This is a genomic window from Streptomyces sp. NPDC058579 (assembly GCF_042718575.1).
Classification (GTDB): domain Bacteria; phylum Actinomycetota; class Actinomycetes; order Streptomycetales; family Streptomycetaceae; genus Streptomyces.
Window position 1 is genome coordinate 1 of sequence record NZ_JBHXPI010000027.1, and the last position, 88722, is coordinate 88722.

73 protein-coding genes are annotated in these 88722 nt (G+C 71.4%); 32 read left to right on the plus strand and 41 right to left on the minus strand.

The genetic code is table 11. The features are described 5' to 3' along the window. Positions 1-1136, minus strand: a 1136-nt coding sequence (locus ACFWRO_RS25440) for a BTAD domain-containing putative transcriptional regulator (protein ID WP_384513559.1), incomplete at its 3' end; no start/stop codon positions are given. Between the two features lie 337 nt (positions 1137-1473). On the opposite strand from ACFWRO_RS25440, the gene ACFWRO_RS25445 reads away from it, so the two are divergent. Beyond that, positions 1474-3549 (plus strand): SpoIIE family protein phosphatase, encoded by a 2076-nt coding sequence (locus ACFWRO_RS25445; protein WP_384513561.1) that lies wholly within the window; start codon positions 1474-1476, stop codon positions 3547-3549. 21 nt (positions 3550-3570) lie between these two features. Then, positions 3571-4584: a PHP domain-containing protein gene (locus tag ACFWRO_RS25450; RefSeq protein WP_384513563.1), complete on the plus strand. Its 1014-nt coding sequence runs from the start codon at positions 3571-3573 to the stop codon at positions 4582-4584. A gap of 24 nt (positions 4585-4608) precedes the next feature. Here ACFWRO_RS25450 and ACFWRO_RS25455 read toward each other — a convergent pair whose 3' ends face one another. Continuing rightward, a complete protein-coding gene (locus tag ACFWRO_RS25455; RefSeq protein ID WP_384513565.1) occupies positions 4609-6000 on the minus strand; it encodes an NADP-dependent succinic semialdehyde dehydrogenase in 1392 nt (463 codons plus the stop codon). Positions 6001-6133: 133 nt separating this feature from the next. Next, on the minus strand, positions 6134-6847 hold the full coding sequence (locus ACFWRO_RS25460) for a ThuA domain-containing protein (protein ID WP_384513567.1): 714 nt from the start codon (positions 6845-6847) through the stop codon (positions 6134-6136). Between the two features lie 171 nt (positions 6848-7018). Here ACFWRO_RS25460 and ACFWRO_RS25465 point away from each other — a divergent pair, with 171 nt between their 5' ends. After that, positions 7019-7825, plus strand: coding sequence for a class II aldolase/adducin family protein (locus tag ACFWRO_RS25465; protein WP_384513569.1), 807 nt, complete (start codon positions 7019-7021; stop codon positions 7823-7825). Between the two features lie 20 nt (positions 7826-7845). Here the strand turns inward: ACFWRO_RS25465 and ACFWRO_RS25470 are convergent, their stop codons facing one another. After that, positions 7846-8466 carry a TetR/AcrR family transcriptional regulator gene (locus ACFWRO_RS25470; protein WP_384513571.1) on the minus strand — a complete coding sequence of 207 codons (621 nt, stop codon included), beginning with the start codon at positions 8464-8466 and terminating at the stop codon, positions 7846-7848. 90 nt (positions 8467-8556) lie between these two features. On the opposite strand from ACFWRO_RS25470, the gene ACFWRO_RS25475 reads away from it, so the two are divergent. From ACFWRO_RS25475 to ACFWRO_RS25485, 3 genes are all read left to right on the plus strand, one after another. Further along, on the plus strand, positions 8557-11103 hold the full coding sequence (locus ACFWRO_RS25475) for an FHA domain-containing protein (RefSeq protein WP_384513573.1): 2547 nt from the start codon (positions 8557-8559) through the stop codon (positions 11101-11103). Between the two features lie 141 nt (positions 11104-11244). Beyond that, complete coding sequence (locus ACFWRO_RS25480; protein ID WP_384513574.1) at positions 11245-11889, plus strand: hypothetical protein; 645 nt, start codon at positions 11245-11247, stop codon at positions 11887-11889. Then, entirely contained in the window at positions 11889-12896 is a 1008-nt protein-coding gene (locus tag ACFWRO_RS25485) for a serine/threonine-protein kinase (protein ID WP_384513575.1), read from the plus strand. Before ACFWRO_RS25480 ends, ACFWRO_RS25485 begins: the two co-directional genes overlap by 1 nt. Here ACFWRO_RS25485 and ACFWRO_RS25490 read toward each other — a convergent pair. Further along, on the minus strand, positions 12893-14206 hold the full coding sequence (locus tag ACFWRO_RS25490; RefSeq protein WP_384513576.1) for a streptophobe family protein: 1314 nt from the start codon (positions 14204-14206) through the stop codon (positions 12893-12895). The genes ACFWRO_RS25485 and ACFWRO_RS25490 overlap by 4 nt on opposite strands. 85 nt (positions 14207-14291) lie before the next feature. Between ACFWRO_RS25490 and ACFWRO_RS25495 the strand changes: the two genes are divergently transcribed. Beyond that, complete coding sequence (locus tag ACFWRO_RS25495; RefSeq protein WP_384513578.1) at positions 14292-15740, plus strand: DUF6777 domain-containing protein; 1449 nt, start codon at positions 14292-14294, stop codon at positions 15738-15740. On the opposite strand, the gene ACFWRO_RS25500 is transcribed toward ACFWRO_RS25495, so the two are convergent. Then, positions 15725-15925, minus strand: a complete 201-nt coding sequence (locus ACFWRO_RS25500; RefSeq protein WP_384513580.1) for a hypothetical protein — start codon at positions 15923-15925, stop codon at positions 15725-15727. The two genes, ACFWRO_RS25495 and ACFWRO_RS25500, sit on opposite strands and share 16 nt — an antisense overlap. 91 nt (positions 15926-16016) lie before the next feature. Here ACFWRO_RS25500 and ACFWRO_RS25505 point away from each other — a divergent pair, with 91 nt between their 5' ends. Beyond that, positions 16017-17510, plus strand: coding sequence for a PLP-dependent aminotransferase family protein (locus ACFWRO_RS25505; protein WP_384513581.1), 1494 nt, complete (start codon positions 16017-16019; stop codon positions 17508-17510). A gap of 64 nt (positions 17511-17574) precedes the next feature. Beyond that, positions 17575-18078, plus strand: coding sequence for an FBP domain-containing protein (locus tag ACFWRO_RS25510; protein ID WP_384513583.1), 504 nt, complete (start codon positions 17575-17577; stop codon positions 18076-18078). Between the two features lie 16 nt (positions 18079-18094). Here the strand turns inward: ACFWRO_RS25510 and ACFWRO_RS25515 are convergent, their stop codons facing one another. Next, the gene (locus ACFWRO_RS25515; protein ID WP_384513585.1) at positions 18095-19297 is read right to left on the minus strand and encodes an acyl-CoA dehydrogenase family protein; all 1203 of its coding nucleotides are present in this window, start codon (positions 19295-19297) and stop codon (positions 18095-18097) included. Between the two features lie 135 nt (positions 19298-19432). Between ACFWRO_RS25515 and ACFWRO_RS25520 the strand changes: the two genes are divergently transcribed. From ACFWRO_RS25520 to ACFWRO_RS25540, 5 genes are all read left to right on the plus strand, one after another. Then, the gene (locus tag ACFWRO_RS25520; RefSeq protein WP_384513587.1) at positions 19433-20608 is read left to right on the plus strand and encodes a CaiB/BaiF CoA transferase family protein; all 1176 of its coding nucleotides are present in this window, start codon (positions 19433-19435) and stop codon (positions 20606-20608) included. A gap of 97 nt (positions 20609-20705) precedes the next feature. Continuing rightward, the gene (locus tag ACFWRO_RS25525) at positions 20706-21371 is read left to right on the plus strand and encodes a GntR family transcriptional regulator (protein WP_384513588.1); all 666 of its coding nucleotides are present in this window, start codon (positions 20706-20708) and stop codon (positions 21369-21371) included. Between the two features lie 189 nt (positions 21372-21560). Further along, a complete protein-coding gene (locus ACFWRO_RS25530; RefSeq protein ID WP_384513590.1) occupies positions 21561-22793 on the plus strand; it encodes a glycoside hydrolase family 64 protein in 1233 nt (410 codons plus the stop codon). Between the two features lie 110 nt (positions 22794-22903). Then, a complete protein-coding gene (locus ACFWRO_RS25535; protein ID WP_384513592.1) occupies positions 22904-23515 on the plus strand; it encodes a CBS domain-containing protein in 612 nt (203 codons plus the stop codon). Between the two features lie 209 nt (positions 23516-23724). After that, positions 23725-25548 carry an FAD-binding dehydrogenase gene (locus ACFWRO_RS25540; protein ID WP_384513594.1) on the plus strand — a complete coding sequence of 608 codons (1824 nt, stop codon included), beginning with the start codon at positions 23725-23727 and terminating at the stop codon, positions 25546-25548. Between the two features lie 65 nt (positions 25549-25613). Here ACFWRO_RS25540 and ACFWRO_RS25545 read toward each other — a convergent pair whose 3' ends face one another. Both ACFWRO_RS25545 and ACFWRO_RS25550 read right to left on the minus strand, forming a co-directional pair. Then, positions 25614-25913 (minus strand): DUF1876 domain-containing protein, encoded by a 300-nt coding sequence (locus ACFWRO_RS25545; RefSeq protein WP_384513596.1) that lies wholly within the window; start codon positions 25911-25913, stop codon positions 25614-25616. 55 nt (positions 25914-25968) lie between these two features. Continuing rightward, on the minus strand, positions 25969-27813 hold the full coding sequence (locus ACFWRO_RS25550) for a bifunctional metallophosphatase/5'-nucleotidase (protein WP_384513598.1): 1845 nt from the start codon (positions 27811-27813) through the stop codon (positions 25969-25971). 477 nt (positions 27814-28290) lie between these two features. On the opposite strand from ACFWRO_RS25550, the gene ACFWRO_RS25555 reads away from it, so the two are divergent. From ACFWRO_RS25555 to ACFWRO_RS25570, 4 genes are all read left to right on the plus strand, one after another. Next, complete coding sequence (locus ACFWRO_RS25555; protein WP_384513600.1) at positions 28291-29418, plus strand: methyltransferase; 1128 nt, start codon at positions 28291-28293, stop codon at positions 29416-29418. Between the two features lie 121 nt (positions 29419-29539). After that, a complete protein-coding gene (locus ACFWRO_RS25560) occupies positions 29540-30835 on the plus strand; it encodes an MFS transporter (protein ID WP_384513601.1) in 1296 nt (431 codons plus the stop codon). Positions 30836-30977: 142 nt separating this feature from the next. Beyond that, positions 30978-33236, plus strand: a complete 2259-nt coding sequence (locus ACFWRO_RS25565) for an RICIN domain-containing protein (RefSeq protein WP_384513602.1) — start codon at positions 30978-30980, stop codon at positions 33234-33236. A 309-nt stretch (positions 33237-33545) separates the two neighbouring features. Then, positions 33546-37388, plus strand: a complete 3843-nt coding sequence (locus ACFWRO_RS25570; protein WP_384513604.1) for a DNRLRE domain-containing protein — start codon at positions 33546-33548, stop codon at positions 37386-37388. 60 nt (positions 37389-37448) lie between these two features. Here the strand turns inward: ACFWRO_RS25570 and ACFWRO_RS25575 are convergent, their stop codons facing one another. Both ACFWRO_RS25575 and ACFWRO_RS25580 read right to left on the minus strand, forming a co-directional pair. Next, positions 37449-38102, minus strand: coding sequence for a hypothetical protein (locus tag ACFWRO_RS25575; protein ID WP_384513606.1), 654 nt, complete (start codon positions 38100-38102; stop codon positions 37449-37451). Positions 38103-38112: 10 nt separating this feature from the next. Continuing rightward, entirely contained in the window at positions 38113-38760 is a 648-nt protein-coding gene (locus ACFWRO_RS25580; RefSeq protein WP_384513608.1) for a class I SAM-dependent methyltransferase, read from the minus strand. A 185-nt stretch (positions 38761-38945) separates the two neighbouring features. Here ACFWRO_RS25580 and ACFWRO_RS25585 point away from each other — a divergent pair, with 185 nt between their 5' ends. Next, the gene (locus tag ACFWRO_RS25585) at positions 38946-40898 is read left to right on the plus strand and encodes an amino acid transporter (protein ID WP_384513610.1); all 1953 of its coding nucleotides are present in this window, start codon (positions 38946-38948) and stop codon (positions 40896-40898) included. Between the two features lie 32 nt (positions 40899-40930). On the opposite strand, the gene ACFWRO_RS25590 is transcribed toward ACFWRO_RS25585, so the two are convergent. From ACFWRO_RS25590 to ACFWRO_RS25620, 7 genes are read right to left on the minus strand one after another with little or no spacing between them, the layout of a single operon-like run. Continuing rightward, positions 40931-41713 carry an SAM-dependent methyltransferase gene (locus tag ACFWRO_RS25590; RefSeq protein WP_384513612.1) on the minus strand — a complete coding sequence of 261 codons (783 nt, stop codon included), beginning with the start codon at positions 41711-41713 and terminating at the stop codon, positions 40931-40933. A 37-nt stretch (positions 41714-41750) separates the two neighbouring features. Then, positions 41751-42785 carry a pyridoxal-phosphate dependent enzyme gene (locus ACFWRO_RS25595; protein WP_384513614.1) on the minus strand — a complete coding sequence of 345 codons (1035 nt, stop codon included), beginning with the start codon at positions 42783-42785 and terminating at the stop codon, positions 41751-41753. Next, positions 42706-43749, minus strand: a complete 1044-nt coding sequence (locus tag ACFWRO_RS25600; protein ID WP_384513616.1) for a GHMP kinase — start codon at positions 43747-43749, stop codon at positions 42706-42708. The genes ACFWRO_RS25595 and ACFWRO_RS25600 overlap by 80 nt, the downstream gene beginning before the upstream one ends. Continuing rightward, complete coding sequence (locus ACFWRO_RS25605) at positions 43746-44615, minus strand: Rossmann-like domain-containing protein (protein ID WP_384513618.1); 870 nt, start codon at positions 44613-44615, stop codon at positions 43746-43748. Before ACFWRO_RS25605 ends, ACFWRO_RS25600 begins: the two co-directional genes overlap by 4 nt. Before the next feature lie 14 nt (positions 44616-44629). Continuing rightward, positions 44630-45439: an ABC transporter ATP-binding protein gene (locus ACFWRO_RS25610; protein ID WP_384513620.1), complete on the minus strand. Its 810-nt coding sequence runs from the start codon at positions 45437-45439 to the stop codon at positions 44630-44632. Beyond that, entirely contained in the window at positions 45436-46605 is a 1170-nt protein-coding gene (locus ACFWRO_RS25615) for a FecCD family ABC transporter permease (protein WP_384513622.1), read from the minus strand. Before ACFWRO_RS25615 ends, ACFWRO_RS25610 begins: the two co-directional genes overlap by 4 nt. After that, positions 46595-47617, minus strand: a complete 1023-nt coding sequence (locus tag ACFWRO_RS25620) for an ABC transporter substrate-binding protein (protein ID WP_384513624.1) — start codon at positions 47615-47617, stop codon at positions 46595-46597. The genes ACFWRO_RS25615 and ACFWRO_RS25620 overlap by 11 nt, the downstream gene beginning before the upstream one ends. A gap of 166 nt (positions 47618-47783) precedes the next feature. Between ACFWRO_RS25620 and ACFWRO_RS25625 the strand changes: the two genes are divergently transcribed. Beyond that, positions 47784-49058 carry an MFS transporter gene (locus ACFWRO_RS25625; RefSeq protein WP_384513626.1) on the plus strand — a complete coding sequence of 425 codons (1275 nt, stop codon included), beginning with the start codon at positions 47784-47786 and terminating at the stop codon, positions 49056-49058. A 102-nt stretch (positions 49059-49160) separates the two neighbouring features. After that, complete coding sequence (locus ACFWRO_RS25630) at positions 49161-49499, plus strand: thioredoxin family protein (RefSeq protein ID WP_384513628.1); 339 nt, start codon at positions 49161-49163, stop codon at positions 49497-49499. 87 nt (positions 49500-49586) lie between these two features. Here the strand turns inward: ACFWRO_RS25630 and ACFWRO_RS25635 are convergent, their stop codons facing one another. From ACFWRO_RS25635 to ACFWRO_RS25670, 8 genes are all read right to left on the minus strand, one after another. Continuing rightward, positions 49587-51320: a methyltransferase gene (locus ACFWRO_RS25635; protein WP_384513630.1), complete on the minus strand. Its 1734-nt coding sequence runs from the start codon at positions 51318-51320 to the stop codon at positions 49587-49589. Between the two features lie 146 nt (positions 51321-51466). After that, positions 51467-52678, minus strand: a complete 1212-nt coding sequence (locus tag ACFWRO_RS25640; protein WP_384513632.1) for a 4-hydroxybenzoate 3-monooxygenase — start codon at positions 52676-52678, stop codon at positions 51467-51469. A gap of 118 nt (positions 52679-52796) precedes the next feature. Next, positions 52797-53213 carry a VOC family protein gene (locus tag ACFWRO_RS25645; RefSeq protein WP_384513634.1) on the minus strand — a complete coding sequence of 139 codons (417 nt, stop codon included), beginning with the start codon at positions 53211-53213 and terminating at the stop codon, positions 52797-52799. Positions 53214-53257: 44 nt separating this feature from the next. Beyond that, on the minus strand, positions 53258-53965 hold the full coding sequence (locus ACFWRO_RS25650) for an ABC transporter ATP-binding protein (protein WP_384513636.1): 708 nt from the start codon (positions 53963-53965) through the stop codon (positions 53258-53260). Next, positions 53962-54723, minus strand: a complete 762-nt coding sequence (locus ACFWRO_RS25655; protein WP_384513638.1) for an ABC transporter ATP-binding protein — start codon at positions 54721-54723, stop codon at positions 53962-53964. The genes ACFWRO_RS25650 and ACFWRO_RS25655 overlap by 4 nt, the downstream gene beginning before the upstream one ends. After that, positions 54720-55724, minus strand: a complete 1005-nt coding sequence (locus tag ACFWRO_RS25660; protein ID WP_384513640.1) for a branched-chain amino acid ABC transporter permease — start codon at positions 55722-55724, stop codon at positions 54720-54722. Before ACFWRO_RS25660 ends, ACFWRO_RS25655 begins: the two co-directional genes overlap by 4 nt. Then, entirely contained in the window at positions 55721-56599 is an 879-nt protein-coding gene (locus tag ACFWRO_RS25665; RefSeq protein ID WP_384513642.1) for a branched-chain amino acid ABC transporter permease, read from the minus strand. The genes ACFWRO_RS25660 and ACFWRO_RS25665 overlap by 4 nt, the downstream gene beginning before the upstream one ends. A 1-nt stretch (position 56600) precedes the next feature. After that, a complete protein-coding gene (locus tag ACFWRO_RS25670) occupies positions 56601-57776 on the minus strand; it encodes an ABC transporter substrate-binding protein (RefSeq protein ID WP_384513644.1) in 1176 nt (391 codons plus the stop codon). Between the two features lie 406 nt (positions 57777-58182). On the opposite strand from ACFWRO_RS25670, the gene ACFWRO_RS25675 reads away from it, so the two are divergent. The 3 genes from ACFWRO_RS25675 (at position 58183) to ACFWRO_RS25685 (ending at position 62836) form a co-directional block, all read left to right on the plus strand. Beyond that, entirely contained in the window at positions 58183-59808 is a 1626-nt protein-coding gene (locus tag ACFWRO_RS25675; RefSeq protein WP_384513646.1) for a carboxylesterase/lipase family protein, read from the plus strand. 87 nt (positions 59809-59895) lie between these two features. Beyond that, positions 59896-61242 (plus strand): M20/M25/M40 family metallo-hydrolase, encoded by a 1347-nt coding sequence (locus ACFWRO_RS25680; RefSeq protein ID WP_384513648.1) that lies wholly within the window; start codon positions 59896-59898, stop codon positions 61240-61242. Between the two features lie 13 nt (positions 61243-61255). Further along, a complete protein-coding gene (locus tag ACFWRO_RS25685) occupies positions 61256-62836 on the plus strand; it encodes a carboxylesterase/lipase family protein (protein ID WP_384513650.1) in 1581 nt (526 codons plus the stop codon). A gap of 19 nt (positions 62837-62855) precedes the next feature. Here the strand turns inward: ACFWRO_RS25685 and ACFWRO_RS25690 are convergent, their stop codons facing one another. The 8 genes from ACFWRO_RS25690 to ACFWRO_RS25725 form a co-directional block, all read right to left on the minus strand. Next, on the minus strand, positions 62856-63695 hold the full coding sequence (locus ACFWRO_RS25690; protein WP_384513652.1) for a PaaX family transcriptional regulator C-terminal domain-containing protein: 840 nt from the start codon (positions 63693-63695) through the stop codon (positions 62856-62858). 109 nt (positions 63696-63804) lie between these two features. Further along, positions 63805-64512, minus strand: coding sequence for an Asp/Glu racemase (locus ACFWRO_RS25695; protein WP_384513689.1), 708 nt, complete (start codon positions 64510-64512; stop codon positions 63805-63807). A gap of 72 nt (positions 64513-64584) precedes the next feature. After that, a complete protein-coding gene (locus ACFWRO_RS25700) occupies positions 64585-65490 on the minus strand; it encodes a fumarylacetoacetate hydrolase family protein (RefSeq protein WP_384513654.1) in 906 nt (301 codons plus the stop codon). A gap of 188 nt (positions 65491-65678) precedes the next feature. After that, a complete protein-coding gene (locus tag ACFWRO_RS25705; protein ID WP_384513655.1) occupies positions 65679-66791 on the minus strand; it encodes a cupin domain-containing protein in 1113 nt (370 codons plus the stop codon). Further along, positions 66788-67822, minus strand: a complete 1035-nt coding sequence (locus tag ACFWRO_RS25710) for a carbon-nitrogen hydrolase family protein (RefSeq protein ID WP_384513657.1) — start codon at positions 67820-67822, stop codon at positions 66788-66790. Before ACFWRO_RS25710 ends, ACFWRO_RS25705 begins: the two co-directional genes overlap by 4 nt. A gap of 12 nt (positions 67823-67834) precedes the next feature. After that, a complete protein-coding gene (locus ACFWRO_RS25715) occupies positions 67835-70261 on the minus strand; it encodes a bifunctional salicylyl-CoA 5-hydroxylase/oxidoreductase (protein ID WP_384513659.1) in 2427 nt (808 codons plus the stop codon). Between the two features lie 103 nt (positions 70262-70364). Next, positions 70365-70862, minus strand: coding sequence for an acyl-CoA thioesterase (locus ACFWRO_RS25720; RefSeq protein WP_384513661.1), 498 nt, complete (start codon positions 70860-70862; stop codon positions 70365-70367). Positions 70863-70883: 21 nt separating this feature from the next. Next, positions 70884-72542, minus strand: a complete 1659-nt coding sequence (locus ACFWRO_RS25725) for an AMP-binding protein (protein WP_384513662.1) — start codon at positions 72540-72542, stop codon at positions 70884-70886. Positions 72543-72797: 255 nt separating this feature from the next. Between ACFWRO_RS25725 and ACFWRO_RS25730 the strand changes: the two genes are divergently transcribed. Continuing rightward, on the plus strand, positions 72798-73493 hold the full coding sequence (locus ACFWRO_RS25730) for a phosphatase PAP2 family protein (protein WP_384513664.1): 696 nt from the start codon (positions 72798-72800) through the stop codon (positions 73491-73493). Between the two features lie 7 nt (positions 73494-73500). On the opposite strand, the gene ACFWRO_RS25735 is transcribed toward ACFWRO_RS25730, so the two are convergent. Then, a complete protein-coding gene (locus ACFWRO_RS25735; RefSeq protein WP_384513666.1) occupies positions 73501-74508 on the minus strand; it encodes a LacI family DNA-binding transcriptional regulator in 1008 nt (335 codons plus the stop codon). 95 nt (positions 74509-74603) lie between these two features. Between ACFWRO_RS25735 and ACFWRO_RS25740 the strand changes: the two genes are divergently transcribed. Then, complete coding sequence (locus ACFWRO_RS25740; RefSeq protein WP_384513668.1) at positions 74604-75971, plus strand: cytochrome P450; 1368 nt, start codon at positions 74604-74606, stop codon at positions 75969-75971. Between the two features lie 71 nt (positions 75972-76042). On the opposite strand, the gene ACFWRO_RS25745 is transcribed toward ACFWRO_RS25740, so the two are convergent. The 3 genes from ACFWRO_RS25745 to ACFWRO_RS25755 all read right to left on the minus strand — a co-directional run bounded on the left by ACFWRO_RS25745 (position 76043) and on the right by ACFWRO_RS25755 (position 78926). Next, on the minus strand, positions 76043-77098 hold the full coding sequence (locus ACFWRO_RS25745; protein WP_384513670.1) for a tartrate dehydrogenase: 1056 nt from the start codon (positions 77096-77098) through the stop codon (positions 76043-76045). A 70-nt stretch (positions 77099-77168) separates the two neighbouring features. Next, positions 77169-78065: a LysR family transcriptional regulator gene (locus tag ACFWRO_RS25750; protein ID WP_384513672.1), complete on the minus strand. Its 897-nt coding sequence runs from the start codon at positions 78063-78065 to the stop codon at positions 77169-77171. A gap of 3 nt (positions 78066-78068) precedes the next feature. Next, positions 78069-78926: an MBL fold metallo-hydrolase gene (locus ACFWRO_RS25755; protein WP_384513673.1), complete on the minus strand. Its 858-nt coding sequence runs from the start codon at positions 78924-78926 to the stop codon at positions 78069-78071. A gap of 109 nt (positions 78927-79035) precedes the next feature. On the opposite strand from ACFWRO_RS25755, the gene ACFWRO_RS25760 reads away from it, so the two are divergent. Together ACFWRO_RS25760 and ACFWRO_RS25765 are read left to right on the plus strand one after the other, a co-directional pair. Further along, positions 79036-80535 (plus strand): carboxylesterase/lipase family protein, encoded by a 1500-nt coding sequence (locus ACFWRO_RS25760; protein WP_384513675.1) that lies wholly within the window; start codon positions 79036-79038, stop codon positions 80533-80535. Between the two features lie 84 nt (positions 80536-80619). Continuing rightward, complete coding sequence (locus ACFWRO_RS25765; RefSeq protein WP_384513677.1) at positions 80620-81132, plus strand: GNAT family N-acetyltransferase; 513 nt, start codon at positions 80620-80622, stop codon at positions 81130-81132. Between the two features lie 185 nt (positions 81133-81317). Here ACFWRO_RS25765 and ACFWRO_RS25770 read toward each other — a convergent pair whose 3' ends face one another. Further along, complete coding sequence (locus ACFWRO_RS25770; protein ID WP_384513679.1) at positions 81318-83483, minus strand: SpoIIE family protein phosphatase; 2166 nt, start codon at positions 83481-83483, stop codon at positions 81318-81320. A 283-nt stretch (positions 83484-83766) separates the two neighbouring features. On the opposite strand from ACFWRO_RS25770, the gene ACFWRO_RS25775 reads away from it, so the two are divergent. Then, positions 83767-85314: an alkaline phosphatase D family protein gene (locus tag ACFWRO_RS25775; protein ID WP_384513681.1), complete on the plus strand. Its 1548-nt coding sequence runs from the start codon at positions 83767-83769 to the stop codon at positions 85312-85314. 182 nt (positions 85315-85496) lie between these two features. Beyond that, the gene (locus tag ACFWRO_RS25780) at positions 85497-85790 is read left to right on the plus strand and encodes a hypothetical protein (protein ID WP_384513683.1); all 294 of its coding nucleotides are present in this window, start codon (positions 85497-85499) and stop codon (positions 85788-85790) included. Between the two features lie 100 nt (positions 85791-85890). Here the strand turns inward: ACFWRO_RS25780 and ACFWRO_RS25785 are convergent, their stop codons facing one another. After that, entirely contained in the window at positions 85891-86112 is a 222-nt protein-coding gene (locus ACFWRO_RS25785; RefSeq protein ID WP_384513685.1) for a helix-turn-helix domain-containing protein, read from the minus strand. Further along, the gene (locus tag ACFWRO_RS25790) at positions 86112-86603 is read right to left on the minus strand and encodes a DUF2975 domain-containing protein (protein ID WP_384513686.1); all 492 of its coding nucleotides are present in this window, start codon (positions 86601-86603) and stop codon (positions 86112-86114) included. Before ACFWRO_RS25790 ends, ACFWRO_RS25785 begins: the two co-directional genes overlap by 1 nt. Before the next feature lie 223 nt (positions 86604-86826). Here ACFWRO_RS25790 and ACFWRO_RS25795 point away from each other — a divergent pair, with 223 nt between their 5' ends. After that, positions 86827-88413 (plus strand): carboxylesterase/lipase family protein, encoded by a 1587-nt coding sequence (locus ACFWRO_RS25795; RefSeq protein ID WP_384513687.1) that lies wholly within the window; start codon positions 86827-86829, stop codon positions 88411-88413. 134 nt (positions 88414-88547) lie between these two features. Next, on the plus strand, positions 88548-88722 hold a 175-nt coding region (locus ACFWRO_RS25800; RefSeq protein WP_384513690.1), incomplete at its 3' end, for an SOS response-associated peptidase family protein.

Consider the following 88722-nt stretch of genomic DNA (forward strand, 5'->3'; position numbering starts at 1 on the left):
AACTCCGCCGCCGCGCCGATCACATGCTCACAGTTGTCCAGGAGCAGCAGCAGGCGGCGCGACGCGCAGTGCTCCACGAGACGGGTCAGCGCGTCCCTGGGTGTGGCTCCCCACGACTGGGTCTCACGGCCGCCGAGCGCGGTGAGGACAGCGGACGGAACCTCGGACTCCGCGCGTACGGAGCCGAGTTCGACCGCCCCCACCCCGCCCGGCCATCGCCACGCCTCGGCGTCGGCGGCCTCCAGGGCCAGCCTGGTCTTCCCCACCCCACCCGGTCCGATCAGGGTGACCAGTCGACGCTTCCCCAACTCGGCTACGAGAACGTCGAGTTCCCCTTCCCTCCCGACGAAGGAGGTCGGCCGGGCGGGCAGTCGGAGCGGCAGCACCGCCACGGTCGGAGGTTCATCACCCGACAGCAACTCCGCTTGCAGGTCCCGCAGTTCCGCCCCCGGGTCCGCCCCGAGGCGGTCCGCGAGCACGGTGCGGACCTCGTCGTACACGCGCAGCGCCTCGGCCCCGCGCCCGGCGGCCCGCAGCGCGCGGATGCGGAGTGCCTGAACGGTCTCGTCCAGGGGCCGCTCCGCCGCAAGGGCCTCCAGCGGCGCCACGGCAGGCGCGGCCCGCCCGAGGGCCACCTCGGCGGCGAGGCGGTCCTTGCGGGCATGGGCGTGGCGCTGTTCCACCCGCACGACGACCGGGTCGCCGTCCCGGCCCGGCAGATCGGCGAGCGCCGGCCCGCGCCACAGCCCGAGCGCCTCGTCGAGCAGCCGAGCCGCCCGCGCCGTCTCCCTGGCCGCCAGCGCCTCCGCGCCCTCGGCGGCCAGCCGCTCGAACACGTAAAGGTCCACGTCCTCGGCTCCCGCCGCGAGCCGGTACCCGCCGGCGACCGAGTCCACCGCCTCCCGCCCCAGCACCCGGCGGAGCCGCCCCACCAGCGCCTGGAGCGCCTCCGTGCCGTTCCCCGGCGGGTCGCCCTCCCAGATCAGCTCGATCAGCTCGTCCGCCCGTACGACGCGTCCCGCCGCGCCCGCCAGCGCGGCCAGCAGGGCACGGAGGCGGGCACCGCTGAGCGCGGCCTCCCCGCCGTCGGCCCGGAGGGCCTGGCAGGGGCCGAGGACGCGGTACCGGATGATCACCGGCCCATTCTCCCCCGACCAACCCCCGACCCCCTGCGACCCCTGCGCCCCTCCGACTCCTGCGCCCTCTCCGACCCCCGCGCCTCCCCCGACACCCGCGCCCTCTCCACCCCTGCACCTCCCCCGACACCCGCGCCCCCTCCGATCCCTGCACCTCCCCCGACACCCGCGCCCCCTCCGACCCCTCCACCTCCCCCGACCCCTGCTCCCCCTCCGACCCCTGCCCCCCGCACGGCCCACGGCGCGCACCTCTGACGCGCCCCTCTCGGTCACAACTCGGGCACTCGGTGTGTCGCCGCCATGGCGTCGGAGGGGTGCGGGTTCGACAATGGTGAGGATGACCGATGACGACCGGCGCACGCGCAGTGGCGAGATCGGGCCCACCGAGCGGCTCGCCATGAATCGGACCGGCAGCTTCGACTGGGACCTCGACACGGGCACCATCGACGTCGACGAGGCCGGGCTGCTGGTCTTCGGGCTGGACGCGAGCGAGTTCGACGGACGCCCCGCCACGCTCGTCGGGCGCCTCGCCCCCGAGGAGCGCGCCCGGGTCGACGGGGTCGTGCGGGCGGCGATCACCAGCGGCGAGACCTCGTACACCGCGCAGTTCCGGATCGTGGGCGACGACGGGACACCCCAGTGGACGCACGTCCAGGCGCGAATTCTGCGGACGCCGGACGAGCGGGCCCACCGGATCGTCGGCGTCGTCCGCGACACCACCGCCGAGGTCACCCACTCCGACTTCATCCTCGAACTGGAGAAGCGGCGCGAGGTCCAGACGAGCATCGTCCAGCGGACCACGCACGCGCTGTCGCGGGCGGTGACCGTCGACGACGTGACGGCGGCCATGACCGGCCCCGGCGGGCTCGCCCGGCTCGGCGCGGACGGGCTCGCGCTCGGCCTGGTCGAGAACGGTTCGCTCAACATCATCGCGCTCAGCGGGGAGTCCCTGGAGGCCCTGAACGACTTCCGGTCGCACCGGCTCGACCGGGGGCTGCCGCTGGCGGAGGCGGTACTGAGCGGCCGGCCGCGGTTCGTGTCCGCGTTCTCGACCCTCGGGCGGGACTACCCGGAACTGGCGCCCTACGTCGACCGGCTGAAGTTCACGTCCGCCTGCTACCTGCCGCTGGTCGCCCAGGCCCGGTCCCTGGGCGGGATGGCGCTGTTCTACCGGCGCCGCTCCGCGTTCAACGCCGACGAGCGCAACCTGTTGCTCGGCCTGGCCGCTATCGTCGCGCAGTCCCTCCAGCGCGCCATCCTCTTCGACGAGGAGCGGGAGCTGGCCACCGGGTTGCAGGAGACCATGCTGCCGCGCCGTATCCCGGCGATCTCGGGCGGCGAGATCGCCGTCCGCTACCACGCGGCCTGGAGCGGGCGGCAGGTCGGCGGCGACTGGTACGACGTGATCTCGCTGCCCCGTGGCCGGGTCGGGATCGTGGTCGGGGACGTCCAGGGGCACGACACGCACGCGGCCGCGATCATGGGGCAGTTGCGGATCGCCCTGCGGGCGTACGCGGGTGAGGGGCACGCGCCCTCCACCGTCCTGGCCCGGGCCTCCCGCTTCCTCGCCGAGCTGGACACCAACCGCTTCGCGACCTGCACGTACGCCCAGGTCGACCTGGGCAGCGGCACCGTGCGCGCCGTACGCGCCGGGCACCTGGGGCCGCTGATCCGGCACACCGACGGCCGCGTCGGGCAGCCCAAGCTGCGGGGCGGGCTGCCGCTCGGGCTCGCGACCGTGTTCGGGGACGAGGAGTTCCCGGAGACCCGGCTCGACCTCGTCCCCGGCGAGACGCTCGTGCTGTGCACCGACGGACTGGTCGAGCAGCCGGGCTCGGACATCCAGGCCGGTCTTGACGCGTTGTCGGAGGCGATGAGCGCCGGTCCGCCGCAGGCTGAGGCTCTCGCGGACCACCTGTCGGAGCAGCTGTGGGAGCGCTGGGGCGCCGGGGACGACGTGGCCCTGCTGGTGCTGCGGCGCAGCCCGGACCCGGGGACGCCGCGGGCGCCTCGCATCCACCAGTACATCCACCAGGCCGATCCGCAGGGCCTCTCGGACGCGCGGGCCGCTGTGGGCCAGGCGCTGCGGGACTGGGACATGTCCGAACTGGCCGACGACGCCGAGCTGTTGACGGGTGAGCTGCTCGTCAACGTACTGCTGCACACGGAGGGCGGTGCGGTGCTCACCCTGGAGGTGCTGCCGGAGCCGGTGCGCAGGGTGCGGCTGTCGGTGCAGGACCGGTCGAGCGCCTGGCCCCGGCGTCGTACGCCCGGCGAGGCGGCGACCTCGGGGCGCGGGCTGCTGCTGCTCGACGCGCTGGCGTCGCGGTGGGGAGTGGAGCCGCGCGGCGAGGGCAAGGCGGTGTGGTGCGAGATCGGCCCGGTGCACGCCGCCGCCACCGGGCGAGGGTGAGAGGGCAAGGAGAGAGCCGGTATGGACCCCGTGGCGGCGCTGGACCGGATCGCCTTCCTGCTTGAGCGCTCGCAGGCGCCCACGTACCGCGTACGGGCGTTCCGTACCGCGTCCGCCGCCGTCGCGGCCATGGCGGACGGTGAGGCCGAGCGGCGCGCGACGGCCGGGACGCTGGAGACGGTCAAGGGCATCGGCCCGAAGACGGCCGCCGTGATCCGGGAGGCCCTGGAGGGGCGGATTCCGGAGTATCTGGCGCGCCTGGAGGCCGAGATCCCCGTACCCGAGGTCACCGGTGGCGAGACGCTGCGGGCGGCGCTGCGGGGCGACTGCCATCTCCACTCCGAGTGGTCCGACGGCGGCAGTCCGATCGAGGACATGGGCCGCACGGCCGCGCGGATCGGCCACGAGTGGGCGGTCCTGACCGATCACTCCCCCAGCCTGAAGGTGGCGCGCGGCCTGTCGCCCGAGCGGCTGCGCGAGCAACTGGACGTGGTGGCGCGGCTGAACGAGGAGTGGGCACCGTTCCGGCTGCTGACCGGGATCGAGTGCGACATCCTGGAGGACGGTTCGCTGGACCAGGAGCCGGAGCTCCTCGACCGTCTTGACCTGGTGGTCGGCTCCGTGCACTCGAAGCTGCGGATGGACGCGCCGGCGATGACCCGGCGGATGGAGAAGGCGGTACGCAATCCGCTGATGGACGTCCTCGGCCACTGCACCGGGCGGCTGGTCAGCGGGGGACGGTTGCGGCCCGAGTCGGTCTTCGACGCGGAGCGCGTCTTCGCCGCCTGCGCGGAGTCGGGGACGGCGGTGGAGATCAACAGCCGCCCTGAGCGGCTCGACCCGCCGCGCCGGCTGCTGCGCCAGGCCGTGGAGGCGGGGGTGTGGTTCGCGGTGGACACGGACGCGCACGCGCCGGGTCAGCTGGAGTGGCAGATCTTCGGGTGCGCGCGGGCGGAGGAGTGCGAGGTGCCGACGGAGCGCGTTATCAACACCTGGTCGGCGGACGAGCTGTTGGCGTGGACGCGCGGCGAGTAGGGATTGGTGGCGCCGGAAGCGTGGTCAGCTCCGCTGCCAGACGGTCGTCGCGTTGCAGAACTCGCGGATGCCGTGGCCGGAGAGCTCACGACCGTAGCCGGAGCGCTTCACGCCGCCGAACGGGAGCGCGGGGTGGGAGGCCGTCATCCCGTTGACGAACACGCCGCCCGCCTCCAAGTCCCGTACGAAGAAAGCGATGTCGGCGTCGTCGCGCGTCCACACGTTCGAACTGAGCCCGAACGGCGAGTCGTTGGCGACGGCCACGGCCTCCTCGATGTCGCTGACCTGGTAGAGGGTGGCGACCGGGCCGAAGGCCTCCTCCTGATGGACGCGCATGTCGGGAGTGATGTCGGCCAGCACGGTCGGAAGGTAGAACCAGCCCCGCGACCGGTCCTGCGGGCGGGATCCGCCGCAGAGGACCGTGGCGCCCTTGCGTACGGCGTCGTCGACGAGTTCCTCCAGGTCGGCGCGGCCCTGTTCGGTGGCGAGCGGGCCGACGTCGGTCGCGTCGTCGAGGGGGTCGCCGACCGTGAGCGCGGACATGGCGGCCGTGAAGCGTTCGGCGAAGTGGTCGTAGACGTCGCCGTGGACGATGAACCGCTTGGCCGCGATGCAGGACTGCCCGTTGTTCTGCACGCGCGCGGTGACGGCGGTCTTGACGGCGCGGGTGACGTCGGCGGACGGCATGACGATGTACGGGTCGCTGCCGCCGAGCTCCAGGACCGTCTTCTTGACCTCGTCGCCCGCGATGGCGGCGACCGAGCGGCCGGCCGGCTCGCTGCCGGTGAGGGTTGCGGCGACGACCCGGCGGTCGCGCAGGACCGCCTCGACCGCGCCGGAGCCGATGAGGAGGGTCTGGAAGCAGCCCTCGGGGAATCCGGCCCGGCGGAAGAGGTCACCGAGGTAGAGGGCGGTCCTCGGCACGTTGGAGGCGTGCTTGAGGAGTCCGGTGTTCCCGGCCATGAGCGCGGGCGCGGCGAACCGGATGACCTGCCAGAGCGGGAAGTTCCACGGCATGACGGCGAGGATCGGGCCGAGAGGCCGGTAGTGGACGCGTGCGGCGTCCGCGCCGGAGTCCCGCACGTCGGCCGGGGCGGGGTGCTCGTCGGCGAGCAGCGCCTCGGCGTGATCGGCGTACCAGCGCATCGCCTTGGCGCACTTGGCTGCCTCGGCGCGGGCGGCCTTGATCGTCTTGCCCATCTCGGTGGTCATCGTGCGGGCGACGTCCTCGGCGTCCTCGTCGAGGAGGTCGGCGGCCCGGCGCATGAGGCGGGCGCGCTCGGCGAAGGAGGTGGCGCGGTACTGGCGGAACGTCTCGTACGAGGCGGCGACGCGCCGCTCCACCTCGTCGTGACCGTGCGCGTCATAGGTGCGCAGCGTCTCGCCCGTGGTGGGGTTTACGGTGGCGATCGCCATCTGAGCTCCTCCTGACCGTCCGCCCCACAGGCACCCTCCCGCGCCCAGGACCGGACCGCAATCGGGGAGGGGGCGCGGGGGTGAAGGGGGTGGCGGGGACCCCTGGGCTCCCTGGGGCCCCTGGGGGCGCCCCCTAGAGGTCCCGGCCCGGCGTCGGGCGCGGAGCACCCGCGGCCGCCGACGACACCCAGTCCAGCGCCCCTGCCAGATGGCCCCGGAACGTCTCGTCCTCGTACGCCTCCGGCGCGTGGCCGAGCGCCGTGAAGAAGACCCGGCCCTCGCCCGCCTCGCGGCACCAGACGAGGGGGTGGTCCGCGCCGAGCGTTCCGCCCCGGTACGTCGACTCGTCGGCGCGGGCAAGGACCTGTACGCCGGCGTTCCGGGGGTTCGACGTGAAGTTGTACCACTCGTCCGTCCAGGCCCAGCGGCCCGGCAGCGCGGCCGTCGCCGGGTGGTCGGGCGCGTCCACGCACACCACGCCCGGCTGGATCTCCGGGTGGCCGTCGAAGCGGGTGCCGAGCAGTTCGCCGTATAACGGCCAGTCGGGCTCCGCGTTGGCCGCCGCGTGGATCGCGAGGAAGCCGCCGCCCCCGAGGACGTACGCCTCGAAGGCCGCACGAGCCGACTCGGTCAGGACCGTGCCGGTCGTCGAGAGGAAGACCACCGCCGCGCACCGCCCGAGCCGCTCCGCCGTGAAGGCACCCGGGTCCTCGGTCACCTCGGCCTCGTACCCCGCCGCCTCCGCCACCGCCACCAGCGCCTTCGCGCCCGCCGGGATCGAGTCGTGGCGGTAGCCGGCGGTACGGGTGTAGATCAGGACGTCGATCGGGACGTCGGTACTCGGCACGAGGTCAGCTCCCCCTCAGACGGTAAGCGCTTTCCCTGGGGACCGTAGTCACCAGCGCCCTCGCACCGCAAGCATGGCCGAACCATTGGCGAATCGGATACATCTCTGTATCTTCTGGCGGGCATCGCGTCCCGTAAGCCGTATCGCGTCGCCACCGTCGTAAGGAGCCCCGTGAGCACTCTCCCGCCCGCCCTGGCCGCCGCCGTGGGCCCGCTGCCCGAGGGGGTCACCCTTCCGTTGCCGCCCACCTTCGAGACCGTCGAGGAGGAGCGCCGCTACCGCAAGGAGCAACTCGCGGCAGGGTTCCGGCTCTTCGGGCGGTTCGGGTTCTCCGAGGGGGTCGCCGGGCACATCACCGTCCGCGATCCGGAGAACCCGGACGCCTTCTGGGTCAACCCGTTCGGGATGAGCTTCAGCCAGATCAAGGCCTCCGATCTGATCCTCGTCGACCACGAGGGCACCGTGCTCTCCGGCAACCGGCCCGTGAACCGTGCCGCGTTCGTCATCCACTCGCAGGTGCACGCGGCCCGGCCCGACGCGGTCGCCGCCGCGCACTCGCACTCGCTGCACGGCAAGGCGTTCTCCAGCCTCGGCATCCCCCTCGCGCCGATCACGCAGGACGCGTGCGCCTTCTTCGAGGACCACGGGATCTACGACGACTACCGGGGCGTCGTCAACGAACTGGACGAGGGCAAGCGCGTCGCGAAGGCCCTCGCGGGACACAAGGCGGTCATCCTCAAGAACCACGGGCTGCTCACCGTCGGGCAGTCGGTCGCCGAGGCCGTCTGGTGGTTCGTCACCATGGAACGCTCCTGCCAGGCCCAGCTGTTGGCCATGGCCGCCGGTACGCCGCAGCTGATCGACCGCGAGACGGCGCTCGTCACCCGGGGCCAGGTCGGCACGCACCTGGCCGGCTGGTTCCAGGCCCGTCCGCTGTGGGACCAGATCACCGCCTCGGACCCCGACCTCTTCGACTGACCGATCCGCCGGCCGATCCGTTACCGGCTGTCGCCGATCTCCCGGGTCGACGCCGCCAACAGAGGCGCGAGGAAGTCACGTTCCAGGCTGCCCGGGGGCAACTCCTCGGGCTCGACGTAGCTCTGCGCGAGTCCGCCCTCGCGCAGGGCGATCAGCATCCGGGCGAACCTGTCGGCGTCCACGGTCAGTTCACGTCCCGCCCTGCGCAGTACGGCCGTCAGACCCCGGGCGATCTCGGCCCGCAGCCGGGCGTCGTGCCGGGCGAGCACCCAGGCCGCCTGCCGGTCCCGGATGGCGTGCAGGGTGAACTCGGTGGTGACGAGGTACCAGTCGCGCTCGTCCGGTTCGATCCGGGAGGCGAGTTCGGCGAGCCGCTCCAGCGTGTAGTCCTCGGCGGCGAGGGTGTCGACGGCCTCCGCGAGCCGCCGTACGGTCCGTTCGCTGTGCTCGTCGAAGAGGGCGAGGAAGAGCTCTTCCTTGCTGGCGAAGTTCGAGTAGTACGCGCCCCGGGTGTAGCCGGCGCGCTCACAGATCTGCTCGATGGAGGTGGCGTGGAAGCCGTGCTCGGCGAAGGTCTCCAGGGCGGCCTTGAGCAGGGCTGCTCTGGTTCGGGGCCGACGCTTGGTGACACCTTTCGGCACGGGTGGGCCCTCCTTCGGTGGTGCTGGAGGCGCCCACGATACCGGCGGCCCTCGCAGGCACGGATCGGCCCCGGAAGATAAAATTCACGCATGGGAAAGCGGCCCGTCGCGCCCGCCGCACCCGAGCTCGTCCTCGAGATACACGGGGACGCAACCGTGATGAGTCCGAGCCGGGTCTACCGCATCGGGCGCGACCCCACCAGCGACATCGTCCTCGACGACGACCGCACCTCCTGGCACCACGCGGTCCTGCGGGCCGTCGGTGACCACTGGACCCTCGAGGACGAGGGCAGCACCAACGGAACGTACGCGGACAGCCACCGCGTCGCCGTGCGCGAGGTCGGCCCGGGGACGGTCATCCGCTTCGGGCACCCCGGAGATGGCCCCCGCGCGGTGCTCTCGGGCACGGCGACGGCCCCGGCTGCCCTGGCACCCGAGACCCCGGTGCCGGAGGCACCCCTACCGCAAGCGCCTTCGCCCGAAGCGCCCGATGCGCCCTTCGTACGGGAGCCAGGCCCCGGAACCCCCGTACCCCCACCGCCCCCCATGCCGGGTCCAGAACCGTCGCCGGTGCCGCCTCCCGTACCGGTTCCCGAGCCGCCGGCTCCCGCGCCGCCGCGCACCCCGCCCCGGCCGTCCTCGGTCTCGCATCCAGCCCTGACCGGTACGTTCCGCCAGCCCACATCCGTGCACCCGCTGCCGACGCGCACCGTCCGGATCGGCCGGGCGCCCGAAAACGACCTGATCGTCGACGATCTCGTCGTCTCGCGGCGCCACGCCGAACTGCAGGCGCACCAGGACGGCACGTACTGGATCCAGGACCTCGGCAGCCACAACGGCACCTTCCTCAACGGTGCCCCCGTCGGCAAAGCCCGCGTCACCCCGGACGACATCGTCGGCATCGGGCACTCCGCGTTCTGCCTCATCGGAGGACAGCTCGTCGAGTTCACCGACACCGGCGAGGTCTCCCTCGACGTGCAGGACCTCGCGGTCACGGTCGACCACGGCCGGAAGACGCTCCTGGAGGAGGTGTCCTTCCCCGTCGGGCAGAAGTGCCTGCTCGCGGTGGTCGGGCCGTCCGGCGCGGGCAAGTCGACGCTGCTCGGCGCGCTCACCGGTCAGCGTCCCGCCGACCACGGCACGGTCCTCTACGACGGCCGGGACCTCTACCGCGACTACGCGGAACTCCGCCAGCGCATCGGCCTCGTCCCGCAGGACGACATCCTCCATCTGCAGCTCACCGTGCGCCGGGCCCTCGCCTACGCCGCCGAGCTGCGCTTCCCCGAGGACACGGCCGCCGCCGAACGCAAGGCGCGGGTGGACGAGGTGATCCGCGAACTCGGCCTCGTCGAGCGGGCGCAGCAGCCCATCCACAGCCTCTCCGGCGGCCAGCGCAAGCGGGTGAGCGTGGCCCTGGAGCTGCTCACCAAGCCGTCGTTGCTCTTCCTCGACGAGCCGACGTCCGGTCTCGACCCGGGCATGGACCGTTCCGTGATGCACATGCTGCGCGGGCTCGCCGACGACGGCCGTACGGTCATCGTCGTCACGCACAGCGTGCTGAGCCTGGACGTCTGCGACCGGCTGCTCGTGCTCGCGCCCGGTGGGCGCGTCGCCTACTTCGGGCCGCCGGACGACACCCTTGGCTTCTTCGGATTCGACCAGTGGCCGGAGGCGTTCGAGGCCTTCGAGACCGAGCGCGGGCGGGACTGGGCAGAGCAGTACCGCTCGTCGCGCTTCCACCGGCAGTACATCGCCGACGCGATGCAACGGGCCGGGATGCCCGCCACAGGGGCCGTTCCCGAGCCCCCGCCGCCGCGCAAGGCACAGAGCTGGGGCTCCCAGCTCCGTACGCTCGTGCGCCGGTACGCGGCGGCGCTGTCCGCCGACCGGACGTTCCTGGCCATCATGATCGCCCTGCCGTTCATCATGGGGGCGATGGCCCGGGCGCTCTCGGAGGGCAGTCTCAACGCCGAGTCGACGCTGAACGTGCTGCTGATCCTGTGTGTCGGCGGGGTGCTGACCGGTGCGGCCAACGCGGTGCGGGAGCTCGTGAAGGAACGCACGATCTACCGCCGGGAGAGAGCCGTCGGCCTCTCCCGCTCCGCGTACCTCATGTCGAAGGTGGTGGTCCTTGGGCTGATCACCGTCGTCCAGGCGGTGGTCCTCACGCTCGTCGCGCTGATCGGGGTCCCGCTGAACGTCCCGGGCGGCAAGGGCGTACTGATGCCGCCACTCATCGAACTCACGCTCGCGGTCGCGCTGCTCTCCTTCACGGCGATGATGCTCGGCCTGTTCGTCTCCGCCCTTGTGCGCAAGGAGGAGGTGACGATGCCGCTGCTCGTCCTCCTGGCCATCGTGCAGGTCGTGTTCTGCGGCGCGCTGCTCACCGTCACCGGGACGCCGGTCCTGGAACAGCTGGCCTGGCTCGTGCCGTCGCGGTGGGCGTTCGCGGCCATGGGAGCGACCATCGACATCGGGACGACCGCACCGAGCGACAAGACGGCCGATCCCCTGATGGACCACACCGTGGGCGCGTGGCTGTTCGACATGGGGATGCTGGTGGTGCTCTGTGTCGTGCTCGGCTTCCTCGTGGCGAGGCTGTTGCGGCGGCATGAGCCGGTGGTCATGCGGAAGTAGCCGATTTCGGATCCAATATCCAGGATCCAAGGTCCATGATCCGATATCCAATATCCGATCCCGAACCCAGGTCTCCGGTCCCTCGGATCCGATGTCCAATATCCAATATCCGAAATCCGGAACAGTGAAGGCAGGCGGCCCATGGGCATCCCGGTCACTCCCCCGGTACCCGACGACGTACCGGACTTCCGGCCGACCCACATCGTGCCGCGCGACGGTCTGCCCGCCTGGGAGGGTCCCGATCCGGGCCTCGCGACCGTGCCCCTCGACGCGTTCCTGCCGGTGCAGCTCACGCAGCGGGTCGGTGACTGGGGCGAGGTCCTCTGCTCCAACGGCTGGTCCGCCTGGGTGGACGCCCGGCTGCTCGTCTCCGTACCGGTGGATCCGCCGGAGGCCCGTCAGCCGCTCGCCAGGACCGCCGACCCCCGGCCTCTGATCGCCCGGGCGGAGGAGTCGCTCGGCAGGTACCGGCGGGCCGCGGAGGAGCTGGCGGCCTCGCGGGTCGACCGGGACACGTTCCAGCGGCGGACCCACGGGCTGCGGGTGGGCATGGTGGTCGACGGCGAGGCGCTCTGGCTGTACGACGCGGGGCACGAGCGCTGGGTGTACTGCGACGGTACGGCCCTGAGTACGTACGCGGCCTCGTCCGGTCCCTCGGTCGCCGCCGTCGTGCACGAGCCGACACGGGTGGTGCCCCGCCTGGAGGAGGACGACCAGCGGCAGGCGCCCGCCGGCCCGCCTCCCACCCAGGTCGTGGACCAGGCGCAGCTGCCGGGTGAGGGCTGATGGGCGGCCCGGCCCGGGACACGGACCTGCCCGCCGGCCGGGAGTCGGGGCTCGTCGGCAAGCAGATCGCGGACTACCGCGTGGAGGCCGAGATCGGCCGCGGCGGGATGGCGGTCGTCTACCGGGCGCGTGACCTGCGCCTCGACCGGACGGTGGCGTTGAAGCTGCTGGCGCCCGAACTGGCCCGCAACGACACGTTCCGCAAGCGGTTCGCGCACGAGTCGCGGGTGGCGGCCGCGATCGACCATCCGCACATCGTGCCGGTCTTCGAGGCGGGCGAGACGGAGGGTGTCCTGTACATCGCGATGCGCTTCGTAGCCGGCCAGGATCTGCGGGCGCTCCTCGACCGCGAGGGCCCGCTCCCGACGGTGAAGGCGGGACGGATCGCCGTGCAGGTGGCGTCCGCGCTGGACGCGGCGCACGCGCACGACCTGGTGCACCGGGACGTGAAGCCGGGCAACATCCTGGTCGCCGAGGGCACCGACCGCGACCATCCCGAGCATGTGTACCTCACGGACTTCGGGCTCACGAAGAAGTCCCTGTCACTGACCGGTCTGACGACGGTCGGGCAGTTCGTGGGCACGCTCGACTACGTGGCGCCCGAGCAGATCTCGGGGAAGCCGGTGGACGGCCGCTGTGACGTGTACAGCCTGGCGTGCGTGGTCTACGAGACGCTCACGGGCGCGCCGCCGTTCCGCCGCGACGACGACATGGCGCTGCTCTGGGCCCACCAGTACGACCCGCCGCCCCCGGCGTCGGCCGACCGGCCCGAGCTGACCGAGGCGGCGGACCAGGTGCTCGCGAAGGCGCTGGCGAAGGTGCCGGAGGAGCGGTACGGGACGTGTCTGGAGTTCGTCGCGGCGCTGCGGGCCGCCCTGGAGCGGGGTGGTCCCGGCCCCGGACCCGGTCCGGATGACACCGAAGGCCCGAAGCCACCGCCACCGCCGCCCCAACCACCCACCTGGGCCCGCCCGGTCTTCCGGGAGCCGCCCGCCGCCTGGTACTAGAGCTTCCCGCGGGTCTCGGTCTCGTCGCGGCGGCGGACGCTGGAGGCGAGGAGTCCGCCCAGGAATCCGGCGACGAGCCCCCAGAGCAGGGCGAAGCCGACGATCTTCCAGACGTCGGGGCGCAGCACGACCTGGCCGCCGAGGGATTCGAGTTCGCCGATGCCGAGGATGGAGAGCCCGAAGCGCGCCTCGACGAGCGTGACCGGGGCGATGACCAGCATGGTCAGGGCGAACGCGAGGCCCAGGTGGAGGGCGTGCTGCCAGAGCCGCGTACGGGCCGGCGAGCGGAGGGCGGCCACGAAGGCCACGGCGAGGACGAGGACGGCCGCCACCGGGAGCATCCACCAGGCCCGGGAGTCGTACGAGGCGAGGGAGTCCAGGTCCACCGTGGAGAGGCCCTCGGTGTCGGTGCGGAGCACCGCGTCGAGGATGGGCGGCATCGGCAGCCCGAACGGCCCTTCGACGGTGCCCTGCCAGGAGCCGCCGATCCCGACCCCGAGGGCGAGCCAGCTGACATTGGGCAGCCCCAGCAGGATGACGGCGAACGTCTCGGCCGCGTGGCCCCGCATGGCGGCCACGACGATCCCGATGACCAGGCCGATGACGACGTACGCGAGGACCAGGAGCAGCATCGCGGAGGCGACCGGCCGGACGGCTTCGTGGTAGCGGACCAGCCGCGCCGGTAGCGGGGTCCCGCGCGAGACGAGCAGCGCGATCAGGAGCACGCCGAGGATCCACAGGAGCCCGTAGAGCAGCGTGGGGCCCACTTCGGTGCGGAAGCCGACGGTGGGGTTCACCGCGTCGAGGAGTTCGCCGAACAGGTCGGACATCGGGTCTTCGCTCTGTCCGCCGGGGAGCGTGACGGGGAAGTCGCGGCGGGCGAGGGCGGAGAGACCGGCGAGCGCTGCCAGCCAGAGCACGACTGTGCGCGCGACGCGGGCGAGGAGGTCGCCGGTCCGGGCGACGGCGTGGTGGCGGAGCGGCAGGAGGAAGCAGAAACCTGTGACCAGTGCGCCCACCAGGGTGACGGTGAGGGGCATGGCGGTCAGTTCGGCGTTGGTGCCGGCGAGTGCGCTCGCGTCGCCGGAGAGGTCGATCTGGCCGCCGACGGCCATGACGACGACCGCGGCGACGACGTTGACGAAGCCGCCGGGCAGGTCGCCGGCGCCCGCGGCCCAGAGGCCGAGTGCGGCGACGACGGCCATCGCGAGGAACCCGGCGAGGACGGCTACCAGGGCCTCGCCCCAGTGGCGGGCGAAGTGGCCGGTGTCGTGCGCCGGGCGGGACGTGGTGGGGAGCCGACTGCTCACGCTCACCACGCTAGTACCGGAGGTTCCTGCCCGCAGGGCCTGTGGACAACGTCCGCTTGCGGACAGGGCCTGTTCCGCGCACACAATGGGCGCGGAACGGAAGAAAGGGAAAAATGTGACTTCCCACCCGCCGTCCGGCCGCCCCTCGGTTCCTCCCTCAGGTCCGCCTTCGGGTCCCCTCTCGGGCCCGAGCACCAGCCCGGGGCAGGCCGGTCCCCCACCACCCCCCGGACCGCCGCACGACGGCTCGGGGGGTGGCTCGGGCGGTTCCGGCAGTTCCGGCGGCGGCGGTACGGGAGGCGGCCAGGGCGAAGGCGGTGGCGGCGGCCCCTGGTGGCGCTCCGTCCCCAAGGTCGCGTCGGTCACGGCGGTGCTGGTCGCGGCCGTGGCCCTGGTGGTCGTCCTCACCCGTCCGGACGGCAACGGCGGTGACACCGGGGGCTCCGGCGGAGGCGAGGTGTTCCTGCAGAACGCCTCGGCGACCGGCCCCGACCCGTTCACCAAGTCGACGGCCCGCGCCGCCAACGCCTCGCAGTCCCCCGCGCCGCTGCCCAGCCCGACCCTCACCGGGGACGCCACCGCCACGCGCAGCGTGTCCGGTTCGGCGCCGGGCCTGTACGGCGGTACGCAGAACACGGCGAGCTGCGACGTGGAGCAGCAGGTCCGCTATCTGTCCGCCGAGCCGGCCAAGAACACGGCCTTCGCCCAGGTCCTGGGGATCTCCACCGGGGAAGTGCCGGGGTATCTGCGCTCCCTGACCCCGCTTCAGCTCCGGGTCGACACCCGGGTGACCAATCACGGCTTCCGGGACGGCGGCCCTACCTCGTACCAGGCGGTGCTCCAGGCCGGTACGGCCGTGCTCGTCGACGACCGGGGCGTGCCCCGGGTCCGCTGCGCCTGCGGTAACCCGCTGAAGCCTCCGGTCGCCCAGAAGGATCCGAAGACGACGGGGACCAAGTGGGCGGGCTATCAGCCCTCCCAGGTGGTCGTCGTGACGCCCTCGGTGACCGTGGTGAACGTCTTCGTCGTGTACGACCCCGAGGACGACGGCTGGTTCGCCCGCGAGCCGGGCGACACGGGGAAGCAGGACAAGCCGACGAAGCCTCCGACGGCGCCCCCGTCGCCGTCCGTCTCGGGCTCGGTGACCGATTCCCCCAGTTCGCCGTCGACGTCGCCGTCCTCGCCGGTGCCCTGCGTGACGGTGACGGGTGGGGAGACGCCCACGCCCAGTGGTGGCGTCACTCCTTCGGCTTGCCCGTCCCGCTCGGAGTCGTCGTCCTCGCCGGCTCCCGAGTCGCCCGCTTCGCCCGAGTCGCCCGCCTCACCGGATTCGCCGAGTCCGGAGTCGGAACCGGCGACCGACGACACGACCACGAACGGCACGGCGACGAACGGAACACCCTCCGACGGAACGACCGGCACGTCCGTGAGCCCGCAGTCGGCGGACATCTCGGAGTCGAGTCCCGGTCCGGCCCCGCAGCCCGGGCCGAACGCCGCCGGGCACGTCCTCGCGAACGCTCAGCCGGTCTCCTGAAGGCAGGCGCGGGAGGGGGCGGCGGCGGACTCGGCTCCGTCGCCGCCCTTGCGGCGCCGACCGGCCACCCACACAGCCGCGCCGAACTTTCGGATCCAATCTCCGATCGGCAGCGGCTCCGCGAGACGTTCCTCCGCCCGCTTCTGCCACAGCCTCTCGTCACGGTCGGTGAGGCGTGCACCCATGGCTGTTCTCCTCTCCCTGGCCGCCAGGCCACTGATGCGGAGTCTGTAGCCTTATTGGCCTGGACAGCAGAGCCAATGAGGAGTGATTGGCATGGCAGAGGGTCGAGTGGTCCGCAGTGTGGTCCGTACCGTGGTCCACACTGCGGACCGCACCCTGACCGGCCGCCAACTGGCGGCGCTCCTGACGCCACCGCCCGAGGGCAGGTTCGGCTACCGGGAACTGGCACGGGCCGTCCGGGAGACCCTGCTCGACGGCCGGGTCGCGCTGCGCATGCGGCTGCCCGCCGAGCGGGAGCTCGCCCAGGCGCTCGCCGTGAGCCGTACGACCGTGACCGGGGCGTACGACCTGCTGCGGGAGAGCGGGTACGCGCACAGCCGGCGGGGCGCGGGCACGTGGACGGCGCTGCCGGACGGCCAGGCCCCGGTCAGCCTGGCAGCCTTCCACGGTGCCCCCGACGCCGCCATCGATCTCGCGCTCGCCGCGCCCGAGGCCCCCGCCGACGAGCTGGCCCGGGCGCTCACCGCCGCCTCCGCCGAACTGCCGCGCTACGCGCGCTCCCAGGGGTACCACCCGTTCGGCCTCCCGGAGCTGCGCTCCGCGATCGCCGACCGTTACACGCGCCGCGGGCTCCCCACGCTCCCCGAGCAGATCCTCGTCACCACGGGAGCCCAGCAGGCCCTCGCCCTGGCCGTGGCGCTGCTCGGCGGTCCCGGCGACCGGGCGCTCGCGGAGAACCCCTCGTACACCAACGCCCTGGACGCGATGCGCGGCCGGCGCCTGCGCCTGACCCCCGTACCGGTCACCGATTCGGGCTGGGACAGCGGGCTGATCGACGCGGCGCTACGGCAGACGGCGCCCCGACTCGCGTATCTGATCCCGGACTTCCACAATCCGACCGGGCAGCTGATGCCGGACGCGCAGCGCCGGGAGGTGGCGCGCTCGGCGCGCGCCACCGGCACCTGGCTGGTGGTCGACGAGACGCTCACCGACATGGCTCTGGACGTGCCCGCCCCACGACCCTTCGCGGCGGCCTCGGCGACCGGCGAGAGCGAGCAGATCATCAGCGTCGGCTCGCTCAGCAAGAGCTGTTGGGGCGGTCTGCGGGTGGGCTGGGCCCGGGCGGCATCGCGGGTGATCACCGAGCTGGCGCGGGTGCGCATCACCGCCGATCTGTCGGGTTCGGTGCTCGACCAGCTGCTGGCAGTCGAGCTGCTCGGCCGCCTTGACACGATCCTGCCGCGCCGCACCGAGGAGCTGAGGGTGCGCCGCGAGGCCCTGGCGACGGCGCTCGCCCGCCATGTCCCGGAGTGGCGCTGGACGCTCCCGCCCGGCGGTCTGTGCCTCTGGGTCGACCTGGGCCGCCCCATCGCCTCCGGTCTGGCCGCGCGGGCGCTGCGGCACGGTGTACGGGTGGAGGGCGGCACCCGGTTCGGCGTGGACGTGGGCACGCACGAGCACCGGCTACGGATCCCCTTCGCGCTGCCGCCCGCGGTCTACGACACGGCCGCCGAGCGGCTCGCGGCGGCCCTTGCCGGGGCTCCGGCCCGGTTCTCGGACCCGGATCTGCCGGACTGGGTGGCCTGAGGCGGCGGCCGGCCGGGGGGAAATCCGGGTGCCCGGACCGCGCGATGTGTGTACGGTCCACCGAGTGGAACCTCTTACCGACCAACAGATCCGCTCGTCGTTCGTGAACTGCACGAAGGGCGAGGCGAGCAGACTCAAGCTTCCGCTGGACTTCGCGGAGCTCCCCTGGCAGGACCTCGACTTCCTCGGCTGGATCGACCCGGGCGCGCCGCTACGCGCGCACCTCGTCGTGCCCCGCGAGGACGGCCCGCTCGGCATCAGCCTCCGGGTGCCGGCCACGAGCCGGACCAGCGCGGTCAAGTCCAGCCTGTGCCAGGTCTGTCTGACGGCGCACGCCTCGTCGGGCGTGACCCTGCTGGCGGCGCCGCTGGCCGGCACGCGCGGACGCGAGGGGAACACGGTCGGCATCTACCTCTGCGCCGACCTCGCCTGTTCCCTGTACGTCCGCGGCAAGCGCCAGCCCAAGCTGCGGGCCGGCCGCCAGGAGGAGTCGCTGACGGTCGAGGGCCGCGTCGAGCGGATGACGACCAACCTGGACGCGTTCCTCGCGAAGGTGACGGCCGGCTAGGCGGACGCCGTGCGGGTCAGCGGAAGGCCTGCTCGCCCGTGAGCGCCTTGCCGATGACGAGGGAGTGGACCTCGCTGGTGCCTTCGTAGGTGAGGACCGACTCCAGGTTGTTGGCGTGGCGCAGCACCGGGTATTCAAGAGTGATGCCGTTCGCGCCGAGGATGGTGCGGCACTCACGGGCGATGGCGATGGCCTCGCGTACGTTGTTCAGCTTGCCCACGCTGACCTGCTCGGGCGTGAGGCCGCCCGCGTCCTTGAGGCGCCCCAGGTGGAGGGCGAGCAGCATGCCCTTGCCGAGTTCCAGGGCCATGTCGGCGAGCTTCTGCTGCGTCAGCTGGTAGGAGGCGAGGGACCGTTCGAAGACGATGCGGTCGCCCGCGTACGCGATCGCCGTCTCCAGGCAGTCGCGGGCGGCGCCGAGCGCACCGAACACGATGCCGAAGCGCGCCTCGTTGAGACAGCCGAGCGGGCCGGAGAGGCCGCGCGCCTCGGGCAGCATCGCGTCGGCCGGCAGGCGGACGCCCTCCAGGACCAGTTCGCTGGTGACGCTGGCGCGCAGGGACAGCTTCCGCTTGATCTCGGGCGCGCTGAAGCCGGGGGTTCCGGCGGGTACGAGGAAGCCGCGGACGCCTTCGTCCGTACGGGCCCAGACGACGGCCACGTCGGCGACCGAACCGTTGGTGATCCACATCTTGGTGCCGTCGAGCACCCAGTCGTCACCGTCGCGGCGGGCGCGGGTGCGCATGGCTCCGGGATCCGATCCCGCGTCCGGCTCGGTGAGCCCGAAGCAGCCGATGTACTCGCCCGCCGCCATCCCGGGCAGCCACTGCCGCTTCTGCTCCTCGGAGCCGAACTTCCAGATCGCGTACATCGCGAGGGAGCCCTGCACGGAGACGAGGCTGCGCAGCCCGGAGTCGACGGCCTCCAGCTCCAGGCAGGCCAGTCCGTACGCGACGGCGTTGGTGCCCGCGCAGCCGTAGCCCTCCAGGTGCATGCCGAGGACGCCGATGCCGCCGAGCTGCCGGGCGAGCTCGCGGGCGGGGATGGCGCCCTGATCGAACCAGTCGGCCACCTGGGGGCGGAGTTCCTTGTCCGCCATGGCGCGCACCGTCCGGCGGATCTCCCGCTCCTCGTCGGTCAGCAGGCCGTCGATCGCCAGCAGATCGAAGGGGTGGACGGGGGACGACTTCGACGCGGGCGACGGCTGCGACGACTTCACGGACGGCCTCCAGGCTGGTGCGACGATGCGGCGTGTCGAGCGTAGCGGGAGATTGGATTTTGGATCCAGTATTGAATATCTGTTCTCCGATGCCTACGTTCACATCGGATCCCATCATCGGCGGAGGGCTGCGAGATGCACGCGGATCAGCGGGAACCGGCCGTCCCCGGCGCTCTGTCCGGCATCGTCGTGGCCGACTTCGGGCGCGTCCTCGCCGGGCCGTACATGACCATGCTCCTCGCCGACCTCGGCGCCGATGTGATCAAGATCGAGCGCCCCGGCTCCGGTGACGACACGCGCGCGTGGGGTCCCCCCTTCGCCGACGGCGAGGCCACGTACTTCCTCGGAGTGAACCGGAACAAGCGCTCCATCGCCCTCGACCTGACCGACCCGGCGGACCGCGACACCGCCCGGGCGATCGTCGACCGGGCCGACGTCCTCGTGGAGAACTTCCGGCCCGGCACCATGGAGAAGCTCGGCCTCGGCTACGAGGACGTCCGCGCGTCCAACCCCGGGCTCGTCTACTGCTCGGTGACCGGTTTCGGCGCCGCCGAGGGCGCCCAGCTGCCCGGCTACGACCTCCTCGTGCAGGCCATGGGCGGGCTGATGAGCGTGACCGGCGAGCCCGACGGGCCGGGGACGAAGACGGGTGTCGCGCTGGTCGACGTCATCACCGGCCTCCACGCGGGCCTCGGGGTCCTGGCCGCGCTGCGGCACCGGGACCGTACGGGCGAGGGCCAGCGGGTCGAGGTCTCGCTGCTCACCTCCCTCCTTTCCGCGCTCACCAACCAGTCGGCCGCCCACCTCGGCGCCGGTGTCGTCCCGCGCGCCATGGGCAACCGGCACCCGAGCATCGCCCCGTACGAGGTCTTCGAAGCCCGGGACCGGCCGCTGGTCCTCGCCGTGGGCAACGACCGCCAGTTCCGCGCCCTCTGCGCGCGCCTCGGGCTGCCCGCCCTCGCCGACGACGCCCGCTTCGCCACCAACTCGGCCCGCGTCGCCCACCGCGAGGAGTTGGTCGCGGCCCTGTCGGGTCCGCTCGCCGAGCGGACCGCCGACAGCTGGTTCGACGAGCTCACCGCCGCCGGAGTGCCCTGCGGCCCCATCAACGACCTCGCCGCCGCCTTCGAGTTGGCCGACCGACTGGGCCTCGCACCCCGCGTCCCGGCCGACGCGGCGGGACCGGGCCAGGTCGTCAACCCGGTGACGCTCGGCGCCACCCCGCCCTCGTACCGCGCCGCGCCCCCGCGTCTGGGCGAGCACACCGCCGCCCTGCTCGACGAGCTGGGGCGGGCGCCCGACGCCTCGTAGGAAGATGTCCGGACACCGGATCGGCGCCCGGCGCGGGCGGCCGACCGGCAGGAATGCAGGAACGACAGATCCCGGAACGACGGAAGGGTCACAGGCGATGAGCAGCGCGGTGCAGAAGGAGCGGCCGCCGACCGCCCAGCAGTTCGTCCTCAAGGAGCTGCGGCGCGCGATCTCCGCCGGCGAGCTGCGGCCCGGCGGACAGATCCGCCAGGACGCGCTCGCCGCCCGGCTCGACGTCAGCCGCGTACCCCTGCGGGAGGCCCTGAAGATCCTGGAGGGGGAGGGTCTCGTCGTCCACCACATCCACCGGGGCTACTTCGTCGCCGAGTTGTCCCTCGCGGATCTGGAGGAGGTCTACCGGATCCGGCAGTTGCTGGAGACGGAGGCCGTCCGCCTCGGCGTCCGGCGCGCGAACGACGGGCTGCTCGCCTCCCTGGAGAAGATCCAGCGGGAGGTGGAACGGGCCGCCGACGCCGGGGACGTGACGGCGATGGGCGCGGCCAACCGCCGTTTCCACTTCGCCCTGATCGAGGCGTCCGGGATGCCGCGCCTGGTCCGCCTCGTCACCACTCTGTGGGACGCCACCGACGCCTACCGCTCGCTGTACTACACCGAGGCACCTAACCGGGAACTGGCCGTGCGCGAGCACCGGGCTGTCATCTCGGCTGTCCGCAACGGCGACGAGGATGCCCTGGTGCGCGAACTCGACGCGCACCGTGCGCACGCGGTCACGGCCCTCCGGGAGACCCTCGACCTGGAGTGAGCCCCGCCCGGGGCCCGGCCGAAACGGTCGGGCCCCGGACCGCCGGGCCCTCGCGGCGTCGCCGACATCCCCGACGCCGCCGGTGCTCCCGACGTCCGAAGCATTGACAGGGTCATCACATCCTCACCATCCTGAGAGCGCTCTCAGAGCGCTCTCAGTCCTCGTTCCCCCACCCCGAGGAGCCCCCACGTGCCTTCCCACCGTCGCCGTCGCGGGCAGCTCGCGCTGCTCGCGTCCGTCACCGCCGCCGCCCTGATCGGCACCGTCGTCACCCTGGCCGGCCCTTCCCCCACGGTCCATGCCGCCACCGCGGGGACCGCCGCCGTCCCGGCCACCATTCCGCTCACGTTCAAGAACAACTCCGGCCGCTCCGACCGGATCTACGTCTACAACCTCGGTACCGAACTCTCCACCGGCCGCCAGGGCTGGGCGGACGCGAACGGCACCTTCCACCCCTGGCCCGCCGGAAGCCCGGTTCCCGTCCCCGCGCCCGACGCGTCCATCGCGGGCCCCGCGCAGGGGCAGTCCATGACGATCCGGCTGCCGAAGTTCTCCGGCCGGATCTACTTCAGCTACGGCCAGAAGCTCGACTTCAGGCTGGCGACCGGCGGACTCGTCCAGCCCGCCGTCCAGAACCCGAGCGACCCCAACCGGAACATCCTCTTCAACTGGTCCGAGTACACGCTCAACGACGCGGGCATCTGGCTCAACAGCACCCAGGTCGACATGGTCTCGGCCCCGTACGCGGTCGGCGTCAAGCGCCCCGACGGCAGCGTCGCCACGACCGGCCGGCTCAAGCCAGGCGGCTACCGCGGCTTCCTCGACGCGCTGCGCGGCCGCCCCGGCGGCTGGGCGAACCTGATGCAGACCCGCACCGACGGCACCGTACTGCGCGCCCTCGCCCCGGGCCACGGTGTCGAGGCCGGCGCCCTTCCCGCGAACGTGATGGACGACTACATCAACCGCGTCTGGTCGAAGTACACGACCTCGACGCTCACGGTGACGCCCTTCGCCAACCAGCCGTCCGTGAAGTACTTCGGCCGCGTCTCGGGCAACGTCATGAACTTCACCAACAGCGCGGGCGCGGTCGTCACCTCGTTCCAGAAGCCCGACTCCGACAGCGTCTTCGGCTGCTACAAGCGGCTCGACGCGCCCAACGACCAGGTGCGGGGCCCCATCTCCCGTACGCTCTGCGCCGGTTACAACCGCTCCACCCTCCTCACCAACCCCAACCAGCCCGACACCTCCCCGACCGGCTTCTACAAGGACGCCGTCACCAACCACTACTCCCGGGAGATCCACGCGCGGATGGCGGACGGCAAGGCCTACGGCTTCGCCTTCGACGACGTCGGCGCCCACGAGTCCCTGGTCCACGACGGCAACCCGCAGCAGGCCTACGTCACGCTCGACCCGTTCGACTAGACCCCCTCGACTTCGTCCGCGTCGACGCCCTGCGGAACGTCCGCGTCGCCGGCTTCCCCGCCATGTGAGAGATCATGGACGCATAAGCGGGAGAAGGGACGGAACGGACGATGCGCAACCGCAGTGTCGCCGACTTGATGACGCCGACCGCGGTGGCCGTGCAGCCGGGGACGTCGTTCAAGGAGATCGCGCGACTGCTGGACGAGTACGGCATCACCGCCGTACCGGTCGTCGACGAGGCGAACCGGCCGATCGGCGTGGTCTCCGAGGCGGATCTGCTGCGCCGCCACACCGCGAAGGACGGCCCGAGCACCGCCGGAGCGATGATGTCCAGCCCCGTCGTGGTGGCCCGTCCGTCCTGGACGGCGGTGGAGGCGGCGCGGCTGATGGAGCGGCATCGGGTGAAGCGGCTGCCGGTGGTGGACGCGGACGGGCAGCTCATCGGGGTGCTCAGCCGGAGCGATCTGCTGCAGCTGTTCCTGCGCCGCGACCGGGCCATCCAGGAGGAGATCCTGGAGGACGTGGTCATCCGGATCCTCCGCCACTCCCCCGCCGCGCTCCATGTCGACGTGGACGAGGGCCGGGTCACGCTCAGCGGCACGCTGGAGCGCCGGAACCTCGCACCGGTCTTCGTACGGCTCTGCGAGAGCGTGGACGGCGTCGTGGAGGTCGTGGACCGGCTGTCGTTCGACGACGACGGAGAGGCCGACGGCGCCGACTAGACGGTCGGGCCGCCTCCCCAACTCGCCCTGAAATAGCTGTGGTTGCCGTGACCCGACGTCACTTCTGGGCCGCCGTGGACCGGATGGCGCAGGAGTCTGGTAGCCGGACACCCCGTGGGCTACCGTCGGTAATACCGGTCGGTAATGTCATGCCCTCCGGCCCTTCGCCGTTCACACCCTCCACCCACGCCCCGGGATGAAAGGCATCCATGGTGAATTCCGGAGACACGTCCGCGGCACCTCCCACGGGCTCCAGCGAGGAAACGGCCGGCATCTCCCGCCGCCGGGCCCTCACCGTCACCGGCGGGGTGCTCGCCGGGGCCGCCCTGACCGGCCACGCCTTCCCGGCCTTCGCCGCGGAGTCGTACCACGCCGACGCGATCGTCGTCGGGCACGGTCTCGCCGGCCTCGTCGCGACCGCCGAACTCGCCGCCGCCGGCCGCAAGGTGCTGCTCCTGGACCAGGAGCCGGAGGCGAGCCTGGGCGGGCAGGCGTTCTGGTCCTTCGGCGGACTGTTCTTCGCCGACTCCCACGAGCAGCGCCTCATGGGCATCAAGGACTCCCACGAACTGGCCTGGCAGGACTGGCTCGGTACGGCCGGCTTCGACCGCGGTGTCAATGATCCGGCGGGGCCGGACCACTGGGCGTACAAGTGGGCCGAGGCGTACGTGGACTTCGCCTCCGGGGAGAAGCGGTCCTGGCTCGGCGGTCTGGGCATGCAGTGGTTCCCGATCGTCGGCTGGGCCGAGCGGGGCGGCGGGCTCGCCGACGGCCACGGCAACTCGGTGCCGCGCTTCCATGTCACCTGGGGCACGGGCCCGGCGGTCGTCGAGCCGTTCGAGAAGAAGGTGCGGGCCGCGGTCGCGGACAAGAAGGTGACGTTCAAGTTCCGCCACCGCGTGGACGAGCTGGTCACGACGGGCGGGGCCGTCACCGGCGTCCGCGGCGCGATTCTGGAGCCGAGCGGCGCGGCGCGCGGAACGCCCAGCTCACGTACGGTCGTGGGTGAGTTCGAGCTACGCGCGCCTGTCGTGCTCGTCACCTCCGGCGGCATCGGCGCCAACCACGAACTGGTGCGCCGGAACTGGCCCGCGAGGCTGGGCACCCCGCCCACCACCATGGTCACCGGCGTGCCGGCGCACGTGGACGGGCGCATGCTCGCCATCACGGAGCGGGCGGGCGGTCGCATCGTCAACCCCGACCGCATGTGGCACTACACCGAGGGGCTGCGCAACTACGCCCCGATCTGGCCCGGTCACGGCATTCGCATCCTGCCGGGCCCGTCGTCGATGTGGTTCGACGCGAAGGGCCGGCGCTTCGGCAGCCCGGACATCCCCGGCTACGACACCCTGCACACGCTGAAGTCGATCAGGGAGTCCGGCTACGACTACTCCTGGTTCGTGACCACGCAGAAGATCCTCGCCAAGGAGTTCGCTCTGTCCGGCTCCGAGCAGAACCCGGACCTCACCAACAAGGACGTCTGGAAGCTGCTCTCTCGGATCTGGCAGAGCCCGGAGCCGATCGAGAAGTTCAAGAAGAACGGCGCCGACTTCGTGGTCGCCACCGCCCTCCCTGACCTCGTTGCCGGGATGAACAGGCTGACCGGGGAGAGCCTGATCGACCTGACCGATCTGAAGCGGCAGATCGAGGCGCGGGACCGCGAGATCGACAACCCGTACACCAAGGACGTCCAGGTCATGGGCATCCGTAACGCCCTCGCCTACGCCGGGGACTCCATCAGCCGCACGGCGTCCGCACATCGGATATTGGATCCATCAGCCGGCCCGTTGATCGCCGTACGGCTCAACATCCTCACCCGCAAGACCCTGGGCGGTCTCCAGACCGACCTCTCGGGCCGCGTCCTGAACGCCTCCGGCGCCCCCGTGCCCGGCCTGTACGCGGCCGGCGAGGTCGCCGGTTTCGGCGGCGGCGGGGTGCACGGCTACCGGTCCCTTGAGGGCACGTTCCTCGGTGGCTGCATCTTCTCGGGCCGAGAGGCCGGGCGGGCGGCCGCGGCCGCCACCGCGGTCTGAGGCCCGGCGGACCGACCGGGCCCGTCGGCGGGAAGCCGACGGGCCCGGTGCGCGAGGCGGTTCCGTCAGGAGACCGCCTCCGGCCAGCCGTATCCGGGGCCGGTGTGCTGGGGTACGGTCCCCGCGCCCGCCGCTTCCATCTCCCGGTTGGCCTCACGCATCAGCTGACCGGCCAGGTCCTTCATGGCCCGGCTCGCGGCGAGCTCGTCGCCGATCGCCGGAACGTCCATGTCCGACGGGTTGCAGCGTGCGCTGCCGTGGCCGGTGAGGGTCGACGTACCGGTGTTCAACTGCGCCTCGGCCTTGGTCCTGCCGTCCTCTTCGACCAGTTCCAGGCCGACCGTCCACTCCAGTGTCCGTGTCATGGTCTGCCTCCTCGCGCCGTCGGGACACGTAGGACCGCCGCGCGTCCCTTCCTACCTACCAGGATCCGCCCACGCGCGCGTGGGCGCGCGCCGACGGCGGTCCGGTCGGGGCCTGCCTGCCCTTGACCCGGACCCGGTTCAGGGGCGCCGGGGCGATCTGCTTGTGGGCCCTGAGGTAGTCCACGAAGCTCTCGTGGTCGGCGCCGTTGCGGACGGGGGCGGTGTAGCCGGCGAAGGCGCTGTAGCCGTCGTTCCCGATGACCGTGTAGGCGAGCGCGGCCACCCGGTAGGTGCCGGCGGGGTGGATCGGCATGCCGTTGATCCGTACGTCGCCGAACATGATCCGGTCGCCGACCGGGCGGGTCGGGTCGTAGCTGTAGGAGACGTTCTTCGACACGGCGAACGGGGCGAACTTCACCGTCCCGTCCGCCTGCTTCTGCCACTGCTGCTCGAGGATCGCGTCCAGCTGACGCCCCTTCACGCTCACGGTGAGAACCGGGTTCCCGTAGCCGTAGGCGTTCCAGGCCTCGCCGAACAGGATGCGGCCGTCCGCGTCGGCGGGGTGGCTCCCCTTGGCGTACGGGAGGTCGCCGAGTACGGCGTTGCTGCCCTTGACGGGCTTCGCGGCGATCAGCGCCAGATCGGCCTTCCCTTCGGAGGTGCGGTTGGCGTTCCAGTACTGGACGTCGGCGTACAGGTCGGCCGCGGTGCTCTCGCCCACGGCGTTCGCCGCGCGGGTGAAGGGGCCGGTCTGGGTCGCCAGCGGCCCGGCGAAGCGCTCGGCTCCGCGCGCGGCCCAGTGGTCGACGATCTTCTTGACCTCGGGGTCCGGTGCCACGTCACGGGTGACCGCGTGGTTGACGGAGCGGGTACGGTCCCGGCGGACCTCGCCGGTCACCGGGTCGATCGACAGGTTGATCTCGTTGATCAGGGCGCCGTGGTTGCCCGTCTCGACCACCGGGCGGGGAACGCCGGCCGGGTCGGGGACCATGCAGTTGAAGCGCGAGTGCCAGTCTCCGGTGACGACGGCGTCGATCTCCGTCGACACCTTCTTCGCCAGGTCGATCACCGGCCCGTAGGCGGAGTCGCACTCGTTGTATCCGGACGTCGCGGCGGACTTGGGCGAGCCGCCCTCGTGCACGTTGAGGACGATGGCCTCGACACCGCGGCCCTTGAGCTCCTTGACGTACCGGTCGATCGTGCTCAGCTGGTCCAGGGCGCGGAGCCCCGGCTGGAAGGACGTCGAGTTGGTGGTGGCGGACTCCGTGGTGGTGGAGAGGAAGCCGACGGGGACCCGCTTGCCGTCGGCGGACGTGAACCACTCGATGCGGTACGGGTCCACGATCGGGTTCCCGGTCCGGGCGTCGACGATGTTGCCGGTCAGGAAGTCGAAGTCAGCGCCGTGGAAGCGCTGTCCGGTGGAGTCCGTGAAGCAGCTGTCCACTCCGACCGTGCCGAAGCAGGTGCCCTTGCCCATGTGATCGACGAGGAAGCTCGGGGACACGTCCAGCTCGTGGTTGCCCACGGCCGTGAAGCGCGTTCCCAGCTTGTTGAGGACCTCGATCGTCGGCTCGTCCTGGAAGGCGTCCACTTCGAAGGGCCAGCCGGAGAAGTTGTCACCGGTGGCGAAGAAGACGGAGTTGGGGTGCCCGGAGCGCAACCGGTCCAGATGGGTGGCGAGATAGGCGGCACCACCGACGGTCACCTGGGTGCCGCCGCCCGCGGGAATCTGTCCGCCCTGTCCGGGGGTGGGCGGCTGGAGGTAGCCGTGGAAGTCGGTGATGCTGAGGAGTTGGACGTCGAGGGTGTCGTCTGCGGAGGCCGGTGAGACGGACAGGGCGCCGCCGATGAGGGCGGTGCCCGCGGCGATGACGCCGATCCGGCGAAGGACGTTTCTCAAGGCGATGACTCCTTCGGAGTGGAACGAGCACCTCCATCTCAACTCGCTTCGATGTCATGGCCATGAACTTCGAACAGCGCTCTACGGCATGGGACATGACCGGGTTTCATCGCGGCGCGGCCGAGTCCGTCATGTGGGGAATCGCGCCCCTTCCGCCACAGATCCGTCCTTGTGCGCGGCGTGGGTTCGCGGCGGCGGGCGGGGCGCAGGCGCCGACTCGACGTCCTCCAGGGCGCGCCGGCCCGCCGCGATCCGCTCGAATGCCGCCGCGCCCCACCGCTGCGGACCTATCCGACATTTCGGATGCTCCTCGATTCGTCGAACCACGCTCTGGTGTTCCAGCGGCGACGACGCTCGCAGGTTCTGGTCCCGTCGGTGGCTCTTGACGCGCGCGTCAAGAGCGCGCGAAACATTTCCGCCGGACGGCCCACAGCGCCCCGACTGGTCGAGGATCAGCCCTCAAGGAGTTGATGTTCGGTGACGACACAGACCACGCGGTGGGCCACGGGAAGCGGCGGAGCGACGGAGGGGGCCCGCTGGTACGCGGCGAACGGCACCCCGCCGCCCGCGCACACCGTGCCCGCCGAGGAGACCATCAGCGTCGCCGCCGCCCACCAGCTCATGGCCCAGGGCTCCGCCATCCTCTGGCGCGGCGACTACCCGTCGGCGCGCCGGCTCCTCGCCGCGCTCGGCCGCCGGGCCGAACGCGGACGCACCGCGCCCGCCCAGTCCCCCGCCGACACCTACCGGCGCCAGCGCCTCGCCCAGTCCCACCGGGCCACGCTGCTCGGCAGGCTGCTCGTGCCGTACGAGCACGACTGGTGGATCCCGCTGCGCGGCGCGCCCCGCGTGCGCGAGGCCTGCCTCCAGGCGTACGGCCCCAGCTCGGGCCCCGGCGTCGGCTCGCTGCGGGAGCTGCTCGGCGTCATCGGGTCGTACGAATGGCGCCGGAAGGGGGTGGAGATCCCGGCGCTCGGGGGCGAGCGCGTCCACCCGCACTACGGCGTGTTCTCGCCGGTCCGCGGGGAGTACGTCGACCTGGTCGCCGAGGCCGAACTGCCGGCCGGGGGCACGGCCTTCGACATCGGCACGGGTACGGGCGTGCTCTCCGTCGTGCTCGCCCGGCGCGGGATGCGGCGGGTCGTCGCCACGGACACGGACGCCCGCGCGGTGCTGTGCGCCCGCGACAACGCGGACCGCCTGGGGCTCGGCGCGCGCATCGACGTGCGCCACGCGCACCTGTTCCCCGAGGGCCGCGCGCATCTCGTCGTCTGCAACCCGCCGTGGCTGCCCGGCGTGCCGCGCACGCCCCTCGACCGGGCGGTGTACGACCCCGAGAGCCGGATGCTGCACGGCTTCCTGGCCGGTCTCGCGGACCACCTGGAGCCGGGCGGCGAGGGCTGGCTGATCCTCTCCGACCTCGCCGAACGCCTGGGGCTGCGCGGCCGTACCGAACTCGTCGACGCGATCGCGGCGGCGGGCCTGCGCGTGCTGTCCCGTACGACCACCAAGCCCCGGCACTCCCGGGCGGCCGACCCCTCGGACCCGCTGCACCGGGCCCGCGCCTCCGAGGTCACCTCGCTGTGGCGGCTGGCGATGGCCTGAGGCCGCGGACCGAGGCCGTGGCCTGAGGTCATGGCCTCAGCGAGAACCGACGGCACCGTCCCGGCGTGTTGGTGACCAACGGCCTGATCCGGTCGTGTCCCCCGGGAGCGGAGTGCGTGCTGTGACGGAAGTGGAGAAGGAATTAACGGGCGCCGGCTCGGAGGCCGAGAGTCCGAGCCTCTGGCGTCAGCGGGACTTCCTGCTGCTGTGGAGTGGCCAGACGGTCAGCGAGATGGGCTCCGCCGTCACCCACGTCGCTCTGCCACTGCTCGCCGTCGTCGCGCTCCGGGCGAGCACCTTCGAGGTCGGGCTGCTGACCGCCGCCACCACGCTGGCCTTCGCACTGATCGCGCTGCCGGCCGGTGCGATGGTGGACGGCGCTCCGAAACGTTCCGTCATGATCGTCTGCAACCTGCTCCGTCTGGTGATCGTCGGGTCGGTGCCGGTGGCGGCCGCGTTCGACGTCCTGACGATGGCGCAGCTGTACGTGGTCGCGGTGGCGGCGGGTGTGTGCACGGTCTTCTTCGACATCGCGTACCAGAGTTACGTACCGTCCCTGATCCGCCCCGATCACCTGATGGACGCCAACGGGAAGCTGGGCACCACCCAGGCGTTCGCGCAGCTCGGGGGGCCGAGTCTGGGCGGGGGTCTGGTCGGCGTGGTCGGCGCCGCCGGCGCGCTGATGGCCGACGCGCTCTCGTACGCGGTCTCGGTCGTGTCGGTCCTCGGGATCAGGAGGCCGGAGGAGCCGCCGCCGGTGCGGCAGGCGGACGAGACCCTGCGGCGGCGGATCACCGAGGGGCTGCGGTTCGTCCTCGGGCACGGCATCCTGCGTCGGATCGTGGCGTGCTCGGCCACCGCGAACCTGTTCTCCGGGATGGGCACGGCGCTGGCGATGGTCTTCCTCGTCCGGGTGCTGCACGTGAGTCCCACGCTGACCGGCCTCGTCATGGCGGGCGGGGCCATCGGCGGGATCGCCGGGGGCGCTTTCGCCGGCCGGCTCGCCAAGAGGATCGGCTCGGCCCGGATCATCTGGGTGTCGATACTGGTCTTCAGCGCCCCGCAGGTCGTCGCGGCGGCCGCGTGGCCGGGCTGGGGAGTGCTGCTGTTCCCGCTGGGCTGGGGCATCGCGTACTTCGCCGGGATGGTCTACAACATCGCGCAGGTCAGCTACCGCCAGTCGGTGACTCCGCCGGAGCTGATGGGCCGGATGAACGCGGCCGTCCGCTGGGTGGTGTGGGGCACGTTGCCGCTCGGCGGCGTCCTCGGCGGGGCGCTCGGCACCCTGATCGGAGTGCGGCCCGCGCTCTGGGTGGCGTTCGTCGGTTCGTGGGCGGCCGGGTGGTTGGTGTTCTTCTCCCCGCTGCGCCGCATGCGCGACGTTCCCCGACCGGAGTCGGCGTCCACCCCTTGGTGACGCGGTGGGTGCACCCAAAGTCCAAGCCCTCCCACGCGCGCGTCCATGTGCACGGGTCCCCGGGCCGAGGAAGCTGCCGTACGCCCGGTTCCGCGAGGGGCGGCCGCCGCGGCCCGCGCGACGCCCCGGGGAGGAGTGCTCCATGCCCGCTCGAAGATGCCTACTGGTCACCGCGCTCGCCGCCGTGACCCTCACCCTGACCGGCGGTGGAGGCGCCTCGGCGATCCCACCCGCCGCGACCGCCCCGGCGGCGACGGCAACGCCTGCCGCCGCGACCGCCGCCACCTACACCGTGACGGTCGGCTCCAAGGGTTCCTGGACCCACCCCGACGACACGCCCGCCGCCCCCTACATCGACAAGGACGGCACCTTCTACTTCCAGCAGGCCCACGCGCTCTACGGAGCGACGCAGCCCCGGAAGTGGACCTTCTTCACCGGCTCCGACTTCGACACGGCCACCCGGTCGAGCGCGATCAGCGACGCCGTCGACCCGGCGAACGGCAACGACCGCAACAACGACACGACGTGGCGGTGCAACAACAGCCCGACGGGCCTGGAGTCCACCGCCCCGCCGGCCGGCTCGGGCTACTCCCAGAAGAACTTCTGCGACCTGGCGGGGGTGTGGGTCGACCCGGACACCGGCGCCTGGTACGGCCTGGTGCACAACGAGTTCACCCCGCAGCCCTTCGGTGACGGCGTCCACTACGACGGCATCGACTACGCGGTCTCCACCGACCAGGGCCGGACGTGGCGCGTCAGGTCCCATGTCATCACGTCCCCGTACAGCACGGAGCGGGGCGACACGGCCGCCTTCCCGCAGCAGACGTACCACTACGGCGACGGCGATCCGCGGCTGTTCGTCGACACCGCGTCGGGTTACTTCTACGTCTTCTACGGCTCCCGGATCGTAGAGAAGGGCGGCGGCTGGAAGGCCTTCCACGCGCATGTGGCCAGGGCTCCGATCTCCGGCAAGATGGCGCCCGGTTCCTGGCGGAAGTGGTACGACGGTGCCTGGACCGAGCCCGGCGTGGGCGGCCGGGAGAGCAATATGGTGCCGGTCGGCGCCTCCAGCACGACCGGCTACACGCCCGTCGCCGACGAGTACGACCCGGTCAACGCGGGCACGGTCAGCCAGCAGGTCGCGGCCGGCCTGATGCCGCCGACCTCGCCGCTGTTCGTCATGGACATCACGTACAACGCGCATCTGGGCCTTTACGTCGGCCAGCCCCAGGCCGTCGACCAGAGCGGCAACGCTCCCCAGCAGTTCTACGCCACCGACGACCTGTCGAAGCAGCAGTGGCGGCTGATCGGGGACACCGGCAGCCACACCAACGCCTCCTGGTACCGCTGGTTCCTGGACAGCACGAGCCGGACGAGTTCGGCGATCGTGGGCAAGAGCTTCCGCTCGTACTGTTCCTTCGGCTGCTCGGGCGGTTCGTCGAGCGAGTACGTCAACGTCTCCATCGGTACGTCGGCCCCGGCCGCCCCCGTCGACCCGACCCGGACCCACCGGATCTTGTCCGGCGGCGGGCGCGTCCTCGCCCAGGTCTCCGGCGGCTCCGCGACGACCTCGACGGCGGCCCCCACCGGAGCGGCCCTGGAGTCGTGGACCTTCACGCCGCTGGGCGACGGCGCCTACCGGATCGCCAACGGCGCCAACGGCGGGCTCCTGGGCGTCGACTCCACCGTCACGGGCAGCCGCGCGTGGGGCACCCGGCCGACGGTGACCGCGGTCGGGGCGGGCGGTCCGAGCGTCGGGCAGCAGTGGTTCGTGATCCCTGGCACCACCGCCACCGGGGCGCCGACCGGTGCGTACCGGCTGGTGAACCGTCACAGCGGCCTGGTGATCGGGATGTCCGCCGACTCCGCGCGGCCCGCCGAGACCACGCCGGGCCGCTCCTGGACCGACACGTCCGGCAGCGGGGTCGGCGGGGCGCGTACGGCGGCGGAGCAGACGCTCACCCTGACCCCCGTGGGCGAGGCCCCCGGACCCCTCGACGGCGTCCGCACCCTGGTGACCGGCGGCAAAGCGCTGGACAACCCGGGGCACAGCACCACCCCGGGCACCCAGCTCATCACGTACACGGCCAACGGCGGCGCCAACCAGAGCTGGCGGTTCACCCGGCAGCCGGACGGCTCGTACGAGCTGGTCAACGTCGAGTCTGGGCTCTGCGCGGATGTCGACGGGGGTTCCATCGCCGCCGGCGCGAAGGTGATCCAGTGGACGTGCACGGGCGGCGCCAACCAGCGCTGGACCACCACGCGCCGGGCGGACGGCACATACACCGTCACCTCCCTCAAGAGCGGCCTGCTGCTCACGACCGCCTCGACGGCCAACGGCGCCCTGGCGACCCAACAGCCCGACACCGCCTCACCGTCGCAGCGGTGGACGATCACCTGACCTCACGTACCGCGCACGCCTGGTCGGCCCGAGTGCCCCCGCCCCACGGCGGGGGCACTCGTCGTGCCACTGACGCCCCGCCAGCCCGCGCGCCGCCTCGAACCGGCCAGTAGGCCAAGGCGATTCCATGACTCCCTGCAAGATCTCCACTCCCCTCCGGAGACCTCCACGGAACAAACACGTTCGCTCGGGCAACCATGTTGATCATCACTTGGAATCTCATATTCCGCTCATGGAACGGGCACGGACCACGGCTAGCGTCCCCTGTTGATCTTGCTGAACGGCAGGATCGGAAGGGATGACACACCCGTGTCCAGACACACAGCCGGGCATTCCGGCGCGCGGCGGCGAAAGGGGCGCATAGCCCTGGCCTCCGCACTGGTCCTGGCGGCCGAGGCCGCCCTCATATCCGGCCAGACCGCCATCGCGGCACCGGACGAGCCGACCGCACCGGCCGCCACCACCTCCGCCAACTCCCCCTCCCCGCAGGAGATCTGGGAATCGGACCTTGCGTGGGCGGCCCAGCACACGAAGGGCTCGATCGCCTGGGCCCTGGCCGAGGCGAAGAAGACCGGGAAGAAGACCGTCGTCACCGACGAGACGACCCCCACGACCTACACCGTCGCCAACCCGGACGGCACCCTCACCACCGAGCTCACCGCCGGCCCCGAACGGGTCTGGAAGAACGGCACGTGGCAGAAGGCGGACGCCACCCTCACCGAGGCCGCCGACGGCACCGTCGCCCCCAAGGCGCACCCCAACGGCCTGCGCCTGGGCGGCAAGAGCGGCGTCCGGCCGAAGTCGCTGCGCGCCGCGCAGGACGAGACCGCCCGCGACCTGGTCACCCTGGGCAGCGGCGAGAGCCAGGTGACCCTCCGGTGGAAGGGCGGCCTGCCGAAGCCCGAACTGGACGGCACCCGCGCCCGCTACAAGAACGCCGTGCCCGGCGCCGACGTCGTCGTCGAGGCCACCCGTACCGGCTTCGAGCAGTTCGTGGAGCTGCACGAGCGGCCCACCGGCGCGTACACGTACACCCTCCCCGTCAAGGCCAAGGGCCTGAAGGCGGAGGCGAACAACGACGGCTCGGTCACCTTCACCGACGCCGAGACGGGCGCCGAGCGGGCCACCATGCCCGCCCCCGTCATGTGGGACGCCTCCGTCGACGAGCGCTCCGGCGAGCACACCCGCCGGGCCCGCGTCGACATGAAGGTCGTGGACAAGGGCGACGGCGAGCTCGACCTGGTCGTCACCCCCTCGGCGGCCTTCCTCGCCGACCCGGCCACGCGGTACCCCGTCACCGTCGACCCGTCCACCTCCGCGCTGTCGAACACCTTCGACACGTATGTGCAGCAGGGCGAGACCGTCGACTGGTCCAACGACACCGAACTCGACCTCGGCAACCCCGGCACGAAGAACCCCGACGGCACCCCGCGTACCGCCCGCTCGTTCATCAGCTGGAACACGACGCCGATCCAGGACGCGCTGATCGTCGACACCAACCTGGCGCTGTGGAACTTCCACTCCGGCAACACGGACTGCGCCGCGCAGTCCTGGACCGTCTGGGACACCAGCGCGCCGTCGACGTCCTCGCGCTGGACCGCGCAGCCCACCTGGAACCAGCAGTACCACTCCTCGACCGAGACCAAGGGCAGCCCGGACTGCGCGGCCCAGCCGGACGGCTGGATCAACGCCGACGTCGACACGCTCGTCCAGTCCTGGGCGTCCGCCAAGGCGACGCGCGGCCACATGGGTCTGCGCGCCGCGACCGACGACGTCAAGGCGTGGAAGCGGGTCAACTCCGCCAACAACGCGGCCAACCAGCCCAAGCTGACGGTCACGTACAACTACCGGCCGTCGGACGGCACGAACCGGCAGGCAGGCGCGCCGTTCCGGTCTTACGCGGGCGTGTGGGCGGTGAACTCCACCACCCCCACGCTGCGTGACACCTTCACCGACCCGGACGGTGACCAGGTCAACGGCACCTTCCAGGTCTACGACGCGGCGACCGACACGCCCATCACCACCCCGTCCGGGGAGGGGCTGCTCGTGTCCGGCTTCGTGGACTCGGGGAAGCCGGCCTCCGTCACCGTCCCGGCGGGGCAGCTGCAGGACGGCCGGACGTACAAGTTCCGTACGAACGCCTACGACGGCAGCCACTACAACCTGAGCTGGTCCCCCTGGACCCAGTTCGTCGTCGACACCACCGCCCCCGGTGCGCCGCAGAGCGTCACCTCGGCCACCTACCCGGAGAACTGGGGCGGCGGCGGTGCCGGCGTCAAGGGCGACTTCGCCGTCACCACCGGTGCGCCGGACGCCTACGAGGTGCGGTACCGCCTCGACCCGTACTCCGACGACGCGGACGACGCCGGCTGGGCCTCGGTGAACACCACCAGCGGGACGGCGGCGGCCGCCAAGGCCGTGGCGGCTCCGGCCGCTCCCGCCGCTCCGGACGCCTCCTACGCGGTGACCCCCGCGGCGGACGGCAACCACGTGGCGCAGACCCTCACCGTCGACCGCGCGGGGAACGTGGGCCCGATCAGGGACTACGGGTTCACCGCCGGGAGCCGGGACTACAACCGGGCGCAGAAGATCGACATCAAGCTGCCCGCCAATGACAGCAGCTCCCAGCAGCCGGATCCCACCGATCCGCCGAAGCCCGCCCTGGACGGCTGGAAGCAGGGGGGCTCGGCCGCCCGTACCTTCACCACCGGCGACGACACCCAGGTCACGATCACCCCGAAGGCCCAGGCCTCCAAGGCGTTCACCCAGAAGGCCGCGCAGGAGCTGCGGCTCCGCGCCGGCACGCGCCCCGCGCCGATCGTCAAGGACGCCTGGTGCCAGCCCGACCTGTTCGGCGAGGCGCAGAAGTCGCTGATGACCCGGACGCAGGCGTGCCTCTTCTTCGACCTCTCCTTCACCGCGGAGAGCAAGCTGGAGGACGGCGTCGTACCGGTCAAGTACCAGGCCGAGTTCGAGGTGCACTTCCAGGTCAAGACCGACGCCCACGGCGACGCCATCAAGACGTGGGTGCAGATCAACCCGGTCCTCAACAACTTCCCCGGCAACGAGCGCGCGGTGGTCATGGGCGCCGGCAATCCCGGCGCCTGGTTCGACTCGATGTGTGTGAGCGACGGCTGCAACACCGGCGGCGACAGCGCGCGGCAGAACATCGACTTCTACGGCGACCTCACCTGGAAGGGAGGCATGAACGGCAACAACCCGGTCGACGCCCACATGGCGACCGGCACGGCCGACCACAAGTGGAACGGGGCCGTGGACAGCGCCGCCGGCACCACCGACGACGCCCAGTCGAAGAGCATGGCGGTGTCCTTCAACGCCCGTCCGGTCACCGAGGTGGAGCCGCCGCCCGGCCTGAACGGCAAGAAGGGCGAATGGCGGGACGACTACGCGTCGTGGCAGTCCCCGTTGCTGGTCGTGACCTGCGACAAGGTCGCCTCCTACGGCGCCCCGGGCTGTGTGCTGCCGCAGTACGCCCCGACGTACGTGTTCAACACCGCCGCGTACCCGGAGGCGGCCGCGCACGCCTGGCTGATCCAGAACAAGTCGAAGGTCAAGGGCCTGGGCCAGAGCTGGGACGCCCCGCTCCAGTACCTGCCGCCTGCGGCCCGGAACAAGCACGGCTACGACTCCCAGAAGAGCCGGGACGCGATGTGCACCCGCTACAAGGGGCCGAAGTCGGGCGGTACGGGATGGGTTCCGCGCAAGACGTTCCTGCCCCACCCGAAGACGGCCCTGCACCACGCGGGACCGCACTTCGACGAGGTCAACTGCGACGAGTTCCCGTTCGCGTCGACGTACCAGTCGGCCGGCATGAAGGCGGTCGACGGCGGTAAGAACGAGGCGCCGGGCGGTGGCGCGGACTGCATGCAGACCGTGTCCGCGACGGCGGACGACGGAAGCGTCCACTTCCTCGACGACACCCGCTACGACGCTCCGACGTTCAACGAGAACTGCGGCCGGTCGTCGATGTCCGGTGACGTCAACCAGGGCTCGATGCGGCCGTTCGGCGACTTCGCGCGGCAGATGCGGCTCCTGGACGAGCAGGCGTACTTCCTGGATCCGGGCAATGCCTGGTTCAAGGGCTGCGAAACCTCGAAGGCCGAGCTGATCTGCACGATGACGAAGCCGTAGCACCGCTGCGGCGAACGCGGTAGGGCCCACTCCGGAGAACCCGGGGTGGGCCCTACCCGTCTAGTCGACCGGGTGGACGGGCCGCCAGTCGGGGAGCGTCTCGTCGAGCGTCGGATAACGCGGGTCCTCCCAGACGAGGCATCCGTACACGATGCCGGGGACGGCGGGGCCCATCAGGTCGGCCGGTCCTTCGCGGAGCGTCCGGACGACGGACTCCAGGTACGCGGCGATCGACGGAAAGAGCGGGTCCTCCATGAACAGGCCCTCGTAGCTCCTCCACTTGCCGAGGCCGTCGGCCGACAGATAGAGACCGATGTCGGTCGCCTCGCTGTAGTTCCCGACGGGTGCGGCCCACTCCGCGCCCTCCCAGTAGTCCTTGCCGTGGGCGTCGAAGCCCTCCATGCGGGGCCGGATCGACTGGGCCGGGGTGAGCAGCACCCCGTGGGGCAGGAAGCCTCCGGTCGCCACCTCGCCCTCTTCGTCGTACTCCTCGATGTCGAGCTGCCGCACCCCTCCGGCCAGGCCCCAGAGGGCGACCAGTTCGGGCGGGAGGCCGAACCCGCAGTACTGCCTGAGGAGGCCTTCCGCCTCCTCGATCTCGGCCTCGGTGGCCGGAGGCAGGATCGAGGCGTACGAGGTGGGGGCGTGCTCGCGCAGCCACTCGGTCAGCTGGTGCCAGGCGGTGGCCGTCCGCTCCATGAGTTCGGTGTTCATGGCCCCGACCCTACGCAAGGCGTGCGAGGAGGTGGATCTCCTGGAATTGCCTGCGGTCGGTGGGCTGGGGCTCGCGCACCATCCGGGCCACCTCGGCGAACCCTGACTCGCGCAGCAGCGCGGCGAGGTGATCCGGCCACCACCGATAGGCCGGCGCGACGGAGTGGTCGAAGACCTGCGTCGGGTGAGCCGCGTCCTCGCTCGCCGAGAAGCCGATCAGAAGGTGTCCACCAGGTGCGAGGACCCGCTGGAACTCACCAAGGATGAGAGGGAGTTCCGGCGGCGGAGTGTGGATGACGGACCACCGTGACAGTACGCCGCCCAGCGCGCCGTCGGCGATGTCCAGCGCGGCCATCGAGCCCACGTCGAACCGCAGGCGCGGGTAGGCCTGTCGAGCCAGCTCGATCATCGCGGGTGAGGCATCGACACCGAACGTCTTCAGCCCCAACTCATCAAGGTGGGCGGTGACATGACCGGGCCCACACCCCAGGTCCGCGACCTGACCGTCCCCACTCGCCCGTACGGAATCGGCGAAGGCACCCAGGATCGCGCGGTCCAGGGGGCTGTCCCGCAGCGAGTCGCGGAACAGCCGCGCGTAGGTGGAGGCGGCGTCGTCGTACGCCTCGCGGGTGGCGGTGAGGGGATCGTGGTCGGTCATGCGCGCAACAGTAGTAACCGCGCCTCAGGTCTCACCGCAGCACCCGGGGGTGGCCGACCGGATGGATCTTGACGCTTTCTTTGCACTCCTGTCAGGGCTGAGGGGTCACTCGTTCCTTACGCTGGCTCGGCCGTTCCGTAGACGGCCGGAAATCGCCCCCCACAGCACACCAGGAGCACCTCCCCATGGCCCCCACGAACGAACCGCGTACCAGTCGATTGCGCGCGTGGATGCTGGAGGGGTTGTCCGACATGGGCAAGGGCCGGCCGTCCGTCCCGAAGGCGCAGGCGGAGCCGGTGCACAAGGGGCAGCGGTGGTGGCGGGTGATGTGCCTGACCGGTGTCGACTACTTCTCCACCCTCGGTTACCAGCCAGGCATCGCCGCTCTGGCGGCGGGGCTGCTGTCCCCCGTGGCGACGGTCGTGCTCGTCATCGTGACCCTGGCCGGCGCGCTGCCGGTCTACCGGCGGGTGGCCGAGGAGAGCCCGCGCGGCGAGGGCTCGATCGCGATGCTGTCCCGGCTGCTGTCCTTCTGGAAGGGCAAGCTGTTCGTCCTGACCCTGCTGGGCTTCGCGGCGACCGACTTCCTGATCACGATCACCCTGTCCGCCGCGGACGCCTCGACCCACCTGGTGGAGAACCCGCATCTGTCGGAGGCCCTGCACGACAAGCAGGTCCTCATCACCATGGTCCTGATCGCGCTGCTCGGCGCGGTGTTCCTGAAGGGCTTCCTGGAGGCGATCGGCGTCGCCACCGCCCTGGTCGGCGTTTACCTCGCGCTCAACACGGTCGTCGTCGTGAGCGGCCTGTGGCACGTCCTGACCGAGGGTCATGTGGTCACGGACTGGACCACCGCGCTGACCGCCGAGCACGGCAACGTCTTCGCCATGATCGGTGTGGCTCTGCTCGTCTTCCCCAAGCTCGCGCTCGGCCTGTCCGGCTTCGAGACCGGCGTGGCCGTCATGCCGCACGTCGAAGGGGAGCCGGGCGACACGGAGGAGAAGCCCACGGGCCGCATCCGGGGCACGAAGAAGCTGCTGACGACCGCCGCCCTGATCATGAGCGTCTTCCTGATCAGCACCAGCTTCATCACCACGGTCCTCATCCCCCACGAGGAGTTCGAGCCCGGCGGCGAGGCCAACGGCCGCGCCCTGGCCTACCTGGCGCACGAGTACCTCGGCAACGCCTTCGGCACGGTCTACGACGTCTCGACCATCCTCATCCTGTGGTTCGCGGGCGCCTCCGCGATGGCGGGGCTGCTCAACCTCATGCCCCGCTACCTGCCGAAGTACGGCATGGCCCCGCACTGGGCGCGCGCGGTGCGGCCCATGGTCATCGTCTTCACCCTGGTCGCGTTCCTGGTGACGTGGATCTTCGACGCCGACGTGGACGCGCAGGGCGGCGCGTACGCGACCGGTGTCCTCGTCCTGATCTGCTCCGCGGCCATCGCGGTGACGATCGCGGCACGCAAGGCCGGCCAGCGCGGCTGGACCATCGGCTTCGGCGTCATCTCCGCCGTGTTCCTCTACACGACCGTCGTGAACATCATCGAGCGGCCCGACGGCGTCAAGATCGGCGCCTGCTTCATCGCCGGCATCATCCTGATCTCGCTGCTCTCCCGGCTCGGCCGCGCGTTCGAACTCCGCGTCACTCACGTCGAGCTGGACTCCATGGCGGAGCGCTTCATCCGCGACATCTCCCACCGCACCCCGCGGTTCATCGCCAACGAGCCCGACCACCGGGACCTCGCCGAGTACCGCGAGAAGATCGACCAGATCCGGACCGACAACGACCTCCCGACCACGGAGGACTTCGTCTTCGTCGAGGTCACCGTCACCGACCCGTCCGAGTTCGAGTCCGGCCTGACCGTCCGCGGCGAGGTCATGCACGGCCGCTACCGCGTTCTTACGGTGGAGAGCTCGTCCGTCCCCAACGCCCTGGCCGCGCTCCTCCTGCAGGCCCGCGACCTCACGGGCACCCGGCCGCACATCTACTTCGAGTGGACCGAGGGCAACCCGTTCGCCAACTTCCTGCGCTTCTTCCTCCTCGGCCAGGGCGAGGTCGCGCCGGTCACCCGCGAGGTCCTACGAGAAGCAGAACCCGACCGAAACCGCCGCCCCCGCGTCCACGTCGGCTGAGGCGGGGACACGGCGGGCGGGCGACGCCGGCTTCACTTCCGGCCGACGCCCGCGTACATCGCGACGTCCGGCGTCGGCGTCTCCGGCCGCCACGCGGAGCAGGACACCACGCCGGGTTCGAGCAGCTCCAGGCCGTCGAAGTAGCGGGCGACGGCGGCGGGGGTCCGCTGCGTGAGCTTCGGGGTGCCGTGCTCGTTCCAGAACGCCACCGCCGCGTCGACGTCCGGCATGTCGGGGTGCGTGACCGTGTGGGACAGGACGAGGTGGCTGCCGGGGGCGAGCGCGTCCATGAGCCGGCGGACGATCGCGTACGACTCCTCGTCGTCCTCGACGAAGATGACGACCCCGAGCAGCATCAGCGCGACCGGCTGCGAGAGGTCGAGCGTCTTCGCCGCGGCGGCCAGAATCGTGTCGACGTCCCGCAGATCGGCGTCCAGGTAGTCCGTCCGCCCCTCGGGCGTCCCGACAAGGAGAGCCCGGGCGTGCGCGAGCACGAGCGGATCGTTGTCCACGTACACGACCCGCGCGTCGGGGGCGACGCGCTGGGCGACCTCGTGCGTGTTGTCGGCACTCGGCAGCCCCGTCCCGACGTCCAGGAACTGCCGGATGCCCTCTTTCTCGGCCAGGTACCGCACGGCCCGCCCCAGGAACAGCCGGTCCGCCTTCGCGTACTCGCCGATCCCGGGATGCAACTCCCGGATCCGGTCACCGGCCTCCCGGTCGACCGGGTAGTTGTCCTTTCCGCCGGTCCAGTAGTTCCAGATCCGGGCAGTGTGCGGCCGGGAGGTGTCGATACGCGATTCGATGTCGGTCACGCCCTCAACGTATCGCAGCACCCCGGCGACAACTCCCCTACCCTGACGCCACTTTGACCCCGGCTTCATGTTGCCGGCCGGCGCGGTTCCAGTGCATCCGGGACCACGGCAGGGCCAGCTCGCTCTGGTCGGACACCTCGCGCGGCGCGAGGTCGGCGATGCGTGCGGCCTCGCCGTGCCGGGCGTAGACGGTGTCGACGTAGCGGTGGCCGGTGTCGGGGGCGATGAAGAGGACCGTCCGCTCGGGGGCGCGGTCGCGTTCGTGGCGGGCGGCCAGGTAGCCGGCGCCGGTCGACAGGCCCGCGAAGACCGCGTGCCGCCGCAGCAGGTCGACGCTGCCGGCCAGGGCCGCTTCGAAGGAGATCCAGTGCAGCGTGTCGTACAGCTCGTGCGAGACGTTCCCGAAGGGGATGGAGCTGCCGATCCCGGCGATGATGATCTCGGGGTCCGAGACGTGCTCGGCGCCGAAGGTGACGCTGCCGTAGGGCTGGACGCCCACGAGCTCGACGTCGGCAGGGCCGTCGGCAGCCGCGCGCAGGTAGCGGGCGAGGGCGCCCGTCGAGGCTCCCGAGCCGACCCCGCCGACGACGGTGAGGCGGTCCTCGCCGGTGGCCTCGCGGATCCGGTCGGCGATCGCTCGGTAGCCGAGGTAGTGGATGTCGTCGTGGTACTGCCGCATCCAGTGGTACTCGGGGTGTTCCGCCAGGATCTCGTGGATCCGCTCCACCCGCCGCTTCTGGTCGAGCTTGAGGTCGCTGCACGGCTCCATCTGCTCCAACGTGGCTCCGAGGATGGAGAGTTGGGTGCGCAGTGTGTGGTCGACCGTCGTCGAGCCGACGATGTGGCAGTGCATGCCGTGCCGGTGGCAGGCCAGGGCGAGGGCGTAGGCATAGATGCCGCTGGAGCTGTCGAGCAGTGTGTCCCCACGCCGTACGACTCCGGTGTCGAGCAGGTGGCGTACCGCCGCGAGCGCGGAGACCACCTTCATCGTCTCAAAGCGCAGGCAGACGAGCCGGTCGTCGAGACGTATCAGGTCCGGCCGGCCGATCGCCTCCGCGATGTGCTGGTCCATTCAGGATCTCCTTGGTGGTGGTGAAGGTCGTGAAGGCTCGGGTGGCGGGGATGCCGTGGGCGTCCAGGGCGCGCAGGCAGCTGCGCACGCGGTGCCGCAGACCCGGAGCGGCAGGATCGAAGAGGACGCCCGCCACCGCGCCGCTGTGCGCGATCTGGACACCCGCCGCCCCGACCCGCCGGGCGATGGCAGTCAGGGCATCGAACTCCGCGTGTTCAAGGACCTGTTGGCCGCGTCGGGCGCTTGCAGTGGCGACCTCGCCGAGCAGGTGGGCGTCGCCGGTGGCCACGGCGCGGCGCAACAGCGTGCGCAGCCGCTCGAATTCGCGGATGTCGGTATCGGCCGCCTCCCGCACGGGCAGCGAGAGCGTGTCCACGGGTGCGCCCCCGCCGAGTGTGCAGCCCACGACGACCAGCGGTGGCAGGGCCGGGCCCAGGACCTCCAGGACCCTGCCCTCTCGCTGGGCGAACAGCACCGGGCTGCCGTCCAGCATCAGCGGATCGCAGGCCAGCTCCGCCCGTACGGCGACCCGGGCGACCGTGTCGGGCGCCAACCGCAGCCCGTACGAATCCGCGACCGCGCGCACGGCGGCGATCACATCACTGGTCGAGCTGCCCATGCCAAGCCCCACGGGTATGTCGGACGTGAGCTGCAACTCCCCGCCGCAGGGCCGCGCTCCGGCTCGCTCCGCGCACTCGGCCACCGCGAGCGCCGCGGCCCGGGCGGCCTTCGTGCGGCCTGCGGGTACGACGGTCAGCGCCTCGGGCGCCGTGCCGGGCCGGCGGACGAACTCGGCGGTGCAGCCGGGGCCCGCCATGGGGAGCGTGACCAATCCCGCGCACCGGCGTCCGTCCGCGTCGAGGAAGACGCCCTGGAGGATCTCGCCGTGGTGGCAGGGGGCGTACCCGGTGCCGGTGGGAAGGACACCGGCACCGGATACGGCCGGGCGGGCGGCGGGGATCACGCGCCGCCCACCGTCCGGTAGCGGTACAGGATCGTCTCCTCGGCGCTGAACTGGGAGAACGGGAACGGCTCCGCGGACAGCGCGGTCACACCCGAGCCGAGGAAGGCACGGGCAACGGCGCTGCCGGTCTGCGCGTACACGATCAGCGGGACGCCCCGGGAGCGGCAGCGCTCCAGGATGGTGTCGAAGGAGCCGTTGCTCAGGGTCATTCCGGTGGCGACGACGGCCTCGGCGCTCTCCAGCACCTCGTGCATGTCAGCGGTGACCGGGTCGCCCCACTGGGTGGCCTTGAGGTTGAAGTCGCAGGGCAGCGGTTCGCCGCCGCGCTCGCGGATCGCCGCGACCAGCGGGTTCACGACACCGATGAGCCCGACCTTGGCGCCCTCCTCGATGTCCAGGAGGCCGGCGATGGCCGCGTCACGGGCCTTGGCGCGGACCTCCGGGGTGCCGGTCGGGAGGGCGATGGGCTCGGCGTCGCCCGCCTCGGCGGCCTCGCGGTGCGGGCGGGTCTCGGAGAGGTAGGCGTCGAGGGCGGCGATCCGCAGCGGGCGCGGGGCCTCGCGCAACAGGACGTCGAGCGGGGTGCCGGAGGAGTCGCGGCAGATCGACGGATCGATCTCGCCGGCCTCGAAGGCGCAGCCGCCGAAGGAGGCACCGAGGCGGACCAGGACGTACTGGTTGAGGTAGGTGGTGTCGCCGCCGGCCAGGCGGGTGCCGTGGTGGATCCAGAACACGCTGGTGGCGACGAGTTCGGAGGGGATCGGGCCTTGTTCGCCCGCGAGGACGGCCTCGATGAGCGCGTCGACGGTCGGGGCCGCGGTGGCAGTGGCAGTGTCGGTGGTGGACAGCGGGCTGGTTCGGTTCATGGGATGTCTCTTCTTCACAGGGCGGGTTGAGGTGTCGGCGCCTTCGCCGGGTCTTGTGCGCCGAGCGGGCCGCGGTAGGTGACCGCGGGGTTGCCCAGGGCGTCGGTGGTGAGTTCGGCGTCCACCTCGAAGACCTCGGCGAGCCGCTCGGCGGTCAGGACGGCGGTGGGGGTGCCGGAGGCGATCAGGCGGCCGTGGTGCACGAGCAGCAGCCGGTCGCAGTACCGGGCGGCGAGCGACAGGTCGTGCAGCGCGACCAGGACCGTCTGGTCGGTGCCGGTCAGCAGCTCCATCAGTTCCAACTGGTGTTTGACGTCGAGGTGGTTGGTGGGTTCGTCGAGGAGGAGCGCGTACGGCTGTTGGGCCAGCGCGCGGGCGATGTGGGCGCGCTGCCGTTCGCCGCCCGAGAGCGCCTTCCAGGATCGGTCGGCGAGCGCGGTGAGTCCGACGCGCTCCAGCGCGGCGGCGACCACCGCCCGGTCACCGGCGTCCGGTCCGCGCCAGCGGTCCCGGAACGGGGTGCGCCCCAGGCCCACGACATCGGCCACCCGCAGATCGCTGTCGGCGCCCGAGTCCTGTTCGACGAAGGCGACTTGGCGGGCGATGCGGCGCGCGCTCCAGTCCCGTACGGACTCGCCGTCGTAGCGGACCGTGCCCGCGTCGGGCGCCCTAAGTCCGGCCAGGCAGCGCAGCAGCGAGGACTTGCCCGAGCCGTTGGGGCCGAGCAGTCCGACGGTCTCGCCGGGGGCGATGTCCGCGCTGACCTCCCGTACGACCTGCGTGCCGGCCACCGACCAGCTCAACTCTTCGGCGGTGATCCTCACAGTTCACCCCTCTTGCGCAGGACGAGGAGGAAGAGCGGCACGCCGAGCAGGGCGGTGATCACGCCCACGGGGACCTCGCGGGGTGCGAACGCGATCCGGGCCAGCGCGTCCGTCCACACGAGGAACACCGCGCCCGCCAGCGCCGCGTACGGCAGCAGCACCCGGTGCAGCGGCCCGACGAGGAACCGCACCCCGTGGGGGACGATCAGCCCGACGAAGCCGATGGCGCCGACGGTGGCCACCGCCACCGCGGTCAGCGCGGCCGTGACCACGAGGAGGAACATCCTCGTCCGCCGTACGCCGATTCCGAGGGAGGCCGCGGTGTCGGTGCCGAACGCGAGCCCGTCGAGGGCGTTGGAGCACAGCCACGCCGCCGCCAGACCCAGCGGGGCGACGATCGCGCAGACCGCGACCGTGTCCCAGCGGGCCGGCGCCATCGAACCGAGCAGCCAGTGGGTGACGGCCCGCGTGGTGTCCGCGTCCGCCGAGGCCATCAGGACCAGCGAGGTCAGCGCGGTGAAGAGCTGACCGACCACCACTCCGGTGAGGACGATACGTACGGAGTCGAGGCCGGTCCGCCGCAGCAGGACGAGGAGCAGGCCGAACGAGAGCAGCGCGCCGGCGAGCGCACCGCCGGTGACCCCGAGCGTGCTCGCGCCGACCCCGAGGACGACCACGGTGACGGCTCCCGTCGACGCCCCCGAGGAGACACCGAGCAGGTAGGGGTCGGCGAGCGCGTTGCGGGTGACCGCCTGGAGCACCGCGCCGCACACGGCGAGAGAGGCGCCGACGAGGGCCGCCATGAGCACGCGCGGCAGCCGCAGATCCCAGATGAGGGAGTCCACCAGCGGGGCCAACGGCAGTACGTCCAGGCCGAGATGGGAGCCGATGACCCGGCCCAGGTCCGCCCAGCCCACGTCCGCGACACCGATACGCACGGCCGCCGCCACCGAGCCCACCAGGGCGCCCGCGGCGAGGAGGAAGAGGACCACCTGGGCCGCCGCGGACCGGCCCGGATGCCCGGCGCCGGGATGCCCGGCGGCGGGATGCCCGGCGGATCCGGCCGGGAGGGGCCGGGTGGTGACGGAGCCCGTCACCACCCGCCCGCGGGCCGCCGGCAGCAGCGGATCCACCGGCCCCCTAGGGGGCGCCGGGTCAGCGGACATACCCGAGGTCCTTCATGCCCTCGGCCAGCAGCCCCAGGGCGTGTACGGAGCGCACCGAGGGGTCCAGTTCGATGCCCGGCACGGTGAGGATCCTGTTGTCGCGGACCGCGGCCAGCTTGGAGATCACCGGGTGCCGGGTCATCGTGGTGCGCTTCTCGGCGGCGCTGTCGCCGGGCCGGCCGCGCTCGGACAGGTCGCCGATCACGATGAAGTCAGGGTCGCGCTCGGCGACTTCCTCCCAGGAGACCTCCGGCCAGTCCTCGTCGACGTCGTCGAAGGCGTTCTTCGCTCCGACGATCCGGCTCATCTCGCTCGGCAGGCCGGTCTTGCCCGCCACGTACGGCATGCCGTTGAAGACGGAGTAGAGGTAGACCACGGTCGGCTGGTCCGCGCCCTGGGGGACCTTGGCGGCGTTCTCCCCGGCCTTGGCCACGGCGGCGCGCTGGTCGGCGGCGAGCTTGCCGGCCCGGTCCTCGGCGCCGAACACCTTGCCGAGGTTCTCGTAGTCGGAGAAGAGCAGCTCGAAGGAGGTCTTGCCGGCCGGGTTCTGCTGCGGGCAGTCCACGGCGCTGACAAAGGTGGGGACCTTGAGGGCGCCCAGCTCCTCGCGGGTGCCGGCGCGGTCCTTGGTGTAGAGCTCCGTGGAGTCGGCGACGACGAAGTCGGGGGTGGCTGCGCGCAGTTGCTCGCCAGTGGCGATCTTCGGTGCGATGACCGGGACCTTGGCGTACGCGGCCTGGTACTTGGCGGGGATTTTCGTCTTGAGGTTGGCGGTTCCCGCCATCCGGTCCTGGAGACCGAGTTCGAGCAGGGTCTCGGTCGAGGTCTGGTCCAGGGCGACGGTCCGCTTGGGCGGCTCGGCGAAGGACACCTGTCGGCCGCAGCTGGTGACGGAGGCCGCCTTGGCGACGGGTTTGGTGTCCGCCTTCGAGCCGTGGTCGGCCGCCGTGGAGCAGCCCACGGTGGCGAGGGCGAGGGTCAGGGCGATGCCGAGGCGGGCGGGGTGGCGCATGGGTTCTCCGGTCTGGGAGGGCGGGCGTGGGCGTTGTCGTGCACCGGGCAGGACTGCCGCGTTCGAAAGGGTACTGTAATGGCATTCATTTTCATTAAGAACATCGGGGTGCGGATTTCCCAGCCGCTCCCCCGCCGCCTCCCCCGCCCCAAGGAGCGATCACACCGTGGCCACCACACCCGTGCCGACAACGGCCAAGACCGATGCCCCACCCCCGCGTTCGGTCCTCCGGGACCCCGCGTTCCTGCGCCTGTGGACGGGCACCACCGCCTCCGGACTCGCGACGTGGGCCCTGCCCTTCGTCCTAGGGCTCGCCGTGCTCCACCGCGACCTCGGCGCCGCCGGTCTCGGCCTGGTCCTCGCCGCCCGCACCGCCGGCTTCCTCGCCGCCGTCGCCGTCGGCGGCGTACTGGCCGACCGGCACTCCAGGCGCGCGGTCGTCCTCTGGTCCGGCCTCGCGGCGGCTGTCGCCGCGCCCCTCCTCGCCGCCGGGCTCGGCCGCTCGCTCGTGCTGATGACGGTCGCCGCCGCCCTCGCCGGCGCCGGCCAGGGCGCCTGCCGCCCGGCGTTCCAGGCGCTCACGGCCGAGACCGTCGATCCCGAGCGCCGCCAGCAGGCCAACGCCGCCATGACCATGGCGGTACGCAGCTCCACGCTCGCCGGACCCGCCCTGACCGCGCTGCTCGCGGCCTTCCTCGACGTCTGGACGCTGCTCCTCGGCATCGGCCTGCTCTGGCTGGTCGCCGCGCTCGTCCCGGGCAAGGGCGCCGCCGCGCACGCCACGACCACGGACCCGGCCGCCGAGCCCGCCCCGCGCGCCGGCTTCCGCGTCGAGTTCCTGGAGGGCATACGCGAGGCCCGCCGCCACCCCTGGTTCCTGGCCGGACTGGGCGCCCTCGTCGCCGTCATCGCCCTCGGCTACTCCGCCACCAGCGTCGCGCTGCCCCTGATCAGCCGGGACCGCTACGACACCGAGTGGGTCCTGGCCGCCGCCATGACCGCGTACACCGTCGGCGCGCTCGGCGGGGCCCTGGTCATCGCCCGCTGGCGGCCGCGCTCGCAGGGCTGGGCGGCCTTCGCCGGGCTCGCCGTGTACGGCTTCGCACCGCTGAGCCTGATGCTGCCCGTGCACCCGGTCGTAGTCGTCGCCGCGTACGCCGTCGCCGGGATCGGGATCGAGCTGTTCAACGTCCCCTGGTTCACGGCCACTCAGCGCGAGGTCGCCCCGGACAAGCTGGCCCGCGTCTCCTCGCTGGACTTCCTCGTCTCCTACGGCCTCGCGCCCGTCGGCCTGGCCCTGATCGCCCCGGCCATCGACGCGTTCGGGGTCACGTCCGTACTCGCCGCGTGCGCCGCCGCCTGCTTCCTCGTACCGGCCGCAGCGGCGCTCGTACCCACCGCCCGCCACTTCGCGCGGACGGCCCCGGCGACGAAGGCGTGACAACGGAGAGGACACGGAGGCTGCCGGTGCCGCCGGGCCTGCCTGTCGCACCGCGCGGGGGATGATGGGGAGGCATTGACGGAAGCGAGGTCAGGAGCATTCATGGCGAAGCCGGTTCACCAGCCCCGTGAGGACGCGGAGTTCGATTTCATCCTCGGGATGAGCCGAGTCCCGGTCTTCGCGTACTTCACCGGGACATGGCCCAAGGCGATCGAGGCCTGCCGGGCGATGGACCTCGTTGTGGGTGCCATCGCCGACGAGTACACGGGCCGCATGACGGCCGTCCGTACCGACATCACGCGCTGTCCGGCCGCGACCGTACGCTACGGGATCACCGGAGCCCCGTCCTACGTCCTGCTCAAGGAGGGAGAGGCGGTGGCGCACGGCACAGGGCCTACGACCATCGCCGAGGTACGGGAGATCCTGGACGCCCACCTCTGAGCGGCAGCCGCAGTGCCCCGGCCGCGCCCTTGTGGTGCATGCCGACCCCGCCGGCCCCGGCCGGCGGGCGGCGGTGCGGCCGATGCCTCAGGGTTTGCGGGCGTGCAGGACGTGGGCGCCCAGGGCGAGCGGTGTCGTGCCGACGAGTTCGAGGCCGTGGTCTTCGAGCAGCCGGGCGTAGTGGTCGGCCGTGCGCTCGCGGCCTCCGGTGTTGCACATCATGTGGAGGTCCCACGCGGTGGCGAGCGACGGGGTGGCGTCGGCCGGCAGGAGGCGTTCGACGATGAGGAGGTCTGCGTGCGGGGGCATGGCGTCGGCGCAGTGCCGCAGGATGCTCCGGCAGCGGTCGTCGTCCCAGTCGTGCAGGACCCGGGAAAGGATGTAGACGTCGCCGCCCGGGGGTACGTCCGAGAAGTCGCCCGCCCGGAAACCGCACCGCTCGCCCGCGTCGGTGGCGGCCAGGTAGGTGCGGGCCGCCTCCAGGACCTGGGGGCGTTCGAGGAGGATGCCGCGCAGGGCGGGGTGGGCGGTCAGGATGCGCGCGAGGAGTTCTCCGGTGCCGCCTGCGATGTCGACCACGGTACGAGGGTGGCCGGGGGCGGTGGCGGCGGCGGTCAGGACCGGGTGCGCAGGAAGGGCGTCGAACATGGCGGCGCTCGACACCATGGACTGGTCGAAGAGGGTGGCGAGTTCGGGGTCGCGGGCGAAGTGGTCGAAGTGGTTCTCGCCGTAGAGGTGCTCGAAGCCCGGTTGTCCGCTGCGCACGGTGTGGGTCAGGTGCGCGAACGACTGGTAGAAGGGGCCGCTGTACATCAGCGCCAGGGGCCGCATCGAGCCCGGGGCCTCCGCGTCCAGGAGTGCGCCGACGCCGGTGAGGCGGAACCCGTCGGGGCCTTCGGAGACCACACCGAGCATGGCGAGGTACCGCAGCAGGGTCGCCAGGCTCTGCGGGTCGGCACCGACGGCCCGCGCCAGCTCCGAACTGTCCACCCCCGTTTGCCCGTTCATTGCCTCCGGTAGCCGAAGCCGCGCGCAGGCCGCCAGGGCCTGGGTGGTCCAGGCACCGGTAAGCAGCCACAGGAGGGTTTCCGCCGGTCGCGGTCGGGTGTTGTAGCGGCCGAGGTGTTCGGTCAGTACGTCACGGTGGTCGCCGCTCGCGTACAACTCCACGCGTCGGTACGCCGTCTTCGTGTCGGCGGGGGCCGTGAAGTAGAACACCGTGCCGTCCTCGTGCGGGTTGTAGCCGCCCCCGTCGGCTCCCGCGCCATGCCGCCCGAAGCTCGCCAACAGCCCGCGCAGCACCAGCGGGTCGGGCCGCGCGACATCGAAGGCGAGGTGCGCCTCGTGGTCCAGGTGGCGTTCCTCGGCTGCGATCCCGGACAGCCCGGAACCCGGCGGCACCGTCAGCGCGAACACCTCCACCGCCCGGTCTTCATCCCCCGGGCCGCGGACCAGGGGACGGAGAATCCTTACGTCAAGATCCAAGGGATCGCGGCGGTGGCGTGAGGCGAGGCGTCCGCGCACGACGACACTGGGTTGCGTCTGCGTGTCGGCGAGCAGCCCGCACGCCGCCAAGTCCCTTCGCAGCGAGGGCTCGTCGGGCGGGAACACGAGCACGGCGGCGTGCGCGAAGCGGCACTGGTCCGTCAGCGCCCGCAGTTCGGGACCGTCGAGACCGGGCAGCACGCGTGAGAGCAGGACGGACGTGTCCTGCTCCCGGACGAATGCGGCCGTCGCGCTCAGCCGCTCCGCGTCGGAGCCGGCGTTCACCGTCGTCGTGGTCGCGGCTGCGGGCATGGTGAAGGGAGGTTCGGAGTGCATTCCCTGTCCGTGTGTGAAGGAGGAAGCCCCGCGCCCGGCACCGGGGCATGCCGTGCGCAGGCACGGGCAGCCCAGGGCCTGGCCCGGAACGGGACGAATGAAGAGAAGTAAGGAAGAAGGAGGAAGAAGAAGGACGGAAGAGTCGGTCAGATGCCGACGTAGTTCTCGGCGAACCAGTCCTGTTGGGCGCGTGACGTGCGCAGCGAGGCGAGCCGGGAGAGGCGCAGGCGCTCCTGGAAGAGGGAGGCGCCCTCGGCATCCGGGACGTCGTGCAGGAGGCGGATCATCCAGTGCGAGAACTCCTGCGCACGCCAGATGTGCGTCAGGCAGCGCTCCGAGTAGGAGGAGAGTGGCCCGGGATCGCCGTGAGCGAGGGCATCGGTCAGGGCCTGGGCCAGGATCTCCGCCTCGAGGACCGCGAGGTTCGCGCCCTTCGCGGCGGACGGGCTGATGAGGGCGGCGGCGTCGCCCACCAGGAACAGCGAGCCGTGGCGCAGCGGTTCGAGCACGTCGGATTCGAGGTCGATGACAGCGCGCTGGACCACGCGGCCGCGCAGCAGGGGGCCGTACTCGGTCGCGCGCATGCGGAGGTCGAGTTCGTCCCAGACGCGGTCCTCGCTCCAGGCCTCGGCCCGGGTCCCGCGTTCGCACTGCAGGTAGTAGCGGGTGATCTCGGCGGAGCGGGCCATGTGCCCCGCGAATCCGCGCGGGTGGGTCGCGTAGCCCACGGCGTCCAGGCTCGGCGGCGCCTCGGCGAGAAGCCCCAGCCAGGACACGCCGTGGTCGCGGTGGTGGCGCCGGACCGCGCCGGGCGGTAGCGAGCGCCGCCCCGCGCCGTGGCGGCCGTCGCAGGCGGCGACGTACCGTGCCCGCCACCGTCCGGGGCGCCCGTCCGCCTCCCGTACGGTCACCGTGGGCGTGGAGCCGTCCGCGTCGGATACGGCGACGGCTTCGGTGCCGAAACGGATCCGGCCCCCGGCGTCGACGTACTGCGCCAGGAGGTCGGAGACCAGTTCGTGCTGGGGATAGACGGTGTGCGGCTCACCCCGGCCGAGCTGTCGGTAGTCCAGGCGGAAGCGGCCGTCCTCGGTACGGAACTCACAGACGCTGTGCTCCTGTCCGCGCCGGCGCAGGCCCTCGTCCAGACCGTTGCGTTCCAGGATCCGCACGGTGTTGGCGGCGAGGAAGCCCGCCCGCGCGCGGTTCTGGACGTGCTCACGATCGGCACGTTCCAGCACGACACAGTCGATGCCGTTGCGAAGTAAGAGGTTCCCCAGGACCAGGCCGGCCGGGCCGGCCCCGAGGATGACCACATCAGCCGAGTCCTGGTCGGACCGGGCGTACTGACTCTCTGTCACAACAGTGGATCTTAAGCACTGGAAAATATGTGGACAGTCAAATATCACCCGAATGCGCGCGTGACGCGAAAAGGATTCTCCCCAGTCCGGGGAGGGACGCGGACGAGATCAGCGACCTTCATCGGGCGGGCAGTTGCACCGCAACGAGGACGTTCCCGTACAGGTCTTCGAAATGCAGGGAACGGCTGTCGGCCTCCTCTCGCTCGTCCCACACCCGCACGCCGTGTGCGCGCAGGTGGTCGGCGGTCTTCTGCACGTCGGTCGTGTACAGGACGAGCAGGGGTTGGCCGCCGCACTGACGGCCGATCAGGTCGCGCTCCTGGTCCGTGGTCGCGGGCATCAGCCAGAGGCCCGCCGGTGCCGGGCCGGGCAGGCCGATGTGCAGGTAGCGGTAGCCGTCAGCCGTCTCGTCGTGCAGGACCGCGAAGCCCAGGACGTCCCGGTAGAAGGCCAGGGCGGGTTCGGTGTCCGCGACGAGCACCACCATGCGGCCGAGCGCGGAGAAGAGCGGGTTCTGATCGGGAGTGGGACTCATGGGGGTGGAACCTCCGGGTGGGGGCGGTGCGTCGGGTCGGCCGGTCATTCGACGCCCAGCAGTCGCCGCCGGTCGTCGGGGCGGGAGGCGAATTCCGCGCAGGGCGCCCGGTGGACGATGCGCCCCTTCTGCATGACGGCCACGTTCTCGGCGACCGAGAGGGCGAGGCCCAGGTTCTGCTCGACGAGGACGACCGTCATGCCCTGCGCACTCACCTCGCGGACCACCTCGCCCACTTGGGCGACGATCGCGGGGGCGAGGCCGTCGGACGGCTCGTCGAGGAGCAGCAGCCGCGGATTTCCCAGCAGGGCCCGGGCGATCGCGAGCATCTGCTGCTCTCCTCCGGAGAGTTGGTCACCGCGGTGCCCGAGCCGCTCCCCCAGCCTCGGCAGCAGGTCGAGGATCCGGGCCCGGGTCCACGGCCCCCGCGCGGGGCGCCGCGCGGCGATCGCGAGGTGCTCCGCCACGGTCAGCGGCGCGAAGACCCGGCGCCCCTGCGGTACGACACCCACGCCGGCGCAGGCGATCACATCGACGCGTGCCCCGGCGATCTCCCGGCCGTCGACGGTGACGCTGCCTCCGTACGGCCGGACGAAACCCATCACGGTCGAGATGAGGGTGGTCTTCCCGACCCCGTTGCGCCCGAGTACGGCGAGGATTCCGCCCGGTTCGAGGTCGAGGTCGACACCGTCGAGGACGACGCCCCCGGCGTAACCGGAGCGCAGGTCGCGCACGCTGAAGAACGGTTTCACGAGGAGACCTCCACGGTGCCCAGGTAGGCGCTCTGGACCTCGGCGGAGGCCCGCACCTCGTCCGGGGAGCCGGTCTTGAGGTGTTTGCCGAGGTGCATGACGCTCACGGTGTCGGCGAGTTCGAAGACCATGTCGAGGTCGTGTTCGATGAGGAGGACCGTCACCTCCCGGGGCAGGGCGGCGATCAGCTCCGTCAGCCGCTCCGTCTCCGCCGGCGACATGCCGGCGGCCGGTTCGTCCAGGAGCAGCAGCCGGGGTTCGGTGGCCAGCGCGACGGCGACTTCCAGCTGCCGCCGTTCACCGTGCGAGAGCTCGGCCGCCGGGAGGTCGTGCCGGGTGGGCAGGCCCACGCGTTCGAGCAACGTGCGGGCCTGCGCGATCGCCGACGCGCGGGCACTCACCTTGCGCCAGCCGCCGAGTCCCGTACCGGTCCGGCGCAACACGGCGAGCAGGACGTTCTCCAGCACGGTCTCCCGCATGAAGAGACTGGAGTGCTGGAAGGTCGCGGCGGCGCCGAGCCCGACCCTGCGGTGCACGGGCAGCCGGGTCACGTCCTGTCCGTCGAGGAGGATGGATCCGGAGCTGGCGGGCAGGGTGCCGGAGACGAGGCCGAACAGGGTCGACTTGCCCGCGCCGTTCGGGCCGATGACAGCGTGTCGCGCGCCGGCCCGCACGGCGAGGGAGACCTCGTCGACGGCTGTGAAGGACCCGAAGTGCTTTGACAGCTGGCGTAGTTCGAGTAGATCGCGATCGGTCACGCCGCCTTCTTCCGGGTCGGCCTGTGCGGAAGCCGTACGCCGGCCAGTCCGCGGGGCAGTGTGTAGACGGCGATGACGAAGAGCAGCCCGAGCAGCAACGGCCCGCGTCCGGCGACCGCTTCGAGGTTTCCGAGGTAGTCGCGGGTGAGCCAGATGAGGGCGGCCGCGGCGCACGTCCCCCGTAGCGAGCCCGAGCCGCCGATGACGACGGCCAGCAGGGCCAGGGCGGCGATCTCGAATCCCGCGTCGCCCGGCGAGACGAAGCGCTGCACCGAGACCCACAGCGAACCGGCGGCGCCGGCGAGCGCCGCGGCGCCGCAGTAGACGGTCAGGGCGTACCGCCGGGTGGGGTAGCCGATCGCCTTCATACGGGCCTCGTTGTCGCGGATGCCGCGCAGGGCGAGGGCGAACGGTGTCTTGCCCAGGCGGGTGACGGCCGCGAAGAGCAGCAGGAACACGGTCAGCACATAGAAGTAGACCAGCCCGTCGAGTTCCAGCGCGGGCATGCCGGGCAACGGTACGACGGGCGGGATGCCCGACACTCCGTCGGTGCCGTTGGTCAGCGACTTCCAGTTGACGGCGGCGCTGTAGGCGATCTCGCCGATGGCCAGTGTCAGCATCAGGAAGACCACGCCGCGGGCCCGGACGGCGAGCCACCCGGTCGGCACGGCCACCAGCGCGGAAACCCCTGCGGCGATGAGGAGTTGGAGTGTCCCGACGTCGGTGAGTCTCGTGGCGACGATCGCCCCGGTGTAGGCGCCGACGCCGAAGTAGGCCGACTGGCCGAGGGTCGGCAGTCCGGTCAGGCCGGTGAGGAGGTGCACGCTCATGGCGAGCAGAGCGAACACGAGGATCCGCGACAGGGTGCCGATGGCGTACGGGCCGAGGAGGAAGGGGGCCAGCGTGAGCGCGAGCAGGACGGCGGCGACAGGGAGCCGCCGTACGACGGTCCCAACGGTACGGACAGCGCCGGTGGTGCCGGCGGTTCGGGGAGTGCTCATGTGCGCACCGCCGACGAGACGAGGCCGTGCGGGCGGAACACGAGCACCAGCAGCATGGTGCCGAAGAGGAGGAAGGGGGCGTACTCCGGGAGCAGTGCCACGCCGAGTGTCTGCACCTGGCCGATGAGCAGCGCCCCGGCGAGCGCTCCGCGCACGGATCCGAGGCCGCCGACGACCACGACGACGAGCGAGAGGACGAGGACGCTTTCGTCGACGCCCGGCCCGGGGCCGAGGATCGGTGCGCCGAGGACCCCGCCGACCGCCGCCAGGGCGGCGCCGAACGCGAAGACTCCGTAGAGCACCTTGCGGATGTCGACGCCCTGCGCGCGGACCATGTCCCGGTCCGCGACGGTGGCCCGTACGAGTGCGCCGAGCGAGCTGCGTTCGAAGACGAGGTACACGACGAGAGCCAGACCCGCCGCGACGCCGATGAACACCAGCCTGTACACGGGATATGTGTGGCCGAGGAGGTCCACCGTCCCGCGCAGCGGCGCCGGCGGGTCCGTGGGCAGTACCTCGCCGCCGAAGGTCGCGGCGAGGAGGTCGGCGACGATGAACGTGATGCCCAGCGTGAGCACCGCCTGGTCCAGGTGCCCACGCCGGGCCAGCGGCTGGGTGAGCAGTGTCAGGGCCGCTCCCCCGAGGGCGCCCGTCAGGGCGCCGGCCGTCAGGGCGAGGAGCAGACCCGTCACGCTGCCGTCGGACAGGGTGTAGGCGATGTAGGCCCCGGCGAGGTACAGCGTGCCGTGCGCCAGGTTGAGGACGTCCATCATGCCGAAGACCAGGGAGAGGCCGACCGCGATCGTGAAGAGCAGCAGTCCGAACGCGACTCCGTCGACGACGCTGACGACGTTGCCGTCCAGCCATCCGAACATCTCAGCCGCCCAGCCGGCCGAGGTCGCCGACGACGGTGTTGGCCCCCTGCTTGACCTCGCGCAGGTACCAGGGCTGGATCGGTGTGCCGCCGCCGTTGAACCGCCAGGTGCCCCGCGGGCTGTCGATGTCCCCCACCGTGGCGATCGCGGCGTTGACCGATTCCGGGGTCACGGTGCCACCGGCGGCCTTGATCGCCTTGTCGAGCACCTGCGCCGCGTCCCATGACGCCATCGCGTACGTGGTCGGGGCCGTGCCGTAGGCGGACCGGTAGGCAGGCGCGAACTTCTTGTTGGCGGCGTTGTCCAGGTCCGCGCTGTAGTTGAGCGCGGTGAGGATGCCGGTGGCCGCGTCTCCCTGCCCCTTCAGTACGCCGCCTTCGGTGAGGAAACCGGGCGCGTAGAGGGGGATCTTGCCGGCAAGTCCGAAGTCCCGGTACTGCTTCACGAAGTCGACGGCCGCACCGCCGGCGTAGAAGCAGAACACCGCCTTCGCTCCGGAGTTCTGGATCTGTGCGAGGTAGGGCTGGAAGTTCTTGGTGCCGGGGAACGGTGTGTAGACCTCCTCGCCCGCGATCTTGCCGCCGGCGGGGAGGAAGGTGGACTTGAAGCCTTCGACCTCGTCCTTGCCCGCCTGGTAGCCCGCGGCGATGAGGAAGACGGGACCGTCGGCCTTCTCGGCGACGTGCTTGCCCAGCGCCTTGCCGGGCTCGTCGTTGACGTACGAGGTGCGCCAGATGTACTCGGTCCCGGAGAGGTTGGTCGGCGAGGCGTTCGAGCCGACGAGCGGGACCTTGCTGGTCTCGAACAGGTCCTTGACCCCGTTGATGGTGGCCGAGCTCACCACCCCGCTGACCGCGAGCACCCGGTCCTGCTTGACCAGCTTCTCCGCCGCCGCCTTGCCCGAGTCGGCGGTCTCCCCCTCGTCCGCGACGACGATCTCCACCTCGCGGCCGCCGAGCCTGCCGCCGTGCTGTCGGACGTAGAGCTCGAAGCCCTGCTTCATGTCGTCGCCGAGCGCCTTGTAGATCCCGGACTGCGGGACGAGGAGCCCTATCTTCACCGGCCCGCTCTGCTGCTTGCCGTCGCCGTTCCCGAGGCTGGAACCACCGCACGCCGTGGCCAGCAAGAGGCCCGTGGTGACGGTGATGAGAGCTACGGGGCGAAATCGACCTGCCATGGTGACTCCGTACGTTGTCAACCGGACCTGGCGGACCGGATGTTGCTGATGCGGATGGTGTGGGGGACGCCGACCGATGTGGACCGTTCCGGGGCGGCCGGGCGCGGGCCTGGATGCCCGACGCGTCGCCGACCGGGTGGGATCGAAGCCGCCGCCGGTGTCCGAGGCGCATCTGAGCGCCGACCGCCGACTCTTCGACGGGCTCTCGTCCCCCTGGGGCAGTACCTGAGGTGACACGTATCTATCGCGACATTGCGACGCTCGTCAAGAGATCTCGACATTACTGCCCGAAGTTGCGGCTCGCCCCTTGACCTTGGATTCGCATGTGCCTTAACAATGGCCACCGTCAATTTTGCTCGATATCGCTGGGGCGGCGAGCCCTCGATCCGTCAGGGAGTGAAGCACCATGACCGACGATCCATCACGGCGAAACATCCTCAGGAACAGCGGGGTGTTGGCCGGCGCCGCACTCATCGCCGGTGTGCCGGGCGGGCACACGGCGCAGGCTGCTGCCCCGCGAGCGGGCGTGGAATCGCCCGTCGTGGAGCTGCCCGCGGGCCGGCTTCGCGGAGGCACCGAAGGAGGTCTCGCCGTGTTCAAGGGGGTGCCCTACGCGGCGCCGCCGGTCGGCGCCCTCCGCTGGCGGCCGGCTCAGCCCCATCCCGGGTGGCAGGGAACGCGCGACGCGACCGCCTTCGGCCCGAGCGCACCGCAGCTCTACCGGGAAGGGGGCGACCAGGTGCTCGGCACCCACGGCTCTCCCCCCTTCGACGAGGACTGCCTCACGCTCAACGTCTGGACCCCCGGAGCCGGTGGCGCCAAGCGGCCGGTGATGGTGTGGATCCACGGCGGCGGCTTCATATCCGGATCCGGCTCGATGCCGAACTACTCCGGCGAGACCTTCGCCCGCAACGGCGACCTCGTGGTCGTGACCATCAACTACCGTCTCGGACCGCTGGGTTACCTCTACTTCGGGGAGGACGGCGCCGGCGGGAACTTCTGGCTCACCGACCAACTCGCCGCGCTGAACTGGGTACGGGAGAACATCGCCGCGTTCGGCGGCGACCCGGACAACATCACCGTCGCCGGACAGTCCGGCGGTGCGCTGTCGGTCGCGGCGCTGGCCGGCGCCCAGACCAAGGGACGCCCGCTGTTCCGGCGCGCGATCCTGCAGAGCCCGCCGCTCGGGCTGAAGATCCCCACCCGCGCCGAGTCCCTCCAGCGCACCGCCGCGTACCTGGACATCCTCGGAGCCAAGAACGTGGCGGAACTACGGGCCGTGCCCTGGCCCCGCCTGAACGCCGCGACCATCGAGATGTTCGGGCGCACCGCACGGTGGGGTTACTGGTCGACCCCGTACCTGCCGGTGCTCGACGGGGTCACCCTGGACCGCGACCCGGCCGATCTGCTGCTGAGTGGTGCCGGGGCGGGCATCGAGGTCCTGATCGGCTGGACCAGGGAGGAGGCCAACTTCGCCTTCGCGCTGAGCGAGCCGTACGCCGCCGCGACCAGGGAGCAGGTGCTCGCCAGAGTGCGGGACACCTTCGGGAGCCGGGCGGAGCAGGCGTACACCGCGTACGAGGAGGCCCGGCCGGGTGCCCGCCCGGTGGACGTGCTCATGGACCTGATCACCGACGACCTGTTCCGCATGCCGGCCGTGGCGCTGGCCGAACAGCGGGCGGCCCGCGGGCGGCCGGTGTGGGCGTACCAGTTCAACCTCCCCACGCCCGCGCACGGCGGCCGGCTCGCGGCGGCGCACTGCCTGGAGCTGCCGTTCACCTTCAACAACTTCGACAAGTGGTCGCAGGCGCCCTTCCTGGCAGGTCTTGCGCCCAGGGTCCGTGACGGTCTCGCCGAGACCATGCACGCGTCCTGGATCTCCTTCATCCGCACCGGCGACCCGAACCACGACCCCATGCCCCAGTGGGACCGTTACGACCGGGAGTCCCGCACCACGATGGCCCTCGACTCGGTCACCACCGCCGTCGGCGACCTCGCGGGCTACTGGCGGCGCCTGCACCAGCGTCGGTGACGAGCTGTCGGTAGTCCCGGCCCCCGTCCGGGAGCGGCAGCCGCTCCCGGACGGGGGCTCACACGACCGTGGAACCCCGGAGCGTAGATGTCCACCCCACCCGAGCCGATGCCGCTGCCCTTTTCCTGGGCCGACCAGGAACAGCACCTCGTCGGCCACCTCTCGGCGCTGATCCGCCTGAACACCTCGAACCCGCCGGGCAATGAGATCGCCGTCGCACGCCACCTCTCCCGCGAGCTGTCCCGCTCCGGCATCGCACACACCGTCCTGGAGTCCGAGCCCGGACGGGCCAACCTCGTCGCCCGGCTGCCCGGTTCGGGACAGAAGCCGCCGCTCATGCTGTTGAGCCACGCCGACGTGGTGGGCGCGGGGCCCGAGGGGTGGAGCCGTCCGCCCTTCTCGGGCGAGGTGGCCGACGGCCGCGTGTGGGGCCGTGGGGCACTCGACATGAAGGGCCAGGTCGCCGCGAGCCTGCTGGTGATGCAGCTCCTCGCCGCGCACCGGTTCCGGCTGACCCGCGATGTGCTGATGGTGGTCACCGCCGACGAGGAGGCCGGCAGCCGACTGGGGGCGTACTGGCTCTGGGAGAACCATCGCGGTCTCGTCGAGGCGGAGTTGGCGTTCAACGAAGGCGGCGGGCAGCGTTTCATGACGCCCGGCGGGCCTGTGTACACCGTGCAGGTGGCCGAGAAGGGCAGCGCCCGGATGCGGGTCACCGCGCGCGGGCCGGGTGGTCACGCCTCCGTCCCGCGCGCGCAGTCCGCCGTCTTCACGCTGGCCGAGGCCCTGCTGAGGCTGCGCGCGTTCGCGCCGGAGTCGGTGCTGCATCCGGCCTCGCGGCGCATGCTGGGTACCTTGGCGGACCTGCACCCGGGCGCGGGCGCGGAGGCGATCGGGCGGCTGCTTGAGGAGCCGACCTGGGCGGGTGCGAACGGCCTGCCCATCGACCCCGTCCTGCGGGAGTTCGTCGTCGCCGGGCTGCACAACACCGCCACGCCCACCATGCTGGCCGCGGGGCACCGGCAGAACGTGGTTCCCGTCGAGGCGAGCGTGGTCCTCGACGGCCGCCTGCTGCCGGGTGAGCTGCCCGATCGGTGGGTGGAGGAGGTCCAGAGGGCGGCCGGAGACCGTGTCGAGGTGTCGCTGCTGCACGGCAGGGTGAGCCACGCCGGCCACGACGACCCGGAGATCCTGCGGGTCCTGGGCGACACGGTCGCCGCCCACGAACCGGGCGCGCGTGTCCTGCCGTACATCAATCCGGCGGCCACGGACGCCCGCGCCTTCCCCGACACGAAGGTCGTCGGATTCTTTCCCTCCGCGAGTGACGCGGACATCATGCGACTCATCCACGCCCCTGACGAGCACGCCCGGATATCCGACCTGATGTTCGGCGGGAAGTGCCTGCTCGACGCGGTCCTCAGATTCTCGACATGAACGGAGCCACGCCATGGGTGTTGTCATCGAGACCCTGACCGGCAAGATCGAAGGAACAGCCGAGAACGGACTGTCCGTCTTCAAGGGCATCCCCTACTCCCTCCCCTCGGACGGACCCCGGAGGTTCCGGGCGCCGGCCCCGGTCCCCGCATGGGACGGTGTCCGCCCGGCCACGTCCTTCGGCGTCGCACCGCCGCAGTTGCCACTGGTTCCCGGAATGCCTCCGGCCTGGCGACCGGAAGACGGCCTGGACTGCCTCAGCGTGAACGTCTGGACCCCGGGGGGCGCTGGTGACCGGCTGCCGGTCATGGTGTGGATCTACGGCGGGGGCTGGAAGACCGGCTACTCCGCGGATCCCGGCTACGACGGCGAAGTGCTCGCCCGGGGCGGCGTGGTCATGGTGACGTTCAACTACCGCGTCGGATTCGAGGGATTCGGCCATGTACCGGGAGCACCCGCCAACCGCGGCTTCCTCGACCAGGCCGCCGCCCTGACATGGGTACGGGAGAACATCGCGGCCTTCGGCGGCGACCCGGACAACGTGACGATCTTCGGCGAGTCCGGCGGAGGCGCGTCCGTCGCCGCCCTCCTGTCCGCGCCTGCCGCGCGCGGTCTGTTCCGGCGCGCCATCGTCCAGAGCATGGCCGGACGCTTCCTGCCCGAGGAGGAGGCCCGGCGGATCGCCGTGATGACGGCGCAAGCGGTCGGGGTGGGCCTCGACGGTCTGGCCTCCGTACCGCCCGAGGCGCTGCTGGCGGTACAGGACGTGGCACTGCCCGCGATGCGGGCGGAGCCGGCGAACTGGACGACTCCCGAGGCGATCACCGCGTTCTCGCCCGTCATCGACGGCATCACCGTGGTCGACAAGCCGTGGCTGGCCGTCCGTTCAGGGTGCGCGCGTGACGTGGACCTCATCTCCGGATACACGCATGACGAGTTCACCCTGTTCGCCATGGAACGCGGCCTCGTCAAGATCAAGCTCGGCGCGATGGTCAAGGCCATGCCCATGATGCTCGCCGCGGCACGCGCGGGATTCCGCGAGCGGGCATCGCGGAAGCCGGCGCAGCCCTCGGCGAAGGTTCGCGACCTCGACCTCGGGGCCGTCACCGAGGGGTTGGGGCTCGGCCGTGGGGCGGCGGCCGAGTACCGCGCCGCCCACCCGGGCCTGACCGACGCCCAGCTGTACGTCACCGTGTTCTCGGACGCGCTCTTCCGGATGCCCGCGACGTGGCTGGCCGATGCGCACGCCGCGGCGGGCGGGCGGGCGTGGCTGTACGACTTCACCTGGAGCAGTCCCGCGTTCGGCGGGGCCCTCGGCGCCTGCCACACCATGGACATCCCGGCGACGTTCGGCCACACACGGGGGCCGCTGTCGGGCTTCCTGTTCGGCGGCAAGGCCCCGTCCCAGGACTTCACGCACCTGTCGGAACAGCTCCGCGCCTCCTGGATCTCCTTCGCCACCTCGGGAGATCCCGGCTGGTCGCCCTTCACTACGCAGCGGCCGACGGCCCGCCTCTGGGACGTCGAACCGTCGGTCGTCGATGACCCGCTCGCGGCGTCCCGCCGGATCTGGCACGCGGAGTCCGGTCTCTGACGACGTGGGGAGCGGCGCGCTAGGACTCGGACGGCGCCTCTGCCAGGCCGGTGACCTGCTGGACGTGCAGCAGGCTCGGTGGGGCGAGTACGTCGTGCAGCTGCTGGAAGATCTGGCGCGCGACGACCGCGTTCCAGTCGGCGGGGAGCAGCTCGCTGGGCAGGCCCGGGTCGAGGTAGGGCAGGCGGCGCCACTGGGTGAGCATCGGGACGTAGTGGCGGAAGGCCTCGGCGCCGTCGATGTCGCGCTGCCGCGCGAGTCCCGCGGCGACGGGGCCGTACGCGTCGGTGAACGTGGCGTACTGCTGCTGGATCGCCGGGAAGTCCCACCACGAGCTGACCGTCCCGGGCAGGTCGCTGAAGGCGGCGTAGTCCGCGGCGAACAGGTGGACGTAGTCGCTGAGCCCGCGCCGGACGAGCATCTCGCGGGCGTCGCCGAGGAGCCGGCCGGGTGCCAGCCACACGCCGGGGGCGATGTTGCCGAAGCCGAGCCAGGTCAGCCGGGTGCGCAGCTGGTAGCGGTACGAGCGCTCGGACTCCGGTACGGAGAAGACGGCCATCGCCCAGCCGTCGCTGAGCTTCGCCGGCTCGAGGCTGCCGAAGATCCGCCGGTCACCCTCGTCGAAGACGGGTCGCGCGGCGGGGCTCAGCCGGTAGCCGGTGGCGCCGCGGCGCTCCGGTTCGAGTACGCCCTTCTTCTTGAGCCGGGAGATCGCCGAGCGCGCCGCCGGGCCGTCGACGTCCAGCTCCGACATCAGGGTGATGAGGTCGGCGACGGAGATCCAGCCTCCGAGGCGTCGCAGGAACGCCCCGTAGACCGTGTTGATCAACGAGCTGGGCCTGAGGGGACTGTCCGCCATGATCGCCTTCCGTCGTACGCGGTCGCGATCCTACCGAGCCGGGAGGACGGGGCACCGTCCAGGTTCAGGGTCACGGCCGGGTGTGCGACGACGGGGCGGCAGTCCATCCTCATTCCGCGTAGGCGCCGGACAGGAGGTGGCCCGCGCCGGGGGCCGTCGCCGGAAGGTCCAGGGCGCGCAGCATCTGGTGGGCCGTGCACACGGCCGCCGAGACAACCGGCTTGCCGAGGAGCTGCTCGGCTTCCTCGATCGCGCCGAGGGACGGCATCTGGACGCAGGCGGAGAGCACGACGGCGTCGGCGTCGCTGTGGTCCAGGGCCTTGGCGAGCCCGGGAAGACGTGCGGGGTCGTGCGCGGCGACGTCGAGGTTGTTGGGGATCTCCAGGGCCTGGTAGTCGAGCACCTCGATGCCCTCGTGGGTGAGGTAGTCGACGACGGTCTTCGTCAGCGGGCGCATGTACGGGGCGATCAGGGCGATCTTCTTCGCCCCGAGGGTGTTCAGACCGTGTACGAGGGCGCCTGCGCTGGTGACGACGGGGGCCGGCGCGGCGTTCTCCACGGTACGCAGGTGCAGCCGCTCCTCGGAGGTGCGGTGGTAGCCGAGCCCCATGCTCATGATGGCGACCAGGCAGGCGTAGCCGAGGACGTCCACGTGCGCGTCGGAGAGCTCGACGGCACAGCGGTCGGAGTCGGCGTCCATGGCCTTGAGCTGTTCCGGGGTGACGTGGGTCATCCGCATCCGGCTGGAGTGGAAGGTGAAGCGTTCCGGCGCGACGGTCTCCCGGGCGCGCAGGATCGCGGGGACCTCGGTCTCCATGGTGACGTTGGAGCTCGGCACGATCTGGCCGATGCGGTAGGTGCGGGGGTTGCGGTCGGGCACGGTCGCTCCTCAGCGGGCGTCGACGACGGGGTTGGTCAGGGTGCCGATGCCTTCGACCGTGGCCTCGACGGTGTCTCCGGGGTGCAGGAACTCCGGCGGGACCATGCCCGCTCCGACACCGGCGGGCGATCCCGTGGCGATGACGTCACCGGGTTCGAGGGTGACGCCGGAGGAGATGTCGGCGATGAGGCGGGCGATGGGGAAGAGCATGTGGCGGGTGTTGGACTTCTGCTTGGTGACGCCGTTGACGCGCAGGGAGAGGTCCAGGGCCATGGGGTCCTGGATCTCGTCGGCCGTGACGACGGCGGGGCCGAAGGGGGCGTAGGAGTCCTGGCCCTTGGAGAAGAACCACTGGCCGGAGCGGCGCTGGTCGCGGGCGCTGATGTCGTTGACGATGCTGTAGCCGAAGATGTGGTCGTACGCCTCCTCCTCACTCACCCGGAACGCGGTGCGGCCGATGACGACGGCCAGTTCGCACTCCCAGTCCAGCTGCGTGGTCAGGTCCGCGTTGTGCAGGATCGGCTGGCCGGGGCCGGTGACGGCCGTGGCGGGCTTGCTGAAGAGCACGGGGCGCGAGGGGCGCTCCTTGTCGGTGTCCAGGCTTCGGCTGGACTCCTCGACGTGCTCGACGTAGTTCAGTCCGACCCCGATGATCTTGCCGGGGCGCAGCGGGGCCCGCAGCGACACCTCGTCGAGCCGGTGCACGGCCTCGGCCGGCCAGGCCGCGGGACCGCCGGCCAGCAGGCCACGCGCGGTGTCCTGGGCGGTCGCGCCCGCCTGGATGAACGACAGCAGATCCAGGGGCAGTTGTGCGTCGGCCCGGGCGGCCAGGGTGGCGAGGTCGACGACGAGGTCGTCGACCTGCGCGCCCAGGCGCTCGGGCGAGTCATTGAGGGTGTAGGCGACCAGCCGCATGGCGGGCTCCTTGCGTGTGATGGGAAAAGGGGGTTGAGGCTGAGGGGACAGGGCGGTGGTGGAACTCAGGTCGCTCCACCACCGCCCCGGTCCGGGGCGGTGCGGGGAATGGAAACCGCGCCCGGCTCGGTGCTCCGCCGTACCGGCGCCGGTGTCAGGGCCGGCGGCGTCCGGTACGGCGGAGCGGTTCAGACGGTGGGCTGGTGCCCGCCGTTGTCGGTGTACGCCTCTTCGCGGTGGAAGCCGAGGGAGCGCATGACGGGGAAGTCGTTGAAGGAGAAGAGGCAGGCGTCCTCGGACTGATCGAGGTTGTGGTGCTCGTGCCAGGCCCAGGAGGGGACGCAGAACATGTCACCCTGCTGCCACTCGAACCGCTGTCCGGCGATCACCGAGACACCGCGCCCCTTGGCGGCGGTGTAGATCACCGACCCGGTGTGGCGGTGCGCCCGCGTGGCCTGGCCGGGGCGCAGGAGCTGCATGTGGGCGCCCATGGTGGGCATGACGGAGCCGCCGGTGACCGGGTTGGTGTACTCGGCGATCACGCCGTCGTACGGGGATCCCTCGGTGGCCTTGGCGAGACCCTGCAGGGCCTCGTACGTGGGCTCCCACGGGAACGCCAGGAGCGGCGAGTAGGGGCGGGTCCACTTCTCCACGCCGTAAGGGAGCAGGTTCGCTCCGTACGTCAGCACTGAGGAGTTGATGACCTTTCCGGGGGTCTGGTACAGCTCGGGGTGGACCTCGTAGAAGCCCGCGTCGAGGGCGTTGACCAGCGGGATGTCGAGTCCGTCCTGCCAGATGACGGGGGCGTCGGCGGACTCGTTGCCGTGCTCGTGCCAGGTGCCGTTCGGGGTGATGGCGAAGTCGCCGGGTCCGACCTTCAGCTTCTGACCGTCGACGATCGTCCAGGCGCCGGTGCCCTCGTGGACGAAGCGCAGGGCGGCGGCCTGGTGGCGGTGGGCGGTCATGGCCTCGCCGGGGCCCATGATCTGGAGCCCGGTGTAGAGCAGGCCCACGGCGGCGCTGACGTCCTTGCGGCCCGGGTTGACGAGCATCACGACGCGGCGGCCGGCGTCGTCCGCCTTGACCAGGTCGAGGGCCTTGCGGACCAGGGGCCGCAGTTCGTTGTAGCGCCACAGCACGGGTACGGACTTCGGCTGGGGGTACCAGGGCTCGATGTCGTTGGCCACGGTCCACAGCGCGCCGGCTTCAAGCTGGGCGAGTTCGCCGTAGAACGCGGTGAGTTCAGGGGAGTCGGACACCCGTGCTCGGCCCAGCCGGCTGTCGTCGTACTCGGTGGTCATGCGTCCTCCTTCGTGATGCCGGTGATGCCGGCGACGTCGTTCGAGTGCGGTGCCGCGGTGTGCGCCGGATCCGTCGCGAAGGTCACCGGGGTGCGGGGGCGGTTGTCGACGTGGAGCTGGAAGACGTCGAACCGGTTGTAGTGGCCGACGATGTCGTGCATCTGCTTGGGCTGGATGCACCGGGCCAGGTCGATCTCGGCGTAGACGATTCCCTCGTCGTCGACGAGCGGTTCGGTGACCGGGCGGCCGTCGGGGCCGAAGATCCCGGACAGGGCGCTGCGCGGGCGGGTGAACTGCTTGCGCAGCTCCTCGTCGTCCCCGGCGATGGCGTCGACGATCTCCGGCGAGATCGTCGAACAGGCCACGACGGAGAAGACCTTGCCCTCGAAGCTGTGGGCGGCGGTGCGGACGGCGATGGCTTCGGCCATGTCGTAGTCGGCGGGTGCCACCGGCAGGGCGATGTAGCAGGAGGCGTGGACCAGTTCGCCCTGCGCGAGGAGCGTGAAGCGGGCGAGGGTGTTGGTGTTCTCGCCACAGGCGAGGGCGCCGAGCGGGCCGACGGGCGTCTGATGCACCCTGAGCGAACTGCCGTCCCCGCCGGTCCAAGTGAGCTTCTCGGCCCACGTGGGCACCAACTTGCGGTGCACGCCGAGGAGTTCACCGTCCGGGCCGATGGTGAGCAGGGTGTTGTAGAGGACGCCGAGGCTGTGCGGCCCGCGTTCGTTGACGCCGATGACGAGGACGATCCCGTACTGGCGTGCGGCGGCCCGCAGTTGATCGACGTACGGCCCCGGCACATCGATGGCCGAGCGGTAGAGGCGCTCGAACCAGGGTGAGCCCTGGACCGGGTTCATCGTCCAGTTCCAGTACGGATAGCCGGGGACGAACACCTCGGGGAAGACGACCAGTTCGGCGCCTCCGGCGGCCGCCTCCGCGATGAGGGCGATCGCCTTGTCGACGGTCGCCGCGGCATCCAGGTACACGGGAGCCGCTTGCACGGCCGCGGCGGTGAAGCGTGGCAGATTGTCCATCGGTTCTCCAGGTCAGCAGGCGGATACGGCAGCGGTCGCGGCGGTGGATGCGGCAGCGGTCGCGGCGGCGGGGAGGCGCGGAACCCAGCGCTGGTGCACCGGGGCGGAGGCCGCGCGGAGAAGCTGGAGGCGGGGCGGAACGCGGTCGGTGCGCGCACCCGGGGGGCGTCCGCTGCCCGCCCGCCAGGAGGCGGGCCAGGGCGCCGCCGGGCCGTGGTAGCCCTGGGCGGCGGCTGCGTGCAGGGTCCACAGGGGGTCGTGGATCTGGGCGCGGCCGACGGCGCACAGGTCGGCCCGGCCGGCCAGGATGATCGAGTTCACGTCGTCGTAGGTGGAGATCGCGCCGACGGCGATGGTGGGTATGTCCGTGGCGTTGCGGATCAGGTCGGCGTACGGGGTCTGGTAGCTGCGGCCGTACCGGGGCCGCTCGTGCGCGACGACCTCGCCGGTGGACACGTCGATCGCGTCGGCGCCCGCCGCGCCGAGTGCGCGGGCGATCTCCACGGCTTCGGCCTCGCTGGTGCCCCCGTCGGCCCAGTCCGCGGCGGAGACGCGGACCACGAGGGCCTTGCCCTCGGGCCAGACTGCGCGCACCGCGCGCAGCACTTCGAGGGGGAAGCGCAGCCGGCCGGTGAGACTCCCGCCGTACTCGTCCGTCCGCACGTTGGTGAGCGGCGAGAGGAACCCGGACATCAAGTGGCCGTGTCCGTACTGGAGTTCCAGCACGTCGAAGCCGGCGCGGTGGGCGCGTTCGGCCGCGGCGACGAAGTCGCGTGCGATGTCGTCCATGTCCTGCCGGGTCGCTTCCCGCGGGACGACGGCGCCGTCGGTCCAGGCCAGCGGGGAGGCGGCGACGAGCGGCCACCCCTCGGCTCCGAGCGGGACGGACCTGCCGTCCGCGCGGGGGACGCTCGTCGCGGCACGGCGGCCGGCGTGGGTGAGCTGGATGCCCAGGCAGGTGTCCGACTGGCCGTGCACGAACGCGGTGACGCGCCGCCAGGCGGCCTCCTGCTCGTCCGTGTACAGGCCGGGGCAGCCCGCGGAGGCCCGGCCGTCCGCGCTGACCGCGGTCATTCCGGCGAGGACCAGGCCGGAGCCGCCCAGCGCCTGGGTGCTCAGGTGGACGAGGTCGAAGTCGCCGGGGACTCCGTCGCGTGCGGTGTAGAGCGCGGTGGGCGGTACGACGACCCGGTTGCGCAGGAGCAGCCCGCCGAGTCGGAAGGGGCGGAACATGGGTGGCACGGTGGCGGCGGCGCCGGGCCGGGTGACGGTCAGCGCGTTGCCGTCGGCGTGCCAGGAGTCGACCGCGGTGGTGAAGTCCTCGTCGCGTACGCGCAGGTTGTCGTAGGTGACGCGGCGGCTGCGGGTGAGGAGGTTGAAGGCGAACTGCGGGGGCTCCTGAGCCGTGTAGCGGCCGACGTTCTCGAACCATTCGAGGCTGGCCTGGGCGGCTCGCTGGGTGGATTCGACCACCGGCCGGCGCTCGGCCTCGTAGGCGGCGAGCGCCGAGCTCACGTCCGGGTGTTCGTGCAGGCAGGCGGCCAGGGCGAGGGCGTCCTCCATGGCGAGCTTGGTGCCGGAGCCGATGGAGAAGTGGGCGGTGTGGGCCGCATCGCCGAGCAGGACCACGTTGCCGTGGCGCCAGGAGGCGTTGCGTACCGTGGTGAAACGTATCCACTTCGAGGCGTTGGGGATCAGGCGGTGGCCGTCGAGGTGGTCGGCCAGGATCTCCTCGCACCGTCGGACGCTCGCCTCGTCGCTCTCGCCGCGCGCGAACTCCCGGTCGGCGAGCGCCTCGAAACCCGCCCGCCGCCAGTCGTCCTCGGCGATCTCGACGATGAACGTGCTGCGCTTGTCGTCGTACGGGTAGGCGTGGACCTGGATGCTGCCGAACTCCCCCTTCTCGACGATGAAGGTGAACGCCTCGAAGACGCGGTCGGTGGAGAGCCACATGTAGCGGCAGTGGCGCTCGTCCAGGTCCGGGCGGAAGCTGTCGGCGTACGTCTCGCGGGCCGCGGAGCGGATTCCGTCCGCGGCGACCACCAGGTCGTACCCGGCGGAGAGCTCCTCGACGGGTGGTGCCTCGGTGCCGTAGCGCACCTCCACCCCAAGCTCGGCGCAGCGCTTCTGCAGGATCTCCCGCAGCCGGTTGCGGTCGAGCGCGGCGAAGCCGTGGCCACCGGAGATGTGGACCTCGCCGCCGAAGCGGACGTCGATGTCGCTCCACCGGGCGAACTCCGCGGACATCGCCGCGAACACGGCGGGATCGGCCTGCGCGATGCCGTCCAGCGTCTCGTCGGAGAACACCACGCCGAAGCCGAACGCGTCGTCGCGGGCGTTGCGCTCCCAGACCGTGATCTCCCACTCCGGTGAGAGCTGCTGGGCCAGCGCCGCGAAGTACAACCCGCCGGGCCCTCCCCCGATGACTGCTACACGCACGGTGTTCCTCCTAGTGGTTCCGAACAGCAGAATATGTCGTTGATTTGGCGAGCGTCAAGAAGTCGACACATTCTGCGGAGTACGTTCGACTCGTCGCCGCGGGTCACGCGAAGAGCTCGGGGGCTTGCGGACCGGCCTTCGTGAGGACCTCCCGCACGTCATCGGGCCAGGCCGCGGACCCGGTGGCCCGTGAAGCCGAGTGGGCGATGACCATGCGCCCGGTGGCGGCCGGCTCGTCCCCCTCACCGCGGACGGTGAAGGCGTAGTGCAGGGAACTGGTTCCGACCTTGGTGATCTTCAGTTCGGTACGGACGGTCTCGCCGAACCAGAGCCGGGCCCGGTAGTCGGCCTCGAAGTGGACGCGGGGCGTGCTGCCGAAGAGATGGGCGAGGCCAAGCCTCCGCAGCAGGACCGCCTCCGCCGCCTCGACCCAGCGCACCACCGTGGAGTGGTGGTAGTGGCCGGCCGCGTCCGTGTCGGGCCATTCGACGCGCCGCTCGATGACGACGCTGGGCAGGTTCTGCGCGAGGGCCTCGGGGCATCCCGCGGCGCAGCTGCCCGTCGCCGAGGAATCCGCCTGCCGCGGGCTTGAGTTGTCCATGATCGTGCCTTTCGTTCGGCGCTAGGCGGTGTGCTGGGTGGGGCGCTGGGCAGGGTGCCCGGAGGCGTGCTGGGCACGCTTGCGCAGCTCGGCGCGCTGGAGCTTTCCGTTGCTCGTACGCGGGAGCTCGGTGACGAACTCGACGGAGCGCGGGTACTTGTAGGGCGCGACGGTTCGCTTCACGTGGTCCTGGAGTTCCTTGACCGTCGCCCCGTCGGGCGCGACACCGGGCCGGAGGATCACGTACGCCTTGACGAGCATGCCGCGCTTGTCGTCCGGGGCTCCGACGACGCCGCATTCCTCGACGTACGGATGGGTGGCGAGCGCCTTCTCGACCTCGGGTCCTGCGATGTTGTAGCCGGAGGAGACGATCATGTCGTCGCTGCGGGCCACGTACCAGAAGTAGCCGTCGGCATCCCGGATGTAGGTGTCGCCGGTGATGTTCCAGCCGTTCTTGACGTACACACTCTGGCGCGGGTCCTCCATGTACCGGCAGCCCGTGGGGCCGGTCACGGCGAGCAGGCCGGGCTGCCCGTCCGGGACGGGCTCACCCGCCTCGTCCACGACGCGGGCCCGGTATCCGGGGACGGGCCTGCCCGTCGAGCCGGGACGTATCTCGTCGTCGGAGGCCGAGATGAACACGTGGAGCATCTCGGTGGCGCCGATGCCGTCGATGATGCGCAGCCCGGTGGCCGCGTGGAACTCCTCCCACACGGCCGCGGGCAGCGCCTCCCCCGCCGACACGCAGCGGCGCAGGCCCGCCAGCCGGTCCACCGCGTCGGCCGCCATGATGGCCCGGTAGGCGGTGGGCGCGGTGAAGAGCACGGTGACTCCGTGTTCCGCCACGAGATCGGCCAACTGGCGCGGCGCGGCCTGCTCGATCAGCAGGGTGGACGCCCCCACGGAGAGCGGGAAGACCACCAGCCCCCCGAGCCCGAACGTGAAGGCCAGGGGCGGGGTTCCGGTGAAGACATCGTCCTGATGGGGTCGCAGGACATGGCGGGAGAAGGTGTCGGCATTGGCCAGCACGTCCCGGTGGAAGTGCAGGGTCGCCTTCGGCCGCCCGGTCGTTCCCGAGGTGAAGGCGATCAGGGCCACGTCGTCCGCCGCGGTGGCGACACTGGAGAACCGCCCGTCCTTCGCCGTGCAGCGCGCGACCAGGTCCCCCTCGCCCGTACCGCCGTAGGCCAGCACGGCCGGGCCGGACGTGCCGATGGCCGCGAGCTCCTCCAGGTAGCGGTGGTCACAGACGGCCACGGTCGGCCGGCTGATCTCGCAGAGCTCCGCGAGCTCGCCGACACGCAGCAGCGGCATGGTGGTGACGGCGACACCGCCGGCCTTGAGGACCCCGAGCCAAGTGGCCACCAGCCAGGGGTTGTTGGGGCCGCGCAGCAGAACCCGGTTGCCGGGAACGAGGCCGAAGTCCTCGGTGAGAACCTGGGCGACCTGGTTGGCCCGTTCCAGCAGGTCGCCGTAGGTCCACCGCTCCGTGGGACTCAGCAGACAGGGCCGGTCGGGCCCCCAGCGCCGGACGGCATCGTCGAGCAGTCGCTCGGCACAGTTGAGCCGGTCCGGGTAGCACAACTCCGGTAGGTCGAAGTGCAGTTCGGGCCAGAGGGAAGCGGGCGGGAGCCGATCGCGACAGAACGTATCGACGTGGGCAGACGGGGAGAGCTCCATGGGGCGGCACCTCAATCTCGGGGCAGCAGGGAGAGTGGGGAAAGTATCTCGCTAATCTTCCGACCGTCAATGATTCGCGATACTCGATTTTGGTAACAGCGTGTTACGCGGACGTTCGCCGACACGAGGACGCCGGACGCCCGCACCGACAGGTAGCTGTTACACGTGTAACATGCCAGGCACCTTCCCGGCGCTCTTCCGCCGTGTGACACCCGATACGGGCCGCGGGCATCGCCCCGGTCGCGAGAGGCTTCCATGTCCGCTGTTTCCGTTGCTCCCCAGGCCGCCACCGGGCACCGCCCATCCGTCCCGGCTCCCCCACGAGCCGGCACGCTTCACCTGGGAATCTGCTTCCTTCTCGTCACCGCGCTGCTGGGGATCGCCGTCCTGCGGCATCCCGAGCGTCCGCCCTTCCAGGGGGTGGACGAGCACTGGCTGACCTGGATGTCAGGCCCTCACGGCGGTGTCCAGGCCGCCCTGGCAGCCGTCCTGAACTGGTTCGGAGGGCCTCTGGGAGTGGTCGTTCCCGTCGGTCTGCTGATCTTCCTGATCGTGCGGAAGCGCTGGTGGTCCGTGTCCTATCTGCTCACCAGCTACCTGGTGGGGAGCATGGCCGTCGTTCAGGTCCTCAAGCACCTGGTGGACCGGCCCCGTCCGGAGAACCCCATGGTCCGGGTGGATCACGGCTCGTTCCCCTCCGGTCACGCCGCCGGGGCGGCGCTCCTCGTGGTGATCGTGGGCGCTCTGCTCGTACCGGCGGCGCGGCGGCGCGCATGGTGGATCTCGGGCGCGCTGTTCACCCTGGCCATGATGTGGAGCCGTACGTGGCTGCACGCCCACTGGCTCAGCGACACCGTGGCCGGCGCCTCGGTCGGCGCCGGCGGCGGCTTGGTGTTCTGGTGGCTCTTCAGACGGGGGCTGGCCCGTGAGGGCTCCGTCTCCCGTGACTGAGGTCGTTTCAGGAGCTCAGCCGGTGCACCAGCTCAGCCTCTACCTCCGGCACCGCGGGCGCGGCATCCTGCTCGATCAGCACGTGGAGGGTGTCGGCGACGGTCGCCGCGGCGGGCAGGTGCAGGCGGACCGTGGTGAGCGGCGGCCGCTGCAGAGCGGAGGGTACGAGGTCGTCACAGCCCACGACGGCGACCTCGTCCGGCACTGCGATGTCCGCACTCCGCAGTGCGTGCATGAGGAGAGCGGCGTACTCGTCGTTGAAGGCGAAGACCGCGTCCAGACCCAGGTCCGCCCAGCGCGCGGCCAGGGCCGTGGCGGACTCGCGCGTATAGGCGAGTTCGACCGGCGTGACGGTGGCCGCGTGCCGGGCGGCGACCCTTTGGGCGCCGGCCAGCCGCGGCTCGCCGAAGGCGTCGAGGCCACGCTCCTGCGGCATGACCACACCGATCCTGCTGCGTCCCCGGGCGATGAGATGCTCCACGGCGACCTCGCCGACACGGCCGTGGTCGAACACGACGGTGTGGACCCCGTCCACGGGACCGGCGGCGACGGCGAGCAGCCCGCGCACACCGGCGCGGCGCAGAATGTCGCCCGCCTCCCCGGTGATCCGGTCACCGTTCATGGCCAGCACCGCCGCGGGCCTCAGTTCCGCCCACGAACGCGCGGCGGTCGCCGGATCGGGGAATCGGCCCGTGTGCAGCACGGTCGTGTAGCCGTGGCGGTCGAGTTCGCTCTGCAGCTCGTCCACCCAGCCGCTGACCAGGCTGCCGATCGCGGAGACCGATGCCGGCAGCAGTACCAGGTTGCTGCGCCCGGCACGCAGGGAGCGGGCAGCGGCGTGCGGCACGTACCCGAGGTTCTCGGCCGCGGCCAATACCCGGGCCCTGGTGCCGTCGCCGACCCGGTGGCCCTGGGTGTTGTTCAGCACGAAGGACACGGTCGCGCGGGACACCCCCGCCAGGCGCGCTACGTCCGTGCTCGTTACCGAGGCGGCACCGGGCGTTTCTCTCGCCATTTCGTCCTTCTTCGCTCGCCTTTCCGGTCGGCCGACCGCTTCCCCGGCAAGGTTACACGTGTTATAGCCCCGTAATGACGCCTGAAAGGACCCCGATGGATCAGAGCAATCCGTCACCGCACGAACGCCCGGTCCCGGAACACCATGGTCTGGTTCCCCTGCACGGCGACCTGCTCGCCCGGGATCCGCGCCACGTCTACGAGGCCCTGCGCCGGCGCTGGGGGGCGATGGCCCCCGTGGAGATCGGTCCGGGGGTCGGGGCCTGGCTGGTGCTGGGCTACCAGGAGGTGCTGGAGCTCGTCTGGAACGAGCAGGCCTTCTCCAGTGACGCTCGGCGCTGGAGCGCGATCGCCGAGGGCTCCCTGCCCGGGGACTCTCCGCTGTCGGCGGTTCTGGGCTGGCGTCCGGCCCTGGACCGCCTCGACGACGAGGCACACGGCCGGCAGCGCCAGGTCGTGACCGACACCTTGAACGGCATCGACCTGCGCCGGCTGCGCGGGGCCGTCAGGCAGCAGGCCGACGCGCTGCTGGACGGCTGGGACATGAACGGCACCGCGGACCTCGTCACCCAGTACGCCCGTCCCCTGGTGTGGTACGCCTTCAGGGTGCTGATCGGACTTCCGGGGCCCGGGGAGCGGACGCTTGCCGCGCTGCTCGGTTCGATCACCGGCGGCGCCCACGACGCGGCCCGCGCCGAGGCCGAGTTGATGGGGACGATGCGTCGTCTGGTCGCCGAGAAGCGTGAGACGCCCGGCCCGGATCTCACGTCATGGCTGCTGGCTCATGCCACGCACCTGACGGAGGACGAGGTGGCCCACAATCTGGCGTCGATCCTCCGCTCGGGCGGGGAGAGCACCATCGGCTGGATCATCGGGACGATGCGCCTGCTGCTGGGCGACGCCCGCCTGGGTTCGGCGATGGCAACGGGTCGGCTGACCGTCACGGACGTCACCGATCGCGCGCTGTGGGACGGCTCGCCGGTCCCCAACATCGCCGGACGCTGGGCGCGCGACGACATCGACTTCGCGGGATGCCGGGTACGCGCCGGGGACCTGCTCATCCCCTGCCTGGCGGCCGCCCACGCCGACCTCCTCGTCCACAGCTCGCACGACGTCGGAACGCGCGCCCACTTGGCCTGGGGCACCGGTTCTCACGGGTGCCCCGCCAAGGAGGTGGCCCGGTCGATCGTCGAGACGGCCGTGGATGTCCTGCTGAGCCGGCTGAGCCCGGTCCGCTCCGTCGTCTCCGACCCCGATCTGCGCTGGCAGCCGGCCCTGTGGCGCGGAACCCCGGACGAGCTACCGGTGACCTTCCCCCCGCCCGACCCGATGGCCGCCACCGCAGCCCCCGTGACCACTCACACGGTGATGGGAGTACCGGAGAAGCGGCAGGAGGAGCGGGCAGCCGACAGCGGCCCGACTGTGCAGCGGTGGGGCTGGTGGAACTCGATGAACGGCTGGTGATACGAGGGGGGGGGAGGCCCCAGGCCCCCGGAGATGACCGGCCCGGAGGCCCCGACGCCGCGACGCCCCCGTCAGAGGTGCTGAAGGATGGCGGAGGTGAATTCGGCGGTGGAGGCCGAGCCGCCGAGGTCACGGGTGCGTACCGGGGTGGTGGCCAGGACGCGGGCGATGGCGTCGGTGACGTCGGCCGCGGCCTCGGGGTGACCGAGGTGGTCGAGCATCATGGCAGCGGACCAGATCGCGCCGATCGGATTGGCGATGCCCTGCCCGGCTATGTCGGGGGCCGATCCGTGGACCGGTTCGAACATGGAGGGGTACGTGCCCTCCGGGTTGAGGTTGGCCGACGGTGCGATGCCGATGCCGCCGGCCACCGCCGCCGCCAGGTCGCTGAGGATGTCCCCGAAGAGGTTGGACGCGACGACGACGTCGAAGCGTGCGGGGTCGAGGACGAACTTGGCGGCCAGCGCGTCGATGTGCTCCTGGTGCCACTCGACCGCAGGGTGTTCGGCGGCCCGCTCGGCCACCAGCTCGTCCCAGAACGGCATGGTGTGCACGATGCCGTTGGACTTCGTCGCCGACGTGAGGGGGCCGCCGCGCCGTTCGGCGAGGCCGAACGCGAAGTCGACGACCCTGGTCACTCCGGCCCGGGTGAACACGGCCTGCTGCACGGCCATTTCATCGGGGAACCCGCGGTTCATCCGGCCGCCGATCTCGCTGTACTCGCCTTCGGTGTTCTCCCGGACGACCACGAAGTCCACCTCGCCGGGCATGGCCGCGCGCACGGGGCTGGGAAGGCCGTCGAACACGCGGATCGGGCGGAGGTTGACGTACTGGCTGAAGGCCCGGCGGATCGGGATGAGCAGCCCCCACAGCGAGACGTGATCCGGCACGCCCGGGTATCCGACGGCGCCGAGAAGGATCGCGTCATGACGGCGGAGCTGCTCCAGGCCGCCCTCGGGCATCATCGATCCGTGGCGGAGGTAGCGCTCGCAGGACCAGTCGAATGTCTCGTACGTGAAGGTGACGCCGTGGCGCTTCCCTACGGTGTCGAGGACCTCGCGTGCCGACGGGAGGACTTCGGTGCCGATGCCGTCACCGGGAATGAGGGCGATGCTGTGGTTCGTCATGACTCGCATTCCAGCAACCGGGCGTCGTCCGGGTCCAACACGTATCTCCGATCTGTCTCATAGGCGTCTCCTATGAGGAGGCCGGCGGGACGGCGATCTCCAGGAAGGCACGGGCAGCGGGCGTCAGTTGTGCCTTGCGGATCACCAGGACGTTGTGCTGGACGGGGGCCGGTTCCAGGTCGAGGACGAGGGCTCCGGCCCGCTCGGACAGCTCGGCCCAGGATGCCGTCACCACCGCGAGTCCGACGCCTCCGAGCACCAAAGGCAGGAAGGCCATGCGGTGTTCGGTCTCGACCGCGATGCGTACGTCGATGCCCTGTGCCTTCAGGTCGTCGACGTAGGCGCGGATCCCGGTCCCCCGCTGCCCGACGATCAGCCGGTGCCCTCCGAGCTGTTCACGTCGAACTGCCTGTCCGGCCGGGAAGGGGCCGTCCATCGGGGTGACCAGGACCAGCCGGTCGTCTCCGACTGGGTGCGAGACGACGTCCCGAATCGGCAGAGGCGACGAGGTCGTCAGCGAGGTCGTCAGCAGTCCGAGTTCGCAGCCTCCGGTGCGTACTCTCTCGACCACGTCCTCGCGGGTGAGGGCTACGCGCAGGCTGAGCGACACCGCTGGATAGCGCTCGGTGAAGCGCCGGACCATGGTGCTGAGAGGTTCGATGGTGGGTGAGGGCATCGCGGCGATCTCCAGCCGCCCGCCGCGCAGTTCACGGACGGATCCGACGCTGGCCCGGGCCAGCTCCAGGGCGTGCAGTGCCTCCCGAGCCCGTGGCACGAGTGCGCCACCGGCCTCGGTGAGGACCACCCTCCTGCCGATCCGATGGAACAAGCGGCCGTCCACGTCTCGTTCCAGGGCCTGAATGGCCTGCGACAGGGACGGCTGCGACACGTGGAGTGCCGCGGCCGCGCGGGTGAAACCGCCGTGGTCCACGATGGCGAGGAAGTACGTCAGCTGCCGGAAGTCCACGGTTCAGCGCAGCTCGTCCGCGACGAAGCGTACGGACCCGTCACCGCCGCGCCGGAGCAGGCCGGCCGTGGGGGCGGGGAAGTGCGTGCCGATCACGAGCGTTCCCGTGTCGGCGTACCGCTCTACGAATGCCCGCCGGGTGGCGGCGGCCTGCGCCGCGTCGACGTCGGCGGCGCCGGCCACATCGGGTTCGATGAACTGCACGGGGTGGTGCACGAGGTCACCGGTGATCACGGCACGTTCCGCGCCGGATTCGACCACGACGGCGACCTGGCCCGGGGTGTGCCCGGGGGCGGCTTCCAGGCGGACGCCGTCGCACACCTGGTGATCGGTTCCGACGAAGTCGACGAGACCCTCGTCGATCAAGGGCTGCATCGTGTCGGGGAGGTTGGTTTCCGCCTCGTCCGCCTCGTCCGCCCAGTGGTCCCACTCCACGCGTGTGACCAGGTGACGTGCGCGCGGAAAGGTCGGCACCCAATTCCCTTCCACCAGACGGGTGTTCCACCCGATGTGGTCGAAGTGCAGGTGGGTGCAGACCACGGTGTCGATCGACTCGGCAGGGTAGCCGAGGGCGGTGAGGTCTTCGAGCCACGCCGTGTCCAGCATGCGCAGGAACGGCACCGACGCCCGCGCGTTGCCCACGCACGTGTCCACGAGGATCCTGCGCGTACCGGTGTCCACGACCAGCCCGTGCACCGACAGCACGAAGGTGCCGTCCGCCCTGCTGAAGTCAGGAGCGGGCCACGGGTACCTCTTCAGGAGCGCGGTGTCATCCGTACGCAAGGCTCCTGCGGCCGGAACAGGCACCTCTGCCTCCAGCACCTTGTGGATCGTCGTCGTACCGATGCGCCACGTCGCCATGCGAGCCTCCATATGATGATTGATCGAATAATATTGACGTCCGCCACAAATTCGCAATAACTTGCGGTTGCGCAAGACTCTCGATCAGTGGTCTGGAAGGACGCACCGCATGGGTCTCACTCAGGACCGCACCGGCCCCGTCGTGCACACTCGCTCGGGACCGGTCCGCGGCGCCGTCGAAGGCAGCCTGGCCGTGTTCCGAGGCGTGCCGTACGCGGCGCCGCCCGTCGGGCCCCTCCGGTGGCGCCCCGCGCAGCCGCATCAGGGCTGGAGCGACACCCTCGACGCGACCGCGTACGGTCCGAGCGCGCCGCAGGCCGTCCGCGAGGGCGACCCGATACTCGGAGGCCACGGCTTCCCGCCCTTCGACGAGGACTGTCTGACGCTCAACGTGTGGACGCCCGGCACCGACGACGCCCGCCGTCCCGTCCTGGTCTGGATCCACGGCGGCGCCTTCATCTCCGGGTCCGGGGCGATGCCCAACTACTCGGGCGAGACGTTCGCGCGGGACGGCGACCTGGTGGTGGTGAACCTCAACTACCGGCTCGGACCGCTCGGCCTCCTGTCCTGCGCGTCGGACGACGGCTCGGCGCACCACAACGTCTGGCTGACCGACCAACTCGCCGCACTGCGCTGGGTCCAGGACAACATCGCCGCCTTCGGCGGGGACCCCGACAACGTCACCGTCGCCGGCCAGTCCGCCGGCGCCGTCTCCACCGCGGCGCTCGCGGGCCATGGGGGTGACGGCCGCCTCTTCCGGCGAGCCATCCTCCAGAGCGTCCCGCTCGCCATGCCCCTCGCCACGCCTGCCGAGTCCCTGGCCCGCACCGCCGCCTACCTCGAGATCGTCGGCGTGAAGAACGAGGACGAGCTGCGCACGGTGCCGTGGCCGCGACTGGTCGAGGCCACCGCCGGACTCCTCACGGCCACCGCGGAATGGGGACACTGGACCGCGCCGTTCATGCCGGTGCTCGACGGCTCGACGGCGTCGCGGCAACCGGTCGAGAACCTGCTCGACGGTCCGGGCGCCGACATCGACGTACTCATCGGCTGGACCAGGGAGGAGGCCGCCTTCAGCTTCGCGCTGGGCGAGACGTACGCGTCGGCGACCAAGGAACAGGTGCTCCGCCGCGCGCAGGACTCCTTCGGCGACGGCGCGGCCGAAGCGTACGCGGCGTACGAAGCCGCCCGCCCGGGCGCACGGCCGATCGACGTCCTCATCGACCTGAACACCGACGAGCTGTTCAGGAAGCCCACCCTGGCGTTCGCGGAAGGGCGGGCGGCACGCGGCCGCCCGGTGTGGGCGTACGAGTTCGACTTCCCCACCCCCGCGCACGACGGCCGCCTGGGCGCCCCGCACTGCCTCGACCTGCCGTTCGTCTTCGACAATCTCGACAAGTGGTCGCACGCGCCGTTCCTGGCGGGGATGGACCCCAGGATCGGAGACGGCCTCGCCAGGACCATGCACCAGGCCTGGATCTCGTTCATACGCACCGGCGACCCCAACCACCCGGCGATGCCTCACTGGAACCGGTACGACCAGCAGTCCCGCACCACCATGCGCTTCGACACCGTCGTCACGGCCATCTCACACCTCACGCCGCACTGAAGGGACGCGCAGCGGGCTGAGGTCGTCGGAACCAAGTGGTCCGAACCTGGACGAGTGGATCCGAAGTCGGGGATGATCAGTGACATGCGGACGGTCCTGCACGGAGCCCTGGTGACGCTTCGCCCGTCGACGGTGGGCGATATCCCGGCGCTGGCCGCGATCCGGACCACGCCTGAGGTGTACGCGCGCTGGCGGGGCGGCGACGACCTGACGGCCGCCGTGGCCGAGGACCTCGAAGATCCCGGGGCCCGGACCTTCGCGGTCGAGCACGGCGGCCGGGTGGTCGGCGCCATCCAGTGGGGGGCCGAGGACGAGCCGGACTACCGGCATGCCAACATCGACATCTATCTCGACCCGGCGGTGCACGGGCGCGGCCTTGGCACAGACGCCGTCCGCGTCCTGGCACGCCATCTGATCGATGATCACGGATACCGCCGACTGGTGATCGACCCGGCCGCCGACAATACCGCCGCCATCCGGTGCTACCGCAAGGTCGGCTTCCGCCCGGTGGGCATCATGCGGCAGTACGAGCGCGGCCCGGACGGCAGCTGGCACGACGGGCTGCTGATGGACCTGTTGGCGGAGGAACTGGAGTAAGTCTCACGTTCGGCTCCACCAAGGCGGCGAGGGCCTCAAGCGGACGGACGTTCGAGAGCGTCGCCGTCCGGGTCGCCCAACGGGTCCTGGCCATGGCTGCCGCGATCTGGCACAACAACAAGACCAGCGCACCGATCACCGATCCCTGATCGCCTACGACCACTGATCACTTCGGAGCCACTCGTCTAGACCGGCGGGCCGCCAATCCCTATCGCCTGCTCGGTCCAGATGGTCTTCCCGGTACCAGTGAACCGGCTACCCCAACGGTCGGCGAGCTGGGCCACGAGGAACAGGCCGCGCCCGCCTTCGTCCGTCTCTCGGGCTCGACGCAGGCGCGGCTGGGTGCTGCTGGGGTCGGACACCTCACACACGAGTACCCGGTCCGGGTCGCGGATCAGGCGAAGGCCGACCGGGCCGCCCGCGTAGCGGATGGCGTTGGTGACGAGCTCGCTGACGACGAGCTCCGTCACGAAGCTCAGCTCGTCCAACTCCCAGTCGGACAGCCGGCCCACCACGAGCTCGCGGGCGTGCGCGACGAGGGACAGGTCGGCTTCGAGTTCCCACTCGGCGACATGATCGGGCGAGAGCGCGTGGGTACGGGCGAGCAGCAAGGCGACGTCGTCGGAGGGCTCTTGCGGCAGCACGCTGTCGACGACGCTCTGGCAGATCTCGCCCAGGGCCCGGCTCGAGTCCGTGCCGGCACCGGCGTCGGCGTCCGCGTCCGCGTCGGCACCGGCACCGGCACCGGCACCGGAACCGGAACCGGAACCGGAACCGGAACCGGAACCAGCATCGGCGAGTGAGCTCCTCAGTCTCTCCATCCCCTCCTCGATGTCCCCGCCACGGCTCTCGACGAGTCCGTCCGTGAAGAACGCGAGCACACTGCCGGGGCGCACGCCGAACTCCGCGACGTCGAAAGGCATTCCACCGACTCCCAGCGGCGGTCCCGGCACCATGCCGACGAAGACCGGCTCCTCACCGGGCGACTGCACGGCCGGCGGCGGATGTCCCGCTGTGGCAGCGGCGCATTTCCTTGTCACCGGGTCGTAGACGGCGTACAGGCACGTCGCTCCGAGCACCGCCGTCTCGGCACGGGATCCGCCGGCCATCTGCTCGCCGGCGAGACCGAGCACCAGGTCGTCCAGGTGGGTGAGGAGTTCACCCGGATCGAGGTCGAGGTCGGCGAGGGTCCGCACCGCGGTCCGCAGTCGCGCCATGCCCGCGGTGGCATCGAGGCCATGGCCGACGACATCCCCGACGACGAACGCGACGCGCAAGGACGGCAGGGGGATCACGTCGTACCAGTCCCCGCCGACTCCGATGCCGCCGCCCGCCGGCTGGTAGACGCCCACCGTCTCGGCGGCGGCGGAATCCAGGGCCGAGCGCGGCAGCAGGCTTCGCTGCAGGGCCACCGCCGACCGGTGTTCCTTCGTGTAGCGGCGCGCGTTGTCCACGCCGAGCGCGGCCCTGGAGACCACGTCCTGCAACAGGGCGGCGTCCTCCTCGCCGTACACGGAAGGCAACTGGCTGCGCCAGACCGTCACGCAGCCGAGGATCAGACCTCGCGCGTAGAGCGGAACCGCCACGGAGGAGTGCGCCCCGCTCGGGACGAACAACGCCAGGCTCTCCCGATCCACACCGAGCCTCGCGTGCAGGAGGGCGACGTCCGGCACCAGCACGGGCAGTCCCTTCATGAGGGGACTCATGAACGCACTGTCCGACACGGGAGGAAGCGGCTCCCCCACCGCCAGGAGGTCCTCGGCGGATATCTCCGGACTCTGCGCGGCGGCGGTCCGGCGCAGGCGGACGTCGCCACTGGTTTCGAGGTGCGGGGGCTCGTCGCCCACGAGCACCTGCTCGGCGATGTCCACGGTCGCCAGGTCGGCGAAATCAGGGACGAGCAGATCCACGAGGGTCTCGGCCATCTCGGTCACGTCGAGGGAAGCGCCGATGCTCACGGCGGCGGCGTGGGACAGCCCCCTCCTGCGTCGCTCCGCATCGTCGCCGCGCTCACCCGCCCTCGCGGCGGCTTCGGCCGGCATGACCAGGACCAGCCACCGCGCACCGGAACCACGTGCGGCCGACGCCCCGAGGTGGACCACCTCGAACGCCAGGCCGACCGTCCGACCTGACCGATCCCCGCCGGTCTCCGCTGCCGTTCCGCCGACCGTTCCGCCGACCGGAAGCAGCGCGAGCAAAGGCGCACACACGTGCCCCGGCGAGCACTCCAGCAGCGTCTCGGCCGTCCCCGAACAGGCGAGGACCACACCCTCGTCGTCCAAGACCACCGCTGCCATGTCGCTGACGGACACCGAGGCAGGGCTCAGGCCCCCATACTCCGGTTCGCGCATGTCGCCTCCACGCGGCGAGGCCTGGCCTTCAGTATCGCCCTCAAGGGATCACCCAGCGACTGGGCAGCGCGGGTCCGCACCCCGACGCCGCTCGGCAGGCAGAGCAGCCGCACTCCCCTGGCCCACGCGGAGGTTGTCCGGGTCCGCGCAGAGCGGCGGCACCACGGGGGCCCGCGGACCGCGGCGCGCCCCTCTCCGATAGAAAGCGCTTCTCACCACGTTCACCTGCAGCTGCTCAAGTTGGCTGGACAACTTTCCGTACTGAGAGCCGGAGGACACCTCCATGCCCCTGAACCGTCGTGACCTGCTCAGATCTGCCGCCGTGGCCGGCGCACTGGGCGCGGTATGGCCGCTGAGCGCGAAGCTCTCCCCCGCTCAAGCGCTGGAGGCCGCACAGGCGCTGGGAGCGTCGTACGACCCGGCGCCCTTCACGCTGGGGGTCGCGTCCGGCGACCCGCTGCAGCACTCGGTCTCGCTGTGGACCCGGCTCGCCCCGGAGCCGCTGGCGGACGAGCAGGCGCTGCCGGACGCCGTGCCGGTGCGGTGGGTCGTCGCGTCCGACCGGGAGCTGCGGCGGAAGGTCGCGGGAGGCACCGTCGCCGCGTCCGCGGCCCAGGGCCACAGCGTGCACGTCGACGTGCACGGACTGGAGCCGGGCCGTCGGTACTACTACGCCTTCAGCGCGCTCGGCAGGACCAGCCGGGTCGGCCGCACCAGGACCGCGCCGGCCCGGCACGTCGACAGGGTCAGGTTCGCCACCGCCAACTGCCAGCACTTCGCGCACGGTTACTTCTCGGCGCTGCGGGGCATCGCTCGCGAGGACGTCGACTTCGTCGTGCACCTCGGCGACTACATCTACGAGAACGGCAACTACTCCGGCACCGTGCGCGACCACGAGGGTCCCGCGGTGTTCGACCTCGTCTCGTACCGGCGCCGGCACGCCCTGTACAAGGGCGACCCGGACCTCCGCGCGGCCCACGCCGCCCACCCCTGGTACCTCACCTGGGACAACCACGAGGTGCAGGGCTACTACGACGGCCGCGACGACGCCGCGTTCCTGGCCCGTCGGGACGCCGCGTACCAGGCGTGGTACGAGCACATGCCCCACCGCATGGTGGGCAGCGACCCCGTACCGCACCAGCAGATCTACCGCCGCCGCAACTGGGGTGACCTGCTGGACCTGACGATCCTCGACCTGCGGCAGTACCGGAACCGGGCCGACCGCCCGGACAGCACGATCCTCGGCGCCACCCAGCGCGACTGGCTCCTCGACCAGGCGCGCGGAGCCCGTGGCTGGCACTGCTGGGCCAACTCGATCATGCTCTCCAAGCTGGACAACCCCGGCGGCGACCACTACTACGACATGCAGTGGGACGGCTACCGGGCCGAGCGCACCGAGGTGCTCTCGCAGCTGCACAAGCTCGGTACCGAGGACTTCGTGGTCGTGACCGGCGACTGGCACTCGGCCTTCGTGGACGACATCCGCCCGGACTTCGAGAACCCCGACTCACCCGTGATCGGAACCGAGTTCACCGCCCACGCGGTGTGCTCGGACTCCTACGGCCCCGAGTGGAACGCGGCACGCGGCCCGGAGCTCGGAAGCCTCAACCCGCATCTTCAGTACTTCGAGGGGGACCGCTACGGCTACGACGTCCACGAGGTCACCGCGCGCCGCTGGACGACGGAGATGCGGGTGGTCTCCGACCGCCGCGACCCGAACGCGCGGATCTCGACGCTGACGAGGTTCCACGTCGACCGCGGCAGGGTCGGAGCGTACGAGGACAAGCGCACCGCCACGTCACCCGCCCAGTACCGGCGCAGCACCGACTGACCGACGCCAGTGCCGAGCGTGAACCGCCGCTGCCGTTCCTGCCTTCACCGGACGAACAGCAGCGGCGGCGAGCGCGCGACGGGTGATCTTGTTCAAGAAGGATCCGCGAGAGGCGCCCTGCACCTGGTTACGCCCAGAACTCCGTAGCCGCCGGCAGCGCCGTCCCCTACGGTGCCGAAGATATGACGGCACTTACGTCCTTCGTCTTCGTGCGCCACATCGACGGGCTTCGCTACCGCTTCGAACGCGACGGCGAGCACCACGGCCGCCCCGCCTATCGCCGAACGGACGGCAAGGTGTGGTGTGTCTGGTCACCGACCGACGGCTGGCACTGCGAGATCGCCGACGGCCTCGTGACCGCCCATCCCCTCGACAGCCACCCCGATGAACCCGAACCCCCGGCCACCGTCTGGCGCAGCTTCAAGAACGACCGCTCCTACCTCTACGACCTCCGGCCCCTCGCCCCCGAGGCATGATCGACGGCCAGTGGCCGGAAGGCCCTGGTTCTCCTCGCGCGCGGCCCTGGGTGCAAGAGCGAGCGGGATCGTGGACGACGCGCCGGGAGGCAGGCACGGTTCATCCGCCCGCGGTGTCCTCGCCCTCCCAGCGCAGCAGGTCGCCCGGCTGGCACTTGAGCACCTCGCAGAGCGCGGCCAGCGTGGCGAAACGTACCGCCTTGGCGCGGCCGTTCTTGAGTACCGCCAGGTTGGCGGGCGTGATCCCGACGCGGTCCGCGAGCTCGCCCACGGACATCTTCCGCCTGGCCAGCATCACGTCGATGTCGACGAGGATGGGCATCAGATCACCTCGTCCAACTCGGCCTGCATCTGCGCCGCCTCGACGTCGCGCGCGACGGCCTGGGCGAGAAGCATCCGCAGCACGAGCACGATGAGCGCCACACCCAGGATGGCCAGGCCGACACCGCCCATGATGACGGTGACACCCGGGTCTTCCCGCTGGCCCGGCGCATTGATGGCCGTGACCGCGAACCACAGGAGCGCAGCCGCCACGATCGCGCCGATCACAGCGTCGACGTACCGGAAGGCGGCGTGGGAGAACACGGTTCCGCGCCGCACCATCGTCACCAGCCGCCACACGCTGACCAGGGCGACCTGGGCCGACACCATGCCCAGGATCGCGATCACCCGCAGCGGGGTCAGCGGCATCGACCCGTCCTCCGGATCGCTCCCGCTGACCAACACCCACACCATCAAAGCCTGCACGAACACGGTGCCGGTGAGCACCACCACGAGCACGGCGCGCAGCGCACCCACGGCCAGTTTTCCCATGATCCATCCTTCCATCGAGCTACGATGGAAATCTATCGAATATCGATAGCCGAAGCAAGAAAAGCCGGAACGGTTCTCGATTGATCACCAGTCGAGACGCTCTCGGTCACGTCCCCGCCGGGCGATCTCTACGGTGCCGCGACACCTGCGTAATTGCCTGGCGCGCGCCGGGGCGGCAGGGCATGATCCCGGAACGTTCAGGCCGCCCAGTGAGGGAGCTGTGATGACCGTTGGCGCGTCCGAGCCGTCCGACCATTCCGACCCTTCCGATCCCTCCGACCCTTCCGGTCCCTCCGGGTCCCGGCCCGAGGTCCGCGTGGCGGGCGGGGTGCTGCGCGGCAGCCGTGAGGCGGGCGTGGCGGTCTTCCGCGGCATCCCGTTCGCCGAGCCGCCGGTCGGCCCGCTGCGTTTCGCCGCACCGCGGCCCGTACGAGGATGGGACGGGGTGCGGCCGGCTGTGTCGTACGGCCCGCCGCCCCCGCAGGGTGGCCATTTCGGCATGGACGCGCTGGCGCGGGACGCCGCGGGCGACGACTGGCTGACGGTCAACGTCTGGTCGCCCGACCCGAGCCCGGTCCCAGGTCTGCCGGTCATGGTGTGGATCCAGGGCGGCGCCTACTCGATCGGCATGTCCGGCCTTCCCGAGTACGACGGCGGCCGCCTGGCACGGGATGGCGTCGTCGTGGTGACCTTCAACTACCGGGTGGGCCTGGAGGGGTACGGGCAGATCGAAGGGGCGCCCGCCAATCGGGGCCTGCTGGACCAGATCGCCGCCCTGGAATGGGTACGTGACAACATCCGGGCCCTCGGCGGCGACCCGGGCCGCGTCACGGTCTTCGGCCAGTCGGCGGGGGCCGGATCGGTCGCCGCCCTGCTGGCGACGGAGCGCGCGGCCGGGCTCTTCCGCCGGGCCGTGGCACAGAGCGTGCAGGGCACGTTCTTCTCGCCGGAGCTGGCCGCCGACATCGCCGCAGCATGCGCTGCCGAGCTGGGGCTACGGCCCACGGTGGCCGACCTGTCGCAGGTGGACCCCACCCGGCTGGCCGCCGCCGGTGACGCGGTCAGCGCCAAGACGAACAGCTGGGCGGATCGCTGGGGGCCGGTCGCTCACCGGGCGATCCCCTTCTCGCCGGTCATCGACGGCGACACCCTGCGGGTCACCCCATGGCAGGCCCTGGCGAACGGCGCCGGGCGGGACATCGAACTCCTCGTCGGCCACACGCGCGACGAAACACGGCTGCTGGCCGCGCTCGACGGAGTGCTCGGCCAGGTCACGCCGGAACAGGCCGAGACCGCGCTGCGCGTCTTCGGCCCCGGCCGGGACACCGCACACCGTTACCGCGAGGCGTTCCCCGCCGCGGGCCCGGAGGAGCTCTACGAGCTGGTCAACTCCGACTGGTTGTTCCGCATGCCCTCCCTCCACCTCGCCCAGGCCCAGACCGCTGCCGGTGGCCGCGCCCACGTCTACGAGCTGACCTGGTCCGCCCCGGGGATGGGCGGCGCCCTCGGCGCCTGCCACGGGCTCGACGTGCCCCTGGTCTTCGGCAATCTGGACCGCGGCCAGCCCGCGGCGCTGATCGGCGAGAGCCCGTCCCCGGAGGCGGAGGAGCTGTCCGCGCGCATGCGGACCGCGTGGACGTCATTCGCGGCTCACGGCGATCCGGGCTGGCCGATCTACGACCCCCGAGAGCGCGTCGCACAGCTCTTCGACGTGGAGACCCTGTCGCGCCCCGCCGCCTATCCGGAAGAAGCCTCGCGCCTGATCTGGCAGGACCACACCTTCGCCGCGCTGCCGCTGCTCGACCGCTAGTCCTCCGATAGTCCTCCGAGTCGGGAAGGATCGAGTCTGCGGTCTTGGCCCAAACGTACGACTTGGGGTCGCTGTCCCACGCGGTGATCCAGACCTTGATGTCCGGGCGACGCGCTCCGTGGCACAGTGGCGGTATGTGCGGCCGCTACACCTCCACCCGCAGTCCCGAGGATCTGACCCGACTCTTCCAGGTCACCGACTGGCGCCCCGACGAAAGACTGGAGCCCAGCTGGAACGTCGCGCCCACCGACGAGGTCTACGCCGTTCTCGAACGCACCTCCCGGACCGAAGACGACGAGGTTCGCCGCG

Coding starts and splice junctions, on each gene's coding strand:
- ACFWRO_RS25545 (WP_384513596.1), bottom strand. CDS start 25,913: ATGACACGGACACTGGAGTGGACGGTCGGCCTGGAACTGGTCGAAGAG.
- ACFWRO_RS25540 (WP_384513594.1), top strand. CDS start 23,725: ATGGTGAATTCCGGAGACACGTCCGCGGCACCTCCCACGGGCTCCAGC.
- ACFWRO_RS25485 (WP_384513575.1), top strand. CDS start 11,889: ATGGGCGGCCCGGCCCGGGACACGGACCTGCCCGCCGGCCGGGAGTCG.
- ACFWRO_RS25695 (WP_384513689.1), bottom strand. CDS start 64,512: ATGGAGACCGAGGTCCCCGCGATCCTGCGCGCCCGGGAGACCGTCGCG.
- ACFWRO_RS25720 (WP_384513661.1), bottom strand. CDS start 70,862: ATGGACAACTCAAGCCCGCGGCAGGCGGATTCCTCGGCGACGGGCAGC.
- ACFWRO_RS25680 (WP_384513648.1), top strand. CDS start 59,896: ATGTCCACCCCACCCGAGCCGATGCCGCTGCCCTTTTCCTGGGCCGAC.
- ACFWRO_RS25740 (WP_384513668.1), top strand. CDS start 74,604: ATGGATCAGAGCAATCCGTCACCGCACGAACGCCCGGTCCCGGAACAC.
- ACFWRO_RS25520 (WP_384513587.1), top strand. CDS start 19,433: ATGCACGCGGATCAGCGGGAACCGGCCGTCCCCGGCGCTCTGTCCGGC.
- ACFWRO_RS25635 (WP_384513630.1), bottom strand. CDS start 51,320: ATGCACTCCGAACCTCCCTTCACCATGCCCGCAGCCGCGACCACGACG.
- ACFWRO_RS25710 (WP_384513657.1), bottom strand. CDS start 67,822: ATGGACAATCTGCCACGCTTCACCGCCGCGGCCGTGCAAGCGGCTCCC.
- ACFWRO_RS25630 (WP_384513628.1), top strand. CDS start 49,161: ATGGCGAAGCCGGTTCACCAGCCCCGTGAGGACGCGGAGTTCGATTTC.
- ACFWRO_RS25785 (WP_384513685.1), bottom strand. CDS start 86,112: ATGCCCATCCTCGTCGACATCGACGTGATGCTGGCCAGGCGGAAGATG.
- ACFWRO_RS25745 (WP_384513670.1), bottom strand. CDS start 77,098: ATGACGAACCACAGCATCGCCCTCATTCCCGGTGACGGCATCGGCACC.
- ACFWRO_RS25505 (WP_384513581.1), top strand. CDS start 16,017: ATGGCAGAGGGTCGAGTGGTCCGCAGTGTGGTCCGTACCGTGGTCCAC.
- ACFWRO_RS25760 (WP_384513675.1), top strand. CDS start 79,036: ATGGGTCTCACTCAGGACCGCACCGGCCCCGTCGTGCACACTCGCTCG.
- ACFWRO_RS25595 (WP_384513614.1), bottom strand. CDS start 42,785: ATGGACCAGCACATCGCGGAGGCGATCGGCCGGCCGGACCTGATACGT.
- ACFWRO_RS25605 (WP_384513618.1), bottom strand. CDS start 44,615: ATGAACCGAACCAGCCCGCTGTCCACCACCGACACTGCCACTGCCACC.
- ACFWRO_RS25730 (WP_384513664.1), top strand. CDS start 72,798: ATGTCCGCTGTTTCCGTTGCTCCCCAGGCCGCCACCGGGCACCGCCCA.
- ACFWRO_RS25665 (WP_384513642.1), bottom strand. CDS start 56,599: ATGTTCGGATGGCTGGACGGCAACGTCGTCAGCGTCGTCGACGGAGTC.
- ACFWRO_RS25450 (WP_384513563.1), top strand. CDS start 3,571: ATGGACCCCGTGGCGGCGCTGGACCGGATCGCCTTCCTGCTTGAGCGC.
- ACFWRO_RS25645 (WP_384513634.1), bottom strand. CDS start 53,213: ATGAGTCCCACTCCCGATCAGAACCCGCTCTTCTCCGCGCTCGGCCGC.
- ACFWRO_RS25795 (WP_384513687.1), top strand. CDS start 86,827: ATGACCGTTGGCGCGTCCGAGCCGTCCGACCATTCCGACCCTTCCGAT.
- ACFWRO_RS25580 (WP_384513608.1), bottom strand. CDS start 38,760: ATGACCGACCACGATCCCCTCACCGCCACCCGCGAGGCGTACGACGAC.
- ACFWRO_RS25620 (WP_384513624.1), bottom strand. CDS start 47,617: ATGCGCCACCCCGCCCGCCTCGGCATCGCCCTGACCCTCGCCCTCGCC.
- ACFWRO_RS25755 (WP_384513673.1), bottom strand. CDS start 78,926: ATGGCGACGTGGCGCATCGGTACGACGACGATCCACAAGGTGCTGGAG.
- ACFWRO_RS25475 (WP_384513573.1), top strand. CDS start 8,557: ATGGGAAAGCGGCCCGTCGCGCCCGCCGCACCCGAGCTCGTCCTCGAG.
- ACFWRO_RS25535 (WP_384513592.1), top strand. CDS start 22,904: ATGCGCAACCGCAGTGTCGCCGACTTGATGACGCCGACCGCGGTGGCC.
- ACFWRO_RS25445 (WP_384513561.1), top strand. CDS start 1,474: ATGACCGATGACGACCGGCGCACGCGCAGTGGCGAGATCGGGCCCACC.
- ACFWRO_RS25500 (WP_384513580.1), bottom strand. CDS start 15,925: ATGGGTGCACGCCTCACCGACCGTGACGAGAGGCTGTGGCAGAAGCGG.
- ACFWRO_RS25455 (WP_384513565.1), bottom strand. CDS start 6,000: ATGGCGATCGCCACCGTAAACCCCACCACGGGCGAGACGCTGCGCACC.
- ACFWRO_RS25705 (WP_384513655.1), bottom strand. CDS start 66,791: ATGACCACCGAGTACGACGACAGCCGGCTGGGCCGAGCACGGGTGTCC.
- ACFWRO_RS25770 (WP_384513679.1), bottom strand. CDS start 83,483: ATGCGCGAACCGGAGTATGGGGGCCTGAGCCCTGCCTCGGTGTCCGTC.
- ACFWRO_RS25780 (WP_384513683.1), top strand. CDS start 85,497: ATGACGGCACTTACGTCCTTCGTCTTCGTGCGCCACATCGACGGGCTT.
- ACFWRO_RS25565 (WP_384513602.1), top strand. CDS start 30,978: ATGCCCGCTCGAAGATGCCTACTGGTCACCGCGCTCGCCGCCGTGACC.
- ACFWRO_RS25700 (WP_384513654.1), bottom strand. CDS start 65,490: ATGCGGCTGGTCGCCTACACCCTCAATGACTCGCCCGAGCGCCTGGGC.
- ACFWRO_RS25725 (WP_384513662.1), bottom strand. CDS start 72,542: ATGGAGCTCTCCCCGTCTGCCCACGTCGATACGTTCTGTCGCGATCGG.
- ACFWRO_RS25775 (WP_384513681.1), top strand. CDS start 83,767: ATGCCCCTGAACCGTCGTGACCTGCTCAGATCTGCCGCCGTGGCCGGC.
- ACFWRO_RS25735 (WP_384513666.1), bottom strand. CDS start 74,508: ATGGCGAGAGAAACGCCCGGTGCCGCCTCGGTAACGAGCACGGACGTA.
- ACFWRO_RS25575 (WP_384513606.1), bottom strand. CDS start 38,102: ATGAACACCGAACTCATGGAGCGGACGGCCACCGCCTGGCACCAGCTG.
- ACFWRO_RS25495 (WP_384513578.1), top strand. CDS start 14,292: ATGGGCGCGGAACGGAAGAAAGGGAAAAATGTGACTTCCCACCCGCCG.
- ACFWRO_RS25585 (WP_384513610.1), top strand. CDS start 38,946: ATGGCCCCCACGAACGAACCGCGTACCAGTCGATTGCGCGCGTGGATG.
- ACFWRO_RS25685 (WP_384513650.1), top strand. CDS start 61,256: ATGGGTGTTGTCATCGAGACCCTGACCGGCAAGATCGAAGGAACAGCC.
- ACFWRO_RS25660 (WP_384513640.1), bottom strand. CDS start 55,724: ATGAGCACTCCCCGAACCGCCGGCACCACCGGCGCTGTCCGTACCGTT.
- ACFWRO_RS25675 (WP_384513646.1), top strand. CDS start 58,183: ATGACCGACGATCCATCACGGCGAAACATCCTCAGGAACAGCGGGGTG.
- ACFWRO_RS25670 (WP_384513644.1), bottom strand. CDS start 57,776: ATGGCAGGTCGATTTCGCCCCGTAGCTCTCATCACCGTCACCACGGGC.
- ACFWRO_RS25690 (WP_384513652.1), bottom strand. CDS start 63,695: ATGGCGGACAGTCCCCTCAGGCCCAGCTCGTTGATCAACACGGTCTAC.
- ACFWRO_RS25480 (WP_384513574.1), top strand. CDS start 11,245: ATGGGCATCCCGGTCACTCCCCCGGTACCCGACGACGTACCGGACTTC.
- ACFWRO_RS25525 (WP_384513588.1), top strand. CDS start 20,706: ATGAGCAGCGCGGTGCAGAAGGAGCGGCCGCCGACCGCCCAGCAGTTC.
- ACFWRO_RS25790 (WP_384513686.1), bottom strand. CDS start 86,603: ATGGGAAAACTGGCCGTGGGTGCGCTGCGCGCCGTGCTCGTGGTGGTG.
- ACFWRO_RS25765 (WP_384513677.1), top strand. CDS start 80,620: ATGCGGACGGTCCTGCACGGAGCCCTGGTGACGCTTCGCCCGTCGACG.
- ACFWRO_RS25615 (WP_384513622.1), bottom strand. CDS start 46,605: ATGTCCGCTGACCCGGCGCCCCCTAGGGGGCCGGTGGATCCGCTGCTG.